Genomic DNA, 114,870 nt, shown 5'->3' with positions numbered 1-114,870 from the left:
TCAGCAATTGCCGCATAATCGAGATATTTGCGCCAGACATAGGGGCTAAGTTCGGCAAGCACTTGCTGGCCGGATTCGCGATCACCGGCAACAGGCCGCGCCTTGATCATCGCTGCACGTTCCCAGTTCTGGCCGCGCCCTTCGTAATAATGAAGCGCTGCCCCCACCGGAATTGCCAGCGGTGTCGATCCCGGATCAGGACGCAGTCTGAGATCGACGCGGAAGACATAGCCGTCAGCCGTGCGATCCTGTAGAATACGAACCAGACGCCGCGTCATCCGCGAGAAAGCATCCACGCACTCATAAGGGTCTATAATCGCCGGGCGTTCTGAATCAATAAAAACAATCAGATCAATATCGGAAGAATAATTAAGTTCGCGCGCACCGAACTTACCCATGCCAAGAATGATCCAGCCGCTTTCTTTTTCGGGGGTATCGCGATCCAGAAGCTTGATTTTACCGGCACTGTCCGCATCGCGCAGAAGAAAACGAACGGCTGCGCCCGTACAGGCTTCTGCGAGATCTGTGAGCCAGCCAGTCGTCATTTCGGTATTAAAAATCCGAGCCAGATCACAAAGCGCAATCAGCACATGCGCCTCTCGCTTTCGTTGCCGCAGGCTGCTCATCAACGCCGCCTCGGTCACACCGTCTTCGAGGCCGGATGCAACAATTTCGGAAAGAATATTGGCAAGCGCCTGCTCAGGCGTATCGACTGCAATGCGATCAAGAATGCGCGGGTGACGGATGAGCGCCTCGCGCATAAAGGGCGACAGGTCAAGGACGGCTGCCAGAAAGCTCGCGGCGCGTTTGTCTTGCAAAAGGGCTTTGACGCGGCCAAGTTCTTCTTCCTTTACCCGCTCTTCAAGATCAGTCAGGAAGGACTGTGCTCTCTCGTCATCAAGGGGTGTCAGCCCACAAAGGTTTCGATCAAAAAACAGTGCCTTTGTGTCTTCAGCCGTCATAAGCCCCTCGTGTATTAGAGCACATCTCGATCTGATTTTATCAAATCGGCGCTCTGTTTATTTGTTTTGACGCGCATCTTGTCTGAAAATTACTTCACACTTTTCGGGATGCGCTCTAAGCCATTATGGTTTTTCGTCTTTTACCAACGGAAACTCCAGAACAGCACGCAGACCGGGACCATTGTCTTCGAGACGAAGAGCGCCACCGTGCAACTTCATGACCGCCTTGGCAAGGCTTAAACCGAGCCCTGAACCCGGCTGCGTGCGGCTTTCCTCAAGTCTTACGAAACGCTCCGTCGCCTGTTCACGCTTGTCCTCGGGAATCCCCGGACCGTTATCGGCCACCACAATGCGCACCCATTGCTGATCGCGCTCCATGGAGAGACTGACGGCAGCATCCTTCTCGCTTCGCAAAGCATATTTGATGGCATTATCGACGAGGTTTGAAACCGTCTGGCCGACCAGTTCGCGGTTGATATGCAAAGGCACATCGTCCAACGCTCCAAGCGTCAAAGCAGCGCCAGCATCTTCGGCAACCGGCTCATACATTTCCGCAACGTCCCTGACAATCGGCGCCACCGACATGTTTTCAAGACTTTCAGTCGAATAGCCCGCTTCGAGACGCGAAATCATTAAGATGGCGTTGAATGTGCGGATCAGCTGATCGGATTCGCTGATCATAGCCTCAAGCGCTTCACGATATTCCGGGCCGGTTTTCTTGCGCGAGAGCGCTTCTTCAGCACGATTGCGCAGTCGTGTCAGCGGTGTCTTGAGATCATGCGCGATGTTATCAGAAACCTGTTTCAGCCCCTCATTCAGCTCAAGAATGCGCCCAAGCATGACGTTGAGATTGCCAGACAAGCGATCAAACTCGTCGCCCGAACCATTAACCGGTAACCGACCTGTCAGATCACCATCCATAATGCGCTGTGATGCACGCGACATATCATCAATGCGCTTGAGTGCCCGACGGCCAACAAAGAACCAGATCAGAAGTGCGCCAACGCCCATGATACCAAGTGCCAGCATCAGCGAGCTACGCACCAGATCGCGGAAACGCTCCGGTTCGCCCAGATCGCGGCCGACCAGCAGGCGCATACTATTGGGCAGCGCAATCACCACGGCAATCGCACGATGCTCGGTTTCAGCCCCCTGATCACCATAGCGCCGATATTTGAACGCGCGTTCAACCACGCCATCCGTATCAAGGACACCCGGCTCGACACCTTCGACATTGCCGGAGAGAATACGCCCCGATGGATCGGCGACAAGATAAAGATAAGCGCCCGGCTGACGGGAACGATAATCAATTGTCCGCACGAGTTGAGGTATGCCGCCACGCGCATAGGCCTTGCCAATGCTTGCAACTTCCTCGCCCAAAGCTTCCTGCGTCTGGCCATTGAGAATTGAAGCCGACAGATTTGTCATGTAAAAAACAAGCGCGACCGCGCCCACTGCAAAAAGCAACAGGTAGAGCGTGGACAATCGCACGGCAGTTGTCCGCATAAGTGCGGAAAAACGGCTCACTCTTGTCCTCCGGAAACGGCTGTCCCGGCATTCGCAGCTGGCTTGGAACGTCCGGCTTTCAACATATAACCTGCACCGCGCACCGTGTGTAGCAGCGGACCGTCAAAGCCCTTTTCAATCTTTGAACGCAGGCGCGAAATATGCACATCAATCACGTTGGTCTGGGGATCGAAGTGATAATCCCAGACATTTTCGAGCAACATCGTGCGCGTCACGACCTGTCCGGCATGACGCATCAAATATTCAAGCAAACGGAATTCGCGCGGCTGGAGTGTGATGTCGACGTTTTGTCTGCGTGCGGTGTGTGCGAGACGGTCGAGTTCCAGATCACCAACGCGATAAATCGTATCGGCCTCGCGCGGACTCGAGCGACGCTGCAAAACTTCCACACGCGCCAGAAGCTCGGAAAATGCATAGGGTTTGGTGAGATAATCATCACCACCCGCACGTAAACCCGTTACGCGATCATCCACTTCGCCGAGGGCAGAAAGAATGAGAACCGGCGTTTCCAAGCCCTTCGCCCGAAGACCTGCAACGACAGAAAGTCCATCGCGCTTGGGCAGCATCCGATCAACGACCAGCACATCATAGCTGCCATGTTCCGCCAGTGCATAACCAGTCTCGCCGTCACCGGCAATATCAGCAGAATGACCGGCCTCGGTAAAGGCCTTCTCAAGATAGCGGGCCGCTTCGCGGTCGTCTTCGATAACGAGAATCTTCATGGCGTTACTATACCGGGTCGTTGGAGAAAATGAAGCAATGCCAGGCGGATCGTCCGCCTGGCACCAGATTTAATCACAGCAAGACCAACAGTACAGCATTAACCCTGATCGATTGGTAGAGCGACGAAGCGGCTCTGATCATTGCTCTGGATCTGAAGCAACACAGCCTTGCGACCTGCCTTCGATGCTTCGGCAATAGCCTTGTCGATATCCTTCGCGCTCTTCACGATCTGATTATTGACAGTAACAATCGTATCGCCAGAACGAATGCCACGATCCGCAGCATCGCTGTCCGGGTCAACATTGGTTACAACAACACCGTCACCTTCTTCTGAAGGCGTGACCGTCAGACCATAGTTGTCAAGCGTTTCACCCTGATCACTGTTGCCATCATCGGACTGGGTTGTGGCCTTGCCTGCATCCTTGGGCATAGCGGCAATCGTAACGTCGATTTCCTGAGCCTTATTTTTACGCCAGACCGTCAATGCTGCCTTTTCGTCCGGTGCAATCTTGGCAATCTTGCGTGCAAGATCACGTGGATCCTGAACAGGGTCACCATTAACTGCGGTGATCACATCACCTGCCTTGATGCCTGCCTTTGCAGCAGGGCCATCAGCCTGTGGCGAGGCAACGATTGCGCCTTTTTCTTCCGCCAAACCGAGCGATGCTGCAATGTCCTTGGTGACAGGCTGAATCTGAACACCAATCCAACCACGTTCAACCGAACCTGTCTTGATCAGCTGATCCACAACCTGCTTGGCAGTGGAAGCCGGAATTGCGAAGGCAATACCAACGCTGCCGCCAGATGGGGAGAAGATCGCGGTGTTGATGCCGATCACTTCACCGGAGAGATCAAAAGCCGGACCACCGGAATTACCTTTGTTTACCGCAGCGTCAATCTGGATAAAGTCATCGTAAGGGCCGGCACCAATATCACGACCGCGCGCCGAAACGATACCGGATGTCACGGTGCCGCCAAGACCAAAGGGGTTACCGACAGCGACAACCCAGTCACCGACACGGACCTTGTTATCGTCACCAAAACTGACATAGGTAAATTTATGCTTAGGCTGATCAACCTTGAGCACAGCAAGATCGGTGCGCGGATCGGTGCCAATGAGCTTGGCATCATATTCGGTGCCATCATCCATCACAACGCTATAAGCGTCACCATCGGAAACGACATGATTGTTGGTAACCAGATAGCCGTCTTCTGAAATGAAGAAGCCAGAACCCTGCGCAAACGGACGTTCGTGACCTGGACGCGGCTTTGCACCGCGCTTACCCTGACGGCGATCATCCGGGCGCGCATCACCGCGTGGCTCCATACCGAAATCACGGAAGAAGCGCTTTAACGGATGACCGTCCGGGAGCTGATCAAAGCCTGGAGGCAGCGCGAACTGCTGACCCTGATTGTCAACTTCCTGCACTTCCTTCTTCACCCGCACGCTGACAACAGCGGGGCGAACCTTTTCAACAAGATCAGCAAAGCCTGCCTGCTGGGGACCGGTAACGCGGACAGCTTCAGCACGGGCATCCTGCAATGCGCCCAAAGGGCCGGTTGCGACAAAACCGCCAGCGAGCGCTGCCGACAGTGCCAAGGCTGCAACGCCCTTACGATACCTGGAATTAGTCGCTTTAAACATAAGTCTCTCCTTGCGAGCAATATTCTCGGACCAGCGCGCCGTTACATGGCTTACCAGCTCTGTGAACTCTTTATAGAGCTTAAGATAGTATGGGCTACCTTACCGCTCAATTTCCGCAAGATGAAACTTTTGTAAGAATAGAGCTTATAATTCCCGCTCAAACGCGATTATTTGTCGTCAAGAAGCCGGGAAAGCTGGGCTCTTTCGCTTTCAGAAAGCGGCTTTTGCACTTCAACGACAGCACTTCTTCTGCGAAATGCAAAAACAAGTGCGATGCCACCAATTAAAAGAAGAAGCACAGGGAAACCCCATAAAAGAGCTGTCTGTGCACTGAAGCGCGGCTTGAGCAGAACGAATTCACCGTAACGATCCACCACAAAATCGATAACCTGCTGATCGGTATCGCCCGATGTCAGGCGCTCCCTCACCAATATGCGCAAATCTCGTGCGAGTTCGGCATTGGAATCGTCTATCGATTCATTCTGACAGACCATGCATCTAAGTTCAGCCGAGATTTGACGCGCACGACTTTCAAGCTGAGGATCAGGCAGAATCTCGTCGGGGTTCACTGCCAAAGCAGCAGAACCATATAGTATCAATGAAAATCCTAAAAAAAACGCCGCGAGTTTTTGGGAGAGCCTCATGCGCTTGCCCCTGCCTGCCTGGACGAAGGCTTGCGCGCTTTCGACGGAGCGCCGATGCGCAATCGCCGATCGGCCAGCGAGAAGATGCCGCCAAGCATCATCACCAGAGCGCCGTACCAAATGAGTGTGACATATGGTTTCCACCAGACCCGCACAACGATGGATCCTTCACCCGGCTCATCACCAAGAGCGACATAGATCTGGCTGAACCACAGTGTGCGGATGCCCGATTCAGTTGTGGGCATCTGACGCGCAGGGAAAAAGCGCTTGGAGGAGTGGATCTGCCCAAGATCACGATTTGAGGAATCGAACAGCGTAAAATCGCCGCGATTTTCTGTGAAGTTAGAGCCCGTCAGCGGGCGCAGTCCGTCAAAGCGCAGCGAATAGTCGGCAATGCTGACCGTATCACCGGAACGCATAACAACGACATTTTCCGTGCCAAAGGTTGTGACGCTGACAATGCCAAGCAGCGTAAAGCCAAGGCCCATATGCGCGAGCGATGTGCCGAAGACCGAACGCGGCAGACCGATGAAGCGTGAGAATGCCTTGCCTGCCGAAACTTTACCGATCCCTGCTTTGAGCCACAGGTCGGTAAGGCTGCCAAATATAAGCCATGCCGCGAGACCGATGCCAAGTGCTGCCATCACCGAATGCGCATTGCTGCGCCACAGCACGATGCCAAAGACAATCAAAGCCAAGGCGAAGGCGGTCATCAGCCGTTGAGCGACGCCATAAAGATCACCGCGTTTCCAGGCCAGAAGCGGCCCGAAAGGCACGGCCAGCAGCAACGGAATCATCAACGGCCCGAACGTCATGTTGAAGAATGGTGCGCCAACTGAAATCTTCTCACCCGTCAGAACCTCCAGAAGCAACGGATAAAGCGTACCGATCAGCACCGTTGCTGCCGCCGTTGTGAGGAAAAGATTGTTAAAAACCAGCGCGCCTTCGCGCGAAATCGGCTGAAACAGCCCACCCGACGAAAGGCTTTGAACACGCAGCGCAAAAAGCGACAGGGAACCGCCAATGAAGATCGCAAGGATGGCTAAGATAAATAGCCCACGCCCCGGATCGGTTGCAAAACTATGCACCGATGTAAGCACACCGGAGCGCACCAGAAATGTGCCGAGCAAAGACAGCGAGAAGGTCAATATTGCGAGCAGGACGGTCCAGATTTTCAGCGCCGAGCGCTTTTCCATCACAATTGCCGAATGCAGCAATGCAGTGCCGACAAGCCATGGCATGAAGGATGCGTTTTCAACCGGATCCCAGAACCACCAACCTCCCCAGCCAAGTTCATAATAGGCCCAGTAGGAACCCATCGCGATGCCGCCCGTCAGGAACATCCATGCAAGCAGTGCCCATGGGCGCACCCAGCGAGCCCATGCTGCATCCAGACGTCCCTCGATAAGCGCCGCAACAGCGAAAGAGAAACAGACTGAGAAGCCGACATATCCCAGATAAAGCAGCGGTGGATGGATGGCGAGGCCGATGTCCTGAAGGATCGGATTGAGATCGCCCCCCTCCATCGGCGCTGGAAAGATGCGTATGAAAGGATTGGATGTGAAAATGATAAAAGCAAGAAAAGCCGTGGCAATCCAGCCTTGAACAGCCAGAACGTTGGCGCGCAGTGTCTCAGGCAGATTGGCCGAGAAGGCTGCAACAAGTGCGCTGAAAAAACTAAGAATCAGCACCCACAGCAGCATCGAGCCTTCGTGATTACCCCAGACGCCGGTGATTTTATAAAGCATCGGCTTCTGCGAATGGGAGTTCTCGACCACATTCAGCACCGAGAAATCGGATGTGACATAAGCAACAGTCAAAACGATGAAGGAAAAGGCAATCAGTGAGAAAACTGCAAGTGCAGTGGGGGCTGCAACGGACATGAGTTGCATATCTCTGCGTTGCGCGCCCACAAGCGGAACAATAGATTGCACCACAGACAAAGCCAGTGCAAGCACAAGGGCAAAATGACCGATTTCAACATTCATGTTCTATATCCCGATCTCATCATTGCCCTTCCCACACGCCCTTTTCCTTCAGGCTGTCGGCGAGATCTTTAGGAATGTAATTTTCATCATGTTTGGCCAGCACACTATCAGCGCGAAATACGCCGTCAGGGCCGAAGCGCCCCTCGGCGACAACACCCTGCCCTTCCCGAAAGAGATCAGGTGCAATGCCTTCAAACACGACTTTGACGGTTTTAATTGTATCGGTGACTGTGAAGTGTAATTCGCTGCCAACCCGCGTAACAGATCCCTCTTCCACAAGCCCCCCCAGACGAAAGCGGGCCCCGGACGTGATTTCCTGTTCAGTCAAATCCGCAGGTGTTCGAAAGAAACGAATATCCTGACTAAAAGCCATTAGCATGAGGCCGACCGCGACCGCAAGAACAGCCAGCGCTCCACCAATCATGATAAGGCGCTTGCGCTTCCTCTGGCTGACGGCGCGGGCAAGACTGCCTGTCGGTTTCGCTTTCCGATCATTATTTTCTGCAGTCGCACTCATTGGGTTGCGCTCCCTGCTTCAAGGCCCAGCCCCGCGGCAAAGCTTTTCAGCTCATCCCGCTTCTCAACATTGAGCGCTTCCGCACCACGTTGTAACGCATCAAGGGCCGCATCGCGGCGATTAAGAACAATGTAAGCCTGCACAAGCCGCTTCCAGCCGTCAAGATTGTCACCGTCGTTGCGAAGGCTATCATCAAGGCGTTGAACCATGCCTTCAACCATGGCCTGACGATCATCGGCATTCATGGCAGCAGCAGCAGCCACATCCTCTGTCGTTGGGCCATTGGCAGGCGGCGGGGCCGCAACAGCCCCCTTAATACGGGCAATTGCCTGCTCAATCTGAGCACGCCATGGTGCTTCAGCAGGCGCTTCATCAAGCAGACTTTGTAACCGCTTCACAGCACCTTCGGTATTGCCATCCTGAACTTCGCCCTGCGCAAGGTAGTATTGCGGGCGAATATCTTTCGGGTTCAAACTTGCTGCTTTGTTGAATAATTCTTCAGCTTCTGCCGTCACCGGCCCACCTGACACTGCGATCAAGGCTTCACCAAGCCCAAGAAGGCGAGAAAAGTTTTCGCCTTCAAGACGAATTGCTGAACGATAAGCGTTGACCGCATCGGCACCACGGCCAATGCGCAGATAAATTGGCGCCAAGACATCCCACCCGCGTGCATCATTCGGATTTTGAGAAAGATGTGTTTCAGCACGCGCAATAAGCTCGTCAACCGAACTGTTCTGCGGACTATTTTCCAGACGCGCGGCAAGCGGCATGGACTGCATATCGGGCGCACCAAACAAAGGATAAACACCCCACGCGATCAACGGCACAGCCAGAACAGCCAGAAATGCAAGCAGGCGTCCGGAGCGGGACTTCTTCATTTGCGCGGCAGCATCCGTGCTGGCTTTCTCGGCATTGAGAATACGGCGGGAAATTTCGATACGTGCCTGTTCAGCGCTTGGCGCATCAATCATGCCGCGTGCGGCATCGGCTTCGATCTCACGCAGCTGATCGCGATAAACTTCCAGATCGTTTTTTTCAGGGGGCAAAAATTCCTGCTTGTTCCGCGTCAGCGGCAACAAAACAGTCAATGTAGCTGCAAAAGTCAGCAGTGCGGCAGTCAACCAGAATTCCATGGCTGAGACTTAATCCCAGCCGAGGCAAAAACCAACACTAACCTGCTATAAGTCGCATAGTAGGGCAATTCGCCGCAAAGGCCAAATCAGGTTAATGGCGTCCAGCTTCCATCCGTATTGCGACAAGCCGTTCCACGTGCAGTTTGTGGTGCTCCCGCAATCGTAAAGCTATGGGTATATTGGCGGCAATTCTGGGATCCGACCTGATAAGGCTGTGCGGCGGTCACATCACCAGAAGCCGACCCACTGCCGCTCCAAGACACTGCTTTGCCAGCAGGCGAATATTCGAGCGCGCGATACTCAGCTTCAAGCGCGGTTTTGCGGTCAGCTGCAGTCAATTGCGCTGCTGAACTGCCAAGAAGCCCATTACCGAGTGAAGCAAGCAGATCAGGACGTGTGTCAGCCGGGCGCGTGTTAGCCGGAGCAGAAAGACCACCAAGTGAAGTCAGCCCCGAACCCTTTCCGCCGCCGGACGTACCGCAGGCAGAAAGCGCAATCGCCATTGAAGCAACCAGAATCGGAGCAGAAAACCTTGATACAACCATCATAATAAACCGGCCTTCATAATAAATGAGCATGCATACTATCGCAGAATACAGCTAATAACTTCAATCTTCTAAATCACCTTGAGCCAAACGCAACAGTCAATCTTCGGTCAGCGGCAACACAACGCGCACCTGAAGCCCCCCCATATCGCTTTTCCCCAGATGCAGAGTCCCCCCATACTCGCGCACCGTATCCTGAACGATTGCCAGACCAAGACCTGTTCCCGGCTTCGTTTCGTCAACACGATTGCCACGTTTCAGGGCCGCATCCATCTTATCCGGCGCAAGCCCCGCACCATCATCTTCGATCAGAATTTCAAACTGCCGTTGCGAATCCGTTGCAGACTGCAAAACAATCTTTATCCGTCTGCGCCCCCACTTACCCGCATTTTCCAGAAGGTTTCCGACAATCTCCTCCAGATCCTCCTTCTCACCAGCAAAGACTGCTTCCGGCAGGGTGTTTCTGAAAGTGATCTTCAAAGAAGGGTTGAGCTTTGCTGTCACCCGCTCCATGCGTTCAAGAACAGGCGTAACCAGGGTGCGAAACACAACACTGTCACGTTGTGCCGCAATCCGTGCTCGTTGCAGATAATGCTGGATCTGGACCTGCATTGCCTCGCTTTGTTCCAGTACAAGCCGCCCCTGCTGACCACCCATTGTACGCGCCTCATTGGCAAGGACCGATAGCGGCGTTTTTAGCGAATGCGCAAGATTCCCGACCTGTGTGCGCGAGCGCTCGACAATACGGCGGTTGTTTTCAATCAGCGCATTCATTTCAACCGCAAGGGGGGCAATCTCAATTGGCAGCGATGTATCAAGCTTCGCAGAACGCCCCTCTCGAATATCAGCCAAAGCCTGACGCACTTTATCGAGAGGACGCAGACCAAAAAGAATAATGCCTGCATTAATGAAAACACTGCCTAGGCCAAAAATCGCCAGATAGATTGCAAGTTTCCTTCTAAAGTCAGAAATTTCACTTAACACTTCACTGAGGTTTCCCATCACGCGAAAACGCGCAACACGGTTGTCATTATCGAGCACCACTTCCGTTTCAACGATGTAAAGCTCTTCACCGTTGAGACCTGGCAAGGTGTAGCTGCGCATGAACGAGCTATCAAAAGGCGCCTGCGAAACCGGCATTTCCGGCACGATACGCCCCACTGAAGACAGAGACTGTAATTTGCCATTGGTGTTGGGAGAAATGGGGTCAACAAACCAGTACCAACCGGAGAGCGGGCTGGAATATCGCAGATCACCCAATTCCGGGCGGCCCTGCAGAAGCCCATCGGGTGTTATGCTCACGGCGCCAACAAGACTGAAAAGGTGCGCCGTCAGAAGCCGCTCGAAATTATTGCGCGCCGCATCGCCATAAAGTGTGCTGATAAGTGTCGCGACAACGACCAGCCCCAGAATAACCCAGAGCGTCGATAGGGTGACGACGCGTATCGCAAGGGATCGTAAAGAAGGGAAAACGCTGAGAAGCTTCAGTTCCCGGTCCCTTTCGTATCTCCCTGCTCGTCCGAGCGAATGCGATATCCCATACCGCGCACGGTTTCGATCAGATCGACACCCATCTTCTTGCGCAGGCGTCCGACAAAAACTTCAATCGTGTTCGAGTCACGATCAAAATCCTGATCATAAAGATGCTCAACCAGTTCAGTTCGCGAAACGACCTCGTCCATATGATGCATCAGATAAGACAGCAGGCGATATTCATGGGATGTGAGCTTGAGCGCGACGCCATCGACGCTTGCCTTGGATGTCTTCGTATCAAGATGCAAGGAACCACAAACCAGCTCAGATGAAGCATGCCCGGCAGCGCGACGAATCAATGCACGCAATCGGGCCAGCACTTCCTCAATATGAAAAGGTTTGGCAACATAATCATCGGCACCGGCATCAATACCAGCAACCTTGTCGCTCCAGCGATCCCGCGCCGTCAGCATCAGAACAGGCATTGTGCGGCCACTGCGCCGCCAGCGCTCAACCACGCTAATGCCATCCATCTGCGGCAAGCCAATATCAAGGATCACCGCATCATAGGGCTCAGTGTCGCCCAGATAATGACCTTCCTCGCCATCAAAAGCGCTATCAATAACATAACCTGCTGCACCCAACGCATCCGAGAGCTGCCTGTTCAGGTCCTTGTCATCTTCAACAATCAGGATACGCAAGTCATATTCCCTTGCCTATGTTGCCTTGCCTATATTCTCTAGCAAAGTAAGTTATTGCGCAGGAACAGCCACTTCGACACGACGCGGACGTTCGCCATCGCGCCCCGGCACGAGCACCACGATCACGCACATAGCGCGACCGTTCTGTGTGGTGGGTGTTGCCTTGGCCAACTGGCCCCCCTGTGAGGCGGCCACTTGTTCGCCGACTGCCGCGCAATCACCTGCGGCGGCAATCAGCATGTTGGACTTCTGCGGGGTCGCAATTGGCAAGGCACCGGCGTTAACAGGCAACAGACCAATGCTAACGGCCAGAAGCGCGAAAATTTTGAGAGCAGGGTTCTGTTTCATCATGTCCCTTATATAGCGCCTTTCATCTGAACGATGCATGAACGATACACGCAGATGATCAACGCAAAGGAATTTTTCCCATAAAACAGCCTCAGACCGAAGCCATTCTAAACTATTGTTTTTACGCATAATATCTTCCGAAACATCCGTCAATATTCCGGTATCAGGCGATCTTCAGAACTTTGCTATCACGGTTTATGAAATTATGAAATGCGCGAAGTTGCCCCTAACCTTCCAAAAATGGTAATAAGACCGGCAATTGCGGTGGCAAGTTGCAGCATTACATCAGTCAAAGCACCATGATCCACCGCATCGCTGATGAAGCCAAAAGCGCCAGCCAGCGACAGAAAAAGCGCGACCAGCCCGGCCCAGATAGTGCGAGAAAGATACCAAGGCTTGTCTTCACTCATGACGTGTCCTTTCATTTTACAAAACATTCTGAATTTCGATTGAGGCAAAATCGCCCGCGCCTATTCTTGCGCTCAACATCGCAATCCGCAGCTCAAAACTGTTGGCTCGAACCTCAGCCATTCGTTCAGCATTCGGATAGATCCATGATGGCGTCTGCACCTCTAAACTTCGGACAAGCGTTTCCCCCTGCCAGATTTCAATCCGATAGGCTTCTGCGTCCTCCCCCAGCGGAATATCTGCGCCCATCCAGCTATCGGCATCTACACGCCCGCGCCTTATCCAATGCAGCGACAGATCACCATTACCAAGCCGTTCTGCCCTGAGATGAACAGGGCTTAAAGGTCTCAAAGCGTTCAGACCACCGATGACTTTCACAGTATCAAAATACTCATCCGAGAAGGTTTTGCCTGCCGCGCCTATCCGCCAATTGAGCTCAAGCCCGATTTCATTTGCCTGCAATCCAATGCTTTGTACGCCGCCATCAAAGAGCACAAATGGCGTTCCGATGGGTTTTTCGATGCGGCTTGCCGCTTCTGTGCCAAGCTGGCCGCGCAAAAGCCGCGATAATCGCCATTGATTCTGTCCAACTTCCTCGGCCTCAAGAAACTGAACCACCTCCCATTTTCCATCGGGAGATTTCATCATTGCCATATTGGCACCATTGAGAATTTGTGCAATCGGCTTTGATTGCAGTTCACCCGAATAAAGCACCACGTCTATGGTCTGCGCTTCGATCAGACGTCCACTCGGACCTGATCCAAGTGCCGCGGTGAGTTCTCCCATGACCGCGCGCTCCCCAATCATATTACGCTCGGCAAAACCATCATCGGAAGGCGAAGCATAAATTGCCACGCCACGCCATGGTCTGGCATGGCAAGCAATGCGAAACTGACCAGCGGGATCTTCCGCACCCGGCCAGAGCGGCACATCAATCAGATGGAAAATCGGCTTCATATCAGAAACTGACCCGCCCGGCGAAAGCTGTGGTGTTTCGCCTCTGTCAGCAAAGGCGACATTGGGCGCTAACGCCACCGCCTTGACCGCTCGCACCTCACCATCTTCGAGCGATGACACCACATAATCACGCTCACCGCCCAAAATATCGATCCGTACCCGGTCCCCGACATGAAGGGCTGCTGCCGACCACGGCAATGAAAAGCTTGCTGTGCGCCGCTCCGCATAGCGACGTGCCATCCAGCCTTCAGCCAGGGCCGTTGCCTGTCCTATTTCCATCGAACCTGAAAGGCTGAGACTCTCTGTCCCTTGTCCCGCATCGCGGCGCACGGATGCCCCCACGACCTGAAAATCACGCAGAGGATCGTTGCAATAAAGCTCCGCCACGCTGGGCAAATCGCCCTGATCTTCAAGAACAGAGGTCAGCGCATCACCATCATGCGGCTCGACCAACAGGTCCGTAACATCCAGCGTTTGTGCGGTACGTCCAATGCTGCGGAAGACGAATGTTCCCGCCTGCTCAAAACCATGAACGCTAAATACATTCACCAAAGGTTCAAGCACGCCACGCGCTGTGGAGGGTTCTGAAATGACGAAGCCGGTCAAATGTCCATCTGCACCGGAACAATCAGCTTGCGGCAAATCAAAGTCCTCAAGGATTGCGGCAATCAGTTCATCAAGGGCAACGCCACTCAGCCGGCCGTTCAACCAATGGCCCAGCCGCCAGTTTGGCGTATCACCCCACACATCCCCTTTCAGCGGAAATTCCGGGAAAGGCCTCGTATCCCAGGCCCAGAGATAAATGCGGTCCATATCCAGCATTGACCCGCCATAGACCGGCGAGACCGGATTATTTTGAGGCCAATAGTAATAATGCGCGCGCAGGAAGCGATCCATTGCGATATCGGAGCGCGAGCCATTCGAAAAATAGGGCGTGGCATTTTCCGACGATTTTGGATCGGGAAATACATTGGGCTGGTTCGGTCCCTTATCGACTGCCGGACATCCGAGTTCCGTAAACCAAATCGACTTTGACTGCGGCACCCAACCGGTCGGTGCTGCAACCTCCTCACCATCAATCCGGTTATGATGCGGATTGCTCCACCATGCACGAATGTCTTTGTAACGATAGACCCATGGCTTCCCCGCAAGCCCGTCAGTGATGCGTGTGCGCTTGCGCTCATCCCGGTCTTGACTGTTGGCATAATACCAGTCGAAACCTTCACGTGCCTCAACACTCTGTAGCAGTCCATCAAGATCATAGGGCCCCTCGAAACCATCGGGATTGCCGCCGCGAAGATCACTATCTCGCCAGTCGGAAAGCGGCATGTAATTGTCGATGCCAACGGCATCTATTGCCGGATGTGACCAGAGCGGGTCGAGGTTAAAATAAAGATCGCCGGTTCCGTCCTGCGCCTGATAACCAAAATATTCGGTCCAGTCTGCGCCATAACTGATGCGGCAACCCGCCCCAAGCTTCACACGCATTTCACCGGCGAGCGCACAAAGATGCGTGACAAATGGAAAGTTCTCTCGAGCATCGCGAATGCTTGTCAGGCCGCGCAATTCAGATCCCAGCAAAAACGCATCGACTCCACCGGCCCGTACCGCAAGATTTGCACAATGATTCAAAAAACGTCTGTAACCCCATGTTCCATTGACGAAAGCCTCAACCTGACTTCCCGCCTCAGGCGTTGTATCTGGCGAACCTGTTTCACCGATTGCCGGATGGCAGGTGATACGTCCGCGCCATGGATAGACCGATTGCCCAATTCCACCATAGGGAGACGGCAACTGATTATCAGCCGCAATATCCATCATTATAAAAGGATATAATGTGACTTTAAGGCCGCGCGCTTTCGCATCGCGGATGGCACTGATCACGCTCTGATCGGATGGCGTTCCGCCATAGGCCGCGCCCTTACCGCTCGTCGAAATCAAATGCGCCTGAGCGCGCGTGACATTCTCGACCTTCCATATCTGGCTTGATAACAGCGACGCCTGATGCGTGACACCGGGGCGAATTTTACATGATGCTGCACGCAGATCATCGCCAAACCACGGCAGAACGATAGCCACGTGTTGCAATTGAGGGCACAGCGCTTGCAGTTCATCCATGGCCACCGTCCAGTCGCTGCGACCGCGCTTTGCATTGCGGTTGAGTGTGCGGCGTTCACCGAAGAAGACCCGATCCGTAACCGGATCAGGCGAAAGACCAAATTCAGTTGACCCCGGAATAAGCGCGATGGCACGAAGATTCTGTGCCAGTTTTCCAACCGGTCGCAGAACCTCAACCTGAAACTGCGGAAATCGGTTTCCGTAAGTATCAAGCGGAATGCGTTCGAAAACCACATAGGCCGTACCGCGATAAGCGGGTGCATTGCCCGTGCCCTGCTTTGCCTCAATCAGCGGGTCCGGCTGCTGGGTATCGGTGCCGTGATAAATGCGCATTTCGATCTCGGTAAGATCAAGCTCCTGCCCATCGGCCCATACACGACGAATAGTGGCAATTTCACCTTCGGCAACTGCATAGGCGGCATTGCCGAAATAACTGTAGCTGGTGACTTTCGGACCGCCCTTGCCGCCCTGGCGCTCGGTGGTTTTCTTTTCCTCAAAACGGGTTGCCCAGATCAGCGTGCCCGAAAGCCGTGCTGTCCCATAGACAAATGGCAATGCAGCGCCCTCTTCTGCCGTGGCCACGCGGCCGCTATTGAGGCGTGCCCCTTCCATATGACGGGTAGAATTGATGATTGCCGTGTCGATGGCATACCCGCCCATGGCACCAAGACCTGCGCCGATAGCCGCACCCACAGGACCAAAAATGCCTCCGACAGCAGCGCCAACGGCCTGCAGAACAACAGTCGCCATTGCTTAACCTTTTGGTTCGGGAAAGGTGAAAATTCCGGCTATACGTTTCCGCCATTGCGGCACCAGCGCAGAGGCCATTACCCGATGCCCCTCATAGGCATGGATGAAACGGTTTTGATTGGTCATGATGCCGAGATGCTTGGCCGCAACATCGGCACTCCAGCGAAAGATCAACAGATCACCCGGCTCAGGATTATAGCTGGAACGAGGCTGCATATGCCGGTTGGCCGCCTCCAGCAACGGATCGCCAGATGCGGCCTCCGCCCAGTCCGGCGCATAGGCACCGGGATCTTCTGGCTCCTCACCATAAAGCGCATGCCAAACACCCCGCACCAGTCCGAGGCAATCGCAGCTTATGCCGCGCGTTGACGCGCCATGCCGATAGGGCGTGCCAATCCAGCTTTCAGCTTCGGTCAAAACTTTGTCTGCGATTGTCATGGCACCAGTGCGCTCCCGTCATACTCATTGCCGCCGCTGACATAGGCAAAAGCTGCATCGTTTCCGGGAAGATGCGGAAAACCTCGGAAGTTAATGCCGTTTTCGAATTTCGCCTTACAGGTGGCAAAACTCTTGTCGCAGCCAGCAATGATACGAAAACCATCGCCTGCTGTGACAGGCAGGACCGGCTGATCGGTTAGGTTTAGATTAGTGCCACTGTGCATAAGAACACGCACAGACCGACCGACATTTTCACCACTCGTCCATGTGAGCAGTCCTTGCGTGAACCAGCCACTGCCAAAGCCCTCAAGCCCGGCAACATCAAGCATCACACCATCGGCATGCAGCATTGAACCAACGGCAGAAAATCGCGGATCATTGCCATTCACGCCGCAACGGTTATCGCCTAGCACTGCATTACACTGGCGCATAATCCGGCGCCCACAAACGGCATCGAACGCTGCAGCGGCGCCTTTCAACTCCATTACGAAGCGTCCGTCGGAGCGGCTGATGGTGCCCGCTATCCAGCGCCGCAACAGCATGTACTGATCTGGAGCATTCCAGTTGACCAGATAGCTTTCAACGATGGCACCATCGTAGCGGCCAAGTTCAATATCGCGATCGCTGATGCGCTGCGATGAGAGTGCACCCTCGACCTCGCCTCCGACGATAGAGAGACCAAGCATTGTGGTTGCTTCGCTGCTGTTCAATCCCGTGAGCGGTTCACATAAAACACCGTCCAAAGGCAAAGCAGAATCATGATCGGTGAAACCGAGAACGACAGTGTCAGAACGCCTGATAAGCCATGCAAAGCAATGGCTTGTCACTTCACCCTTTAAATGTGATTCAAGTTCAGTCGGAATAGGGATCATGCCTTGACCTCAATGATGGGAATAGACGGGATTTCACCCGCCTGAAACGAGGCGATGCTGGCCGAAAGACGATCCGTATCGAAACGTACCGGCACATCGAACAGGAAACCAGCACTGACCCGCTGGCCTGAAGACGGCACATAACCGGATGTGAAGGCGACAATGCCAGTGGCGGGCTCAAGCGTGAAAGCCTCAGTTTCAGTCAGCCTTATGCCATCCACACCAACCACCACAGAGCCTGCAACGGGCCGCCGGATGGGGCGATCATATGTCTCGTAATGTTTGACGAGTTGAAAGCGTGTGGTGGCCCCATCGCCCGTTCCAATCACCTGATCGAGATGCGAGGGCGCAGCACTGCCGGTTGCGGAAGAAAAATCGAGCGGGTCGCGGAACCGAAACGTATGAAGCGACCCGCGCCGCGCCTCAAAAAAAGCCAATACGGTTTTCAGATCATCAAGCGAGCGCAGCCCCGTCCCCGCATCAAAGTGTCGGCGTGAATGCGCCCAGCGCGCATTCCGCTTTTCCATACCTGATGTGAGCGTGACAATTTCATTGCGCCATTCCGGCCCACCGGTTGCACCAAACGAAACGCTGAGCGGAAAACGCACATCGTGAAAGGCTTCCATCTCACATCCTCCGCGCGCCGCGGCTTACTGCACCTGCAAGCATGGTGGAAAGCTGTGCCTCGGACTTGCGGAAAGAAGATGCATCGGGCGACGTCATATTAAAGACCACCTGCACTGGCTTACTGCCTGTGCCACCCGTGGCAACGCCAAGTCTGCCATCAGCACCGCGCGCGAGTGGCAAAATCGCCTCTGCACCGGCCTCCCCCGTCAGCCCCAGCGCCCCATTGCCCATGCCGAAATAGGTCGGGCTTGAAACCACACCGCCTTTCGCAAACGGCATGATGCCACGAATACCGCCAAGTACGCCCGACATCAGCGATGAGCCAAGACTTTGCAATGGCTGAAGCCCGGCCGAAAGTGCCGAACCTGCCAGACTGCTGGCAAGGCCGCGCAGCACATCGTCAAGCCCCTTGCCGGAAACGATTGCACTTTTGAGTGCAGTCGTCAGGCTTGAGCCGAAGCTTGATGAGCGTTTTTCGAGGTCCGTCAATGCGCGATCAAATGCGCTTGTATCCGCCTCGACGGAAACAGTTACGGTTTCATCCGTCATGATAAATCACCTATCGGGAAAGGCATGCATCAGCGCGTCGAGAGTCGCGCGCGAAGGAGCATTTTTGCTCTGCGAGACAGGCCCGAGAACGACACTGAGTTCGCGTGGGGTCATGGCCCAGAAGTCTTTTGAAGAAAGCCGCAGCAAACCAAAGCCAGCGCGCATCACCTCTTTCCAGGGAAAAGGCTGACGTGAAGGACTTGATTCAACTGCGGCACTCAAGGGTTTGAAGGAGAATCGCTTTCTTCCGTTCCGAAGGTCGCCGTCAGCAGTGCTGAAACGATGCGGGCATAGCCGCTGGCACCGCCATCGGCGCGCATTTCGGCCACGTCTTCAAACGGTACATTATGCCCACCACCATGAAGGCCCGCACAGATGATGCGCTGCATATCGAAAGCAGACAGCTTACCGCCGGAAAAGCGCATGATCAGGTCAGAAAGATTGTCTGCCTCAAAAGCAGATTCGAGTTGCGCCAGCGCACCGAGCGTCAGGCAGAGTGTCCAGTCACGACCATCCAGTTTTGCCGCAACCTCGCCACGATGACGATTGACCATCATAGCGCTTCTCCGAAGGCGATCAGTCCGGCGGATTCCAACGCAATTTCAAAGGTCATTTCCGCATCGTGATTGCCGCCATATTCAAGAGCCACGATCTGAAACGGCCCTGTGATTGTTCCAAAGTCAGGAAGTAAAATCTGCCAGTTGCGAATTTCACCATCAAAGAATATGCTGCGTATCAGAGCATCAGACGTTGCATCTTTGAATATGCCAGACCCGCTTACAGAGGCCCGCTGCACGCCGCTTCCGGCCAGCAACTGTCGCCAGCGCCCGGCTGCGTCGGCGTCAGTCACATCGACCGTTTCCGCATTGAACGCAATGCGTTTGGTGCGCAGGCCGGCACAGGTTTCAAACTGCCCTGCGCCATGCGCAATTTTCAGCAAGATGTCCTTGCCGCGTTGAGCTGTCATATTGGGCTCCTGAATCAAATTACGGGTTCTGTTACGGCGCGATAGCGCATGGTGCCGAGATAACTCCCGAACCCATCGGTGTTACGGGCTAGCACTTCGGTCAACATAAGATTGACGATGCGATGGCCGTTGACTGCGAGCGGCTGTTCATCAAGACGCGTAGCGATGCGCCCGGCGATCTCCAAAACACGTTTGCGGCCTGACTCGCGCGCCCATATCTGAATGTTGAGAAAATGCTCCCCGCCCAGCTCGCTCGCCGTGCTCCAATCCTTCGTCAGTGTCTCGCCAAGCGTGATATAAGGGAACGCGGTTTTTGGTGGGACATGGTCATAAACATGTTCTCCACCAAGCGTTTCAATGAGTTCGCCGTCGTTCTTCAAGGCCTCATAAAGTGCTTTCTGCAATGCTGCCGCGCTGCTCTTCATTGTGTTCCCCAATCAGCTTTTCTTTGTCGCCTCGACTGCCAGATCCCCAGGTGGCAATTTCCTCGCGCAGCGCTATCTGTTTGAACCGAAGCGCACGCACGAGGCCATCAAACGTTAATTTCATGGTTACGTTCACCGCCCTTCCTCCACTGCCAGACAAATCAGATAGCGTCCGCTTTCATCCGGATCGCGTACGGAACGCAGCAAGAAAACACGCCCCCCTTTTCGGAAGCGCTTGTCGGATGAAATATCCTCACGATGGCGCACCAAGATACGATGGGTTATTTCCGGGCGTGGCCGGGTGCCGAAATCGCGTTGACTGGCGGTTATTGGTTCAATGCGCCCCCAAACGGTTGATACTTCCACCCATGTTTCGCGATAGCCGCCCATGCCGTCGGCAATCGGATGCATGGCTTCCAGAGCCAGCTCTACGGTGAGCTGGCCTGGATCAATAAACAGGACGTTGTTCATAGAGATATGCGCCGCCAACTATCGACCATCTGCCCAACCATCGGCGGAAGCTCTGATGTTGCGCCATCAAGACCAGCGCGGTTCTCGTAGAGATGCGCGCTCAACGTGAGTATGGCTTGCTTGAGGGCGTCAGGCACCTCGACACCCGTTTCGCCAAAGCCCGCAATGAAGTCGACTTCAAGACCGCAAAACGACTGCGCATCAGGATATTGTGCCATGTAAACACGCTGGGGGCGGCGTCCATGCTGGAGCATGAATTCTTCGGGCTCCATGCTGATTGCAGTTCCGTCGCAGCGATATGCGACGACAGCGGTCACAGCCTTTACCGGATACTTGAAAAGAGCCAACCGACCCGAACGCGGCCAGCGATCAACGCGCAACCGCCAAGTTTGGTCGATAAGAGCCAGCCCTGTATCAGCCTCGACCAGTTCACGCGCTGTCTTGATAATACGGCGAAGAATGTCATCTTCGCTGTCCGTTGAAATTCTTAAAAATGCACGCGCATCCGCGACCGTCACCGGTTCAAGTACCGGCGGCGTGACAAGAAACATTGTCATTTATTTCCCCTTAAAATAACTCTCAAATCAGATAGTTACGAATGGCATTCCAGAAAAAGATTCAACGTGTTTGCGAATTGAATCTAGCTGCCAAAACCGGCAGGGTCGTTAAGCAGAAATGCAGCAAAGCCGCTGCGAAATGCGCATCCCGAAAACATGATTCCGCTTTCGGATACGATGCTTGTTGATGCAAATATCAGGCTGCAAACTTCAGAAGCTTGATCGCATCAAAATCCTGAACACCACCGCCAACGCGCTTGGTGGTATAAAAAAGCACATATGGTTTGGCAGAGTATGGGTCGCGCAAAACGCGAACGCCAATACGGTCCACAACCAGATACCCCCGTTCAAAATCACCAAAAGCGATTGGCGTTTCGTCGGCTGCAATATCCGGCATATGCTCGGCCTCAACCAGACCAAAGCCCATCAGTGACGCTTTCTCGCCAACAGCCGAGGGCGGCTGCCAGAGGTAATTTCCGTCTGCATCTTTGAGCTTGCGCAGCACGCTCTGAGTCTTGCGATTCATAACGAAACTGGCATTCTGACGATATCCGGCTTTCAGCGCATAGATAAGTTCGATCAGCTTGTCAGACGGATCGGCTGCTGGCAGCGCACCTGCAACACCCGTTTCGATATGACCGATCTTGCCCCATTCCCAGCTTGTGTCTTCGACCGTATCATAGCTCAAAAAGCCCGTTGGCTTGTTGACGCCATTGCCGCTGATAAAGGCCTCGCCTTCCTGCTCGGCAAAGGCTGCTTCCACTTCCTCGGCGATCCACTGCTCGACATTAACGGCAGCATCATCGAGAAGCGAAGATGTTGCCGCCGGCATCGCGTAGATTTCCATAGTTGGAAACTGCAGTTCTGCCAGTTTGGCCGAAGCTGTCTGTGGGCGAGCATCAGTTTCACCGACCCAGCCTGTTGCCGGGCCGCTCACCGAAAACGGCTTTTTGAGCACAGCGCCAGAAACTTGGCGCACGCTTGAAATGCCACGGATCGGCGACAACACAGCCAGCCTGCGGCCAATTTCGGTTTCAAGCTCTGCTGGCACAAGATAACCGCCATCCGGCCCAGAGGCGTAAGAATGCGCTTTCTGCTCAATACCGCGCATCGCCTGTTCATCGCCACGGCGTACATAGCCATCGAAAGCCTGCTTGTGTTCGCGGTTTTCGACAACCGGACATTTGCCCAGTTGCGGACGTGCAGTTTTCAGAACAAATTGGTCAAGCGCCTGTTTCTGCTCGTCGAGCGCGTGGTTGATACGATCAACCTTTTCGCGCAGCAGCACATCGACACTCGCATTCTTTTCGACTTTTTTCAGCCGCTCATCATTGGCTTCACGAAAGGCCGAAAAAGCGGCCATGAATTCATCGAAGGCTTCCGACACATCGCCATCATTGCCCAGATTGGCGCCAAGCGCCTTTGTTTCCACGCTCTTGGTTTCGAGCTGGACTTTGTGAGTGTTGTTCATTTTGATCCTGATTTAGTTAAAAGACATCATCTTGCAGGCGGCACGCATACGCTGTGCAAGGCCTGTATCGCCCGAGTTGAGAGCGTCCCGCTCATTCCGGCTTTGTAAAGCTGCAAGTGCTGAATAGCCTTTGGCTATCACCAGACGTGCAGCGGAACGGCTTAACCCCGCATCCCGCGTGAGCCAGCGTTCAAATTCTCTGACTGTTGGCAAATCCGCTTTCAGATTGTTGATGCGCGCCTGTGGCAGCATCGGAAACGTCACCACCGAGATTTCCCAGAGATCCGCTTCAACAATATGGCGCAGGCCCGTGCGTGCATCCTTGCGCGCCTTCACGGTGCGAAAGCCGATGGACAGTCCATCAAGCCCGCCTGCCCGCATCAGCTCCAGTGCTTCGCGTGCGCGCGCCACACCCTTGGCAAGCCTGCCTTCCACATAAAGACCACGCGCATCCTCGCGAATATCTGTCCATACACCGATCGGCTCGGCCGCATCATGCTGCCAGAGCATCCGCACACCCGACGATCTCCGGGTCGACAGCGACTTTGCAAAAGCACCTTTTTCAATAATGTCATTGCCAAGATCAGGCAGGCCGAAAATACTGGCATAGCCGGAAAAACTCCCGTCAATTTCGACATCACTGAGCGCAAGCGATGCACGCTTGGTTTCCAGCTTGAGATCAGGCTTTATCATTCCCGCTCCTTTGAGACGTTATAAGCCCCTGAAGCGGCGCATGCTTCACCCGCTCGGCAAAGCGCTTCAGAATGCCAAGCACCGACCATGCAGCAAGGCTTGCAGCCGTCGACCCCATCAGCATCAGTTCAGCTCGGCCAAGAAGGGCTTCAAGCGAGAGTGTTTCCGCTATTTTAACGCCTGCGGCACCGCCAAAGATCATGCCGCAGATGATTCCCACCGCAAAGCGAATGCCAGCTTCGCGTTTTCCTTTGGGCAGCATATAGGCAAGTGACACGGCAGAACCGGCAACCGCTCCGGCAATCTTGGCAAACCAAACCAATGTTGCATCGGATGTCATTACGGTATCACTCAGATTACTCATGGCACTCTCCTTTCTGCGCGCAGCTGATAGCCAACCGCATCGCGTTTTTCGTCATCGCTAAGAAATGAGGCTTCTGACACACGCCGCCAGAGCGACTCCCGTTCGAGCGACAACCCTTCGATCTGGTCAATGTCATGCTCTAGCCGCAGATCGCCGCCAAACAGTGGGCCCAGCCAACAGCCAAAGGCCTTGGCAGTCCGGTTGATCAGCGGCAGAACAGTCAGGCGATAGAAGGCGCGATTGGCTTCGGCATAATTTGCATATGTGTTATCACCCGGAATACCGAGCAGCATCGGCGGCACGCCAAATGCCAGCGCAATATCGCGTGCGGCACCATTTTTGGCTTCGATAAAATCCATATCCTGCGGGCTATAGCCCATGGCTTTCCAGTCCAGTCCGCCTTCAAGAAGCAATGGTCGCCCCGCCCCGGAGGCCCCTGTGTAGCCTTCTTCAAGCTCGGTTTTCAGGCGATCAAACTGCTCTTCCGTCAGATTGCCACCATCTTTTGGTGCGTAGACCAACGCACCGGAAGGCCGTGCGGAATTATCAAGCAGAGCCTTGTTCCAGGCACCTGCTGCATTATGCAGATCAAGCGCCATTAAAGCCGCTTCAAGCGGCGGAAAACCATAATGATCATCCAGTGGATGAAACAGTTTCAGATGCAGGCCAGAGGATGCCTCGCCTGAAAGAGACACCACTCGGCTTGTATTGCCTGAACGATAGACCAGCGATTGCGGCCATCCATCATTCGATGTTTCTAGCGTCACCCTTTCAGGCCTGAGCAAATGCAACTCGCTGTTTCCGCTTGGAAGAGCAACACGCTCCACATAAGCATTTCCTGAAATCAGCAAATGGCCATAAAGCCGTTCAAAAAAACTGCTTCCATCCAGACCACTCTGGGGGCGCGCCACAAGATCAAGCAGCGGATGAACTTCATGCTCGGTCGTGCCCTCATAAAGCAGCCATGGCACATTGCTGGCCGCTTCCGCGATCAGCCGAACGCAACGATGCGCCACCGGATTACGCATAAACCCTTCGCGCGCCAATGATGTATAATCCCGCGCTATCCAGGATGGTCCGCGTTCCATATGAAGGGCCACAAAGCCATTCGTGTTTTTGCGCTCACGTCCCGCATCAGAATATGAGGCTGCCTTCCCGGCATTTCTGCGCCACGGCAATTTCCACGCCATATATCGGCTCTCCAATCAGTGTAAATGTTATCCGAAACGCCTGATACGCGGCTTTCGGTCGTGACCGAGCATGAGTTCGGTCAGCGCCCAGACAAGGGCATCAAGACGGTCCGGCGAGCGCCCGGTGGACAGACCTTCGGGTGCGAAATCACACATTTCATCTTCAAGTGCTGCAAAGCGTCCTGCATGACGAACACGATCCTGTTCATAAAGGGCCGCCACCGGCTCGGCGCGCAGCCATTTGCCGCGCGATGCATGCCGCATCAGCACCGGAACGGTGGCATCTTCGGCCGACAGAACGGCGGCAACCATTTCACCGCCCTGATTGACCTCGGCCAAAATCGCATCGGCCTCATAAGAATGATAAAGTGCGATTGCACGCCGCGCCCATTGATGCGGCTTGGCCATATTCATGCTTTCATCAGCCAACACATGCGCAAAGCCATTTTCATCAATCCCGGCCACAACGATTCCGCAGGCATCCGACGATTTGTTGGATGATGCAGGCGGATCAACAGCGATCAGAATACGCTCAAGCTCAGGGGCTTTGGGTTCAAAACACTGTTCGATCCGCTCACGCGACCACAAAGCGCCTGCGCGCTCCTCAATCAATTCGCCATCGAGTTCCTGTCGTCCAAGACGGGTTCCCGCATAGCGTTGATTGATAGTCTCCATAAAGCCAACAGCCAGATGCGCTGCATTCTCCGCGGTGCGCATATGCGTCATGGTTACAGAACTGTCTGTCATCAGCGCCTTCAACAATGGCACTGCCCTCGGTGTTGTCGTCACCACCTGACGTGGGAAGTCTCCCAGTCGAAGCCCGAATTGTAGCATGTCCCATGTGGCTTGCGGGTTTTTCCACTTTGCAAGCTCATCGCACCATGCGGCATCAAACTGCGGCCCACGCAAGCCATCTGGATCTTCTGATGTATAAAGAGACGCCACGGCCCCATTGTCCCACAGCAGTCGCCTGCGCGTTGTTTCATAACGGGGACGCGAAATGCGCGACACCGATAAAATGCCGGAAGGGCCATCGACCATCACCTCACGCGCATCGGCGAAGGTTTCGCCGACCAGCGCAATATGTCCGCACGCTTTCTGCGAGAAAGGTGCCAATCCCAATGCCATCCCCGATGCCCATTCCGCCCCTGCCCTCGTTTTTCCCGAGCCACGACCGCCCAGAATAAGCCAGGTCCGCCAGTCACCAAATGGTGGCAATTGCGCATCACGCGCCCTGATCAGCCATTCACAATCCGCTGCCAATATCTGATTTTGCGTCAAGTCCGCGCCCCAAGATGTCCCGCGCGCGCCTTTGAGCAAGATCTTCAATTCTCCTGTCTATGCGGATAAGCGCCTGTCGAACCTCGTGAAGGCTTGCAACGGATGTCACCGTGTCCCCTTCAGCAGTCTGTGTTTCAGCAACAAGCTCGCCAACGGTTTTCACAGCCTTGGCCAGTGCCATCAGGGCTTCAGCCTTGCTTTTGTCCGGCAAATCATCGCCATCAATTAATTTATTGAGTTCTGCCTGCAATCTTTGCAAAGCCGTTTCACTGGCAGACGGCTTGCTGACAATTTTATCATCCAGATTGAGACGCCCGAGACGAATCCGATAGTTTTTTTCCGTGATGCCCATCACCTGCGCAATATCCGCAGGGGTGATTTCATGTTTTATTTGCAGGCAAAAAGCCAGCCTGACCTGCGCCTCGCGGTCCGCGTCATTTTTTTGCGTCTTCAACGGCCATATCCGTCAGGTTTAACCTCTTTTCATGCAAAACCCCGAAAGCGCGTTGCTTCCGGGGTTTTGTAAATATCGATAAAAGCCAGGGGTATCGAAGCTCTCATCGGTATCAGTCACAATTTCTTGACCGTATCTAATTGGTAGCAAAGCACCGTTACGCCGTCAAGGACTATTTTCCTATTTATGATTTTTTTCATATCGACTTTTGTCGACTCTGTTTACGAATTAAAATGAGTTATAACTTATTAATCTGCTATTATCCGCGAGCAGGTTTCGCTCGTTTCATAAATTTTACGGCTTTAAAGTAGAGTTCATGCGTAAAACGGCCGATGAAAGTTCTAACAAAAAAAGCCGCCGGCCCTTCCGGGTTTCCCGGCTTATAGGACTTGATGCCTGGATCGATTCCGGCCTCTATAATCTGCGTTCTCATACACGTGAATGGTGGGAAAATATCACTATTTTCTCGCGCAGATTTCGTGTTCGCGGCTTTCGACGTCTGGTCGTGGAAGTGCTGGATGAAGGCTTTACGCTTGGCACGATTGGCGCCGTCTTTATGCTCGGACTTGCACTTCCAGCTTTTGAAGAAACCAAAAAAGACTGGCGTGCGCAGGATGACTATGCCGTCACCTTTCTCGATCGATATGGCAATGAAATAGGCCAACGCGGGATTTTGCATCGTCAGGCAGTGCCGATTGATGAACTGCCCGATCATGTCATCAAAGCAGTGCTTGGTACGGAAGATCGTCGCTTTTTCGATCATTATGGCATTGATTTCTGGGGGCTCAGCCGCGCGCTCAATCAGAATCTGCGTGCCAATGGCGTGGTGCAAGGCGGCTCGACCCTCACGCAGCAGCTTGCCAAGAACCTGTTTCTTTCGAATGAGCGGACGATTGAACGCAAGATCAAGGAAGCTTTCCTCGCCATTTGGCTTGAAAGCAATCTCACCAAGAAAGAGATTCTCCAACTGTATCTCGACCGCGCTTATATGGGGGGCGGTACATTCGGGATTGCTGCTGCCTCCGAGTTTTATTTCGGTAAAAACGTCAAAGATGTCACTCTTGCAGAAGCCGCCATGCTGGCCGGGCTTTTCAAAGCGCCTGCGAAATTCGCACCGCATGTCAATCTGCCTGCGGCACGCGCACGCGCCAATGTGGTGCTTTCCAACATGGTTGAAAGCGGCTTCATGAGCAATGGCCAGGTGGCTGTTGCGCGCCGCAACCCTGCCAGCATCATCGACCGTGCAAAAAATGAAAGCCCCGACTATTTCCTGGACTGGGCCTTCGAAGAAGTCAAAAAAGTTGCAGGAAAACTTCCCCAGCATACGCTCACCGTACGCACGACACTCGACCGCAACATTCAGAAAGCGGCTGAGGAATCGCTCGAATTCTATCTGCGCCAGAATGGCAAAGAGTATAATGTCTCGGAAGCAGCCACCGTCGTCATAGCCAATGACGGTTCGGTGCGTGCGCTTGTCGGTGGGCGCGACTATGGCGAGAGCCAGTTTAATCGCGCAACCAAAGCGCTGCGGCAGGCAGGATCGTCCTTCAAGCCTTATGTCTATGCGGCCGCGATGGAAAAAGGTCTGACGCCAAGCACGGTCGTTTCCGATGCACCGATTAGTTGGGGCAACTGGTCACCACGCAATTATGGCCGCAGCTTTGCCGGACGCGTTGATCTCACAACAGCACTTGTGCGCTCGCTCAATTCGGTGCCTGTGCGCCTTGCGCGCGATCATCTCACAACTGCCCCCATTGTTGCACTTGCAAAAGCCATGGGGGTGGAATCAACCATTTCTTCGCATAAAACCATGGTGCTCGGCACATCGGAAATGACGGTGATGGATCAGGCAACCGGCTTTAACGTCTTTCCCAATGGCGGAATGGCTGGCAATCGCCATGGCTTTACGCAGATCATATCGGCAGATGGAAAAGTGTTATGGGATTTTACCCGCGATGCACCAAAGCCGCATCGTGCGCTGTCCGAAAAAGCAGCGTTTGAGATGAACTCAATGCTTGTGCAGGTGCCAGAACGCGGTACGGCACGCCGCGCAGCCCTTTCCATGACGCGGGTTGGCGGCAAAACAGGCACGACGCAGAACTATCGCGATGCATGGTTTGTCGGCTTCACCGGAAATTTCACAGCCGCAGTCTGGTTCGGCAATGATAATTTCACGCCGATGAAAGAGCTTACCGGTGGCGTTCTGCCTGCGATGGCATGGCAGCGCATGATGAATTACGCGCATCAGAATATCGAGCTAAAGCCAATACCCGGTATCACGCCTGCCTTCCCCGCCCCTGCAAAGACGCCCCAGGCAACGCTTGCGGCAACGGCAAGCCCGCAGGAAATGATGGCCGCTCCACCGCGCGTTCTCTCACCCGCCGCGACAAAAACGCTTAAAGAGCTGCGCGACAAATTCCTCAGTTCGCCGCCCGTTCCCTCGCTTGCGGGACGAACAAAAATATCGGTTCTTTGAGTCCAGAATGCTGAAAACAATTCTCAAAGTTCTGGCCGTGCTCACGATTGCAATTGGCGGCGGTATATGGGTGACCGATTATACGCTGGACCATTTTGACGGGTTCGGTGAATTGCAGCTTGACGCGTGGAATGCCTACCCCGCCTCCGGTACCAGTCAGGCCGATCCTTATTCAAAGGCGCGCGCCGCGCGCAAAGCCTCGCTTGCACTCGGAACAGCTGAAGGGCTACCGTTTTATGCGCGTCGTGATAGCCATGGAGCGGAATTGCGGCGCGGGTGCAGTTATCGCCTTACCGGACTGACACCACCGGCACGTTTCTGGACGCTCTATCCGGCCGATCCGAACCTTGAGCCACTTACCCCCCGCGAAGGTCTGCAACCTGCGCTGCACTCACGTGAAGTGCTTTATGACAATGACGGCAGCATTCAAATCACAGTGGGGCCAGATGCCAGCCCGGATAACTGGCTGCCCGTTGAAGGCAGTGGCAGTTTCGTGCTTGTCATGACACTTTATGATACACCGGCTGCAAGTTCGTCCGGGCTGACTGATCTCGTCATGCCACGCATTCTGCCAATTACCGGACGGGAGGCTTGTCGTGGCTAAGGTGCTCCGCCTGTTGGTGCTTGGTCTGGTCGGCGCTGCAATCGTGCATATTGCGGTGTTGTTGCTGGTTCCGCTTTATTCGAGCAAGAATGCGTGGTCACATCTGGAAGCTTTGGGCGAGCCTTATCGCTTCTATATGCTTTCCGACACATCGGGGCTTGTCAGCGATCAGGACCCACTCATAGAACAGGCCGCATGCCGGTTTGACCTGACCGATGGCCCCGTACAGATCACCGCAAAAGGCAATCTACCTTTCTGGTCGCTATCGGTTTACGCACCCAATGGCGATAATCTTTACAGCCTCAATGATAATGTGTCGACTGACCGGCAGCTTGATCTGATCATTGCCGATCCGCTTGGTGTTGCAGCGCTTCGTGCCGAGGGTCTGCAGAATGATGGCCGTTCCATCATTATTGAACTGAATGCCGGCGAAGGTGCGGTTCTCCTGCGGGGGTTCGTTCCTGATGCGAGCTGGGGTCAGCAGGTCCAGGACTTTTTCACACAAGCAAACTGCACACCATATGAAGCGGGTTAACTCCCTGCGAAACAGACACTTTCTTACGCACGGTTAATGAGTTGCTAAGGCTTCATACCTATTATCGAGGTTGCCGACTTGTGGCAGATGGCGTTCGTAGTTTTAGGTCGTGTGGAGTAATTTTGCGTGACAAATGATCAGTTCCGCGTGCTGGAAGAGATTTCAGCGAACCGGAGCCAATCACATTCAAGAGCTGACAGCAGCAAAGCAGACGACCTTCTGGGCGCTGCAATAGCTGCGTTTGCCTCCATCACACGCCCCAGCCGTCACGATGCGCATCAGCTTGAAGATCTAGTATTTCCGCTCATTGAACGCGCAACCACACGCGGAAAACGGCAAGCCGCCCACGCACTTGCTCAGATTGAAGACGCGCCGCGCCGGCTCATTCTTTCGCTTGCAAGCGAGCCAGTCGAGATTTCCGCACCAATCCTTTTGCGTTCGCCGGTTTTGCGATCCGAAGATTTGCTCGACATCATCGCCAAGAATGGGCTGGACCATGCCCGCGCTGTTGCTCGCAGGCAGTCTGACGACCCGTTGCTGAAAAATGTTCTGCGCAGCTTCGATGATCCGGCAATCAATCGATTGCTGGCCCTGCAGGAAAATCTCGCGGGCCTTGAACCTGAAAAGCCCGTCACGTCAGAATACACAATTGAAAAGCCGGATGACGGCTCACCCTTTGCGTCATCGCTTTCCGGTACAAGCGCACTCTGGGCACCTGAATATCTTATCGATACGGCTTTGCTCATCGATGATCAGATTTTCCGGACGGCGCTGGCCGATTCGCTTGATGTATCTTTTGAGCGCGCCGATCACATTATCGGGCAATGGCCGCAAACACATTTGCCTATCGCACTGCGCGCACTTGGAATATCCGCTTCGGAATGTTTCATGATCATGTCAGCGCTTTTGGGGCCGATTGCAGCCAGTCGCGATCATTTGCGCGAATTCGTTCAGATGTATCGTTCGATTGACCGCGAAAAAGCTGTCATGCTCGTGCGGCGCTGGAAGGCTGATGACATGTCGAAACTGTTGCGCAGCAAGTTGCGCGAGATGGCGACTGCCGCGGATGTAAATACCGCTACAGCACGATCAAACTTATAGATCATCCGGTGAAATAGAAAATAGATTTGCCGGATCAGCCAGATCTTCCAGTTCAACCAACCAAAGATCTGGATCAAAGCGAATTTCGCGCTCCATGCGCTCCCCTGCTTTGAGATCATCCACCTCGTGGAGAATGCGCAAAAACATGCGTTCTCCATCATCGTCTTCATCATAAGACGTCTGCGGTGCGGGCGAATATAGATCACATGTTCCAAGGCGCGAACTGACTTTGATGAAGATCGCACCGGCCTCTTTGGAGCCACGACGCGCGAGATAGGCAAATCCGCCCTCGCCCTGCACTCTGCGGATTAAAGCCGACACCCAGAAATCAGATGTAACACGCATCAGCTTATCAACCCGATTTCGCGCATCTTGGAAATCAGTGCAGCATCGACTTCTCCCGTGACGCGCAGGTTGAACAATTTCTGGAATTCACGAATGGCATCCTGCGTCGACTTACCGGGAACCCCGTCAACGCTCACTTTTTCATTGCCGAAAGCTTTAAGGCCCGCCTGCACGCGGACAATATCCTGAGAGGAAATCCTTGCCTGCTGCTCAATGGCCGGTGCCGATGCCGCATGCTTCTTTTGCGGCGCTGGTTTACGCTCCAGCGATGCAAGATCGGGCGCGCGATTTGCTGTTTCACTGACTTTCAACACGGCAGGTTCGGGACGCGGTGTCGGTATGGCCAGATCGATGACCTTTGCAACATCATCTTGCGATGGCGTTTGTACCGGAGCATTTTGTGCAGGAACACCGAGCTTCTTCTGAAGTGCCTGCCACCGCTCAATTGCCTCACGCGTCTGGGGGCCGGTGAAGCCATCGACGGCGCCTTGATAAATACCAAGCGTCAACAATCTTTGTTGTAATCGCGCGATCTCCAGATCGGCATTTGGTGCAAGAGCGGGCAGCATTTCATCAATAGAGCCTGTCACTTGCAGGCGATCAGGCGACAATTCTGCGCTCTCCGCCACTGATTGCGACGGCACTGTCTGTGGTGTTTCTATGCTGGCAGTTTCATGCTTTTTATCAACAACCGTTCCAGGCAGCACCGCACGTGGCGTTGCCTGGAAAACAAAATTCGCACGGGTTTTGAAAAACACGGCATTATGCGCTTCTGGCTGATACCAAAGCGCATTGGCCGAAACAAACCCCATCACCACGATAAACGCTGTGGCTCCGCCTGTAAGCACAGGATTGCGCACGATGACATTACCAGCGAAAATCGCCAGCGCGGAAGCCGAACTGAAGAAGAACTTGAGCAGACGGCGACCGAGGCTATGCCGTTTTGCGGGCTTGCGCGTCGATCCGCTCTGGGCTTTGTTCCCGGTTTTCGTCTTTCTGCCAGTCATTATTCCGTTCTCCCTGGTGACGGTGCATGTCAATAACCGTGCCAAGTTGCTGTTGATCTTCTTCTCCCAAAGCGCCCAGTTCGAGCAGTTTTTGTGGGCCTGCAACCGGAAGGTGGACCGTTACGACCGTTCCTTCGCCCACACAGCTTTTAATTTGCATCGAGCCTTGATGCAGTTCCACCAGCCCCTTGACCACCGAAAGGCCAAGGCCGCTGCCCTCTTGCGCGCGCGTATAGTGATTGTCTGCGCGCACGAATGGCGCCCCGATGCGCTGCATATCTTCCGGTTCAATGCCAATGCCGGTATCAGAGACCACGATTTCGAGATGTGGACGCCCATTGATCATTACACGCGCAGCATCGATCGTGACGCATCCACCGGTTTGCGTAAATTTCACGGCATTGGCTGCAAGATTGATCAAGATTTGCTGTAGCGCACGGCGATCCGCCACCAGATCACCGGTGCTCGCATTCACACGATGACAAAAAGCGATGCCCTTTTTCTCGGCCTGCGGCAGCATAACAGCCGCACACAGTTCAGCCACTTCCCTGAAATTAATATTCTGTGGCTCAATGCCGTAAGTGCCAGTTTCAAGCTTTGAATTATCAAGCACAGAATTGACCAGCTCGAGCAGATAATGGCCCGACTTATGAATGAGACCAGCATATTCGCGCTGTTTTTCATTCTGCAACTGACAGCCCATTTCGTGCGAGAGCATATCCGAAAAGCCGATGATCGAATTGAGCGGCGTGCGCAGTTCATGGCTGACGGTTGCAAGCAAACGTCCCTTGCTGATCCGTTCCGCTTCAAGCTGCGCTTTCAGCGCATTGATTTCTTCAAGCAGCTTATGTTCGCCTTCGAGCGAACGGCCGACCAGGGTGATAATTCCGTTGCTGGCAGCACCTTCCATACGGAAGGCCAGAAAAACCGGAGTGCCGTTTTCCAGCATGCGCAGACGAATATCCGCTGGCTGTGATGCATGTCCTGAACGCAGGTCCGCCAGAAGCGACAAATATTGCACGCGATCTGCAACATGGATCCGATCAATCAACGCAACGCCTTCAAGATTGTGTGGCTGCACGCCCAGCACTGCTGCGGACTGCGCATCAACTTGAGTGAGAACGCCCTCGATATCCAGACAGAGTCGCACACCGCCTTCCGCGACAACAGGTTGATGCTGCACAAGCGGCTTTGATTGAAGTGCAGATTTAATCGCAAAACTGCGCGCTATAAGGCTCATCATATAAAGTATCAAAATGATCAGCGATGCGGGTGCAACGGATATGCCACCTTTAAGCGCAAAGAAACTTAAAACGCAGGCGCTCAAGCCAGTCGCTGCAAGCACAGGCGGAATTTTACGGCTGACAAACCATATTTCCAGCGGCAAGGCTGCTGCTATTATCCAAAGCGCGACATTGCTGGCATTTAGAAACATTGAAATTGCGGCAAGACCGGCGCCATAGGCCAAGAAATTCAACGCTCCAAGTGCTGCAACGCTCAAACCCATGAGGCTGAGCGCGCATAGAATCATCGCAAAGCCAGCAAAACTTGCGGCAAGAACAGCAATGGCTGCAAAATCTGTCGTTAAGCCCGATGCGAGCACGGCTGCAAACAGAAGGGTGGGCATGAGCATAAATGAGCCGACAGTGCGAAGCGCTACGGCATCCGATTGGTCAGTCCAACGCTGGCAAAAACGTTCGTGAAAACGCGCCAACGTCTGCACCTTCGTGCCGAGAATCTGTGCTGCGTTCAAAAGAATGGCGTTCAACTTGCCTTACTCACTCAATACTCGCTCGGTTTATCCATCGCGGAAGAACCTCTGAAAGCCAGAATGCAGGTGAGGCTTTAAAGAAACGATAAAACGAAGCCATCTTCAGCAACTTGATGCAGAATCTGACGGTTCGGCGCGGGTGTTTTTCCGCTATGGTAAACAGATGGTGGATATGGGCAGTCCCGATTGCCTTTCAAGGCGCGCCACAATCAGGCGTAAGACACCAGCGATTCTTACGGTTACGGAATCTTTTCAAATTACGTAGACAATGCCATTACCAATCCCGGCCAACAAACTCCGAGCGTAATGATCCGTTTTCTCATCAAATCCGTATTCTGGTTGTCGCTGGCATTTATTGTCATGCCGCACTTCTTTCCTGCGGACAAAGAAAACACGTCATCTAAAAATGCTGCTTCGGTTGAAGCAATGGCAAAGCCAGACTCCATCAATCAACTGCTTGCAAACGGCAAAACGGCATTGGAAGTTGGAAAGCTCTGCGCCAACAATCCTGCATTGTGCGAAAATGGCACGTCTTTGCTTTCAAGTGCAGCCAGCGGAATCCTACACCGCAGCGGCAGTATCCTCGAATATCTGAGTGATCGCATCGGCACAAAGCATGAGATACCTGCTGCCACTGTTACAAAGCAGGAGCCGCTGACAGAGCCTTCAAAGACGTCTCTCCAGACCATTCCGGTCCCCACGCCGCGTGCAAGCGCATTGCGAGCGCAAGCGAGATGAACGAAGCCCGTGAATGCAGACAGAGCCCAGAGCACATCCTGAAAAGTGCGAAACAGTTTTCCGTGACCTTAGCGGCTTTTGTCCCTATATAGATGGCTTATCCAAGATTTTATTCAGGCGAATGTCATGACCACCACGATAGACAGCATTATCTCCGACTTCGAATTTCTCGACGATTGGGAAGACCGCTACCGCTATGTGATTGATCTTGGAAAAGAATTGCCTGCCTACCCGGAAGATGCCCGCGATGCCGCACACAAGGTGCAGGGCTGTGTCAGTCAAGTCTGGCTCAAAACCATTCCACATGAGGGCGATGACCCGATTGTGGAGTTTCTGGGCGATTCAGATGCCCATATCGTGCGCGGGCTGGTGGCCATTGTGCTTGCCTTCTATTCAGGCCGCAAGGCATCGGAAATCGTCGCATCCGATCCCGAAGACCTGCTTAAGAAGCTCGGACTGGATGAGCATTTAACGCCACAGCGTTCTAATGGCCTTCGCTCCATGGTGGCGCGTATTCGCAGGGATGCAGAAATTCTCCGTGTTTCAGCTTAACAGTTTTTCGACTGCAAGCGCGGCTGAGAGCAGCTCTTTATCAGCGCCATTGCGTGCGCTCATCATCAGGCCTGCCGGCATCCCTGAAACAGGCATCGGCAGTGTAATGCTGCAAAGATCGAACTGATTGGCAATCTGCGTATTGCGCAATAACAGTTCTTCAACCCGATCATATTCGGCAGGGTTTCCACTGACCGATGCGATGGTTGGTGCAACAATCGGCGTTGTTGGCGCGATGAAAAAATCAATGTCGCGCAGCCGCTGATCCATTTCTTCAATCAGCTTCAACCGTGTATCCATCAGCTGGTTATAGGCTTCATTGGAGACGTTAAGACGCTTTACAAGCGTATGTTTTACCCTCTCATCGACGTTCGCGTCAGGGTCTTTCAGCCAAGTTTGCGCATGAACACGGCTCGCTTCAATACCGGCAATTGAGCCAATGCGGGTCGCTTCGTAAAAGGCAAGAATAAGATCATCCAGTTCAATTCTTACAACTCGTGCTCCGGCTTTTTCGAGCGTGCTCGCCGCCAGATCAAAAGCGGTCGCGACCTCCGGCTGCATGTCGTGCAGCAAAAGGCCAGCAGGCAGCCCTACTGTTCGCCCCTCCACAGACGCAAAAACAGGCAAAACCCGGCTATCGCCTGCCATTACCGCATCGACAAGAATGCAGTCGCTCACGTTTTTCGTTAAAGGGCCAATCGAATCAAGCGATGGAGCGAGCGGAAAGGCACCTTGGAGCGGAATGCGTTTTGCGGTCGGCTTGAAACCGACCAAACCATTGAGTGCCGCCGGAATGCGAACGGAACCGCCTGTATCAGAACCAATCGCAATTTCACTGGTGCCCTGCGCAGCAGAGACCGCAGCACCGGACGACGACCCTCCCGGCACACGTGTTGGATCGACGGCATTTGCCGGAACGCCATAATGCGGATTGAGCCCCACTGCGGTGAACGCAAATTCCGTCATGTGGGTCTTGCCGACGATGATGGCACCCGCAGCTCTCAGGCGTTGCACAATAATCGCGTCCGTATGCGCAGGCGCAGCCGTTTTGCGAATGACGGAGCCAGCCAGCGTTGGCTCTCCTTTCACATCGAACAGGTCTTTGATCGAAACGATCCGGCCATCAAGCGGACCAAGAACACGCCTCTCTTTCGCACGTTGCTCAGACGCGCTAGCCTCAAAACGCGCCGTCTCCTGATAGACAACACTGAAGACGCACCCATTTTTCGCGCTCGTCTCAAGCTCTTTCAGAATTGTCTCCAGATTTTGCCGACAGCTTTGCATTTTCGTTTCCATATTCAAATTGCGATCAGCCCTTTGCCGGGCTTGCAGTCGGGCGATAGTCATCAGAACCCCAATGCAGAATCACCGGAGATCGGCATTCTTTTGCGAGTTGTGGATTATAATGTCGGTGTAGCATAGAAAGTCCCATTTTCAGCAGCATTTTGCCAGAACGCACCGGCCACTGTCGTTCCCGCTCTACCGTTTCAAGTCCTTTGAGAAAGCAGCATACATCAATCAGTACGCCGCTTAATTCGGGGCCAACGGCATCCAGCGCCCGCTCCACGCGCATCCGGCTTGCCAGCGCAATATCGGTGAGTTCCACCATCCCACCCGGCCCCGAACGCGTGGAACCAGAAACACCGACATCCCAGCGCGCTGACATGGATGGCATCATAGCGCCACGGGTAAAATCGGCCCGTAATCTCTCGCCTGCGCGAAATTCATCTTCACAAATGAAACTTCCACCATCTGCGTTGCGAAGACGATAAAGTTTCGCAAGCGGAGATTCAGACAGGTTGATTTCAACCTTTTCACCGTGCTCAATCTCAACGGTTTCTGTCTTGCGCACAGGTTTTGGATTTTTCGCCGCAGTCTTGCGCGTATAGCCTGAAATCACCAAGCGCTCGCCTTCGCAAATCACAATGCCGCGCTTTTGCATTGCATCCAGTTCGACACGCGTTACGGCTATATTTCCCTGCTCGCCAACCAGCAAAACATGTGTTTCGCGGACCGAATCCTGCATCTCGCAGCCACCCTGCCTGAGAAAACGAATGATCCGGGCTTCGGACGTCGAATATGTTGTGCTCATGCTGCCATCCTCCACGCCGAGAACCCTTGATTAACAACCTTTTCCAGCGTCGCAACCACAGCGTCGTAATCCTCATCATCGCGCCTGTCCTCCACGAGGTGGCAGGCATACATAACCGTCGTACGATCGCGGGCAAAACCGACAGCCACCTCACGCATCACCATTCCGAATGAAGTATGTGCGAGATACATTCCCAATTGTCGAACCTGTGCCACTTCTCTCCTGCATCGCAAAGGCGACCGTAATTCTGCGCCACTGACAGCGAAATAAGCAGACAATAAATCGATAAGCGCATCACAGATTTCCACGTTTTTCTCCTGACGCCTGCGCCCCAAAGCAGGACCGGAATTATCCGGGTTAAGCGTTCGTCCGTGTCGCGCTGCAATGACTCGTAAAGCTTCTACAGCTTCTGCGCGGGTATGGATGATATCCGAAAATTTCAGAGACATTCATCTTTCCTCACTATTATAGGAATATGTTCTTATAATGAGGATTCTGCAAGTGGGGATAAGTTTATTGAAGCATTAAGACACTTCATTATCCAGAGATTTTATCAAAAAATAGGAATTTTATCCAACAGCCGCCAAAGACGGTGATCCTATCATCGGTACGCATCACGAACCCATGAAAGATCACCAAATGGAAATTGTTCTTCGTAAAGCCTGCCAGGCATTTCTGGCAGCACGCAGCCAGGAGCGTATGAACTCCATGCAGCGCATCGCACTACAGATTATCGCCGGTATCGATATGGATAATCTCTTGAGCGCCCCGCAAGACCAACAAAAACAAGCGCAAAGCAAGCTTATCCGGCTGATCGAGCGCGAGCGCCTGAAGGGCATCAGTGGCCACTGGAGCTACGATCTCAACAGACATATCGCTTTGAAGCAGGCCCTCGACAGGCTTGGCGGAGAAATAAATACAATGAAGAGAAAGACCGTATCAGGCATAGCGAGATAAGCGCTCGAATAAAATTCAAATAAAAATAGCCCGGCATATCAATGCCGGGCTACACTCAACCTGTTTTACAACACGTAACGAATTAGAGCTCCGATCTGATTAAAACAGATCAAAGCTCTAAATTTTTCTATTTGAAGCACAATCTTAACGACCTTCGCTTCGCTCCGGTCGGATTATGCTCTAAATTATGCGTCCTTAGGCTTACGGCCCAGACCCATCTTCTTTGCAAGACGCGAACGTGCTGCAGCATAGTTCGGAGCAACCATTGGATAGTTAGGATCAAGATCCCACTTTTCACGATACTGCTCAGGAGACAGGCTGTAATGGGTCATCAGGTGACGCTTCAGCGACTTGAACTTTTTGCCGTCTTCGAGGCAAATGATGTAATCATCATGAACCGATTTCTTCGGATTTACGGCCGGCTTTGGTTTTTCAACAACGACAGGCGCTTCTTCACGAGCAACGTGGCTCTTGAAAGCAGCATGTACTTCTGAAATCAGGAGAGGCAGTTCACTTGCGCGAATAGAATTATTTCCGACATAAGCTGCAACAACATCAGCAGTCAGGCTGAGAAGCAATTCTGCGCTCTCGTCGTAAACTTCAGAGTTTTCCATTTTATTTCCTTTTTGGTCGTCTTAGCATCAAACAGATTATGGCTCTCAAAAACCTGAATGCCGTCTGCGCGAATTTCTTATCCCCACCCCACCTTACAAACGATGCAATTAACAATGAATAGTGTCATTTGCAATAGAATTGTCAAACCACATTACATTAAAGTGGCCGGTTTCTTCTTATGTCATTAAATACAACATAATTATTCCCGGACTCAGGCCATCAAGTTGACTGAAAACACACAGACAGCGCTGCTTTCAGCGCCATAATTTATTCGTATTGATGGGCGGAAATGGAAAATTGTGTTGGCGCGCCCTTACGTTGCAGAGCACTCATAAGCAATCATTTTTTTGTGATAAGTCTTTTACCATAAGCTAAAACAAATATCATTCTTCACGTGAGACCCTGAACAAGGAGTCGGGCAACAAAAAGGCCAGAGTACAATATATTTTGATTAAATAAACTCGCATTCAACGGTGTCACCAACTATATATTCGCCATACGTACATCAGCAGATTGAGCCCGATTAGCGTAGACAAGATTTATCAGTGGGTTGAAGCACTTACCCCGGAGCGCGCTTTGATCAGATTGAATCACATCAGTGCTCTAAACTGACAAGAACCAACTGGCAGTCTTACACTGCAATACGCCAAAGAGAGGACAAAACCATGTCAAGCTCTACCAGTCAGAGAAGCAATCTTAAGGTTGTTAAGACTGATGCCGAATGGCGGGAACAGCTCACGCCCATTCAGTATCAGATCACACGCCAGCACGGCACAGAACGCGCTTTTTCAAGCCCGAATTTCGACAGTTCGCTGCATGGAACCTATCGATGCGTTTGTTGTGATCGTCCGCTCTACAAGTCGGAAGCGAAATATGAATCAGGCACTGGCTGGCCAAGTTTCTATCAGCCGATTGAACCTGATGCCGTTTCTGCATTTGAAGATCATTCCTATGGTATGACCCGCACTGAAATCCGCTGCTCAGACTGCGATGCGCATCTGGGCCACGTCTTTCCCGATGGTCCGCCACCAACCGGCCTGCGCTATTGCATGAACGGAAATGCACTGATTTTCGATCAGGATTAATTCTTGTGTTTAACAGTCCGGAACGGCACAACGGTTCGGACTGATTTCATTTGCTTTTTACTGGATTTTACATGCCACACGACACCAATTTTCTTCAGCCACCAAAAGCACCAAAGCATCCTGCGAGCGATACACGCCATGGCATCACCCGCACCGATGATTATGCGTGGCTGCGCGCCGATAACTGGCAGGAGGTCTTCAAGGATCCGTCTGTTCTGGCGCCTGAAATTCATGATCATCTGGAGGCAGAAAACGCCTATCAGACAGCGCTCATGAAAAATACAGAAGCGCTTCAGAAGCAGCTGTTTGCCGAGATGCGTGGTCGCATCAAGGAAGACGATTCATCGATTCCGTCAAAGGACGGTCCCTATGCTTATGGCATGTCGTTCCGGACCGGCGGCGAGCAGCCTTACTTCATTCGCACCCCACGCGATGGCGGTGATGAAACCATTCTGCTCGATGGCGACAAGGAAGCGGAAGATAAAGCTTATTTCCGCCTCGCGTCCGCCGATCATTCGCCCGATCACAATCGCTTGATCTGGGGCTATGACGATAAGGGATCAGAGTTCTACAAGCTCAGAGTTCGTGATCTCAGCACCATGTCGGATCTCGAAGATATTCTGTCGGATACCAACGGCGGCGGAAGCTGGGATGCAGACAGCAAAGGTTTTTTCTATACTTTGCTGGATGAAAACCATCGCCCCTCCAAGGTCTTTTACCATGAAATCGGCACTGAACAGTCGCAGGATAAGCTGATCTATGAAGAGAAGGACGCCGGTTTCTTCCTCGGTGTTGGCGGTTCTGCACTGGATGATTTTATCTTCATCGATATTCACGATCACGAGACTTCGGAATGCTGGCTGTTGCCAGCCAACGATCCATCTGCAAAACCGCAGTTGATCATGGCGCGCCAAACGGGTGTTGAATACGATATCGCGCCCGGCGGCGATGAGTTCTTCATTCTGACGAATGTTGACAGCGCCAAAGACTTCAAGATCATGCGCGCGCCCGCATCGGCACCGCAACCAGAAAACTGGGAAGAGCTGGTTCCAGAAGTACCGGGACGCCTGATCTTGTCGCATTCCGCCTATAAGCGGCATCTGGTCTGGATGGAACGTGACAATGGCCTGCCACGCATCATTATCCGTGATCGCGAAACCGGTGAGCAGCACGCGATTGCATTCGACGAAGAAGCCTATTCGCTTGGCCTGCATGGCAGCGCGGAATATGATACAGATGTTATTCGCTTCTCCTATTCTTCGATGACCACGCCTGAGCAGCTGTTTGATTATAATATGCGCACGCGTCAGCGCACGCTGCTTAAAACGCAGGAAGTCCCATCAGGCCATAATATTGCTGACTATGTGACACGCCGCGTCCTTGCTCCGGCAGCGGATGGCGAGTTGGTGCCTGTGTCGCTGATCTATCACAAGGATACAAAGCTCGACGGTTCGGCCCCTTGCCTGCTTTATGGCTATGGTTCTTACGGCATCACCATCCCAGCAAGTTTCAGCACCTCGCGCCTGTCGCTTGTTGATCGTGGCTTCGTCTATGCCATCGCCCATATTCGTGGCGGCAAGGACAAGGGTTTTGCCTGGTACGAAAACGGCAAACGTGAAAAGAAGACCAACACGTTTACGGATTTCATTGCGGCAGCAAAACACCTCGTCAGCGAAGGCTTTACGAGCCATGATCGCATCGTCGCCCATGGTGGTTCGGCAGGCGGCATGCTGATGGGTGCGATTGCCAATATGGCACCGGAAGCCTTTGGCGGCATCGTCGCGGAAGTGCCTTTTGTCGATGTTCTCAACACCATGCTCGATGATACACTGCCGCTGACGCCGCCAGAATGGCCGGAATGGGGCAATCCGATCACCTCGGAAACCGATTACCGCAACATCGCGTCCTATTCGCCTTACGATAATGTCCGCGCGCACGCCTATCCGCGCATTCTGGCAGTGGCTGGTCTGACCGACCCGCGCGTTACCTATTGGGAACCTGCCAAGTGGGTTGCGAAACTGCGCGAGCTTAAGACAGACGAGCACCCAGTTCTTTTCCGCATCAATATGGATGCCGGACATGCCGGAGCATCAGGCCGGTTCTCTCGACTGGAGGAAGTCGCTTACACCTATGCTTTTGCGCTGAAAGCAGTCGGAAAAGCTTAGCGGCCTTATTTATAATCACTCCCGGCAAATCAATTGCCGGGAGTTTTTATTGAGCTTATATTGTCTAGATCAATACACGCGGAGATCAGTTCATGCATCGCGCATTTTTGACCGCTCTTATTGCTTTTCCTTTGTTGGCTCCAGCAACACAGGCTGGAGCTCAGGTGCGCAAAAATGTCAGCGAATATGCGGGGCAGCGTTGCAACACGCCACCACGCGGCAGCGGTATCATTGTCGGTCAGTTCAGCGGTGTGGACGATTCGCCCTTTATCAGTGACGGTGACGGGCGCGTGCCGATTGATCGCTACCGCTGTTTCACGACAATGGCAGAGTGCAAAGGCTGGCTCTATACCATGCAAAGCAAGTACACGAGTGCCGGAGCGGCAACGGTTGTGCGCTGTACAAAGCGGTAATCAGCGACTGGATGGATAGCCGTTTGAATGCGCCGGAATGGTTTTGAGATAAGCAGCAATCGCATCGCGATCGGCATCTGTCAGGTGCGCCATATTGGTTACAACATCCGCCATTGATCCACCGAGTGAATCAAAATCAGGTGTGAAGCCGCTTTGCAGTGCATAGGCGATATCATTTTCACTCCAATTACCAATACCACCCTCTCCAGAAGTAATATTGGGAACCACACCCTTGCGACCGTCGCTGCCCGTTTCAGGCGACAGAGCACCGGCCATCCATTGCGTATCATCAAGCCCGCCAATGACAGTGCGCGGCGTATGGCACTCGCCACAATGACCAAGCGCTTCGGTCAGATATTGACCGCGCTTGACCTGATCAGACACATTTGTCAGTTCAACCACCGGCTTGTCGGACAGATAAAGCTGCTTCCAAAGCCCCAAGCCACGACGGATATTGAACGGAAATCCGAGCTTATGCGGTGCCGTCACATTATCAGACGCAGGCAAAGTCTTCATATAGGCAAACAGGTCTGCCACATCCTGCGGCTGCATTTTTGCGTAAGATGTGTAGGGAAAAGATGGATAGAGATGCTCCCCTGCCCGCCCTGTTCCTTTGAGCATTGCATTGGCAAAGTCGTGCAGGGTCCAATTGCCAATGCCCTCTTCTGACGGAGAAATATTGGGGGCAATGAAGGTACCAAAATCCGAAACCAATTCGTGGCCCCCGGCGAGTAGCTTTCGGTCCTCATCTTTTGCTTCGGGCGCCGCATGACAGGAAGCGCAGCCCCCTGCCCAGAACACCTGCTCGCCATTTGTAACATCACCCGGCTGCAAGGATGCGATCACCGACTGATCCACCGTCTGTGGCGTTGTCAGCATCCAAAAGGAGGCTGCACCAATGATGATTACAGCGCCTGCGGCATATGCGATTTTACGGGCCATTGTTGTGCTGATGTTAATTCTTCTTCACCCGATAGGCCTGATGGCAGGAACCGCAATTGGCTGCAACCTGCTGAAATGCTGGCTTCAAAGCATCAAGATCAGCAGGTTTGGCCGCGAGCGCTGCGGCTGCGTCAGAGCGAAATTTTTCAACGTGCTTGACGAAGTCTTGCTTGTTTTCCCAAATCTTTGGCGAAGCTTCCGTGTCACCCTGATCAGAACCGGCTGGGAACAAGGCATCAACGTCAAACTTCTTCGCATCAGCGTTGATCTTTTCAAGGGCTGCGAGAGCGGTTACGGCATCAAAAGGCTTATCACCCTTCACCATCGGTGCGAGCTGTCCAACAGAACGCCCCATATCCTTCATGATTGCCTGACGGTCTGCAATCGCATCGGCATGGGCTGCGCCGGCGGTCAAAAGAGCCACTGAGCTGATAGCCAGAAAAAATGAACGCATACGGTCCTCCGCAGTTGAAAATGGATGAAAATCACCCCTATGCAAATATCTGATACGTTCACCGCCTTTGCAACAAGCGCACCTAATAAATGGTGACAATAATAAACAACATGCTGATATTATATCGAATATTACAATATATTCACGTTAACGTGAAAATCATGATTAAAATACTATTGTTTAAGCACTCTCAGCGTTGCGGCCTAATCTATGAACGAGCACCCATAATCATGAATATAAAAATCATATTTTATGCAATTCTTGATCAGCAAATAAAAACCCCGCTTTCGCGGGGTTTAAAGCTCATTATGAAACGGCAGATTATGCCTTTTCGTAAAGCTCCAGGACATAATCCCAGTTGATCAGGCTGTCCACAAAAGCTTCGAGGTACTTCGGACGCGCGTTGCGGTAGTCGATATAGTAGGAATGTTCCCATACGTCGACGCCGAGGATTGGCGTTGCGCCGTGAACAAGCGGGCTTTCACCGTTTGCAGTCTTCGAGATTTCGAGCTTGCCATCTTTAACCGACAACCATGCCCAACCCGAACCGAACTGACCAGCGCCAGCTGCGATAAAGTCTTCGCGGAACTTGTCGTAACCGCCGAGATCGGATTCGACTGCCTTTTCAAGCTTGCCTGGCAGCTTCTTGCCGCCGCCGTCTTTCTTCATCCAGTTCCAGAAATGGAGATGGTTGTAGTGCTGGCCAGCATTGTTGAAGAGTGCCTGATTCTTGCCGAAGCTTTCCTTGACGATCTCTTCGAGGCTCTTGCCTTCGAGGCCGGAACCTTCAAGCAGCTTGTTACCATTGGTAACATAAGCCTGATGGTGTTTGTCGTGGTGGAATTCGAGCGTTTCGCGCGACATGAACGGAGCAAGTGCGTCATAATCGTATGGAAGGGCGGGCAGTTCAAAAGCCATTGGAACTCTCCTCTTTGTCTTTCAGCTTACAACAGGCAGCGACTGGGGGCAGTGTGAATACATGCCCGAAAACTTGCGTGCGCAATCTACATAGGCCGCAACGGTTCATGCGGCAATGGCGCATGTTCTAAATTTGCCATGCAACTCGATGAATTTTTATTGAAATTGCATAAGGATAGAGGCCATTCTATTTTTTTTGAGATAAATGCCCAAAGGGAGAAAACCGGTGTCCTATAGTTCCTATGTTTTCGACGCTTATGGCACATTGTTCGATGTGCATTCTGCCGTGCGTCGTTATGAGGAAAAGGCAGGACCGGATGGGGCGGCTTTTTCCCTGCTCTGGCGCACAAAGCAGCTCGAATATTCGTGGACACTGAGCTTGATGGGCGAATATCGCGATTTCTGGAAGCTCACGGAAGAAGCGCTTGATTTCGCCTTTGCACGGTATCCGTCCGTCGACCCGACGCTTCGCAGTGACCTGCTTGAGGCTTACTGGAAACTGGACTGTTACGAAGAAGTCCCTGCGGCCCTTAAAAGCCTGAAAAATCGCGGCGCGCGGTTGGCTATTCTGTCCAATGGTTCACCTGCCATGCTTGAAGCCGCCGTCAAATCATCCGCCCTTGATGAATTGCTCGATGATATCATCTCTGCAGATCGTGTGAGACGATATAAGACGTCGCCATCTGTCTATGAACTCGTCACAATGCAGTGGCGGCTTTATCCGTCTGCCATTTCATTTCAATCGTCCAATCGCTGGGATGTGGCAGGGGCTGCGCGATTCGGAATGCGTGCAGTCTGGATCAACCGATCCAATCAGCCAGACGAGTACAGGCACTATCCTCCCGCTCTCATCTTACCGAGCCTGCAACTGCTCGACTGAAACTCACCCAAACTTGATCAATCCAAATTGGGTGACAATGGCCTGTTGCGGCCAAAGTTGTGTCGCAACGGCAACACACGCCCCATAGCGGCCTATCAGCCACTTTTAAGCCTTATTATGAACCCCTGGCGGTCACATTTATCGGGCGTTTTGCGACCAATAAATGCGGAACGAAATGTCTGTAGCATCGTTATCGCCGCGTAATTTGTGACCACAGCAACGGGTTGGTCGCACTTAATTAACCCTGACCGTTGTAGTTATATCCACAGATCCTCCCGCCACCAAAATGGTTTTCATATGCAAACGACTCTTACCCGCCGTTCTTTTCTGACGGCCATGACAGCAACAGCGGCGGCCGGCCTCGCCGGTTGTGCTCAGTTGGGGCAGAATGTTCCCATCATTGATGTCGATGCCAATGGCAATCCTATCAACAAGACACCGCAAGCCAATGTCGACGCTTCTTACGGAAGCTGGGCATCCATGTATGCAGCGGTTGAAGACAACGGCTATCAGCTTCCGGCTATTCCGATCCAGAAAATGGACAAGCGCTATCTGCGTCAGGTTGTTCAGGATCCAACGGGCGAAATGCCGGGCACAATCGTCGTCGATACGGCCAATCGCTTCCTTTATCTGGTGCTCGGCAACGGTCAGGCAATGCGCTACGGTGTCGGCATTGGTCGTGACGGCTTTGCATGGTCAGGCCGCGCTGTTATTCAGTACAAGCGCGAATGGCCACGCTGGACGCCACCGGATGAAATGGTTGCGCGTCAGCCAGAACTCGAACCCTATAGCTCGCGCAATGGCGGCATGGCTCCGGGTCTCAAGAACCCGCTTGGCGCACGCGCGCTTTACATCTTCAAGGATGGCAAAGACACAATCTACCGCCTGCACGGCAATCCGGAGTGGTGGTCAATCGGCAAAGCCGTTTCTTCAGGCTGTGTACGTCTGATGAACCAGGACATTATCGATCTTTACAACCGCGTTCCGCCAAAATCACCAATCGTGGTGATCTGATACAAAAAAGCCCGGAGTTTCCTCCGGGCTTTTTTACTTCACCAGCGTTTAGCGTTTAAAACTGCCCAAAATGCCGCGCACCAATGCGCGGCCAAGCGATGTGCTCACGGAACGTACCACGGACTTCATAGCCGTTTCAGCGACCGTCTGACGACCCGACCGGCGACCACCGGTCCCAAATGCGGTTCCCATAATTTCGCCGAGAAGACCGCCACCTTCACCGGATTCCTCCTGCTTGGCCTTCTGCTGCGCGTCTGCTGCGGCCTGCGCTTTTCGCGCCAGCATTTCAAAGGCAGAATCGCGATCGACAGCCTGATCATATTGACCGGCAACCGGGCTTGCCGCGATGATCCGGGCGCGCGCTTCAGGCGTTAATGGGCCAATCTGCGAAGCTGGCGGGCGGATCAATGTGCGCTGTACCATTGAGGGCACACCCTTCGCCTGCAAGGTCGAAACAAGCGCTTCACCCGTTGCGAGATTGGTAATCGCCTCAAACGTCTTGAAATCTGGGTTTGGACGGAATGTATCCGCAGCCGTCTTCAAAGCATTGGTTTCGCGCGGTGTATAAGCACGAAGCGCGTGCTGCACACGATTACCAAGCTGCGCGAGCACCGTTTCCGGCACATCAAGCGGGTTCTGTGTTACGAAATAAACGCCGACGCCTTTCGAGCGAATGAGGCGCACCACCTGCTCCACGCGATCGACAAGTGCCTTCGGCGCTTCATCAAACAGCAAATGCGCTTCATCAAAGAAGAAGACGAGCCTTGGTTTATCGGGATCCCCCACTTCCGGGAGCTCCTCGAACAATTCCGACATGAGCCAAAGCAGAAACGTCGAATATAGACGCGGGCTCATCATCAGCTTATCCGCCGCAAGCACACTGACAACGCCACGACCATCTGTCGTGGTGCGCATCAAATCCGCGATTCGCAGCGCTGGTTCGCCAAAGAATTTTGAGCCGCCCTGCTGGTCAAGCACCAGCAACGAACGCTGGATCGCACCAACGGAGGCTTTGTTGACATTGCCATATTTGGCCGAAAGCTCCGCTGAACGCTCAGCCATTTCTGTAAGAATTGCCTGCAAATCTTTCAGATCGAGCAGCAGCAGACCTTCTTCATCGGCCAAACGGAAAGCGACGTTCAAAACGCCTTCCTGCGCGTCGGTCAGGTTCATCAGCCGTGAGAGCAGCAGCGGCCCCATTTCGGAAATCGTCGCACGGACCGGATGACCCTGCTCACCAAATATATCCCAGAAAATGACCGGCGATGCCCGCATTTCATATGGATCAAGCTTAACTTCTTCGGCGCGTTTGCTCAGATTATCATTGAGCACGCCCTTCGCGGCAATGCCGGACAAATCACCCTTGATATCCGCACAGAAAACTGGAACGCCTGCCGCCGAAAAACTTTCGGCCAAAACCTGCAACGTAACCGTTTTACCCGTACCCGTCGCCCCCGTAACAAGGCCGTGCCTGTTACCATATTTCAGCGCCAGATATTCGGGCTGCTGATAAGAATCATCTGGTTTGCGGCTTGCACCAAGGAAAATGGCATCGTCGACAGTCATCAGGCAGGTCGCTCCGTAAAAGATCTACTTACATCAGGTTATACAAGCACCATCGCGCTGCAACAATGATTAAGCGAATTTTCTGCTTTGCTGTTTAATTTCACGGCGCTAAGTTTTTAAAAACAGAATTATTTTAAGCCATGAAAGCTTGCAAAGTCCCGATGACAATGCATATTACGTAAACGTAAGATTTTGGGAGACTTTCTATGGATGAACTGATTGCACGCATCACCTCCAATGTTGGCATTGATGCGGCAACGGCGGAGAAAGCCGTTGGTATGATTTTGGCATTTCTGCAAAAGGAAGGTCCAGCCGACAAGGTTCAGCAGCTGATCGCAGCTTTCCCCGGCGCGGAAGAAGCCATTTCGCAGGTTAAGGGCGGCGGACTCCTGTCCGGCCTGATGGGTGGTGTTATGGGCCTCGGCTCGCAACTCATGGGTGCTGGCCTCGGCATGGGTGAAATCTCTGGCGTTGCCAAAGAAACCATTCGCTTTGCAAAAGAAAAGGCTGGCGATGAACCTGTAGACGCCGTGATCGGTACAATTCCGGGTCTCGGACAGTTCATATAAGCTCTTATTGTAAAACAAAGGTCCCGGTCTTCCGGGACTTTTTTTATTTTTTTTGTATGACTTTTACGCCGACATGTTTTGACCGGCCTGCGCCCCAGCCATTAATCGCAGCGCCAAGGCCAATCAAAGCAAAAAAGAGGCCGCAGGCCGCAAAACTACCCGTCGCACTGTGAATCAGTCCAACCACCAGCGGTCCGACGGAAGCCAGTGTATAACCAATGCATTGCGCCATACCGGAAAGATGCGCCGCCGTATGCGAATCCGGCGAACGCAAGACAATCACCATCATGGCCGCAGCGATAAGACCGCCCTGCCCGAAGCCCTGAATGATCGCAAGCAACCAGAAACTCCATTGCGGCAGATAAAGAAAGCCAATCAGCGGGAGTGCTGCGCTCATGCAAAGCACAACATTGAGCAGGCTTTGGCTTTTCTGCCTCACCGCAATCGACGGGATTGCCAGACAGGTGATGACCTGCACCATAATGGAGAATGAAACCAGCCCTCCGGCTGCGGTTGCGCTCAGTCCCTGTTCACGCAAAATCGGTGCGAGCCAGCCAAAAACCACATAGGCCATAGAAGACTGAAGCCCCATGAACAGCGTGACTTGCCATGCAAGCTTGTCTTTCCACAAGCCCATAACCTTAAAGCCAGAATGTGCGACATTGTGTTTTGCGCGCAAGGCTTGTGGCAACCAAAGTGCCAAAACAAGTGCTGCCGGCAAAGCCCAGAAGGCCAGGGCCAGGTTCCAAGAACCACCCAGCATATGCTCAATCGGAATGGTGAAACCGGCCGCTGCTGCCGCGCCGCCACAAAGCGCCATTGTATAAAGCCCGGTCATGATAGCTGCGGTTTTTGGGAAATCGCGTTTCACCACGCCCGGCAGCAACACATTGCCCGTAGCAATTGCGGCGCCTGCAAGTGTCGCGCCTATGTAAAGTGATGCTGAATTTCCGATGCCGCGTATCGCCGTACCAATCGTCAAAGCGACAAGCACAAACAACAGAACTTTTTCAGCACCGAAGCGCTGCGCAAGGCGCGGCGCAAAAGGCGCGAAAACCCCGAGACAAACCACCGGCAAGGTCGTCAAAACACCTGCCGCCACACCCGACATACCAGTTGCGTCGATGATTTCAGGCAACAGCACGGACACGCTGGAGAAAACAGGCCGCAGGTTTGCCGCGATCAGAACAAGGCTCAGGCCAAGAAGGATACGCAGCGCTTTGCTTTGCTTTTCCGGCTCAGGCGGTTGCGGCACGCTGTCTGTTTCAGCATCAACCAGTGAGGCCTCAGCCGCAGGGTTTGTGTGGCTCATATCGCCAGCACCTTTCATTTCAATCTCATCACAAGACAGCGGTGTACTACATCGTACACCTGGAGCAATAGCTTAAACATTGTGATAAATACCGCTATGAAGCTGCTTGCCGCATTCCGTTAACATTTTTAACGCAATGTGGCGGGTAAAATTTCAGACTTCGCAATCGGGTGCCGCATGATCAATCTTTACTGCCTTAATGGAGATCATCTTGAACGTGTCGAGGTAGAGCCCGGCACGCCTTTGCCTGATAATATTATCTGGATTGATCTGCTCGCACCGGGCGTCAATGAAGATCACGTCGTTGAAGCATGGACCGGCATCTCGATTCCTACCCGCGAAGACATGACGGAAATTGAAGAATCGAGCCGATTCTACATGGAAAATGGCGCGCAGTATCTGACGGTGCCGATCCTTCATGCGGTCGATCTGGATCACCGTGAGCTCGCACCCGTTACATTCGTCCTTTACGGGCAAAGACTGGTCACTGTGCGCTATGCCGATCCCAAATCAGTCAGCATTTATATCAACCGCGCGACCAAACCCGGAAATGGTCTGATCCCGAACGCCAAATGCTCCGGTCTTTCGATCATGCTTGGCATTATTGAGGCAACCACTAACCGTCTGGCGGATATACTGGAAAGTGTTGCTGGCAAAATTGATGCAGCCTCACATTCGATCTATCGCCGCCAACCAAAGGCGCGGCCAATGACGACAGAGGATTTCCGGAATATTCTCACGCAGATCGGCGGACAGGGTACGTTTCTATCGCGAATGCGGGAAAGTCTTGCTGGCGTCAGTCGCATGCTTGTCTATCTGTCTGCGATCAACAGCCCTGTTGCGACCAAAAAAGACACACGTTCCTGGATCAAATCGCTGGAGCGCGATACACAGTCGCTCGTCGCTTACGTGGATTTTCTATCCAATAAAGTTACGTTCCTGCTTGATACGATTGTCGGTCTAATCTCTGTCGAGCAAAACGCAATCATCAAGATTTTCTCAGTTGCAGCCGTGGGCTTCATGCCGCCGACACTTGTCGCATCCATCTACGGTATGAACTTCTCGTTCATGCCGGAGCTGCATTCGCAATGGGGCTATCCGATGGCGCTGGGCCTGATGGTGGCCTCAGCGCTTCTGCCGCTGTTCTATTTCCGCCGAAAAGGGTGGCTGTAAATCATATCTTGAAAGCCAGAATCTCCCAGTCCTTGCCATTGATCTTCAAAACATCGCCCACCGGCTTGCCAAAAAGCATGATGGCCACAGGCGAAACGTGGGAAATTTTGCCGCTGGCTGGGTCGGCCTCGTCTTCGCCAACAATGGTCCATACCCGCGTGCCACCATCATCGAGGTTTTCCAGCTCCACCGTCATGCCAAAGCGCACAACATCGCTATCCGGCTCGGGCACGGATAGTTCTGCTGTTTCGCGACGTGACGTCCAGTAGCGGAGATCACGCGAAAGACGGGCAATTGCCGAACGCTCTCCTGCAATATTCGCCTCTGCCAGTTCGCGATGAAGACGCGCAAGCTCGTCTTCAATCATCTTCAGGCCATTGGCCGTGACGAGATTGCGATGCGGACTAATGGGACGTTCGCCGAGATCCGTCGGCGCGTCATCCTGTTCTTTGGTGAAAGCTCTGCTCATCGTCTGAATGTATCCAGAGCCACTATTTCCCGCAAGCCCACAGATTTGGCCTCATACGCGGCGAAATTAATTCGCATTTTTCTGCATCAAGAGTTTTTATTGATTGATCAGTCAATCAAATATAAAATGCATTCAAACTCACCCTCAACCCGGATGACGATTATGCCCAAAATCGGGATGGAGCCTTTACGGCGGCGCGAACTGATCGACGCTGCCATTCGTACAATCGGCCAGCGTGGTTCGCTGGACGTGACGGTTGCGCAGATTGCGCATGAAGCCGGCGTTTCGCCTGCGCTCGCGCATCATTATTTTGGCGGCAAGGACAAGCTTATTCTCGCCACCATGCGCCATTTGCTGCGTGAGCTGGGTAGCGATCTGAATGCGGCTGTGAAACTTGCGGAAACCCCGCATCAGCGTTTAGCAGCAATCATTGCCGTCAATTTTTCGGCGTCACAGTTTGCGCAGGAGACCATTGCAGCCTGGCTGACTTTCTACGTCCATGCGCAGCAGTCCGAAGACACAAGACGGCTTTTGCGCATCTATGCGCGTCGTCTGCATTCCAATTTTGTCTTCGCGCTGGAGCAACTCACCAGCCGCGAGCGTGCAAACCGTATTGCGGAAGGTGCCGGTGCACTGATCGATGGGCTTTATATCCGCCACGCCCTCGGCGCCGATGCGCCCAATGCAGATTCAGCGATTGCGCTTGTCGAAGATTACATCGCTGTTCAGCTTGCGGCGGAGAAATAAAAATGGAAGCGGATTTCGTTATCATCGGCTCAGGTTCCGCTGGCTCGGCCCTTGCCTATCGCCTGTCGGAAGACGGCCAGCATTCGGTCATCGTCATCGAGTTCGGTGGCCCGGACATTGGTCCGCTGATCCAGATGCCTGCCGCCCTCTCCTTCCCCATGAATATGGAAACCTATGACTGGGGCTTTTCAACAGAAGCTGAGCCACATATCGGTGGGCGTCGTCTGGTGACACCACGTGGTAAGGTGGTTGGTGGCTCATCATCCATCAACGGTATGGTCTATGTGCGCGGCCATGCACGCGATTATGATCATTGGTCGGAAAGCGGCGCACGCGGCTGGTCCTTTGCGGACGTACTGCCTTACTTCAAACGGATGGAAAACTCCCACGGCGGGCAGGAAGGCTGGCGCGGCACCCATGGCCCGTTGCATATTCAGCGTGGACGTCGCGACAACCCGCTGTTTAAGGCCTTTGTTGATGCAGGAAAACAGGCGGGCTTTGAAGTCACAGACGATTATAATGGCGAGAAGCAAGAAGGCTTCGGTCCGATGGAGCAGACGATTCATAATGGACGTCGCTGGTCTGCTGCAAATGCCTATCTCAAACCTGCGCTCAAACGCCCTAATGTAAAGCTCGTCAAAGGACTGGCGCGCAAAATCGTGATGGAAGGCAAGCGCGCCGTGGGTGTTGAGATCGAAGCAGGCCGAAGCTTCTCGACCATCCGCGCGCGGCGCGAAGTCATCATCGCCGCATCGTCTATTAATTCGCCTAAGCTGCTGATGCTTTCGGGCATTGGCCCAGCTGCGCAGCTTAAAGAACACGGCATTGAAGTGCTGGCTGACCGGCCCGGTGTTGGCCAAAACCTGCAGGATCATCTGGAAGTCTATATCCAGCAGGAATGCACGCAGCCGATCACGCTCTACTCGAAACTCAACCTGTTTTCCAAAGCCATGATCGGGGCACAATGGCTGTTCTTCAAAACTGGTGACGGCGCGACAAACCACTTTGAATCTGCCGCCTTTGTGCGTTCGAAAGCGGGTGTCGAATATCCGGATATTCAATATCACTTCCTGCCGGTCGCTATCCGCTATGACGGCAAGGCAGCAGCAGAATCCCATGGCTTTCAGGCACATGTCGGACCAATGCGCTCAAAATCGCGTGGTAGTGTGACGCTTCGCTCTGCCAATCCACGCGAAAAGCCACGCATTCAGTTCAATTATATGTCGCACGAGGATGACTGGGCCGATTTCCGTCATTGCGTGCGGTTAACCCGAGAGATTTTTGGGCAGGATGCGTTTGCATCCTATCGTGGTGCAGAAATCCAACCCGGCGCGCATGTTCAATCGGATGATGAGATCGACAATTTCATTCGCGAGCATGTGGAAAGTGCATTTCACCCTTGCGGAACCTGCAAAATGGGATCAGTTGACGATCCAATGGCCGTGGTTGATCCTGAATGCCGGGTTATTGGCGTTGAGGGATTACGGGTCGCGGATTCGTCCATTTTCCCGCGTATAACCAACGGCAATCTCAACGGCCCGTCGATCATGACCGGCGAAAAAGCGGCAGATCACATTCTGGGTCGCACGCCTTTGGCAAGGTCCAACCAAGAGCCATGGATTAACCCGCGCTGGGAAATATCTGATCGCTAATGAACTTCGAGGAGAATAGTATGAAAGTTCAACCCAAAGCCTCGCATTTCATCGGCGGTGCATTCGTGGACGATAAAGCTGGCAAGCCGCTTTCAGTCATATATCCGGCAACGGGCGAAGAAATTGCAAAGCTTTATTCAGCAACACCGGACGTCATCGAGAGCGCCTATGCAGCAGCATTGAAAGCGCAGGGCGAATGGGCGGCACTAAAGCCCGTAGAGCGAGGCCGCATTTTGCGCCGCACGGCTGAAATTCTGCGCGAAAAAAACAAAAAACTCTCCAAGCTTGAGACACTTGATACCGGCAAAGCGCTACAGGAAACACTGGTAGCGGATGCTGCGTCAGCCGCCGATGCGCTGGAGTTTTTTGGCGGTGTCATTTCCGGGTTCAATGGTGAATTCGTAGAGCTTGGTGGCTCGTTTGCCTATACACGTCGCGAAGCGCTCGGTATCTGCGTTGGGATCGGCGCATGGAATTATCCAATCCAGATCGCCGCATGGAAATCCGCGCCAGCACTCGCCATGGGCAATGCCTTCATCTTCAAGCCATCGGAAAACACCCCTCTTTCTGCCCTCGCGCTGGCGGAAGCCTATAAGGAGGCTGGCCTCCCCGACGGCCTATTCAATGTGGTGCAAGGTTTTGGCGATGTCGGTGCCGCACTTGTCAATCACCGTCTGACAGCAAAGGTTTCGCTGACTGGTTCGGTTCCGACCGGCAAAAAAATCATGTCGCAGGCTGGCGAACAGCTCAAACATGTCACGATGGAACTTGGCGGGAAATCACCGATCATCGTTTTTGATGACGCCGATATTGAGAGTGCCATTGGCGGCGCGATGCTGGGTAATTTCTATTCCACAGGACAGGTTTGCTCCAACGGCACACGTGTTTTCGTACATAAAAACATTCAGGACGTCTTTATCGAACGTCTTGTTGGGCGCACCCGCAAAATCCGCATTGGCGACCCTCTGAATGAAGCAACCCAGATGGGTCCGCTCGTCAATGGCACACAACGCGACAAGGTTCTGTCCTACATTGAAAAGGGCAAAGCCGAAGGTGCCACGCTCGCCTGTGGCGGCGGCATTCCAAAAATTCAGGGCTTTGATAAAGGCTATTTTATTGAGCCAACGGTCTTCACGGGTGTTACCGACATGATGACCATTGCGCGTGAGGAAATTTTTGGTCCAGTCATGAGTATTCTGGAATTCTCTGACGAAGAAGAGGTGATCGCGCGTGCCAATAATAGCGAATTTGGCCTGGCGGCAGGTGTTTTCACCGCTGACATCGCCCGCGGTCATCGCGTGATTGGCCAGATCAAAGCAGGCACCTGCTGGATCAATGCCTATAATCTTACGCCGGTCGAAGTGCCTTTTGGCGGCTATAAACAATCGGGTTTTGGCCGTGAAAACGGCATTGCAGCATTGACCCATTATAGCCAGATCAAGACCGTCTATGTGGAAATGGGCAAGGTCGAAAGCCCTTATTAAATCTGACGTGACGAATTCTATATTTTCGTCGCTTTTCTTGATCGCATCAGAACAAAACCCAGCCAGAAATGCAGGCGCTTGATTTGATGCGATCATTTTTTATTTAAAACGATCAATAAACCTTAATTTTAAGCACGTAAATATAAGTTAATTAAAATATTATTATTTAGAATAAATGAATACTTCATATAAAATATTTTATTCACACTAGCGAATCTTTTACTTTTTTATATATACTCAAATCAGCATCCATATATTTGCTTCGAAATCTTAAATTTTTGCTTATCCACATGTTCTAATTAAGTTTAGATGGGATTGAGATGGATATTGAACTCTTTTTATCGATGAACATGGAGTATTCCCAAGGCCGAGATAAGTTTGGGGTTGATGCATTTAAAGCCAATTATGAGGCGCCTAAAAACACCGGCCCTCATTTGAAAGGCTTTCGCGGAGTTTTACGCGAAAAAACGATGGAATCGCTGCTGTTGGGCAGCACAAATTTTAACAAGCAAAGCGATCAATGCGCCGAAAGACTGATCACGAATAATGGACTTGACCATTATATTCTTCACATCATTCTGGCGGGAACGCTGCACGGAAGTTTTAACGGCATAGAGGTTTTCGCTCATCCGGGTGATATTATTCTTCTCAATTTATCGCAGGTGGTATCAAGCAGCACTGAAACAGATGGGCGGATCACAGTTCTCATCCCAAAACATGAGCTGGAAAAGCGCACCGGATGGAGAAAGTTGGATGGTTCCGTCCTTAAAGCGCAATCCCCAACAACGATTTTACTGTTTAACTATGTGAAGGATATGATCAATATCAGTTCACAGCTCAATGCAACCGAAGCAACGGCTGCCAGAGAGGCGATGCTAACACTTTTGGCTTCCTGCATTAACGGCACGCAACAAGAATTAACAAACAGCGTAGCCATGAAACTGACCATGCGACATCGGATTCTGGCATATATTGATGATAACCTGACCAATTCTGCCCTAAAGCCAAGGTCTATCCAGCAGCATTTTCACGTCTCGCGCTCACATCTTTATCGAGCTTTCGAGGCAGATGGCGGCGTGGCAAAAGTCATTCGAGACAAACGGCTTGATCTTGCTTATCAACTATTGATTGAAATACAGGGCAAGCAGCTTTCGTTTAAAGAAATCGCCTATCGTTGTGGTTTTCAGAATACAAGCCAGTTTACCAAAGCATTTAAGAGCCTTTACAGCATCTCACCCAAAGAGGCCCGAAAAACCAACTCGCTGATAAGTGAATACAGTGATATTTCCATATTTCAAAAGCATTTGATTGCACAGAATGACCAATACAATATCGAAGAGGAAAAAGGGGCGGTAAAACCACCGCGCCGCCCATGAAGCAGAAACTTATATGATCATATTGCCGGTACGAATACTGCGCCAGACTGTTCCATCTGAATAAGCCATTTGCGCACCGCCGCTCGCGTTGTTCACAAAAACAATGGCTCCGGCACCGTGTTGAGAAGCAGATGGCAATCCGAACACCGGATAGGACGCAGGGCGAACGGGCCCATCAACATGCAGGCGGGTTGTCGGCAACATTGCCCCCACTGCAACATTGCCGGTTTCCCGGTCAACCTTCACCGCGACGCGCCAGTTGCCGGCATCATTGCCAACCTTGATGCTGAAATTATCGTCACCACTCAGGCCCATCTCGGCATGTCCAGTCCAGCCTGACTGAAACAACAGGCTTGCGGTGTCAGCGGAGGTGTTTTTATTAACTTTTACCTGATGCCCTGCGCCGGCATTATTAAACAGACTTGCCTCTGAAGAGAGTGCAAAACGGTTGGTCGCGTCAGCCGTCGCTTGAATGCCCAGCATGGACAGAGAAAGACGTTCCGGGATGGAACTTGCGCCTTCCCACTGCGTGCCGTTAAACACCAGCAGGTTGCTTTCATCTTCAACATAAGCCAGCCAGCCTTTTGCCACAGCAATAAAAGACCAGCTGCCATCAACGAAGACGGCGATCATACCGGCCTTGCCTGCCCACAGCCCTGCGGCAGGTGCTGCAACGATATATCGTTCACCGGATAAAGGTGTTGCAGGCGCACCGGTTTGCGTGCGTGATTTCACGCTCAGATGTACAACTGCATCCAGCAATCGCAGCGCCTCATTATGGGTCACGTGTTTCTGTGCCTGACTGGGCGCAATATAGGGAAGTTTGAGATTGGGTGTCTGATCCATGAAAAACTCCTCGCGGTAACAATGCGAGGAGCTTAATCGCTTGCCTGATGATGGGGATAAGTCAGCTCCCACGATATGTGGAATAAGACCAGGGGCTCACCAGCAGAGGCACGTGATAATTGCCGTCTTCATCTGCGATTGCGAAGCGGATCGGGATCAGATCGAGAAAAGGAGGATTGGCAACATCGGCGCCACGCCCCTCGAAATATTCAGCGACGTGAAACTGCAATTCGTAAGTGCCTTCCTGCATCTCACTGCCACTGAGTAATGGCTCATCCGTACGACCATCCAGATTGGTGACCGTGCGCTTAATCAGCTCAGTGCTTCCCAAAGCACCAAGCCTGTAAAGCTCTAAACGCATTGCCGCCGCCGGGCTGCCATGGGCCGTATCTAGAACATGTGTGGATAGCTTGCCCATGGTTCACCTCAGATTTGCTTTTCAGGAGCCGGAATTGTCTCTATGCGGTAGGTAACATCCGACAGGAAATATTCCTCCAGATTATCTTCACTGCCCGCGCGGTCAACAATAAGAAAATCCGATGTCTCTTCGAGAGACACCAACGGATGATGCCAGACATTGCGCCAGTAATTGACACCCTGATCACCCCGCGCCAGAAATGCGCGTGGTCGGTCAGGCTTGCCATCATTATCTTCGGCGACAACCACGAGAAACGGCCTGCTATTGAGCGGAACAAAAGCCTGCGAACCAAATGGATGCCGCTCCAGCATGACAATATCGATGGGTAGCTTAAAAAACTGACCGCGAAATATATTGATCAGAACACGCGCATGGGTGCCCGCCGCCTCAACGCGGGCCAGATCGTGAAAGCGTTCCGTTGTGCCATTGTTGATAAGACGGCGCTCTGCCCCCTCCACTTCAATCACATCCCCAAAAGGCGCGAAAGCGGCCTTTGTCAGCCGCTCAACCTCCAGCACTTCAAACTTCACTCAACCCTCCCCCAGTCACTGAACGCATCTTGCATAGCAAAGCGTCGCATCCAAAGCATTGTCAATCGCGAAGCAGTTTCAACAGAAAGATGAAAAAGGCCGGGATTGTCACCCGGCCTTTCAAATTTGCAGCGGTCTGGATCTGTCAGCGCTTGAACAAGGCGCTCACAGCTGGAACGCCACAGGCCGCAAGCGCGAGCTTGATCAGATCACCGACAATGAAAACGCCGAAGCCAAAGGCAATGCCTTTTTCAAGACCAAAGAGATAAGCCATCCAACCGGCACCCATGACAAGCACAACGAGTTCGGCAAGCAGCATCACACCACCCAGCGCCAAAGGATTACGGGCCAATCCCTTGTCGGCAGCGCGACCGATCATCCATGCAGCAACAAGATAGGAAAGAAGATAGCCGCCAGTCGGGCCGACCATATAGGCAAGGCCAATACCCTTTTCAGGCGTTCCGGTGAAAACCGGCATACCGAGTGCGCCTTCAAGCAGATAAAGCGCTACCGTTGCGACAGCAAGACGCGATCCATAAACCGCCGAAAGCGCAAAAAGCGCAAAGGTCTGCATCGTCACGTTCACATAAAGAAGATCGACCTTGATATTTGCCGATATGGTCAGCACAGCGGTGCCGATCAGGGCAAGCGAGACAAAATAGAAAGCCCGTGCCAATTGCCCTGTGGGCAGATAGCTGGCGGCGAGTGATGCGGTGGCGGCTTTGGCCCGAGATCTGTTCTGCATTTTTATCTCACTCCTTAGACTGGGCGTTCCGGTTTGCAAAACCAGATAATCCATTTGAAACCTGACATTATAAATTCTAATCAATTCAGGCAATAAAACCAAAGAAGCATTGGACCATTCAATGGCGCTGGATTTCGACGGTCATTTCTCTCCTGAATATGGAACTCCGATTGCCTTGAGTAAAGATATTTTACGCCTGACCGCAAATAATCCGAGCGCTTTCACATTTCATGGCACCAACAGCTACCTCATCGGAACGGATACCCTTGCCATCATCGATCCGGGCCCGAAAGATGAGGCGCATTTTCAGGCCCTTCTGGCAGCAATTGGTAACCGTCCGGTGAGCCATATTTTTGTGAGCCACACACATCGCGACCACTCGCCGCTCGCCAAGCGCTTAAAAGAGCAGACCGGCGCGCTTATCGTTGCTGAAGGTCCGCATCGCTCGGCCCGACCTTATCACAACGGCGAAGTGAATCTGCTCGAAGCCAGTGCGGATACTGATTTTGCTCCTGATCTGGCCTTGGCGGATGGCGAAAAAGTCGATGGTGACGGCTGGGTTTTGCGTGGCATACACACGCCCGGCCATGCCGCCAATCACATGGCCTTTGCCCTTGAGGACTCGGATGTTCTGTTTTCTGCCGATCATGTCATGGCGTGGGCGACCTCGATTGTAGCACCGCCGGATGGCTCCATGAGCGACTATATGGCGTCACTTGAAAAGCTGCTGGAGCGTGATGATCGTATCTATCTGCCCGGTCATGGTGGCGCTGTTACCAAACCCGCAGCTTTTGTGCGTGGTCTTCGCACACATCGCAAAATGCGGGAGCGCGCAATACTGGAGCGGATCGTGCAAGGCGATCGCACCATTCCCGATATGGTCAAGGCCATTTATCGCGACACCGATCCGCGTCTGCATGGTGCGGCCGCCTTGTCGGTGCTCGCGCACCTTGAAGACCTTGTGGGGCGCAATGAAATCACCACCGACGGCAATCCCTCGCTTAACGGTATTTATCAGCCAAAGTAATTATTCAGCATCAGCAGGCGCTTTGTTGACCTCTCCCTCAAGTGCGCTCAAAAACTGCGTAATGAAAGCTGCGTTCAGCCCCATGTCGCGATCGCCATAATGTGATAAAGACCGCATATCAACATAGGTGGTTTCGCCTTCGTCAAGCAGCCGGATCACCACATCGCTTTTCAGGCCAAGAATTGGACTATGCGCAATCACAGCAAAACGGATCGCGTTTTGTTGTGACAAGGGAATATCACGGCCAATTTGCCCCCAGCTAAAAGCTTTGAGCGTATTGACAACAGCTTGCGCCACACGATCAGGCGCAGCTTCATAGCGGCGTCCGATCACATCGGGATAAGCCGCCATCTGTCCCAGCATGTCCCCCTGAACGGCCTCTGAGAGCGGGTTCATCCCGGCCAAACGCTGCGGCATCGTTGATGGAAATTGTGGCGGCATCTCAAAATCGGTTGTCACATCAAAAATGCGTGCCGAGCCATACCAAAGATTACCCACAAAGCAGACCGGCAAAAAAACTGAAAACGCCAGAAACCCCGCCCAAAAGGAGCGCGCGCCGCCTTTATCTCCATTGACCCAGAGATTGCGCAGTCCTTTGGCTGCGCATAGCAAAGCCAATATTGCAATCACTGCACCAAGAGTAGCAATGAGAACGAAGTGTGGTGTTTCAAGCTTGCCAAACCTGTGCAGTAAGAGGCCAAGTACGGAGAGCACAAAGGCAAATATACCGAACCGCAATGCCCATATTGCGGAACGTGACTGCCTGCGTTGATAACGAAGTTTCCTCATGCAACGCCCCAGAATGATTTGAAAACCGCAGTCTCATGCATAACAGAGACTGCCTTGGCGCAAAAGAAAAAGGCGGGCGTCACACTGGCAATTCGTCCAGTTATAAAAAATGCGCTTAAAAAATATAGCTAAATCAATATAAAAATCATTGTAGCAACTCCTAATGGAGGGCATGATCGCGTATATGGGGCGTTTATCGGATTCGTCGGAAAGGACGACATGGATCGAAACCTTCATAATGGCCATTCATCAGCCACATCCAGCATTGCTGCCTCCGAGCAGGAAGTCATGACCCTGGAGGCCGTCGAGCTGGAATTTGCGCTCGGAGCCATCGACGTTTTGATTGAAGGATTTGACACAGCTCTTGCCAAAGCCGCAGAGCGGGTGGGTGGCGAAGTGCTTTTCAACATGCCTGCGCTCGATACGAGTACGGCTCAGCGCATCGGTGCCATCGCGATTGCCGGCCAGCCACAGGATCAGGTTGTTTTTGTGACTTTGGGAAATGATGGGACAACGCTTTCCGTTGCGCCGCCCACCGGCGAAAATGCTCTTTTCGTCAGTCTTGGCCGCAATTATGCAGAGGTCATGAAAAGCCTGACGCCTCAAGGTCCGATCAACGGCGAATGAACCTTGTCTATCAATTGTCCGGTTGCGGAACTGCGTCCACATGAAGATGATGTGCGGGCACCGGATTGAGTGTCATGGTTGTCTCGACATCTCTTAGCTTTACAAACTTCATGCCTTTGGCTTGAAGTGCAAGAATGCCTTTGGCAACGCCTTCGCCTGCCGAACGCGTGGGCTGATTGATATGTGCAATAATCACATCGCCATCGCGTGCGGCTGAAATGCGCCGGGCAACGACGGGCGCAAGCAGCGATGCGCCCTGATCGCCATTGAGCGAGTAACCACCGATTTTATAGCCCCTGCTTTGTGCAAATTTAATCGCATCTGTCGAATAACGGGCCGTTGCATCGCGATACCAGAGCGGTTTCGATGCACCTGATTGCACGATCGCATCGGCACCACCGTCAATTTCAGAGCGAACGGCATCCAGTGAGCCTGCCGTTTTAATATTGTACATGGTCGGCACATTGGTGATGGCTGGCACATGCATGTTGCCGTGGTTCTCAATATCGAAAAGATCAGGATGGGCTTTCATCACCGCAAAAGCTTCCGCATTTTGTTTCAACCAGCGCGCGGTTACAAAAATTGTTGCCGGAATGCGGTTCCGCACCAGCACATCAAGAATACGGTGATCCGTCTTCCCCATGCAAGCATCAAGGGTCAGTGCAACCTGCGGCGCAGCCGAACCGCCTTTTGCGATATGCAATTGCGGCTCAACGATGCTGATTTTCTCATGTTTATCCGTCTTTGGCGATGCATCAGAAGCGCTGGCCACAGAGCAAGAAAAAACGAGCGCGGCCCCCGCCGCTGACAAAAAACGAAACATAGCCACCCCGGCACATAGAATTCTGGCAATAAGCTGCCCGCTTAAATGCCAGAATCATAGCCGAAATGTGGTAACTATTTATTGCGAATTGCGGCTTGGGCGGCTGCAAGCCGTGCAATCGGCACGCGGAATGGCGAACAGGACACGTAATCAAGGCCTGTTTGCTCGCAGAAACTGATTGATGCCGGATCGCCGCCATGTTCGCCACAAATCCCCAGCTTGAGTTTGTCGCGTGTTTTGCGACCACGCTCGGCTGCAATCTGGATCAGCTCGCCCACACCATCGAAATCCAATGAAACAAACGGGTCCTGTTCGATCACGCCTCGGCTCTGATAGGTCGAAAGGAACGGCGCTGCATCATCACGTGAAATGCCAAAAGTGGTCTGCGTGAGATCGTTGGTGCCAAAAGAGAAGAACTCTGCGGTTTCGGCAATTTCAGCTGCCCGAAGGGCTGCGCGCGGCAATTCGATCATCGTGCCGACCATATAGTCGATCTGCACGCCGGACTCGCCAATAACTTCTTTTGCCACCGCATCGATGCGGGCCTTGATGAAATCGAGCTCTGCCTTGAGACCGACCAGCGGCACCATGATCTCCGGCACCACCGGCTCGCCGGTTTTCTTGCCCGCTTCAACGGCGGCTTCAAAGATTGCACGCGCCTGCATTTCAGCGATTTCCGGATAGGAGATAGCCAGACGGCAACCGCGATGGCCAAGCATCGGATTGAACTCGTGAAGACTATCGGCACGTTCACGCAGTTTACCCGCGTCTACACCCATGGCGCTTGCCACTTCTGCAACTTCCTCATCGGTGCGCGGAAGAAACTCATGCAATGGCGGATCGAGCAAGCGGATTGTGACAGGCAACCCCTTCATGATCTCAAACAGTTCAACAAAATCCGAGCGCTGCATTGGCAGAAGTTTGGCCAAAGCAGTGCGGCGGCCATCCTCTTTGTCAGCAAGAATCATTTCGCGCATCGCGATAATGCGTTCGCCCTCAAAGAACATGTGTTCGGTGCGGCAAAGCCCGATGCCTTCGGCGCCAAACGAGCGTGCTGTGCGGGCATCGGCAGGCGTTTCCGCATTGGCGCGCACCTTCATGCGGCGAGTCTTGTCGGCCCATTCCATGAGCTTGCCAAAATCACCAGACAGTTCGGGCTGCAACATGGCAACAGCGCCTTTCAGCACCTGACCACTCCCACCATCGACAGTGATGATGTCACCTTTTTTAAAGATTTGCCCGGCAGCAAGCATCGTGCCGTTGCGATAATCAACTCGCAACGAACCCGCGCCCGAGACACATGGCTTGCCCATGCCGCGCGCGACCACAGCCGCGTGGCTGGTCATACCACCGCGTGTGGTGAGAATACCTTCAGCAGCGTGCATTCCGTGAATGTCTTCCGGGCTTGTCTCAACACGCACCAGAATGACATTGCGGCCTTCAGCTTTTGCCTGCTCCGCATCTTCGGACGAGAACACAATTTCGCCCGTGGCAGCCCCGGGAGAAGCGGGCAAGCCCTGGCCTATGACGATGCGCTCGGCACGCGGGTCAATGGTCGGATGCAAAAGCTGATCAAGTGCCGCCGGATCAATACGCAACACAGCTTCTTCTTCGGTAATCAGCTCTTCTGCGACCATTTCAACAGCCATTTTGAGTGCTGCTTTTGCCGTGCGCTTGCCGGAGCGGGTTTGCAACATCCAGAGCTTGCCGCGCTCGATGGTGAATTCCAAATCCTGCATATCGCGATAATGCTGTTCAAGCCGATCTGCGACTTTCAAAAATTCGCCAAAGGCTTCCGGCATAACTTTTTCAAGCGAAGGCTTGTCGGAACCGGCAGCAATGCGCGCTTCTTCAGTGATGTTCTGCGGCGTGCGAATGCCTGCAACAACATCTTCGCCCTGCGCATTGACCAGAAACTCGCCATAGAGCTTCTTTTCGCCGGTCGAAGGGTTACGTGTGAAGGCAACACCCGTTGCAGAGGTTTCACCCATATTGCCAAACACCATGGCCTGAACATTCACCGCCGTACCCCATTGGGCCGGGATGCTATGCAGGCGACGATAGGTGATGGCGCGTGCATTCATCCAGCTTGAGAAAACGGCACTGATCGCGCCCCAAAGCTGTTCACGCGGGTCTTGCGGAAAAGGCGCGCCGAGTTCTTCCTCAACTTTCGCCTTATAAAGTGCAATCACGTCTTTCCAGTCGGCAGCGCTCAAAGCTGTATCGACTTCAACACCGAGATCTGCCTTTTTGTCTTCAAGAATTTCTTCGAAGAAACCGTGATCAACACCAAGCACGACATCCGAATACATCTGGATAAAACGGCGATAGCTGTCATAGGCGAAACGCTCATCATCCGCTTCGCGTGCAATCGCCTGCACCGTCTCATCATTGAGACCGAGGTTGAGAACCGTATCCATCATGCCCGGCATGGATGCTCGCGCACCCGAACGCACCGATACAAGCAAAGGTTTTTCTGAGCCACCGAACACGCGCCCGGTCAAGGCAGCCACCTGATCAAGCGCGTTTTGCACCTGCTGATCAAGTTCCTCAGGATAGGAGCGCTCATTGTCATAATAGGAGGTGCAGACTTCGGTTGTAATCGTAAAGCCGGGCGGCACAGGCAAACCAAGGCTGCTCATTTCAGCCAAGTTCGCCCCCTTGCCGCCGAGAAGGTTGCGATCACTCGCAGCACCCTCTGCCTTGCCATCACCGAATGCGTACACCCACTTTGCCATGCTGGCCTCCCTTGCGCAGGTAACGGTCCGCAATGTCTGTGCTTTTCCACAGAACTGCAGAAATTACCTTCGTGCTTATGCGATCAAGTCGTTGTCTGCCAATCAAAAAAGACAAAGCATCGTAATAGAATCGATTAGACAACGATAAAGCCAGCTCATCAGCTTGACTCTGATGGCGGATTAGATCAGAAATAAGAACAAAAATAGAACATTTGGAGTTGACTATGCGTATCACCGGCAAACTTGATTATCTTGAAATGCCTGCGGCCAAGGGATCACTGGATAGTGCAAAGAGTTTTTATGCGCGTGCTTTTGGTTGGTCCTTTGTTGATTATGGCCCGACCTATTCTGCTTTTGCGGAGGGATTGGATGGTGGTTTTGATGCCGACCCGGAAGCAACCCCCAAACCCCTACCTGTCCTTTATTCAGCACAACTCGAAGAAACTTTGAAGGCTGTGACAGAAGCTGGTGGCACAGTTGTGAAGCCGATTTTTGCATTTCCGGGCGGTCGTCGTTTTCATTTCACCGACCCTGCGGGTAATGAACTTGCTGTTTGGAGCGAGACATAACAACATCATGGTCGCTGGTTGACAGCGGCGCCCATATGGAAATGATGCAGCGCATCTTATTTCGTTCAAATTAGAATTCGGTGATATGCGCTTCATTCTCCCTGCCGTTCTGCTCTCCCTTGCATCCACATCAGCATTTGCGCAAAAAGCGGCGCCTTCACCCGAGAATGCACCGCTTAACCGGTGTGAAGAATTCCTCAATGGTATGAGCCTTCTCACACCTGGCAAGGATTATGCCGTCAGAGATATCCCCGATGGCTGCATTGTATCGAACAGCGTTTATCACACGATGCGCATTATGGGCTGGACGATCGACAGGGCAATCCTCGAAGCTGATCGCTTGCAGGATTATCTGTCAGAAGCACCTGACTTGAGCAAAGCCGCACCACAATGGGGACGCATCGCAGTGGACGGTGTGCGCATGACGCTGCAAAGCGGCAACAAGGTTTCCGATTATATCACCTCAATTCAGCAGTGGCCGATGGACTTTACGGCGTCTTACCGCTTCAACCCACAGAGTGGTTATCTGCACATTCAGAATGCGGAAATCAGCAGTTTAAAGATTGGCAAGGCTTCAGTTTCTGCGCAAATCAATCTGCCGGTTGATTCGTCAGTTGCTTCGCTCACCGTTAATCCAACCGCAACGCTCTCTCATCTGCGCTTGCGCCTTGATAATCAAGGACTATGGGAGAGCATCGCTCTGCCTGTTCTTGCAAATTACGCTGCATTGCCCTCCGAAACGGGTGAAAGCGACCCGGAAGCCGATATTGCGCGTCTGCGCGATGTGGCAAGCAAAGGCATTGAAATGTTGCCCGACAGTCAAATCAATGCGGATTCCCGAAAAGCGCTGCTGCGCTTTGTTGGGGACATGCCCCATCCAACCGGCTTCTTCACGATGGATGTGGATTTCGACAAGCCTTTGCCGATCAGTCTCAACGATCTGGAACCGGATACACTTGCGCAACACGCGCTGACAGGTGCAAAAATCAGCGTAACCTACAAGGCTCGCTGATCTTAAAATGACGTAATATCAGCTTGCTTCGCGCAATTGCTCTGCGGTTTGCAGATCAACCGAAACAAGCTGGCTCACGCCCTGCTCGCCCATTGTCACGCCGAAGAGGCGATTCATACGCGCCATGGTGATCGGATTATGCGTAATGATGACAAACCGTGTTTCGGTCGATGACGCCATTTCGTCCATCAAGTTGCAGTAGCGCTCGACATTATGGTCGTCGAGCGGCGCGTCCACTTCGTCCAGCACGCAGATCGGAGCCGGATTGGTCAGGAAGACAGCAAAGATCAATGCCATGGCCGTCAATGCCTGTTCACCACCTGAAAGCAGCGTCATCGTTTGTGGCTTCTTTCCGGGAGGACGTGCAAGAATTTCCAGCCCCGCATCCAGCGGATCATCACTTTCAATGAGCTGTAATTCCGCAGTGCCGCCGCCAAAAAGATGGGTGAACAGGCGCTGGAACTGCGCATTCACAACATCAAAAGCCGCCAGAAGCCGCTCACGCCCTTCTCGGTTGAGGCTCTGAATCGCCTGGCGCAGTTTTTTGATCGCTTCGATCACATCTTCACGTTCTGAAACAATCGCATCAAGACGCCCGGAGAGTTCTTGGCTCTCCTCTTCCGCGCGCAAGTTCACCGCACCAAGGCGTTCGCGTTCGATACGCAGTCGCTCAAGCTGGCGTTCGATCTGATCGGGGTCGGGCATGCGATCTTCTGGCTTGAGGCCGGTCTGTTTGATGGCCTCATGGGGCGCACAGTTGAGCGCCTCCGCAATACGCGCTTCTGCATCCCTGCGGCGTTCCTCGGCTGCCGTCAGTCGCTCTTCCGCACGCGCACGCTGTTCGCGACTGGTTGCAAGCTGCTGGATGGCAAGGGTCGCAACCTTATCAAGTTCTGCCTGGGTGGCCTCAGCTTCAATGAGAATATCCGCAGCCCGCTTGCGGCGCTCATCAGCTTCCGAAAGCTCATTAAGCAAGGCACGACGGCGGCTTTCGATCTCTTCCGGCGCTTCAGCCAAGACTTCCGCTTCGTCCGCAGTTTCCGCACGGCGATCATTTAAGGCCGAAATTTGGCTCTGCGCACTCTGCGCGCGCGCGGCCCAGTTGCGGCGCTCAAGCCCGATCATGGAGAGACGCCGCAAACGATTATCCGCCTCACGGCGCTGACCTTCATAAGCAGCGCGGGCTTCCGCAAGCCTCGCACGATCCGACTGCACCTGTGCTGCAAAAACAGAATGCCGTTCGCTGATGACGCCAATATCCGGCATTTCATTCAGCCGATCTTCGGCCTCAACCACCAGAACCTGTGCTTCCTCAAGGCTTTCCTCAAGACGGGCTTTGGTATCTTCCAAACCGGCACGCTTGGTTGCCAGTTGCCCCGCAGCCCGCTCAACCGCAGAAAGCGCTTCGCGTGCATCATCAAGCTTGCGCTGGTTTGCGCGCCATGCATCGCGCGCAACACGTTCATGCTCCACGGCTTCACGAACGGCCGTTTCAAAACGCTGCAACACTTGCTCCGCATCAGACAAGCGACTGGCGGCGCGAATTGCTTCCTGCTCAAGTTCAGCGAGACGGTTCTTTTGTGCAAGCCGTTGCGCGGCAGGTGTCGGCGCATCGGCGCTCGCCGTATAGCCATCCCAGCGCCAAAGAGCACCAGCCTTGCTGACAAGCCGCTGACCGGGGCGCAACGATGCCTGCAAACGCGGTCCATCATTCTCGGAAACGACCCCAACCTGTGCCAGTCTTCGGCGCAATTGCTGCGGCCCTTTTACGATCTGATCAAGCGGCGTTGAACCGGAAGGTAAAGACGGATCAGCTTCCTGTGCCGGATTATAGGCCCAATAGACGGGTGCAGCATTATCGCTTGCTGCATCAAGGTCTTCACCCAATGCCGCACCAAGGGCTATTTCATAGCCTTTCTCAACCTGCAATTCTTCAACAACGGGCGGAAACTGGCCAGTCTCACCGGCATTGAGAATACGCGCCAGTGTCTGCGCTTCGGTCTCTATCCGGCTCAACTCGGTGCGCGCCTCATGCAAAGGCTGACGGCTCGTCATCTCCTGTTCGCGCGCACTGCCAACACGTTCTTCAGCGGCAATCACCGCCTCCTCTGAAGCCGCCAGTGCTTCAACGGCGGTCTCAACGGCAAGACGTTTTTCAGCAGGATCAAACAATCCACCGATCTGCTCGACGACCGCTGCAATATCACGCTCAATATTATCAATCTGGCTGATCAGGCGGTCACGGCGGCTTTGTGTTTCCTGCAACGCGCGCTCAATTTGGCTACGTTCGGCAGCAGCTTCCGCACGTTCCGAGGTTACCCGCGCCAAGGCGTTTTCGCTGTCCTGCAGGCGGATTTCTGCTTCTTCAAAGATCGCGCGCAATTCTTCATCACGCTCACCAGATGCCTCGTTGGAGGCGATCAGCTCCTGCTCTTCCTCGTCAAGACGCGCCAGTATATCAGCATTCTCGCGCACCAATTGTTCTTCGCGCGCAATATCGGCGGTCAACTGTTCAAGCCGCTTCATAAGCTCGGCACGGCGGGCGCGAATACGAGCATCTTCTTCGTCGAGCTGTGTACGGGCAATGGAAAGTCGCTGCACAGCAGCCGCGGCTTTGGCTTCCGCCTCACGCAGTTCGGGCAATTTATGCGCGCCAACGGCCTGATCACGCGCAGCGTTCATCTGTGCCTGCGCCATATCGCCAACAATCGAAGTTGCCTGTGCAAGCGCGCTTTGTGCTTCACCTTCCTGCGTTTTGGCGTGCGACCAACGCAAATGAAGCAACGATGCCTCTGCGCGGCGAATATCAGCAGACAAAGCTTTGAAGCGATTGGCCTGACGCGCCTGACGTTTCAGGCTTTCAATCTGGCTGCCAAGTTCACCAACCACATCTTCGAGACGCTCAAGATTGGTTTCGGCTGCACGAAGGCGCAACTCAGCCTCGTGACGGCGGGTATGGAGGCCGGAAATGCCCGCCGCCTCTTCCAGCAATGCGCGACGCGCCTGTGGCTTGGCTTGGATAAGTTCACCGATACGGCCCTGACCGACCATAGAGGGCGAACGTGCGCCGGTCGATTGATCAGCGAAGAGCAGCTGCACATCCTTGGCGCGGGCTTCTTTACCATTAATACGATAAACAGAACCAGCCTCCCGCTCGATACGGCGTGAAACCTGCAATTCATCCTGATCATTATAGGCTGCGGGCGCTGTGCGGTCGGAATTATCGAGGAAAAGGGTGACTTCCGCCGTGTTACGCGCAGGTCGCGTGCCAGAGCCTGAAAAAATTACGTCGTCCATGCCCGAAGCGCGCATATTCTTGTACGAGTTTTCACCCATCACCCAGCGCAGCGCTTCAACAAGATTGGATTTGCCGCAGCCATTGGGCCCGACAACGCCCGTCAGTCCGCCTTCAATGACGAATTCCATCGGCTCGACAAAGGATTTAAATCCGACAAGACGCAGCTTGGAGAAGCGCATCAGCATCCTCCCCGCTTAAAAACGCAAAAAGCGGACGCAATGAAGCGTCCGCTTTTCATGCCGAAAGGCGGCTTAGAGCAGCTTGTCAATGATTGCCGACATCTCGTCAACCGAAAGGGCTCCAGCGTATTTTTGTCCGTTGATGAAGAAAGTTGGGGTGGCATTCACACCAAATTCCTGCGATCCGCGTTCCATGGTTGCTCTCACATCATCGAGAAGTTGCTGGTTCGTCAAGCAAGCCTTGAACGACTCCTGTGTAAAACCTGCAAGTTTCGCGATCTGAAGCAATGCAGCTTCGCCATCAGCCGCACCAGCCCATTGTTGCTGCTGTTTGAAGAAGACTTCGATCATCGGGAAATAACGATCTTCAGGCGCGCAGCGAGCAAGCATAAAAGCAGCTGTTGCGCGCGGATCGAACGGGAATTCGCGGAAAATCAAACGCACTTTGCCCGTATCAATGTATTTTTCTCTGATCTTGGGAAAGGTGTTGATAGCAAAATCTGCACAATGTGAGCAGGTCAGCGAGGCATATTCAACAATCGTAACAGGCGCATCGGCCTTGCCATAGACCATGTCCTTCAACTTGCCGGCTTCAGCGACCTTGGCAGCATCAACACTTGCATCAGCGCTGCGTGACTGCGCGCTCGCATTGCCAGCAAAAGCAATACCCGCGGCAGCGGCCCCCGCAAGGGAAATAACATGTCTGCGATTAAGCGTTGCAGGCATACGAATCATCCATTCCTGTTTCAATGTTAATATTCGAGACCAATTTAAGGTGGCCAACGATTAATCACCAGCCCCGTTGCAATCAAATGAAATTCAGCGCCAGCCATGCATCAATTTTATGGCAGGGCGCTCATTTCTTTGTAGCGCGCTTTTCGGCGAGGATATTCTTGCCTAGACGCGCCAATGCTGCGCGCAGGGCATCGTCTTCAATCCCGTCTGTTGCCTTGTCGATACGGCGCTCTTCCGAAGGTGCCAGAGGCACCAGCCGCCTTGGCTTGCGCCTGAAATCAAGCGCAGGCGGCTTCTGCTCGATCTTGATGCGGCCAATGGCTGAGAAGCCAAGGAAACCATTTACGCGGCTGATGATTTCGCCTGTCTCATGCTGGATCTGCAACGCAGAAAAGCCTTCGCAAGCAATAACCAGCGTTGCAGGACTAAACGGATCGTCATCATGCAGACGGCGCGGCCAGAGAATTCGCAAAGGCCGGGAGGAAGCACCGATTGCAGGCCCAACAATATCTTCCCAGGATTGCAGCAGTGAAAGATTAATCCCCGCACGCTTCTGCAACATCGGGTCCATCAGACCAGACGTCATATCAGCCAATGGGCGAAAGCCCCGTTTTGATTTCGGTTCTCTCATCGCAATCCATTATAGCCGCGAAACCAATCGACAAACAGAGGAATGCCTTCCTCGAGCGTGGTTTGCGGGTTGAAACCAAGATCCCGCGCCGCAAGCGTAATATCTGCATAGGTGCGCGGAACGTCGGCTGCAGGCATTGGTTCAAGCTTGCGGATCGCTTCTCTGCCGCATGCTTTTTCAATCGCCGCAATGAAATTGCTAAGCATAACAGGCCGGTTATTGCCAAGATTATAGACCGGTGCGGTTTGTTCAGGTTGCTTGATGATCCGCTTTACAGCGCCCAACACACCACTGACGATATCATCGACGAAAGTGAAGTCGCGCTGCATTTCGCCGTTGTTAAAAACACGGATCGGTTCGCCTTTAAGGATCGCCGATGTAAACAGCCATGGCGCCATGTCGGGGCGTCCGAATGGACCATAAACCGTAAAAAAGCGTAAGCCCGTCGAGGCAAGTCCATGCACATGCTTATAGGAAAAGGCCAGAAGCTCACCCGAACGCTTGGTTGCTGCATAGACCGAAACCGGGTGATCGACAGCATCACTTTCTGAAAATGGGATTTTTTCATTCGCGCCATAGACCGAGGACGAACTGGCATAAACAATCGGCGGACGCTTATCGAGCTTGAGGGCGGCTTCAAATACCGTCACCTGTCCCATGACATTGGCGGAAACATAAGCAGCAGGGTTTTCAATGGAATAACGCACACCAGCCTGTGCTGCGAGATGCACGATCGCATCGACATCACGATCAGCTCCGATAGCAGCATTGAAAGCTTCTGCATCGGAAATATCAGCTTGCGCAAAGCGGAAGCCACTAAGCGCACGCAGCTTGGTAAGACGGGTTTCCTTGAGATCGACCTGATAATAATCATTGAGATTATCGATACCAATAACTTGCCAGCCTTCATTAAGAAGCCGCGCTGCGGTGTGATAGCCGATGAAGCCAGCCGCCCCCGTCACAATCGCTTTCATGGTTTTCATTTCCCGCAAATATAATCTGTGAGGCCTGCCCGGCGGAGTGCCATGACACGGCGAGACGCAGCCGCATTTAGAGCTGCAATGAAGAACATGACCGATGAGATCGTGACCTCATGCAACAATGGATTATGCAACATCCCATAACTCGCGCACACGAAACTGAAATAAATGAGCGCGCGCCGCATCGCCCAGCTGTCCGCGGTTTTCCAGAGAAAGACAAAAATCGCGATAAAGGCTGAAAACATAAAAAACAGGCCAACAATGCCGTCATTCAGCAGCTCATCAAGCACGGTGTTATGCACATGACGGAAGCCGGCAAGCAGGGGGGCTTGTTCGCCAGCCTGCTGCCTGACAATATCCATTTTGGAATAAGAGCCGACGCCTGCTATCGGATGTTGCCCGATTATTGTGGCTGCACTTTTCCACATGACTTCACGAATATCGGCGGAGAGTTTGTCTTCCCATTTTGAGCTGTCACCGCTGTCGTAATATTCGACCATTCCGGCAAAACGCTTGGAAAGCGTGTCTCCAACCGGCCCGACAACAATAAGTGCTGCGAGTGCCGCAGCCAGTGCAACATAGACCGCACCTTGCTGCCTGAGACTGTATTTTCTTAAGAAAAGCACGATTTCGACCAATGCGCATATCGGCAGAACAACAATGACAGCGCGCGTTTCCGATGTGAGGACCGCTGCAAGCCCAAGTACCAGCCAATGCGGTCCATTTGGCAGATAGCGTGGCGCCCGCGAAATCGGAATGGCGGCAGAAATCGCCGCAACACCTGCAACAAAAGCAAATACGGCTTCATTGCCTCCGACGCCAATCCGTCCGCCTTTGGTCAGAACAAGGTAAATAACCGCCAACACCGCCAGAATAATACCGGCGCGTGAACCAAGCACGTAGGATCGCAAAGGGTTTCTGACCAGCACCATGCCCGCGCCTGCAAAGGCAAAAACGGTTATAAGCAGCGTGTATCCAATCTGCCGATTGCCAGAAAAAGGCTCACCCCTATAAAGAATAAGTCCGAGCGACCAAGCCGCATATAGAAGAATGAAAATATAGAATTTTTTCGCAAATAACCGCGTCGTATTATGGCGGGCGGCAGCCAGATAAATGCCCAGACATGAAAAAACAAAAAGGAGAATTGGTCCAAGACCCAGACGGACCGGCATCGCCGCAGACGCGAGCGCTAAGACCCAGCCATCTACTCTTCGCCTCACCAGAAATGACTTTTTAAAAAACTTCAACTATCCACTACTCCCAATCGCTTAATGCGCAAAGCGTAGGCGATTCGCCTGATATAGTCAGTTGTTCTAAAGAGGAGTGTGCTCAGCCTTTTATAGGCCGGCAAGCGCGCTTTGGCGTAAGTATTCCGGCCGTCCGCAATCGTTGACAGCCCCACTTGACGAAGCGCAACCAAAGGCTGCTCCGTTAAAAAGAACTCATAATCTCCTGCCCAGCCGCGCTCCAGGGCAACATCATATGGCAGCGACATTGGTTTAATCGCTTCCAGCAATTTGATTGCTCCCTTTCGCGTTACAAGATAAGCGGCAGAACTGCCCAACGGGCCGTGCAAGCAACGCCCAATCGAATTACCACCTTCAACCTGATTGAAACGGCGATAGGCAGCTGTGCGATGATTGACGAGTTTAATCACATCCCAGCCTTGCAATTTTGATACGCTGGAGATGAACGGTAAAAAATCCGGCGTGAAAAGAACATCGTCTTCGGCAATGACGGCGTAGGCTTCCGGGGCTGCGGCAATTGTTTCCAAAGCCTTGATATGGCTAAAATAACAACCGATTTCTGCAGGCAGAGCAATTTTTCCGTGGCGGCGGCGGAAACCAGCTTCATCAAAATTACCGAGTTCATCAGCTTTCAACTGCTTGCCTTCTACGGCCTCTACCCGGCGCAGTTCAATTCCAAACTGATCGGCACTTTGCTTCACGTCATCCCAGCGCTGTGAAGAGCGCGCGAGATTAATGACGTAGACCGGGACTGAACTGCTCACGCGTTATCTTTCTTTGACATTCATCTGCCCTGTACCACTATGGGCGTGTTGATTATAAAGCACCGCATCCTATGCACTTCAATTTTATATCAATTCCCCAAATTCAACGTTAATCATAAATCACAGAGCTAACTTTAAGACACGATCAAACAGGATTTATGCTAAAAACACTCAAATCTGACCGTACCAAGGCAATTCTCAACTGGTATGATCGCCATCACCGTATTCTGCCATGGCGCGTAACACCAGTGCAGAACGCACGGGGCATGACAGCAGATCCTTACCGTGTCTGGCTGTCCGAAATCATGCTGCAACAAACAACCGTTGAAGCAGTGAAATCTTATTTCACAAAATTTGTGGAGCGTTGGCCGGATATTATGGCAATGGCCAATGCCAGCGAAGACGATATTCTTCGCGCGTGGGCGGGCCTGGGTTACTATTCGCGCGCACGCAATCTCAAAAAATGCGCAGATATTATCGCAACAAAATATAATGGGAAATTTCCGTCGACCGCAGCCGGATTGAAAGAACTTCCAGGTATAGGCGAATACACATCAGCAGCAATTGCGGCTATCGCCTTTGGAGAGCCGGCAGCCGTGGTTGATGGCAATGTTGAGCGCGTTGTCTCTCGACTCTTTACCATCGACACGCCGTTGCCCGCGGCAAAAACCCAAATTCGTGCGCTGATGGGAGAACTGACACCAGACGACAGGCCCGGGGATTTCGCGCAGGCCGTGATGGATTTGGGCGCAACAATCTGCACCCCACGTCGCCCAGCTTGCGCAATTTGCCCGGTTAATGATGGTTGCAAGGCCTTGGCGGCCCACGACCCTGAAACATTTCCGGTCAAAGCACCAAAAGCTCAAAAACCAATCCGTGTGGGAGCTGCATTCATTGCCATTGCGGGAGATGGCTCCATTTTGCTGCGCAAACGCAAGGGCCAAGGCCTGCTTGCCGGGATGACCGAAGTCCCCGGCAGTGATTGGACCGCACGCATTGATGGCGATGTCACGATCAATGCCGCACCGTTTGAAGCTGATTGGATGTCCTCGGGCAGCATTACCCATGTTTTCACACATTTTGAGCTGCGCCTTTCCGTCTATGCGGTCAGCGATATACTCAAACGCAATGATACGGACGGCTGGTGGTCTGCTCCTTCAGACCTTGAAGACGAAGCACTGCCAACCGTCATGAAAAAAGCGATCAGTGCTGCAATTCCGACGGCATTTAAACGGGGGAGGAAAAACCGTTGACCACTCAGGTTAAACACGTTGTTTTCGATATTGGCAAAGTGCTGCTGCATTATGATCCGGAACTCGCTTATCTCGAAGCGATTCCTGATCCAACGGAGCGTCGCTGGTTTCTGGACAATATCTGCACCGGTGAATGGAATATTGAACAGGATCGTGGTCGAAGCTGGCAGGACGCCGAAGCACTTCTCATTGAAGAGCATCCTGAGCATACCGACAATATACGGATGTTTCGTCGGAACTGGAACCTTATGGTTCCACACTCTTATGACGACAGTGTTGCGCGAAGCACAGGGGCGCTTTCCGTTTCTCAACGAAAGCCGTGGCATCACAGTTTCAGGCGACATCCGCACATTGAAACCAAACCGCGAAATTTACGAACACCACGTTACAAGCTTCAATCTTGATCCGGTGGCAACGCTTTTCATCGATGATAGTCCGGCCAATGTTGAAGGCGCCAAAGCCGCCGGATGGCAGGCCGTACATTTTACCAGCGCACCCAAGCTTGCCGATGATCTCAGCGGCTATGGTCTCTCCTTCTGATAACAAAAAGACACCCGAAGCAAATTGCTTCGGGTGTCTTTTTATCAGACTTTGTTGGAGGTCGTCCGATAGTAAACTCTGATTTCAGTTATGCGCCTGCTGCCGCCATCTGATCGCGGATAATTTTGCGCAGATCATCAATAGGTTTCAGCACGCCTGCTTCTTCATAATGCCAGAAAGTCCAGCCATTACAGGCATCAAAACCCTGCACTTTGGCACCGATGCGGTGAATGGAGCCAGCTTCGCCATTGGCGGTGAGTGTTCCGTCCGCACGGATGATCGCAGCGTGACGGCGGCGTGCATCGGAAAGCACGGTGCCCGGACGCAAAAGACCTGCTTCCATGATCGACGTAAAAGCGACGCGTGGTTCAGCACGCTTGCCAGTCATCACTTTCAGCTCAGCCTTGCTCAGTGGCTCAACCGCATTAATCCGTGCCGTTGCAGCATCGATATAGTCTTGCTCGCGCTCAATACCGACGAAATGGCGACCAAGGCGCTTGGCAACAGCACCGGTAGTGCCCGAACCAAAGAACGGGTCAAGGATCACATCGCCCGGCTTGCTCGAAGACATCAGAATGCGTGCAAGCAGTGCTTCCGGTTTTTGCGTCGGATGCACCTTATCGCCGTTTTCGTCTTTCAGACGCTCCGAGCCTGTGCAAATCGGGAACAGCCAGTCAGAGCGCATCTGAACATCGTCATTCGCCGCTTTCATGGCGTCATAATTGAAGGTGTAGCCCTTCCCTTTCGAATCTCGCGATGCCCAGATCAGCGTTTCATGCGCGTTCTGAAAGCGGCGGCCACGGAAGTTCGGCATCGGATTGGTCTTGCGCCAGATGACATCATTGAGCAGCCAGAAACCAATATCCTGAAGCTGCGTGCCAACGCGGAAAATATTGTGATAGGAGCCGATAACCCAGATTGTGCCATTTGGCTTTAGCACGCGGCGGCAAGCCATCAACCATGCACGCGTGAAAGCATCATAAGCCTGAAAGCTTTCAAACTGGTCCCAATGATCGTCAACGGCACTGACCATCGACTGATCCGGGCGATGAAGATCACCGCCAAGCTGAAGATTGTAGGGAGGATCGGCGAAAATGACGTCCACCGAGTGATCCGGAAGGCGCTCCAGAGCGGAAACGCAATCACCCTTAATGATAGAGTCGAGCCAAGCGGTACGTGGGGCCTCTACAGGCAACTCATGTGCAAGACGTACTAGGGACATGGGATACTCAATTACTTGTGAACGCGAAAAACTTGTCCCTATGGTTACTGAACAGGGTAAATATGGGGTTAACGCCAAGTGATTGAAATTGTAAATCTTTTCTTAACTTCTCTGCAAAGGCCCGCATTTGCTGGGCTTCGCACAACCATCTGTCTTTGACAGTTTTGTTCCAGCCATATTAAAGCCTTCAACCAATTGCAGTGCAGTCAGGAAAAATGGCTCATTCAATAAGGCTTGATTATTCGTTTCCCCCTATAATTGCGCCTGGGATTAAAACTGATTTGCGTAACTGTTCCATGTGTCTTCATGAATATTAATGAACTGCGTCACAACCGATATTTACGTATTCTTTTCGTACCCTTCCGCATGCGCGCAGTTGTGCGCGGCAGCGAAATAGGGCTTGTGATCGCAGGCGCGCTGGTTGGTATCATCTCCGCGCTGGCAGTTGCAGCCATTGCGGGCATTTCCCAGAGGATGCATCAGGCGCTCTTCGGGCTTGCTGACGGCGAACGACTAAGCTCCGCCTCGCAGCTTGAGTGGACAGCCTATTTCGCCCCGCTTGCAGGCGGTATTTTGATGGGCGTCCTGATCTGGGTGCTGGCACGCTGGCGAAAAAAGCCGATTGTCGACCCTATCGAAGCCAATGCGTTGCATGGCGGGCGTTTGTCGCTGACAGACAGTTTTATTCTTGTCGGGCAAAACCTTGTTTCCAACGGCTTTGGCGCTTCAGTTGGGCTTGAAGCAGCCTATACGCAGCTTTCAAGCGGATTTGCATCGCGCATTGGCCGCGCGCTCAAGCTGCGCCGGGCCGACCTGCGCACCCTTGTGGGTTGCGGAGCCGCAGCAGCCATTGCAAGTGCTTTCAACGCGCCACTTACAGGCGCATTTTACGCTTTCGAGCTGATTATCGGTGTTTATTCCATCGCGACACTGGCGCCTGTGGTGGTCGCAGCAATTGTCGGCATGCTGGTCACGCAAGCCATCGGCGGAGCACCCCTGGTTATTCACGTCGGTCAGCTTGATGGCATTGCTGCACGAGATTATGTGCCAGCCCTTGTGCTGGGTTTAATTGCGGCAGGTATTGCCATTTTGATCATGCGCGGCGTGACGACAGTCGAACGGGTTGCCCGCAAAAGCGTTGTTCCCACGGTGCTGGCTCCGGCATTTGGTGGCGCGATTATCGGCATGATCGCTTTCGTCGCCCCTCAGGTTCTGGCTTCAGGTCACGGTGCATTGCATCTCGATCTCAATGCAAATCTGACAATTCCGGTGCTGCTGCTTCTGATTTTCGCCAAATCTCTGGCATCCGCCGTCTCCATTGGCTCAGGCTTTCGCGGCGGTCTGTTTTTCGCCTCGCTCTTTCTCGGCGCATTGACCGGTAAACTTTTTGCTGCGCTCACGGGCTACGTCCTGCCACTCACCCTTGAACCGGAAGTTTATGCGGTCATCGGCATGAGCTCAATGGCGGTCGCAATCATCGGCGGTCCATTGACGATGACATTTCTGGCGTTGGAACTTACCGGGGATTTTCCAATAGCGATGCTTGTCCTGGGGGCTGTCGTTTCTTCATCGCTCATGGTCAGAAAGACCTTCGGTTACTCGTTTGCAACGTGGCGTTTCCACCTGCGCGGCGAAGCAATCCGCTCTGCGCATGATATTGGCTGGGTGCGCAACCTCACAGTCCTTCGCATGATGCGCCATGATGTTCGTACCGTTTCCATCGACACAGATATTGAAACCTTCCGCAACGACTTCCCGCTTGGCTCAACGCAGCGCGTCATTGCAGTGGATGGCGAAGGCCGTTATGTCGGAATGATACCTGTGCCTGAGGCTTATTCGGAAAGTTTTGACAGCACAGACACCCAGAAGGGCATCATTGATCTGCTTCGCTATCAGGATGAATTCCTGCTGCCGCAGATGAACGCGAAAGAAGCTGTGGTGCGCTTTGACAGGGCGGAGGCCGAAGCGCTCGCAGTTATTAACAATGCGCAGGAGCGTAAAGTTCTCGGGCTTTTGAGCGAAGCACATACGCTGCGCCGCTATAGCGAAGAACTCGACCGGCGCAGACGGGAAATTTCAGGCGAGGTTTAAGTTACTGAGAAGTATCGGTGACGGGCTCCACTCCGCGATTTTCCGGTGTAGCGCTGTAATAATATGGCGTTGCAAGAACGAACGCCAACACAACTGCAATTGCGAGAATGAACAGCACAACGGATTTTCGCATCAATTTCTCCTTCACTGAGGAAAGAAACGGCTTCACACCGACATCGTTCCCTAAATTTCCAGTAGCCGATACGCGGAAGTTTGACCTAGTGAGCATAAAGATGTAGCTCATCGACAATGTTTTGTGGGTGATCTTACCCCATCATCTCCCAAGTAAAGGCTTTTGACATGGCAGCTCCGGCCCTGATTATTTTTGATTGTGACGGTGTATTGGTGGATTCCGAAATCATCGCAGCGGAAGTCGACGCAGCACTTCTGACAGAAGCAGGCTACCCGATTGAGGCTACAGAAGTTGGCGAACGCTTCGCTGGCCTCACCTGGCAGGACATTCTTCTGACGGTTGAGCGCGAGGCAGGCATTCCCATTTCCGCTTCCCTTCTCGACAAGGCAGAAAAGCTGCTGGATGAGCGTCTGAAAAACGAAGTCCAGGCGATTGATGACATTGTCGAGGTTGTTTCTGCGCTTGATCTGCCAAAATGCATCTGCTCAAATTCGACCAGTAAACGCCTTGAGCTTATGCTCAAGCGGGTCGAGCTTTACGATCTTTTTGCGCCAAATATTTTCTCGGCGCGGGAAATTGGCTCGAAAAAGCCAAAGCCTGCACCCGATGTCTTCCTTCATGCCGCCAAGCATTTTGGTGCCGATCCGGCTGATATAATTGTAATTGAAGATTCAGCGCACGGCATTCATGCAGCACGCGCGGCGGGAATGCGCGTCATCGGCTTCACCGGCGGTGCGCATACCTATCCGGGGCACGCTGACAAATTGACAGATGCAGGTGCCGAAACCGTCATCCATCGCCACAAGGATTTAGCAAGCGTGATCGATGCTTTGTCGATCTGGACTGACGCCTGATCTTATTCAGACACATCCCGGAAAATTTCGTTGCGCGCCATGTTGGGCGCGCAAAATTGATTAAGCAGCGCTACGCTTGCTTTTGTTTTTCGCTGCGGCATTGAGCGCGGCAAGCAATTCCTTCGACTCGCTTTCACTTAGACCAATCATCAGCCTGTCACCAATAGAGGCAGGCTCGTCGGTCGCAGCGTCGAAAATTGCCCAAGTATCTGTCGGCTCAAGAACACGTTCATATTTCGGTTTCATGGGTCTAAGCTCAGAACGTTCATTGCCGCCCTGCCCCTAATGTTTCGTTACAGTTTTTCATAAGAAGCGGCCGCTGCCCATTCTAAGGCAGAGCTGTCTCATTCGTTACTGTTTTACACCAAACATCTTGCGATTCATTTCACAGAAGCAGTCGAATTTAACAAAAGCCCAGAATATTACTTCTATAGTTAATTTTTGTTTCGTAATGGCACATTGACAAAAGCGCTGATCTGATTGTGTCAAATCAAAAAAGCGCGCTCTAAGGCAACGGTCTCCTGTAGGATCCGCCAAAATTACGAACCGGATGCAGACTTGGGTCGGCCACGTTTCTTCACAGAGGAAACATTCCCGACAAGCACCTGCACCGCAGCTGCGTCGACAGGTTTTCCAAAGAACCAGCCTTGTCCAAAAAGTTCAGAGCAAATGCCGCGGAAATATTCGGCCTGAGACTCCGTTTCGACACCTTCGACCACGATGCCCAAACCATGCTGATGCGCCATCGAAATGATCTGCGGAACGATAGAAACCGTATCAACCTCATTGCCGACCGTGCGCGTAAAAGCCTTGTCGATCTTGATGGCGTCGACCTTCAACTCATCCAGATATGCAAGGCTGGAATAGCCCGTTCCAAAATCGTCAATATAGACCTTATGGCCTCTTTCGCGCAGCAATTTGATGCCCTCGCTGGCCTTTGCAAAATCGACCGGTGTGCGCTCTGTTAGCTCCAGCCCGATCTGTTCCGGCCTGATGTCGGCTGTGGTCAAGCGCTCATCAATGGCCTTCATAAATTCAACGCTCTGCAGATCGCTGGCCGTAATATTGATATTAATATGCAGCGCGCGTTGCTTTTTAAGCAATCCTCCCATTTCAAGGATAACGCGGTCAAGAACGTAAAGTGTGACTTTATCCGCAATACCATGAGCTTCTGCTTTAGCGATGAACAGGTCAGGCGGAACAAAATCATCCTTGGTTATTTCCCAGCGGATCAGCGCTTCAAAACCAACGATTTTGCGGCTGCTAATATTCACGACCGGCTGATAAACAAGGGTTAACTGTTTTGCTGCAAGCGCTTTTCTCAAAAGTGACATCAACGAACGATCACGGTTGCGGTAATTGCTCCAGCCAATTGCCAGCCCGCCTCCCACAAGCATTCCAAGGCTGATAAAGACCAGCTTCAACAGCCCACCAGAATTGCCGCTCCAGCCTGGAGACGTTGCAATAAAAATACAGATGCCCGTCGTTTCGTCGCAGGATTTCTGCTGCAGGATACCATCCGTTATCTCGAAAACCCGTCCCCCACTGACGGGAAAGAGACCGCTTACGACATCTCCCGGAAAATCAATTGGATTGCTAAATAACCGGGCGAATTGTGTCCGGTCCTCGTTCACCATGAAAACAGCAAAATAATATTGAGGAATATGGAGCGCATCAAAGGCAACAGCGCTTAGCACCACATTTGCTTTATCTCGGCCTATAATGGGTCCGTGGCTACCCGGTGTAATCAGCTGCTCGTCACGATAAATGTATGTGTGATCCTTGAGAAGAACATCCTCCTTGCTTCTCGGACGTGAATCCTTGAGTTCATTGAGGAGTGACGAACATTGCAGTTTTTCATTTTCAAGCCGACCAATATCCTTGATATGATAACCGGAGAAAAGAAGCTCGCGCATATACTGCTTATCATCAGCGCCACATATCGGGTTGGTTGAACGGTTCATTTTATCCAGCACATCACGGGCAGAACCGACAATGCGGTTCGCCTGCGTCATAAGCACCGTCATATAGGTGTTCATGTCGCCTTCTTCATCAAGCAGGCTGAACCTCTCACCTGCCCACTTGCCCGCAAAAGCACCAAGCAGCAACATGATGCAGATAACGAATGGGACCGGCGAAAGAAATGAACTGCGCGGAAACCTCATTAAAACCGCCTTACCAAACTTAAAAAATGAACAAGCCGTAAAATATTACCATCGTTCTGTAATGCACTTTCATAGTTCCAGCGCATATTACCTGACGCCAGAAGCAATACAGAATGATTGTATTACCGTTCATCAAAATTAATAAATCGACTAAACGCCGAAACTACAAAAAGAAAAGTGAAACATGCTTAAGAATAGAACAACGTCTAAAAGCTGCTTCTATAATACAAACGGCTTATGGTAAAATCATAAGCCGTTTGTCAAAATTCAATCTATTAAATTCCAATCCGGCTTACTTCGTATTGTAAGGCCCTTCATCGAAGCCGACAAAAATCTGCACGCTTTGTGCGCTTGCCGTTGGAATCGAAATCGCCTTGTCGTTGAAGACGAATTGCGTCGCACCGCCACTGGAAACATTCACAGTCTGCTTGTGCAGCTTGGAATAGATAACCTTGCCACCCTCAACCACGGCAACACGAATCGGCATAGTGATATTGCCGCTCTTGTATTTCGGGCCGGGGACGACCTTGCCGGCAGCGGCAACATCAAGATTGATGGTTCCGTCAGCATATTGGCAGGCGCGCGTGGTGTCAGTCAAAGCTGCCTGATAGATGACGCGGCTTGCATCCTTGTCGCCACCCTTTTCATAGGTATTGAAATAGGCCGTGCCTTCACGCAGCGAAACGGTGGGGCAAAAAGCGCGCAGCTCCGATTCCTTGATGCGCGGCTGACCAGCTTCGGTAAGCGATCCGTCGGCTGTTTTCTGCGTGCCGCTCGTTGTGCAGCCTGCAAGTGCTGCGAGCAAAATCGTTGCAAAGACTGGTAACAACGATGAACGATTCTGTATTGGTTTCTGCATAAACCGGGCTTCCCTGCACTGATCGACCTGTTCTATACCACTATGCAATGCACAGTGTGAGGGTGTTTTCCCGTTTTTTATCGTCAAGAGCAACCCCACCCTTCAAAGGATACTTTAATTCTTGCGGCTTTTTTAGGGAGGCTCTATTGCATTCAACGGTTAAAATCCGCCTCGATCCGAAATGAAGGCCCTTAAGATGAAATATATCAGCACACGCGGCGAAGCACCTGTTCTGGGGTTCAGCGATGCTTTGCTCGCCGGACTTGCCCGTGATGGTGGTCTCTATCTTCCGCAGAACTATCCGCAATTCACGCCCGATCAAATTCGTGATCTGCGTGGAAAATCCTATGTGGATATCGCGCTGGCCGTGCTCACTCCCTTCATCAATGGTGAAATTCCGCAGGCCGATTTTGAACACATGGTGCGCGAGGCCTATGGTTCTTTCCGTCATGACGCAGTCTGCCCGCTGGTTCAGACAGGGGCGAACGAATTCATTCTTGAACTGTTTCACGGTCCGACGCTGGCTTTCAAAGACGTCGCCATGCAGCTGCTGGCTCGTATGATGGATTATGTTCTGGCACAGCGCGGCGAACGTGCGACAATCGTGGGAGCGACTTCCGGCGATACCGGCGGTGCCGCCATTGAAGCATTTGGCGGCCGTGACAACACCGATATATTCATTCTCTTCCCCAATGGCCGCGTATCCCCGGTGCAGCAGCGCCAGATGACGAGTTCCGGGTTTTCCAATGTTCATGCCCTTTCCATCGAAGGCAACTTCGATGACTGCCAAAATTTGGTCAAGGGCATGTTCAATGATTTGCAATTTCGCGATGCCATTTCGCTTTCCGGGGTGAATTCAATCAACTGGGCACGCATCATGCCCCAGATTGTCTATTACTTCACCGCAGCACTGAGTCTTGGCGCGCCGGATCGTGCTGTTTCGTTTACCGTGCCAACCGGCAATTTCGGCGATATTTTCGCAGGCTTTGTTGCAAAGAAAATGGGTTTGCCCATTGATCAGCTCATCATTGCCACCAATGATAATGACATTCTTGCGCGTACGCTGGAAAACGGCGCATATGAAATGCGTGGCGTCGAACAGACGACATCGCCATCAATGGACATCCAAATTTCGTCTAATTTTGAGCGTTTGCTGTTCGAAGCACATGATCGTGATGCAAGTGCTGTTCGCGGTCTGATGGAAAGTCTGAAGCAATCAGGTGGCTTCACGATCTCTGAAAAGCCACTTGCCGCAATTCGCAGCGCATTTTCTGCAGGGCGTTCAACCGTCGAGGAAACCGCAAAAATCATCAAGTCCGTTCTCAACGACGATGGCTATCTGCTTGATCCGCATTCGGCGATTGCCGTTAAGGTCGCTCGCGAAAAAGTGTCCGGCACTGCACCAATGGTGGTATTGGCCACCGCGCATCCGGCCAAATTCCCCGATGCTGTAAAGGCTGCAAGCGGTATTACGCCAGCACTGCCTGCGTGGCTTTCAGACCTTATGGATCGAAAAGAAAGCTTCACAGTTCTTCACAACGACCTGAAAATCGTGGAAGAATATGTTCGCCGTCATTCTCGAGCATAAATGTGAAGGCTCTTTGTAGAGAATAAGAACGGGAATTAGGGAGCATTTTGCTAATGGGTGTTGAAGTAACGCGTCTTTCCAATGGCCTGACCATTGTAACGGATAACATGCCGCATATCGAAAGTGTTGCACTGGGTATCTGGGTTAAGGCGGGCGCAAGAAACGAAGCTCCGGATCGGCATGGCATCGCCCATTTGCTTGAGCATATGGCCTTCAAAGGCACAGAAAAGCGTTCTGCCTGGCAGATCGCCTCAGACATTGAAAATGTCGGCGGCGAAATCAATGCCGCGACAAGCGTGGAGACCACATCCTATTACGCGCGTGTTCTTCGCAAAGACATGCCTTTGGCCATCGATATTCTCGCTGACATTTTGACCGCTTCCAAATTTGATGAGGCGGAACTTGAGCGCGAGAAGCAGGTGATCCTGCAGGAGATCGGCGCGGCACATGATACACCTGATGACATCGTCTTCGACCGCTTTTCTGAAACCGCTTATCGCCACCAGCCGATCGGGCGCGCTATTTTGGGCGAACCGGAAACGGTCATGTCATTCACATCCGACAACTTGCGCCAATATATCGATGAGCAATACAGCGCAGACCGCATGGTGGTAACGGCTGCAGGCGGCGTCGACCATGATGCGTTTGTAAAAGAAGTTGAAAAGCGCCTTGGTGGTTTTCGTGCGCATAACACTGCGCCAACGCTTGACCTCGCGACTTATGTTGGCGGCGATTTCCGCGAAAATCGCGAATTGATGGATGCGCAGGTTTTGATCGGCTTTGAAGGCCGCGCCTATCATGTGCGCGATTTTTATGCCTCCCAGCTCCTTTCCATGATCCTTGGCGGTGGAATGTCCTCACGTCTGTTTCAGGAAGTGCGCGAAAAGCGTGGCCTGTGCTATTCTGTTTATGCTTTTCATTGGGGCTTCTCCGACACAGGCCTGTTCGGCATTCATGCCGCGACGGGCCGTGATGAACTGGTTGAACTGCTTCCGGTTATCATTGATGAGCTGCACAAAGCAGCCGATTCCATAAGCATTGAAGAAGTGAACCGCGCACGCGCGCAATACAGCGCAAGCCTTTTGATGTCGCAGGAAAGTGCGGCGAGCCGTGCCGGTCAGATCGCTCGTCAGTTTTTGCTCTATGGCCGTCCGGTGCCAAACAGCGAGCTGATGGATCGTTTGTCGCTCATCACGCCTGAGCGGCTGAGCGATCTTGCAGGACGCCTGTTCCTTGATAACAAGCCGACGATTGCAGGCGTTGGTCCGGTTGGGCGTCTGATGAGCTTTGAAGGACTCACCGATGCGCTTTCGACCAGCGCACATACGCGAAAGATTGCAGTTTAAGCGATAAGGCAGCAGGGTTTTGTGAACTCATTCTACGGAAAGCCCTTTTGCCCTGTTCACCAGCTGCTTTATAAACACAGGAACCCGCATGATCGGCCTGCCATTCCGGCGCAGCAATCCGTCAATTCTTCGTGGGCCGCGGATTTATCTGCGCGAGCCGTTGATGAGCGATTTTGCCAGTTGGGCCAGTGTGCGTGAGCAGAGCCGTGCTTTTCTCACGCCATGGGAGCCGACCTGGGCTGATGATGATCTCACGAAAGGTGCATTTCGCTATCGGTTGCGGCGAGTCCAGGAAGAAATGTCAGATGGCACCGGCTTTCCATTTTTTATTTTTCATAACAAAGACAACCAGCTGCTTGGCGGTATAACCCTTGGCAATATCCGGCGCGGCGTTGGGCAAAGCGGCATGATCGGGTATTGGAGCGGCGTTTCATCAGCGGGTAAAGGCTATATGGCCGAAGCGCTATCTTTGGTTATCCCCTTCGCATTCGGGGAACTAAGGTTGCACCGGATTGAAGCTGCCTGTATTCCCCATAATGTTCGTTCGATACGGCTTCTCGAAAAAGCCGGATTTCAGAGAGAAGGACTGTTGCGCTCCTATCTCAAGATAAACGGCTTCTGGCAGGATCACCTGTTATTTGCTCTGATAGAAAGCGATTTACGCATGATCAATGGCAAGGTTGAATGCTCGTGAATGGTTTTACAGACAGGTTTTTTTCAGCTCTCACACGTTTTGCAGCGCTGATCGTGATTGTAACCTGTTCTGCGGTTCATGCTTTTGCGATTGAACCGATCAAGATTTCCAAGGAAGATACCGCCCTTGACCTTTCGCGCGCTGTGGAACTGCTGCGCAATCAGGGTGAGAGCGTGCAGGTTTCAACCGCACCGGGTGCTGATGGCATTGTTCGCCGCATCGAGGTGCAGGCCGACCCCAATTCCAATGCGTCAGGCGACTGGGCGGCATTTTCGATTGCCAATCCAACCGATGAACAGATCGACCGGCTGATTGTTGCGCCGCATTTCCGACTGGTTGGTTCGGGTGTCATCTGGCCGGATCTTGGTTCGCCACGTATTGCGTCGATTACGCCCAGCGAAGGCTTTGCGCTTGACCGGCAACCCAGTGCCGATGCTGATGTTTTCCGCATCACACTCAATCCCGGCACTGTTGTAACCTTTGTTGCCGAATTGTCGTCCCATAATCTGCCCCAGCTCTATCTGTGGGAGCCGGAAGCTTACAAGGATGCGGTTAATTCCTACACGCTTTACCGCGGCATTCTGCTTGGAATTTCCGGTCTTCTGGCTCTGTTTCTCACAATCCTGTTTGTTGTCAAAGGAACATCGCTGTTTCCTGCAACAGCTGCCCTTGCATGGGCTGTACTTGCCTATATCTGCGTGGATTTCGGCTTCTGGAACAAGCTGATGGAGATCTCGCCCGGAAACGAGCAGGTCTGGCGAGCGGGTACGGAAGTCGCCCTTGCCGCCTCTTTGGTGATCTTCCTGTTTACCTATCTCAATCTTAACCGATGGCACGACCATTTCAGCTATGGCGCTGTGACATGGGTGCTCGGCCTGATCGCGCTGGCAGGGGTTGCGGTCTTCGATCCGCCGGTGGCTTCTGGCATTGCACGCATATCTTTGGCGCTCACTGTGGCCTCGGGCATCTGTATCATCGGTTATCTTGCGGTCAAAGGCTATGATCGAGCGGTGATGCTCATTCCGGCATGGCTGCTCATACTGATATGGCTGCTTGGCGCGTGGATGACGGTATCCGGCCAGCTCGACAATGATATTATTCAGCCCGCGCTTGGTGGCGGTCTGGTGCTGATTGTGCTGCTTATTGGCTTTACCGTCATGCAACACGCCTTTTCCGGTGGTGCGCTTCATCAGGGGCTGCTCTCTGATATGGAGCGTCAGGCACTGGCCGTCATCGGTGCGGGCGACATCGTCTGGGACTGGGACGTGCCGCGCGACCGCGTTGTCACCACGCCCGATATTGCCAACTATCTCGGAAACACGGCCAGCTCTCTGCAAGGCCCAGTGCGCAACTGGTTGCCAGCCATGCACGCTGATGATCGTGATCGGTTCCGTTCCACGCTTGATGCCATTCTTGAAAACCGGCGCGGCCGCATCGGCCAGATTTTCCGACTGCGCGCCAATGACGGCCACTATCACTGGTATGCGCTGCGCGCACGCCCCGTCATCGGTTCAGACGGCGAAATCGTTCGCTGTGTCGGTACGCTCATCAATGTAACTGAACAGAAAAAGGCCGAAGAACGCCTTTTGCATGATGCCGTGCATGACAATCTGACGGGACTGCCCAATCGCGAACTCTTCCTTGATCGTCTCAGCAATGTGATGAACATGGCACGCGGCGAGAGCAACCTGCACCCGACCGTCTTCATCATCGACATAGACCGTTTCAAGCAGGTCAATGACAGCCTCGGCATGTCGGCCGGCGACACGATTCTGCTTACGATCTCGCGCCGCCTGTCGCGCATTATGAAGCCACAGGACACACTTTCACGTCTTTCTTCCGATCAGTTTGGTCTGCTTTTGGCCTCTGAAAGCGATCCGGGCCATATTGCTGCCTTTGCAGAAGCATTGCGTCAGGCCGTGCGCTCACCCATTGCCTATGCAAAACGCGAAATCGTGCTCACAGCCTCAGTCGGCCTGATCACGTGGACCAAAACGGCTGCTTCCGCAGAAGATTTTGTGAAAGACGCCGAACTGGCGATGCATCAGGCCAAGCGTTTTGGCGGCGACCGTATTGAGCCATTCCGCCCGGCATTCCGTGCAATCGGCAGCGACAAGCTGCAACTGGAATCCGATTTGCGCCGTGCGCTTGAACGCGATGAAATCAATATCGTCTACCAGCCAATCGTGCGTCTGGACGAAGGTACAATTGCAGGTTTTGAAGCGCTGATGCGCTGGGAACACCCGCGCCGCGGTTCCATCTCTCCATCGGAATTCATTCCGATTGCCGAAAATTCAGGCCTTATCGTGCAGCTTGGCCTGTTTGCAATTGAACGCGCTGCGGAAGATCTGTTTGCCTGGCAGGAACAGTTTCCAAAACTCGATCTGTTCGTCTCCGTGAACCTGTCGAGCACCCAGCTTATCCGGCAAGACCTGATCAATGATATGCGTTCGGTCCTCTCGCGCATTCACCTCACACCGGGCAGTCTCAAGCTGGAACTGACCGAATCCGTGCTGATGGAAAACCCGGAACAGTCCGCTCATGTGCTTGCACGCCTCAAGACGATGGGCGTCGGTCTTTCGCTTGATGATTTTGGCACCGGCTATTCATCGCTTGCCTATCTCACCCGCTTCCCGTTCGACATCATCAAGATCGACCGTTCATTCGTCAAAGGTGACCAGCCGCAAAAGACCACGCTGCTGCGCTCTATCGTCAGCATGGCGCATGATCTCGGACTTGCAGTCGTAACCGAAGGCGTCGACAGCGAGAGTGACGCGTTGCAACTGCGCCAGATGGGGTGTGAATATGTGCAAAGCTTCATGTTCGGAGAACCATCCAGCCGCGAAGATGCAACGCGCATGATCAAAGATCAGCAGGAAGCAACAGCGGCGTAATCTGTACGGAGAATGTTCAGGCGTGACCGGCTTCGGAAACGAGCCGTGTCATGTCGATGCCCATATGGGTCATCAGCCGGTCGTATTTGCCGGTAATATCGCTGTCAAAAAGCATGTCCATTGGCGCAGGGCATGCCAGCCAGCCATTCCCCGCAAATTCTGCATCAAGTTGCCCCGGTGCCCAACCCGAATAGCCAAGCGTCATCAAAGCCTGTGCGGGACCTTTGCCGCCATAAATGGCACGCAAAATGTCAACGGTTGCTGTAAGACACACATCTTCGGCGACCGGCATTGTCGAATCCACCATAAAATCACCGGTGTGCAAAACGAAGCCACGTGTTTGATCCACAGGGCCACCATTGCGGACGATCATATTTTGCGCGCGCTCAGGCAGCACGATCAGATCATCATCGTCAATCACACCAATCTGTCGAAGAAGATCAGGAAAACCAACGGGCTGAAGCTGATTGATAATCAATCCCATAGCCCCCTCTTCCGAATGCGCACAGATATAAACAACCGAGCGCGCAAAGCGCTCGTCGCTCATTCCGGGCATGGCGAGCAGGAATTGCCCATTCAAGAAACCCTGCTCCTGATTTGGCTTCCTGAGAATGTTCATAGCTGAGAAGGTAGCAAGACTATACGAAATGACAACGAATTTCGTACAAAGTTTATCAAAAGCCCTCTTGGGTCGATTTCAACCGGATTTGCCCAATCTGGAAATTAAGAAGAATTCTGGCATGTTGGCATACATCATAATAAGCTTGGTAATAGTCTTCGTTCTTTATGCCATTTATGCACAAATAAAACTCTCTCCACTGATCGACTTCATCAGACAAAGTCCAGCGATGACGCAGATTATTGGCGACGTATCTGACCTCTATTATATCGTCACAATGACACGCGGCAATTATGGCTTTGCGCTCTATCTTTGGCGTAATCCGGTGCCGGATGCTGAGATCAATGCAAAATTTGCTGATTACAATAAACTTCGATCCATCTCCAATATTGCCCTCCTGTTGCATATGGCCCTGGGCGTTCTCATCATATTGTCTGTTTTCAAAAACCTGATATTCAAAATCTGAATTTCGGACATCAATTCTTGCGAACAACATCTTAAGCCTTGATAACGACACGATTTTCTATCAATCTCACCATATGAAATTATGTCGTTTTCTGATCATCGCCGTGGTTCTGGCCGCAGGCGCACCAGCGCACAGTGCTACGTCCGCATGGACGGAAACGCCGGGCGGCAGGGTTCGGGTTATCCTCGACGAAACCAACACAGCAGATGGGCTGCGCGGGGCTTTGCAGATCGATCTTAATCCGGGCTGGAAAACCTATTGGCGCAATCCGGGCGATGCCGGTGTGCCGCCGCAGCTCAATGTTGACGGCGACGCGCGCGCGCGCATCGAATTCCCTGCACCTGTGAGCTTTGGCGCTGGTGATGAAGGCGGTATCGGCTATAAGAATCCTGTATCTTTACCGCTGACATTCACCGTAAAACCCGGTGAAAAGCAGCTCAAGGGAAATGTCTTTCTTGGCGTCTGCCATAACATCTGCATTCCTGTGCAGGCAGAGTTTGACTTCCCGCTTTCCACAAAAGCGGCAGAACAATCACCGCAAGCCATCGCTGCGAGCACGATTGTTGAAACGGCCTTTGACCGATTGCCATCCCCTGCCACGCCAGAATTTGGTGTCGCCGCCGCAAGGCGCGAAGAGAACAAAGCCATTTTCGATATTTCAGTGCCGGATAGCCAAGCACCCGCAGAGCTTTTTGTCGGCAGCGAGCAGTTCAACTTGTCTGAAACAACACCCGATGAGGCCTCTGACCAAAAGCGTTTCATTGCAACATTGCAGGGAAAAGCCAGCGAAGGTGCCATGATCGATTATACACTGGTGCAGAACGGCAAAGCAGTCTCAGGAAAGGTCCGGCTCGACTAACTTCAACCATCAGCAATTTGAAATTGTCCAACGCGCCTTTATCGGCTTAAGTGGCGTTCCGATGCTTTGCATACGGAAAATTGAAAAACAGCCATTCACACAGGTGAGCACCGACGGCAAACGCTCACTTTCAGGAGAAAACAATGACGATCAAAGTTGGTGACAAGCTGCCAGCAGCTACCTTCAAGGTAAAGACTGCGGATGGTGTGAAGGAAGTGACGACGGACGAAGTCTTTGCAGGCAAAAAGGTCGTTCTTTTTGCAGTGCCCGGTGCATTCACACCCACTTGCAGCCTCAACCACCTGCCGGGCTATCTTGAAAACCGTGACGTGATCCTTGCCAAGGGCGTAGATCAGATCGTTGTTGTTTCCGTCAATGATCCATTCGTAATGGGCGCTTGGGCACAGAGCACCGGCGGCGAAGGCAAGATCCTGTATCTTGCTGACGGCTCAGCCCTGTTTACAAAGGCCATTGGCCTCGAACTGGATGCCACTGCGGGCGGTCTTGGTATTCGCTCGAAGCGTTATTCAGCTATCGTTGAAGACGGCGTCGTCAAGACGCTAAACATCGAAGAACAGGCTGGACAGGCTGTAACTTCAAGTGCGGCGACGCTGATCGAACAGCTTTAAGATAAGCCAATCACGCGCCCTGCTTTTCAGGCAGGGCGCGCATTTCGCGGGTCAGCCATTTTTCAAGCGCCAGCGTATCCGGCTGCCCTGCCCTGTGTGGCGCGATCCATAGCAGCATGCGGCGCGGCCCCGGACAAAATCCAAATGGCGCAACAAGACGGCCCGATACAATGTGTTCCGCCACCAGCATGCGCGGCACCACCGCCACACCCAATCCACACAAGACGGCCTGTATCAGCAGGTAGAAATGATGGAATGTCGATTTAAACTCCGGCATCTGGAAATCTACGTTTGCTGCCTTCTGCCAGTCCTCGAATGCCTCAAGACGTGTCTGTGTTGCAAGCACTGTCGCATTCACCAGATCAGTTGGGCCGCTTAACGGGCAATGCTGCAGATAAGACGGCGCGCAAACCAAACCGATCTCCTCGCGTCCCATATCGCGAATTACAGCATCCGCCGGCGGCTCTATGATGCTTGAACGGATCGCAATACCAATCTTGTCACGCATGAAATCGATGCGATCATAATTCATGTTAAATTGCAGTTCGATATGCGGATAGCGCTCATGAAAGCGGCCTATGCGCGGAATGATCCACTCCATCATAATCGACGACGAACAGGAAAGCGTCAGAGGCCCCGGTTTTACCCGCTCAATGCTCGCTTCAATGATTGAAAATGCGCTGGCGAGCGCTTCCGCTAACCGTACACCCTCAGGTGTCGGATCGCTTACGCGCGCCGTGCGCGTGACAAGAAGAACACCAAGCGTATCTTCGAGTGCACGGATCTGACGGCTGACTGCACCATGCGTCACGCAGAGCTCTTCGGCAGCACGCGTCATCGAACGATGGCGTGCAACAGCTTCAAAGGCTTTAAGCGCATTCAAAGATGGCAATGGACGCATGTAAGACTCCATTCGAGTATGAGTATACCTGTGATGTAATATCACAGTTTGGCGCGAATAAATCGCTTGCGGCGGCATGTCGCATTCATTAGCTATCCGCCTATTTAAAAGCGCAAGTGCCGCATGAATAGGCAATTCATTTGATTTGCCTTCATACTGTTTCTTCCGCTTACGTTAAATATGCAAGCAGGGAGGAACTGCCATGCAGCAAAAATCTCACGAAATGACGCCCGCTGAAAAGTCGGCCATATCGAAAATTTCGATCCGGCTGGTCCCGTTCATCGCGCTGATGTTCTTCATCAACTTCCTGGATCGGACCGCAATTTCGTTTGCTGGTCCAAACGGGATGACAACCGATCTTGCGCTGACAGCAGCACAGTTCGGCTTCGCCGCCGGTATCTTCTTTGTTGGCTATATCATCCTTGAAGTTCCAAGCAATCTTGCGTTGCACAAGTTTGGCGCGCGCAAATGGCTCGCCCGCATCATGGTGACATGGGGCATTGTGGCGCTTCTGTTCACATGGGTTTCAAGCTCTACAGAGCTTTACATCCTGCGCTTCCTGCTGGGTGTTGCGGAAGCTGGCTTCTTCCCGGGCGCCATTCTGTTCCTGTCGATGTGGGTACCTTCGCGTCACCGCAACAAGATTCTTGCGCTGTTCTACATCGCGCAGCCACTGACAATTGTTATCGGTGCGCCAATCGCTGCAATGCTGATCGATATGCATGGCGCTTTCGGCCTTGAAGGCTGGCGCATCATGTTCTTCGGTGTTGCTGTTCCGGCAATCATCATTGGTATTGTCACCTTTTTCTACCTGCCGGATACGCCAAATGACGCCAAGTGGCTGAACAAGGAAGAACGCGACTGGCTGAATGGGGCACTGGCTCAGGAAGAAAAAGTCAAGGAAAGCGCCCATGGCCGTATGAGTGGTCTGGCACTGTTCGACAAGCGCGTATGGCTTCTGTCGATTGTGTATTTCGGCCTTGTATATGGTCTTTATGCACTGGCTTTCTTCCTGCCATCGATCATCAACGGGTTCGAGCAGGAGTTCAACACGAAGTTTGACGTGTTCGATAAGGGCTTGATCACTGCAATTCCTTATCTGCCAGCCGCCATCGCTCTCTATTTCTGGAGCCGCGATGCAGCAAAGCGCGGTGTGCGTCCATGGCATATCGGCATTCCGGCACTGGTTGGCGCTTTTGCTATTCCAGCCGCCCTTTTCATGCCCTCGCCTGCAACCACGATCCTGATGATCACCATCACAGCCTGTGCGATCTTCTCCGCATTGCCGAACTTCTGGGCCATTCCATCGCGCTTCCTGAGCGGTCCGGCAGCAGCAGCAGGTATCGCATTGATCAACACCATCGGCAATATTGCAGGCTTTGCAGCACCTTACATCACGGGACTCGTCAAGGATTGGACCGGTCTTTACGAAATGCCGATGTTTATCGTCGGTGCGGTGATGCTCGCGTCTTCGCTGCTCGCCTTCTCGCTGACAGGTCGTCTCAAAGACCCATCCGAAATGCAGCAGGGTAAGTAATCTGCACAAAACCAAAAAGCCGCGCTGAAATTCAGCGCGGCTTTTTCACGTCCGGAACCATGACGGACTTATTTGACCTTAAGAGACTTATGGCCGTTATATTTGAACGGCTCCATGCCTGCACGGGCAAGCTCATCGGCACGTTCATTCTCCGGGTGTCCGGCATGGCCTTTGACCCAATGCCACGTCACTTTGTGCGGTTTGCGCGCTTCATCCAGCGCCTGCCAAAGCTCAGCATTCTTGACCGGCTTCTTGGCGGCTGTCTTCCAGCCATTGCGCTTCCAGCCCTCAATCCAGCCGGAAATACCATCACGAACATAAACGCTATCGGTATAAAGATCGACTTCACAGGGTTCTTTCAGTGCGGATAGCGCTGAAATTGCGGCCATAAGCTCCATGCGATTGTTAGTGGTATCAGCCTCGCCGCCCTTTAACTCTTTCACATGGTCATTCCAACGTACAATCGCACCCCAGCCCCCGGGACCGGGATTGCCGGAACACGCGCCATCGGTGAAAGCTTCAATATGCTTCACGCGGCAGCTCCCGACAGTTCAAGACCATATTCCGTTGCTGATGTAACCTGGCGATGGAAGCGCATCCGGCGCACGTATTCCATCGGATCTTTTTTCATCACAAAGCTGCCATCGGGCACATTCAACCAGTCATAAAGACGGGTCAGCATGAAACGCACGGCAGCACCGCGTGCCAACACCGGCAGCGCATCGATTTCAGCCGTCGAAAGTGGACGAACTGCGTTATAGCCGCGCAGCAAAGCAGCGCCCTTGGTGAGATTGAAGGAGAAATCCTTCTCAAAGCACCAGGCATTCAGACAAACGGCCACATCGTAAGCGAGAATATCGGTACAGGCGAAATAGAAATCGATGAAGCCCGAAAGCCTGTCGCCAAGAAAGAACACATTATCCGGGAACAGATCTGCATGGATAACGCCTTGCGGAAGCCCTTGCGGCCAGTTCTTTTCCAGATAATCGAGATCACCTTCAGCTTCGGCCACCAGCCCCTCTTCCACGCTGTCAGCACGGGCTTTTGACAGATCCCACAACGGACGCCAGTCCTGCAGCGTCAGGCCGTTGCGTCGGCGCATGGGAAAATCTTCCCCCGCCAGATGCATTTCAGCCAGTCCGCGACCAACCTCTTCGCAATGTGCAGCCGTGGGCTTACGCATCCACATGCCTTCAAGGAAGGTGACGATGGCTGCCGGACGCCCTGCAAGCTCACCAATCGTCACACCATCACGACGGAGAACAGGCTGCGGGCATTCCAGACCGCGCCTTGAAAGATGCTCCATCAAATTCAGGAAAAACGGAAGCTCATCACGGTTCACGCGCTTTTCGTAAAGTGTGAGAATGAAAGAGCCTGTCGTGGTATGCAGAAGATAATTGGTGTTCTCCACCCCTTCCGCAATGCCCTTATAAGATGTCAGCGCACCGATATCATATTGTTCTAGAAAAGCGCCAAGCTCGATTTCGTTTATATCTGTATAGACGGCCATGCCGCTTATTTCCCTTGCATGAACTTTGGTATTCCGACGACGCGGTTTTCGCCGTTGACGAAGGCCATATCCCGCACAGTCAATTCCACGTCGCGTATTTCACGATTGACGAGGAAATTTTCGGTTTCAATCGTGGTCTCGGCGAGTTCAATCTTGACGGTGAAGCGGTCCTTGAAAGCATCCATAATTTCATCGACGATAATTTCAGGTGCGGATGCACCGGCAGAAAGTCCCACCACCGAAATATCACCAATCTGATCCCATTGAATATCCGATGCGCGCTGCACCAGCATCGACATGCCTGCACCGGCCTTTTCCGCCACCTCAACAAGGCGCTTGGAATTGGACGAGTTGGGGGCGCCCACGATCAGAAACAGATCGCAGCCAGGTGCTGCCGCACGCACCGCATCCTGACGGTTGGTGGTGGCATAGCAGATCGATTCCGCGGCTGGCGCTGTCAGATTTGGAAACCGCCGCTGCAACTCAACGATAATGCCCGCCGTGTCGTCCACCGAAAGCGTTGTCTGGGTTACAAAACCCAGATTATCAGGATCGGCAAACTCGATTGTGCGTGCGTCTTCCACTGTCTCAATCAGCGTGACAGTGCCTTCCGGCAATTGCCCCATCGTACCGATGACTTCAGGATGCCCGGAATGACCGATCAAGATCACATGACGGCCAAGACGCTGATGACGCATCGCCTGTTTATGAACCTTGGAAACCAAGGGACAGGTCGCATCAAGATAAAACAAGTTCTTGGCTTCAGCATCCGCAGGCACAGATTTCGGCACACCATGAGCGGAAAAAACCACCGGTTGATCGCGATGCTCTGCCGGTATCTCGTCTAGTTCCTCGACAAAGATCGCGCCGCGCGATTGCAAGCCTTCAACAACATAGCGGTTATGTACGATCTCATGGCGCACATAAACTGGCGCGCCATATTTCTTCAAGGCCAGCACGACGATCTGGATTGCCCGGTCAACACCTGCGCAAAAGCCGCGCGGGCCGCAGAGGCGAATTTCCAGAGGGGGACGTTTATCGGTCATGAAGCATGCTCGCTTGATAATCACATAGGCCGGAGTTGGGCTGTAACACGGTCTTTGTCAAGACCTGACACCCTTCCGATATCGCCAGAACCACGTTCCGACAACCCCCAGCAGTGCCAATGCAAGCCCGTACCAGGTCAACGCATATTGCAGGTGATTGTTGGGAAAGTCGATGATGGTAATGCCGCCGATTGGTAAACCACCAAAATTCGGCGTCTTATCCGCATCAATAAAGAACGGCACGGCATCATCAAGCGAAGGAATATCCGCGCTTTCGGCCATCGCCGCCCAGTCCTTCCAATAAAAGATGTTCTTTGCAATGTCATTGTCTGGAACGAAATAACCCGGCTTCGACGTGAGCGGATCACGGGCAAGGCCGGTGATCGTCACAGGTCCATCCAATTGACCGTCGAGCCGCGTTTCAGGATCTTTCCTGTCGTATGGCACAAAACCACGATTGACCAGCACAAAACGGCCATCCTCAAGCATCAGCGGCGTATAGACATTAAAGCCAGACTGGCCGTCATAGGTCGCCAGAAAATGACGCTCACCCTGATGCATGAAAGTGCCGGAAACCGTAACCGGACGATATTCGACCGATCCCTCATCGCGATAGATTTTTTCCATTTCATCCAGAGGGATTGGAGCCTCATGAACACGCTGCTCTGTGGACGCGAGCAATGCTTCCTTCCAGTGCAGCCGCTCAGCCTGCCACGTTCCCAATGCAATCAGAATCAAAAATGCGATTAAAGACGCAATCAGCGTAGCCCACGGAAACCTGCGCGACTTTTGTATCTGGTTCATTGACCATCATCCAGACGCCCCTGAGACGCCTTGTTGCGATATTGCATATTGATCAGAATACCCTTGATAGCGCGCATGGCAACAAGGCTGAGAATAATTGCCAGCGGCACCCACAAAATGAAATGCACCCAGAGCGGTGGCGCGTAATTCACGTCCAGCCACAGAGCCAGACCCACCACAATAACGCCGATGATAAGGATCACAAAGGCGGCCGGACCGTCGCCTGAATCCGCAAAAGAATAATCAAGGCCACATGCCTGACAGCGCGGCGCAACCGCCAAAAACCCGTTAAACAGCTTGCCCTCATCACAGCGCGGACAGTGACCAAGAATGCCGCTCTTTATGGGATCGACGGGTGGGTAAGGATTATGGTCCGACATGTTAACCCCACAAAAAGTGGAAAAAAGGAAAAGGCGGCCATGTTTCCAAGGCCGCCTGCAATTCAATCAGCACACGGATTATCCACCGTGCATGGGTGCACCCCAGCCACCCCATACATAGATGGTGAAGAACAGGAACAGCCAGACGACATCCACGAAGTGCCAATACCATGCAGCCGCTTCAAAACCGAAATGCCGCTCCGGCGTGAAATCACCGCTCATCGCGCGGAACAGAATAACCAGCAGGAAGATCGTTCCGATGATGACGTGGAAGCCGTGGAAGCCAGTCGCCATGAAGAAGGTCGCGCCATAAATCGAGTCTTTGAACTCGAAAGGTGCATGAACATATTCGTAATACTGGACAAACGAAAACAGCACACCGAGCGCCACTGTCAGCGTCAAACCGATAATCATGCCCGAGCGATCCTTGTGCAGCAGCGCATGATGCGCCCAGGTCAGTGTCGTGCCTGAAAGCAGAAGGATAACCGTGTTGTAGAGCGGAAGATGCAGCGGATCGAGAACCTCAATTCCCTTTGGTGGCCACTGGCCGCCAGTGAATTCGGCGCGCGCGACCTGATGCACTTCATTCGGAAACAGGCTTGCATCGAAAAATGCCCAGAACCATGCAGCAAAGAACATGACTTCCGAGGCGATGAACATGATCATACCGTAGCGCAGATGCAGGGCCACAACGCGGGTATGATGCCCCTCATGGCCTTCCCTGATCGCATCAGCCCACCATGCATACATGCAGTAAAGAACAATCGCGAGGCCAATGAAAAATATCCATGGCGTTGCCAGATTGATGCCAAAAAATGGCAGATCACCCGCATTGATATAGCGCATCCATGCGATACCGCCGATTGCCAGCACAAATGCGCCAACTGAGCTCAGAAATGGCCATGGGCTTGGCGCTATAATGTGGTAATCGTGATTTTTTTCGTGAGCGTTCGCCATGTCTCTCCCCATGCAACCCCTCAGGGCCCTCTCTCATGCATTTCAGCCCTTGCGCCTAAGGCAGCATCAGGCAGTTCCCTTCCCGGCACACCATAAAGCTGTGCGGCTTGTTTGTCTTTGCGGCATTATGTGCCGCACGTATTCAATCAGCTTCCACCGCTGTTTCCGATGACGCCCTTCGCATTTGCCACGGGCGCAGGCTTCTCGATCGGAAAAAACGTATAGGAAAGCGTAATTGTTTTCACATCTTTCAGATCAGGATCATTGATGATCTCCGGATCGATGAAGAACACCACCGGCATTTCCATGCTCTCATCGGGCTGCAAGGTCGTGTCGGTAAAGCAGAAGCATTCAACCTTATTGAAATAAGCGCCTGCCCGGGCTGGTGCGACATTGAAGCTCGCACGACCGTAAGTCGTCTGATCAAAAAGATTCTGCGCCTCATACTTGATCATCAAGGTTTCCCCAATGCGCAAGCTGACTTCACGCTCGACCGGCTTGAAATCCCAAGGCAGACCGTTTGACGTATTGGCATCAAAGCGGACCTTCATGGTTTTATCGAGTATGGTGTCGGAATATTGTTCGACGCGCTGGGTGGTACCACCGTAGCCTGTCACCTGACAGAACAGACGATACAATGGAACGGAAGCGTAAGCTGCACCGACCATGCAGGCGAAAAAGGCAACACAAGCGATTGCAACCGTGCGGTTGGAACGGTTGAGCTTTTTTTGCTTCTCGTCGATGTTCTGCTGATCTTCCATCTTCTCCTCCCGAAAACGTCTGGTCAGTTCGTTGTTAAATCATCCCATCCCATGAATGGCCGTCATTACATTGGCCGCATAAACATGTTTGCACCGAGTTTTGCGACCGTACCGATATAGACAAGCACCACAAAAAGCAGAAGTGCGATTGCAAGCCCGATAGAACGATTACGCTGTGCCTTTTTCTGCGGCTCAGTCGGCACAATCAGTTCCAGCTCTTCCTTCACCGGCTCTTGCGCTGGCTTATCAATCACAACACTCTCCAATTCAGCCCGCTCCTCACAGGAACCCAAATCCATTCAGAAGCTTGACCGCCAAAGCTTCAAACAACAGCACCGCAAAAATCACGGACAGATAAATCAGCGAAAAGCGGAAAAGCTTACGCGCTGCAAGCAACATCTGCGTTTCGGTTTCAGCCGCCCACATGCGCCATGCATAATAGACGAATGCCAGTCCGAGCAGAACAGAAATAACGCCATAGAAAATGCCCGCAAAGCCCATGATCCATGGCAGCACACCAACCGGCGCCATCAGAACAGCATAGAACAGAGCCTGCCTGCGGGTCGACAATTCGCCCTTCACATTGGGCATCATCGGAACACGGGCCGCTTCGTAATCATTTGATGTGAAGAGCGACAGTGCCCAGAAATGCGGCGGGGTCCACAAAAAGATGATCAAGAACAGAACGGTACTGTCCCAAGTGATTTCACCCGTTGCAGCAGCCCAACCAATCATTGGCGGGAAGGCCCCAGCGGCACCGCCGATCACAATATTCTGTGGCGTCGAGCGCTTGAGCCACATGGTATAAACAACGGCATAAAAGAAAATCGTGAAAGCGAGGAGTGCTCCCGCCAGCCAATTGACCATCAGGCCAAGAGTAACCACTGAGAAGGCTGATAGTGTGAGGCCAAAGGCCAGCACCTGATTGGGCTGGATGATGCCAGCTGGAACCGGACGGTTGCGCGTGCGTTTCATCACGGCATCAATATCGGCATCATACCACATATTGAGCGCGCCCGACGCACCTGCGCCAACCGCAATGCAAAGAATGCTGATAGCAGCCAGAACAGGATTCATATGGCCGGGTGCGAGCACCAGACCGACAAGGCCGGTAAATACCACCAGCGACATTACACGCGGCTTCAGCAGGATAAGATAATCCCGCGCCGTCGCCTCAGAGAGTGCGAATGCTTCGTCGGAAACCGTGTTTTTTTCCACCAGAGACATTGACTTTACAACCTCGAATTCAACCAACCGATGCCGCGTCCTGCCCTGAACGCCCACCGATATTCCAACAAACCCTACCTCCCGGAAATGCATTCACCCCTATCGGATTTTCCGAACCGCAACGCCAGCCAAGGGCTGACATAGCTGAATGCCGCTCGCACATATCATAGTTTTACAAAAGGGCGAACCCATTTCACAGATTCGCCCCCGTCATAAACGTTACTTGATACGCGGCAACTGTTCCCACTGATGGTATGGTGGCGGCGATGAAAGCTGCCATTCGAGCGTTGTCGCACCCGGACCCCATGGGTTTGCACCTGCTTCTCGCTTCTTCGCAAATGCTTCAAACACATTGTAGAGGAAGATCAGCACGGCAAAGCCGGAAATGTAAGAGCCGTAAGACGACACCATGTTCCAGCCCGCATAGGCATCCGGATAGTCGATATAGCGACGCGGCATACCAGCAAGACCGAGGAAATGCTGCGGGAAAAACACCAGATTAACGCCGACAAACGTCACCCAGAAGTGCAGCTTCGCAGTGAACTCATCGTACATGTAGCCGCTCATCTTCGGGAACCAGTAATACCAGCCTGCAAAGATTGCGAACACAGCACCCAGCGACAGCACGTAATGGAAATGTGCAACCACATAATATGTGTCATGCAAAGCCCGGTCGAGACCGGCATTGGCAAGCTGCACACCCGTCACACCACCAATGGTAAACAGGAAGATGAAGCCAACAGCCCAGAGCATCGGCGCGCGGAAGGTGATGGAGCCACCCCACATCGTCGCGATCCATGAGAAAATCTTGATGCCCGTTGGCACCGCAATCACCATCGTTGCGAACATGAAGTAACGCTGCGTATCGAGTGACAACCCGACCGTATACATGTGATGCGCCCAGACCACGAAGCCGACCACACCAATCGCAACCATCGCATAGGCCATGCCGAGATAACCGAAAATCGGCTTGCGCGAGAAGGTCGAAATGATGTGGCTGACGATGCCAAATCCCGGCAGGATCAGAATGTAAACTTCCGGGTGACCGAAGAACCAGAACAGATGCTGGTAGAGAATTGGATCACCGCCACCTTCCGGTGAGAAGAAGGTCGTACCAAAATTGCGGTCTGTCAGCAGCATCGTAATACCGCCTGCAAGAACCGGCAGCGACAACAGAAGCAGGAACGCAGTCACGAGGACAGACCATGCAAAGAGCGGCATCTTGTGCAGCGTCATGCCCGGAGCACGCATATTAAGAATGGTGGTAATGAAGTTGATCGCACCAAGGATCGAAGACACACCCGCGATATGGAGCGCCAGAATGGCGAAATCGATCGCCGGTCCCGGCTGGCCACTGGTTGAAAGCGGCGGATAAAGCGTCCAGCCACCGCCAACACCCCATGTACCGGGTGAAGCAGGCATAAACAGCGAGATCAACAGCAGCAGCAATGCAGGTGGCAGCAGCCAGAAGGAAATGTTGTTCATGCGTGGGAACGCCATATCCGGCGCGCCGATCATCAGCGGAATCATCCAGTTGGCATAACCACCGATCAATGCAGGCATGACCATGAAGAAGATCATGATCAGCGCATGCATCGAGGTGAACACATTGAACATGTGCTTGCCGGCATCCAGAGCAGCATCGCCCTCAACGCCATAAACCATCGCCGCAAGGCCATGGAAAATCTGAATACCCGGCTCCTGCAACTCGGCACGCATGGCGATCGACAATGCGCCGCCAATGATGCCCGCCGTGATTGCAAAAATCAGGTAAAGAGTACCGATGTCTTTATGATTGGTCGAGTAAACCCAGCGTACCCAGCCCTTTGGCTTATGGTCGTCGTGGGCTCCATGCTCGTGAGCTGCTGTGCCAGCCATGGAATTCGCTCCCGTTTTTCAACAGTCTTGCGTATCGAAGTCTTAAAGACCCGCCGCAGCTACTTTATCATTTGTATCGCCTTCAAGCTCAGCCTGAAGCGCCTTGTTCGCACCCTGAAGGTCCGACGCTGCGGCCGTGAGCCATGTGTTATATTGCTCGTCCGAGACAACACGCACGGCAATCGGCATGTAAGCGTGATCCTTGCCACATAGTTCCGAACACTGGCCGTAATAAAGGCCTTCTTTGTCAGCCTTGAACCAAGCCTCATTGATGCGACCCGGAATAGCATCCATCTTCACGCCAAAAGCCGGAATTGTCCATGAATGGATAACATCGGCGGCGGTGACCAGAAGGCGGACTGTCGTTCCAACCGGCACGACAACTTCATTGTCAACAGTCAGAAGACGCGGATAGATAGCGCGGTTTTCTTTGCCAGCCGCAGCCCGCTCTCCATCCTTTAGGATAAGAGAATCAAAACTGACCGGCGTCTCGGTCTGATACTCATAGCCCCAGTACCACTGATACCCCGTCGCCTTGACGGTCAGCGAAGGATCTTCGGGCGAATATTGCGCCGTCAGGAGCTGGAATGATGGCACCGCCAGAAAAAGCAGTACAATCACCGGACCCACCGTCCAGATGACCTCAATTGCCGTATTGTGGCTGGTCTTGGATGGTTCAGGATTTGCGTTCGCGCGAAACTTGAAAGCGCACCAGAACAGCAAAACCAGCACAAGCAGTGTGATGGGTACGATAAACCAGAGCGTATAACGCTCGAACCAATGAATCTGCTCGGCAATACCCGTAGCAGCAGCTTGAAATGTCATTTCCCACGGACGCGGCTGATCCGCCAGAGCGGCACCGCTTGTCCACAGCAATGCGATAGCACCAACGACGGCGCCCCTCGTTGTGGCAACAAATTTATCCACCAGAACTCTCTCCCTTTTCGCCCTTGCAGGCTTGGACGCCGGACGTTAAGACGGCCGTATCCCCCGTCAGCGTTCAAACCACACCTTACCGCACACCGCAAGCGAGGCGAATATGTTCCTGTGCGGCATTTTTGCGCGCAGCCCTGCGTCAGAGCCCCGCATCCTGCGCGCTTGCTTGAGGTTCTTTGCATGACGAAAACTTGGGAAAACCCACAGAAACCCATAATGAAGCCATGATTTAGCAAGAGGTTTCCGTTACCGTGCCGATCGAAAATGGATATAACTGCCCAAACGCATCTTGGGACGCATCTGGGTGCAAAACCGGCATTGCCTTTGCGATTATGGCCCGGAGGCGACAATAGCTTTTCACGGCCTGCTTCGCACGGTAACGTCACGGTGATTCGATCTGGAGATTTCATGTTTTTCCGTCCATCCGCCCGCTGCTCGATTTTCCCCCGTCTTGCCACCCTTGCAGCGAGTGCTGCTCTTGCTGTGGCAGTCGCAACAACGCCATCCCTAGCGCAGGAAAAGCCCGCGCAGCTTCCAGCGCCAACGCAGGCACCGGCAGCACAGCCGCAATCGCCAGCAACACCGCAGCAGAGCGGCACGCTCAAGTCTCAGCATGGTGCGTGGGCAATTCTCTGCGATACGCCAGCGGGTGCCAAGACCGAACAATGCGCGCTTATACAAAACGTGGTTGCGGCTAAACGCCCAGAACTTGGTCTATCGGTTGTGGTTCTGAAGACAGCCGACAACAAAGCGCGCATCCTGCGCGTTCTCGCCCCACTCGGCGTGCTGCTGCCAAACGGCCTTGGCCTCAATGTCGATGGCAAGGATATCGGTCGCGCTTATTTTGTGCGCTGCTTTGAAGATGGCTGCTATGCAGAGGTCATCCTTGAAGATGAGCTGCTCAAGACGTTCCGCAACGGCAAGTCTGCAACCTTCATCGTCTTCCAAACGCCTGAAGAAGGTGTGGGCATTCCTGTAGATTTAAAGGGATTTGGTGAAGGCTTCGACGCTTTGCCATAAGCTCAAGGTTGTTCTCGACCGATTTAACGCTTACATCCTGTGGCAAACACATGCCGCAGGATTTATTTTATGAAGAGCCTGATCGATAGTTTCGATGCCAACCGCGACGATATAGAACGCCTTGTTTCGCAAAGCCTGAAGGGCAGTGACGATGGCGAGCTGTTCATGGAATATCGGGAGGCGGAAGCACTTGTTTTCGACAATGGACGCCTCAAAACTGGCTCTTTCAATCAGGATCAGGGGTTTGGTCTGCGCGCAGTTGCCGGCGAAGCCATTGGCTATGCCCATGCCGGAGACTTGTCACTTGCAGCGCTCAAGCGCGCTTCCGAGGCCGTTTCAGCCACTTTAACGGGCCACAGCGGCGCCTATGCCGCCGCCCCCGCAGGCACCAACCGCCATCTTTATACCGACGAAAACCCGATCGGCTCGCCAACCTTTGATGCAAAGGTTCAGCTTTTGCAAAAGATAGACGCTTATTTACGCGCCAAAGACCCCAAAGTGCGGCAGGTTTCTGTTTCCATCGCCGGATCATGGCAGCAGGTGGAAATTCTCCGTGCCGATGGCCATTTCGTGCGCGATATTCGCCCGATGGTGCGCCTGAGTGTTTCGGTTGTGGCCGGCAATGGTGACCGTCAGGAATCCGGCTCGCACACACTCGGCGGACGCAAAGGCTTTGGCGATTTCATCACCACCGAAAGCTGGCAAGGCGTTGCCGATGAAGCACTGCGTCAGGCGCTCGTCAATCTGGAAGCCATCCCCGCGCCCGCTGGCACTTACGACATTGTGCTTGGCAACGGCTGGCCGGGCGTCATGCTGCATGAAGCGGTCGGTCACGGACTTGAAGGCGACTTCAACCGCAAGAAAACATCTGCCTTTGCAGGTCTGCTCGGTCAGCAGGTTGCATCGAAGGGCGTCACGGTCGTTGATGATGGCACGATTTCCGAGCGTCGCGGCTCGCTGACCATTGATGACGAAGGAACACCGACCAATCGCACGGTGCTGATCGAAGATGGCAAGCTCGTCAATTATATGCAGGACCGTCAAAACGCGCGCCTGATGGGGATGAGTGCTACCGGCAACGGGCGGCGTGAATCCTATGCACACGCCCCTATGCCGCGCATGACCAACACCTATATGCTGTCGGGTGACAAATCACCGGAAGAGATCATCGCTTCCATGAAGAAAGGGATTTATGCCGTCTCTTTTGGTGGCGGACAAGTCGACATCACCTCCGGCAAGTTCGTGTTCGGCTGCACGGAAGCCTATATGATCGAAGACGGCAAGATAGGCGCGCCGATCAAGGGCGCAATGCTGATCGGCAATGGCCCGGATGCGATGCAGCGTATTTCGATGATTGGCAATGACATGAAACTTGATACCGGCTCCGGCAATTGCGGTAAGGGCGGACAATGGGTTCCGGTCGGCGTTGGTCAGCCGCACCTTCGCATGGATCAGGTGACGGTCGGCGGCACGGCGGTTTAAATCCTGCTCATGCAACTGATCAACAAATATCTGCCAGATTATGGTTTCAGCGAAGTGCATGGTTGTGATGTCAGCGCTTCACCGGAAGTCGTCTTGCGGGCAGCCATGAGCTACAAGCCCGAAACAGACGCGTTTTTCCGCAGCATGATTGCATTGCGTGAAATGCCTATGCGCGCGCTTGCACAATTGCGTGGGCGCGAAAAGGCTGTTGCGCCACCTTTTGGCCTGCATGAATTTACACTGCTCGAACATCGGCCCGGCGAAGCACTGGTTTACGGACTCGTGGGGCAATTCTGGAAAACGGATTTCGGCCTCTATAAGATGCAAAGCGCTGACGATTATCTGGCTTTCAAGTTACCCGGCGTTGCAAAGCTTGCACTGGCCTTCACCGTTACCGAACAAGACGGCAAAACGCGCCTTGTCACCGAGACGCGTATTTTTTGCCCGGATCGCGCCAGCCACCGGCGTTTCACACCTTACTGGTATCTGATCCGGCCTGTCAGCGGCATGATACGGAGCCGTATTCTCAACGCAATCAGGCATGCCAGCGAAACAGCAATTTGATAAAGGCCATCATATTGCAATCCAAAGCGTATAAAGTGCAAACTCATTCAGGATTGTGTGACGGAGGAGACGATGCCTGAAACGCCATATGACTGGAGCGGGAAACAGCCTGAGAAGCGCTCACGCCAGAAGCGCATGATGGTGATTGCGGCGGCGAGCATGATCGCCCTGCTTTTCACGCTGGCCGTGGTGGATGCGATCCTCATTCTGCTTGATTGAAATTATCATTCCGTGCAATTTTTATTGCGATCAAGCAGTCAGCCCATCGGTAACCGTGATCACCGTTCTGCTCACCAATCCTGATTGTCGGATGCGAGCCACAGAGCGGTTTTTGCAATGTCGTTCCGCCCGTCCCATAGGTGTTATGGCGGCAATCCTATAGGTCGATCAGGATTGCCGCCCTGTGCGCGATTGAGCGTATTGGTCGTGCGAGCCCGAATAGCATTCACCCGTATGCCTTCCGGTGTCCGCTCTTTGCCTGCTTTCAGATTTCCGGGTTTTCCTCCAAAAGCCCTTCGACAAAATCAAAAAGGCCCGGACGGCGATCGCGGCGCAGACGCTCGGCAACGATAATCCCTTTGATGCCGGAATAGGAGCGCTCAAGGTCCTCATTGATGACGATATAGTCGTATTTCACCCATTTCTGGATTTCAAAACGCGCATTCTGCAAACGGGTTTCGATCACATCAGCGGCATCTTCCGCCCGGCGGTTAAGACGGTTCTGCAATTCGCGCATCGTGGGCGGCAGAATGAAGATCGACACTACATCGGCAGGCATTTTGGCCTGCAATTGCTCGGCCCCCTGCCAGTCGATGTCAAACAGCATGTCCTGGCCGTCCGCAAGCGCTTCCTCAGCGGTCTGGCGCAATGTTCCGTAGAAATTGCCGTGCACTTCCGCCCATTCGATCAACTCGTCATTATCACGCAGCCGTTCAAATTCACGCTTGGTGATGAAATGATAATGGACGCCGTTGATTTCGCTCTGGCGACGCTCACGTGTGGTGACGGAGATCGACAGCGACAGTTTCATATCCGGATCACTGAGCAGCTGCCGCGCGATTGTGGATTTTCCCGCGCCCGATGGCGACGAAATCACCACCATCAAGCCTCTGCGTGCAATGCCATATTCGACCGAAGAGATGGCCATTTTCCGTTACTCCAGATTCTGTACCTGTTCGCGAAACTGATCGACAACCGCTTTCAGCTCAAGGCCGATTGCCGTGATCGACGCTGCATTCGATTTTGAGCAAAGCGTATTGGCTTCGCGATTAAATTCCTGTGAAAGAAAGTCAAGCTTGCGCCCGATTGGGCCACCGTCAGCAAGTAGCTTGCGCGCAGACGCCACATGGGTTTCAAGCCGATCCAGCTCTTCCTGAATATCTGCCTTTGTCGCCAGAAAAGCCGCTTCCTGATAAAGCCGCGCGTCATCAAAATCGCGTCCAGTTTCCATCAGCAAAGCCACTTGATTGTTCAGCTTTGTACGAATGGCTTCTATGCTGCGGGAAGGATCATTGCGTGCTTCCTGCGTCAGTCGTTCAATCGTATCGACATGCCCGGATAAAATAGTGAAAAGCGACTGTCCCTCATGCGTGCGCGCTTCGGCAATCGCTTTCAGCGCCCCCTCAAAAGCCGCGACGACCGCGGCCTCAAGGCCTGCACGGGCATTTTCGTCATCGCTGACCTGTGCCTGATCGATAATACCGCGCAGTGACAGAATGCCATCAACGCTTGCAGGCTGAAGTCCATGGCGGGCCTGTAGTTCCGCACCAAGTTTCAGCACCTCATCAAGCATCGCTTTATTGATGGTGAAGCCTGCCTGCGCTTCTGCGCGTTCAACCGCGAGACTGGCCTGAAAGTTGCCGCGTGAAAAATAGCGCGCCAGAAGCGAGCGCACGGCGTGTTCAGCGCTTTCCAGCCCCTGTGGCAGACGCAGCCGCAGATCCAGTCCCTTGCCATTGACCGAGCGAACTTCCCAAACGATGCGCGCTTCATTATCCGCTGCGCCATATTGCATCGCGTGGCGCGCAAACCCCGTCATACTCTGAAGCGCCATATGCTCTTTCCCTCAATGCGAAATAAAACCGCCCATTACTGGGCGGTGTTTTGCTGCTGTAGCTGGTTCTTTTCCTGTTCAACCGCACGCCATTTGCGCACATTGGCGTTATGTTCGGCCAAGGTCTTGGAAAAGACATGACCGCCTGTCCCATCCGCCACGAAATAGAGGTCTTCCGTATCCAGCGGATTGGCTACAGCTTCAAGCGCTGCACGACCCGGATTGGCAATGGGTGTCGGCGGAAGTCCATTGATAATATAAGTATTATATGGCGTTGGCTTTTCGAGGTCCGACTTGAAGATCGGGCGATCGGATGGCTTACCTGCACCGCCAAACAATCCATAGATGATCGTCGGATCGGACTGGATGCGCATGCCCTTGTTCAAACGATTGACAAAGACCGAAGCCACATGCGGGCGCTCCGAAGCAATGCCCGTTTCTTTTTCAACAATCGAAGCAAGCGTCACGAACTCATTCTTGTCCTTGATCGGCAGATCAGGGCGACGCTTCTCCCACGTTTCATCAATCAGCTTCTGCTGCGATGCAATCATGCGGTTGATGATTTCTTCGCGCGTTGTACCGCGTGTGAAATTAAGCGTATCGGTAAAAAGCCCGCCTTCCGGCGGCATTTCTTTTGGCATGTCGCCAACCAATATTGGATCTGCCGAAATACGATCGAAGACCTGCTTGACCGTCAGACCTTCCGGGATTGTCAGCGGATACATGATCGACTTGCCACTGATGAGAATATTCATCACATCGCGCATCGTCGCACCGGCTGGGATGGCATATTCGCCAGCTTTCAGATCATTTTCATGACCGTAAGCGCGCATACCATAACGGAAAATACGGGCATCACTGACGATTTCGCGGTTTTCGAGGCTGTTGGAAACTTCCGACACACCGGCACCACGCTTCACGAGGAAGGTGGTTTCCGCGGTCAGAGGACCAGCAGCGTCAAACTGAAGCTTGCCAAAATAGAACAGCGCCGAGGCGCCAAGCAGAAGCAGCACCAGCAGCGACAACATGAAATTCATGAAGACGACGATCTGGCTACGCGCATGACGCGACCGCTTGCGCGGCGGCGGCGTACCCGGTTCCGGGCGAAGAGCCTCTGAAGCCGACTTTGGCACGAAAGGCTTGGATGCCGCTGCCTGTTCAGGTGTTGCGGTAGCCTGTGGCTGCTGCTCAGCAGGACCGGCTCCGGGCTTTTCTTCTGAACTCACTCCATCACCTCGTCCTGAACCTCATATGAAACGGCATACAAATCAAACAAATTCTGTCAGATCACACTAACGCAATTAGCAGGTTTAAACATCGCATCGGGTTATATTTTGGCAAAAACGCGGAGAAATCCCCGCGTTTTTGAATAAATCGTCATTTCTTAGTAATCTACTCAAGAGTAACGGCGCAGAACCAACGAAGCGTTTGTGCCACCAAAGCCGAACGAATTCGACAAAGCCACATCGATTTTGCGTTCGCGCGCTTTGTGCGGAACCAGATCAATTTTGGTTTCGACCGCCGGATTGTCCAGATTAAGCGTTGGTGGCGCAATGTTGTCGCGAATTGCCAGCGTTGAGAAGATCGCTTCTGCAGCGCCAGCAGCACCAAGCAGATGGCCGATTGCGGATTTTGTCGAAGACATGGAAATCTTCGAAGCCGCATCACCGACGACGCGTTCAACGGCACCCAGTTCGATTGTATCGGCCATGGTCGACGTGCCATGTGCATTGATGTAATCAACCTGATCAGGAGCAATGTCTGCGCGCTTCAGTGCCGCAACCATGCAGCGCTCTGCACCTTCGCCGCTCTCGGTAGGAGCCGTGATGTGATAAGCGTCACCCGAAAGGCCATAGCCAACCACTTCGGCGTAAATCTTTGCACCGCGTGCAAGAGCATGGTCCAGCTCTTCGAGAACCACAACGCCTGCACCCTCACCCATGACGAAACCATCGCGGTCACTGTCATAAGGACGCGAAGCTGCGGTCGGATCGTCATTGCGCTTGGTGGACAGCGCCTTGCATGCGGCAAAACCTGCCAGCGAAATGCGGCTAACCGGCGATTCCGTACCACCGGCAACCATCACATCTGCATCGCCAAAAGCGATCAGACGCGCTGCATCGCCAATGGCATGAGTTCCGGTTGCGCACGCCGTTACCACGGAATGGTTGGGGCCGCGCAGTCCGTGTTTGATGGAAACATGGCCGGAAGCCAGATTGATCAGACGACCGGGAATGAAGAAAGGCGAAATACGGCGGGGGCCTTTGTCGCGCAGCGTATAGCCAGCTTCAACAATGCCCTCAATACCACCAATACCGGAACCAATCAGAACGCCGGTGCGAATCTGATCTTCGTCGCTTTCCGGATGCCAGTTTGCATCGTCCAATGCCTGATCGGCAGCGCCGACCGCATAAACGATGAACGGATCAACCTTGCGCTGTTCCTTTTGTTCCATATGGAGGTCGGGATTGAAGGTGCCATTGATGCCATCGCCAACCGGAATACGGCAGGCGATCTGGCAGGCCAGATCATCAACTTCAAACTCTGTGATGCGGCGAGCACCGCTTTCACCGGCAACAAGACGTTTCCAGGTCTCTTCGACACCGCTTGCCAGCGGCGACACCAAACCAAGACCGGTGATGACGACACGCCTCATATCCACCCCTTAAATTTGATAAATTTCATTGGAGCCATCCCGCAGGCGAAAATGCCTCATACGGACGATGCTCACTTAAATATCGAACTGCATATGAAACGACCGCATCGGGCCATTTCCAGCAATCGTCCTTCGCTTTTTCCGGGCACAGGGCTTAAACGCCTGACCAGAAGACAAGCAGGGCCGGGATTCGGAAGAATCCCAGCCCTTAAGCTCAGATTAGGCAGAAGCCTTATCGATGAACTTTACAGCGTCGCCGACCGTGAGGATCGTTTCTGCTGCGTCATCAGGAATTTCAACGCCGAATTCTTCTTCGAAAGCCATGACCAGCTCGACGGTGTCGAGGCTGTCTGCACCAAGATCATCGATGAAGCTTGCACCTTCGGTGACCTTGTCGGCATCTACACCCAGATGCTCAACAACGATTTTCTTGACGCGCTCTGCGGTATCGCTCATGTCGGAACCTCGACCTGTTTGTTTACTTGCTCTGCCTTGGTTAGCGGCATGCATGATTGTAATCAAGTTATAAGATGCCTGCCAAGTTTAGAGTACACTTCCTTTGACAGACATCCTGTGGATATTCCTTGCGGAACAGGATTACGGCATCTCTCTATCGAAACACCGGAACTCTCGTCGGGCGCATTACCATGCTTCTTGAGCGAGGCAAAGCGCATTTTGGTTTTCACCATCCGACTTTAAGACTTTTTATACCGTAAAATATTGATTGAACAGCCTGTAAAAGACCATCAAATCATAGCCATGCCGCCATTGATATGCAGCGTCTGACCAGTCACGTATGCAGCTTCGTCGCTTGCAAGATAAACAACCGCAGCAGCAATATCACCACCAACGCCCATACGCTTCATGGGGATACTGCCCATGATTGCTTCCTTCTGCTTCTCGTTCAGCTTGTCGGTCATCGCCGATTCGATGAAGCCCGGAGCAATGCAGTTCACCGTGACATTACGGCTTGCGATTTCCTGCGCCAGCGACTTCGAAAAGCCGATCAGACCAGCCTTGGACGCGCAATAATTTGCCTGACCCGGATTGCCAGTCACACCGACAATCGACGTAATATTGATGATACGGCCATTGCGGCGGCGCATCATCGGATGGGTCAATTCGCGCGTCAGATTGAACACAGACGTCAGATTGACATTGAGCACCGCATCCCAGTC

At 53.0% G+C, this 114,870-nt stretch carries 118 protein-coding genes and 1 pseudogene (2 of these 119 only partly in view); 38 read left to right on the top strand and 81 right to left on the bottom strand.

Going from position 1 to position 114,870, the window contains the following annotated elements:
- From ABE530_RS03275 to ABE530_RS03125, 31 genes are all read right to left on the bottom strand, one after another.
- Nucleotides 1-962: the 5' portion of a bifunctional [glutamine synthetase] adenylyltransferase/[glutamine synthetase]-adenylyl-L-tyrosine phosphorylase gene (locus ABE530_RS03275; protein WP_499693556.1), read on the bottom strand. Its footprint begins 1,978 nt before the window's first position; only the first 962 of its 2,940 coding nucleotides appear in the window; the start codon lies at nt 960-962; its stop codon lies off the left edge, out of view.
- Between the two features lie 123 nt (nt 963-1,085).
- On the bottom strand, nt 1,086-2,468 hold the full coding sequence (locus ABE530_RS03270) for a sensor histidine kinase (RefSeq protein ID WP_499693664.1): 1,383 nt from the start codon (nt 2,466-2,468) through the stop codon (nt 1,086-1,088).
- Between the two features lie 17 nt (nt 2,469-2,485).
- Entirely contained in the window at nt 2,486-3,211 is a 726-nt protein-coding gene (locus ABE530_RS03265; protein WP_499693555.1) for a response regulator transcription factor, read from the bottom strand.
- A 98-nt stretch (nt 3,212-3,309) separates the two neighbouring features.
- Nucleotides 3,310-4,857, bottom strand: coding sequence for a Do family serine endopeptidase (locus tag ABE530_RS03260; RefSeq protein WP_396996406.1), 1,548 nt, complete (start codon nt 4,855-4,857; stop codon nt 3,310-3,312).
- Between the two features lie 167 nt (nt 4,858-5,024).
- Complete coding sequence (locus ABE530_RS03255; protein WP_499693554.1) at nt 5,025-5,501, bottom strand: cytochrome c-type biogenesis protein; 477 nt, start codon at nt 5,499-5,501, stop codon at nt 5,025-5,027.
- Nucleotides 5,498-7,489, bottom strand: coding sequence for a heme lyase CcmF/NrfE family subunit (locus ABE530_RS03250; RefSeq protein ID WP_499693553.1), 1,992 nt, complete (start codon nt 7,487-7,489; stop codon nt 5,498-5,500). The genes ABE530_RS03255 and ABE530_RS03250 overlap by 4 nt, the downstream gene beginning before the upstream one ends.
- Before the next feature lie 19 nt (nt 7,490-7,508).
- Nucleotides 7,509-8,006 (bottom strand): cytochrome c maturation protein CcmE, encoded by a 498-nt coding sequence (ccmE, locus tag ABE530_RS03245; RefSeq protein WP_265983214.1) that lies wholly within the window; start codon nt 8,004-8,006, stop codon nt 7,509-7,511.
- Nucleotides 8,003-9,139 (bottom strand): c-type cytochrome biogenesis protein CcmI, encoded by a 1,137-nt coding sequence (ccmI, locus tag ABE530_RS03240; protein ID WP_499693552.1) that lies wholly within the window; start codon nt 9,137-9,139, stop codon nt 8,003-8,005. The genes ccmE and ccmI overlap by 4 nt, the downstream gene beginning before the upstream one ends.
- Nucleotides 9,140-9,225: 86 nt before the next feature.
- Nucleotides 9,226-9,687 carry an RT0821/Lpp0805 family surface protein gene (locus ABE530_RS03235; RefSeq protein WP_265983211.1) on the bottom strand — a complete coding sequence of 154 codons (462 nt, stop codon included), beginning with the start codon at nt 9,685-9,687 and terminating at the stop codon, nt 9,226-9,228.
- A gap of 96 nt (nt 9,688-9,783) precedes the next feature.
- Complete coding sequence (locus ABE530_RS03230; protein ID WP_499693663.1) at nt 9,784-11,094, bottom strand: ATP-binding protein; 1,311 nt, start codon at nt 11,092-11,094, stop codon at nt 9,784-9,786.
- 74 nt (nt 11,095-11,168) lie between these two features.
- Nucleotides 11,169-11,858: a response regulator transcription factor gene (locus tag ABE530_RS03225; RefSeq protein ID WP_265983210.1), complete on the bottom strand. Its 690-nt coding sequence runs from the start codon at nt 11,856-11,858 to the stop codon at nt 11,169-11,171.
- Between the two features lie 51 nt (nt 11,859-11,909).
- Nucleotides 11,910-12,206, bottom strand: a complete 297-nt coding sequence (locus ABE530_RS03220) for a hypothetical protein (RefSeq protein ID WP_265983858.1) — start codon at nt 12,204-12,206, stop codon at nt 11,910-11,912.
- 203 nt (nt 12,207-12,409) lie between these two features.
- On the bottom strand, nt 12,410-12,616 hold the full coding sequence (locus ABE530_RS03215) for a hypothetical protein (RefSeq protein ID WP_265983209.1): 207 nt from the start codon (nt 12,614-12,616) through the stop codon (nt 12,410-12,412).
- Nucleotides 12,617-12,632: 16 nt separating this feature from the next.
- Nucleotides 12,633-16,439 (bottom strand): baseplate multidomain protein megatron, encoded by a 3,807-nt coding sequence (locus ABE530_RS03210; protein WP_499693551.1) that lies wholly within the window; start codon nt 16,437-16,439, stop codon nt 12,633-12,635.
- A gap of 3 nt (nt 16,440-16,442) precedes the next feature.
- Nucleotides 16,443-16,877, bottom strand: a complete 435-nt coding sequence (locus tag ABE530_RS03205) for a C40 family peptidase (RefSeq protein WP_499693550.1) — start codon at nt 16,875-16,877, stop codon at nt 16,443-16,445.
- On the bottom strand, nt 16,874-17,749 hold the full coding sequence (locus ABE530_RS03200; protein WP_499693549.1) for a phage/gene transfer agent baseplate hub protein: 876 nt from the start codon (nt 17,747-17,749) through the stop codon (nt 16,874-16,876). Before ABE530_RS03200 ends, ABE530_RS03205 begins: the two co-directional genes overlap by 4 nt.
- A complete protein-coding gene (locus ABE530_RS03195; RefSeq protein WP_499693548.1) occupies nt 17,746-18,375 on the bottom strand; it encodes a phage distal tail protein, Rcc01695 family in 630 nt (209 codons plus the stop codon). Before ABE530_RS03195 ends, ABE530_RS03200 begins: the two co-directional genes overlap by 4 nt.
- Nucleotide 18,376: 1 nt before the next feature.
- Nucleotides 18,377-18,925, bottom strand: coding sequence for a phage tail tape measure protein (locus tag ABE530_RS03190; RefSeq protein ID WP_499693547.1), 549 nt, complete (start codon nt 18,923-18,925; stop codon nt 18,377-18,379).
- A gap of 6 nt (nt 18,926-18,931) precedes the next feature.
- Nucleotides 18,932-19,147: a rcc01693 family protein gene (locus tag ABE530_RS03185; RefSeq protein WP_265983202.1), complete on the bottom strand. Its 216-nt coding sequence runs from the start codon at nt 19,145-19,147 to the stop codon at nt 18,932-18,934.
- A complete protein-coding gene (locus ABE530_RS03180; RefSeq protein WP_265983201.1) occupies nt 19,144-19,482 on the bottom strand; it encodes a gene transfer agent family protein in 339 nt (112 codons plus the stop codon). Before ABE530_RS03180 ends, ABE530_RS03185 begins: the two co-directional genes overlap by 4 nt.
- Complete coding sequence (locus tag ABE530_RS03175) at nt 19,479-19,892, bottom strand: phage major tail protein, TP901-1 family (RefSeq protein WP_499693546.1); 414 nt, start codon at nt 19,890-19,892, stop codon at nt 19,479-19,481. Before ABE530_RS03175 ends, ABE530_RS03180 begins: the two co-directional genes overlap by 4 nt.
- Before the next feature lie 14 nt (nt 19,893-19,906).
- A complete protein-coding gene (locus ABE530_RS03170) occupies nt 19,907-20,317 on the bottom strand; it encodes a DUF3168 domain-containing protein (RefSeq protein WP_265983199.1) in 411 nt (136 codons plus the stop codon).
- Nucleotides 20,277-20,453 carry a hypothetical protein gene (locus ABE530_RS03165; RefSeq protein WP_499693545.1) on the bottom strand — a complete coding sequence of 59 codons (177 nt, stop codon included), beginning with the start codon at nt 20,451-20,453 and terminating at the stop codon, nt 20,277-20,279. The genes ABE530_RS03170 and ABE530_RS03165 overlap by 41 nt, the downstream gene beginning before the upstream one ends.
- Nucleotides 20,450-20,788, bottom strand: a complete 339-nt coding sequence (locus tag ABE530_RS03160) for a phage head closure protein (protein WP_265983197.1) — start codon at nt 20,786-20,788, stop codon at nt 20,450-20,452. Before ABE530_RS03160 ends, ABE530_RS03165 begins: the two co-directional genes overlap by 4 nt.
- Nucleotides 20,785-21,345, bottom strand: coding sequence for a head-tail connector protein (locus ABE530_RS03155; protein ID WP_396996418.1), 561 nt, complete (start codon nt 21,343-21,345; stop codon nt 20,785-20,787). The genes ABE530_RS03160 and ABE530_RS03155 overlap by 4 nt, the downstream gene beginning before the upstream one ends.
- A gap of 196 nt (nt 21,346-21,541) precedes the next feature.
- A complete protein-coding gene (locus ABE530_RS03150) occupies nt 21,542-22,816 on the bottom strand; it encodes a phage major capsid protein (protein ID WP_499693544.1) in 1,275 nt (424 codons plus the stop codon).
- A gap of 12 nt (nt 22,817-22,828) precedes the next feature.
- Nucleotides 22,829-23,509 (bottom strand): HK97 family phage prohead protease, encoded by a 681-nt coding sequence (locus tag ABE530_RS03145; RefSeq protein ID WP_499693543.1) that lies wholly within the window; start codon nt 23,507-23,509, stop codon nt 22,829-22,831.
- Nucleotides 23,496-23,873: a DUF6107 family protein gene (locus tag ABE530_RS03140; RefSeq protein WP_265983193.1), complete on the bottom strand. Its 378-nt coding sequence runs from the start codon at nt 23,871-23,873 to the stop codon at nt 23,496-23,498. The genes ABE530_RS03145 and ABE530_RS03140 overlap by 14 nt, the downstream gene beginning before the upstream one ends.
- Nucleotides 23,870-25,063 (bottom strand): phage portal protein, encoded by a 1,194-nt coding sequence (locus ABE530_RS03135; RefSeq protein WP_499693542.1) that lies wholly within the window; start codon nt 25,061-25,063, stop codon nt 23,870-23,872. Before ABE530_RS03135 ends, ABE530_RS03140 begins: the two co-directional genes overlap by 4 nt.
- 27 nt (nt 25,064-25,090) lie before the next feature.
- Nucleotides 25,091-26,383, bottom strand: coding sequence for a DNA-packaging protein (locus tag ABE530_RS03130; RefSeq protein ID WP_456094071.1), 1,293 nt, complete (start codon nt 26,381-26,383; stop codon nt 25,091-25,093).
- On the bottom strand, nt 26,310-26,798 hold the full coding sequence (locus ABE530_RS03125; RefSeq protein ID WP_265983191.1) for a hypothetical protein: 489 nt from the start codon (nt 26,796-26,798) through the stop codon (nt 26,310-26,312). Before ABE530_RS03125 ends, ABE530_RS03130 begins: the two co-directional genes overlap by 74 nt.
- Nucleotides 26,799-27,114: 316 nt before the next feature.
- Here ABE530_RS03125 and ABE530_RS03120 point away from each other — a divergent pair, with 316 nt between their 5' ends.
- The 4 genes from ABE530_RS03120 to ABE530_RS03105 all read left to right on the top strand — a co-directional run bounded on the left by ABE530_RS03120 (nt 27,115) and on the right by ABE530_RS03105 (nt 31,514).
- Nucleotides 27,115-29,274, top strand: coding sequence for a transglycosylase domain-containing protein (locus tag ABE530_RS03120; RefSeq protein WP_499693541.1), 2,160 nt, complete (start codon nt 27,115-27,117; stop codon nt 29,272-29,274).
- 7 nt (nt 29,275-29,281) lie between these two features.
- Entirely contained in the window at nt 29,282-29,878 is a 597-nt protein-coding gene (locus ABE530_RS03115; RefSeq protein WP_499693540.1) for a DUF1214 domain-containing protein, read from the top strand.
- Nucleotides 29,871-30,413 carry a DUF1254 domain-containing protein gene (locus tag ABE530_RS03110; protein WP_265983187.1) on the top strand — a complete coding sequence of 181 codons (543 nt, stop codon included), beginning with the start codon at nt 29,871-29,873 and terminating at the stop codon, nt 30,411-30,413. The genes ABE530_RS03115 and ABE530_RS03110 overlap by 8 nt, the downstream gene beginning before the upstream one ends.
- A gap of 126 nt (nt 30,414-30,539) precedes the next feature.
- Nucleotides 30,540-31,514, top strand: coding sequence for a DUF2336 domain-containing protein (locus ABE530_RS03105; RefSeq protein WP_499693539.1), 975 nt, complete (start codon nt 30,540-30,542; stop codon nt 31,512-31,514).
- Here ABE530_RS03105 and ABE530_RS03100 read toward each other — a convergent pair.
- The 3 genes from ABE530_RS03100 to ABE530_RS03090 are packed head-to-tail and all read right to left on the bottom strand — an operon-like array spanning nt 31,509 to nt 34,634.
- On the bottom strand, nt 31,509-31,859 hold the full coding sequence (locus ABE530_RS03100) for a DUF1491 family protein (protein WP_499693538.1): 351 nt from the start codon (nt 31,857-31,859) through the stop codon (nt 31,509-31,511). The two genes, ABE530_RS03105 and ABE530_RS03100, sit on opposite strands and share 6 nt — an antisense overlap.
- A complete protein-coding gene (locus ABE530_RS03095; RefSeq protein ID WP_499693537.1) occupies nt 31,859-32,866 on the bottom strand; it encodes a peptidoglycan-binding domain-containing protein in 1,008 nt (335 codons plus the stop codon). The genes ABE530_RS03100 and ABE530_RS03095 overlap by 1 nt, the downstream gene beginning before the upstream one ends.
- On the bottom strand, nt 32,793-34,634 hold the full coding sequence (locus ABE530_RS03090; protein ID WP_499693536.1) for a sensor histidine kinase: 1,842 nt from the start codon (nt 34,632-34,634) through the stop codon (nt 32,793-32,795). The genes ABE530_RS03095 and ABE530_RS03090 overlap by 74 nt, the downstream gene beginning before the upstream one ends.
- A 309-nt stretch (nt 34,635-34,943) precedes the next feature.
- Between ABE530_RS03090 and ABE530_RS03085 the strand changes: the two genes are divergently transcribed.
- Nucleotides 34,944-35,375 carry a hypothetical protein gene (locus tag ABE530_RS03085; protein WP_265983180.1) on the top strand — a complete coding sequence of 144 codons (432 nt, stop codon included), beginning with the start codon at nt 34,944-34,946 and terminating at the stop codon, nt 35,373-35,375.
- A 126-nt stretch (nt 35,376-35,501) separates the two neighbouring features.
- Entirely contained in the window at nt 35,502-35,927 is a 426-nt protein-coding gene (locus ABE530_RS03080) for a SufE family protein (protein ID WP_265983179.1), read from the top strand.
- Here the strand turns inward: ABE530_RS03080 and ABE530_RS03075 are convergent.
- The 3 genes from ABE530_RS03075 to ABE530_RS03065 are packed head-to-tail and all read right to left on the bottom strand — an operon-like array spanning nt 35,919 to nt 38,462.
- Nucleotides 35,919-37,211, bottom strand: coding sequence for an amidase (locus tag ABE530_RS03075; protein WP_499693535.1), 1,293 nt, complete (start codon nt 37,209-37,211; stop codon nt 35,919-35,921). The two genes, ABE530_RS03080 and ABE530_RS03075, sit on opposite strands and share 9 nt — an antisense overlap.
- 25 nt (nt 37,212-37,236) lie before the next feature.
- Entirely contained in the window at nt 37,237-38,019 is a 783-nt protein-coding gene (locus tag ABE530_RS03070; protein WP_499693534.1) for a DUF6456 domain-containing protein, read from the bottom strand.
- Complete coding sequence (locus tag ABE530_RS03065; protein ID WP_265983854.1) at nt 38,016-38,462, bottom strand: helix-turn-helix domain-containing protein; 447 nt, start codon at nt 38,460-38,462, stop codon at nt 38,016-38,018. The genes ABE530_RS03070 and ABE530_RS03065 overlap by 4 nt, the downstream gene beginning before the upstream one ends.
- 196 nt (nt 38,463-38,658) lie before the next feature.
- On the opposite strand from ABE530_RS03065, the gene ABE530_RS03060 reads away from it, so the two are divergent.
- Entirely contained in the window at nt 38,659-38,976 is a 318-nt protein-coding gene (locus ABE530_RS03060) for a cytoplasmic protein (RefSeq protein ID WP_499693533.1), read from the top strand.
- A gap of 185 nt (nt 38,977-39,161) precedes the next feature.
- Here the strand turns inward: ABE530_RS03060 and ABE530_RS03055 are convergent, their stop codons facing one another.
- Nucleotides 39,162-39,590, bottom strand: a complete 429-nt coding sequence (locus ABE530_RS03055) for a Ros/MucR family transcriptional regulator (protein WP_265983175.1) — start codon at nt 39,588-39,590, stop codon at nt 39,162-39,164.
- 666 nt (nt 39,591-40,256) lie between these two features.
- On the opposite strand from ABE530_RS03055, the gene msrB reads away from it, so the two are divergent.
- The 3 genes from msrB (at nt 40,257) to ABE530_RS03040 (ending at nt 43,254) form a co-directional block, all read left to right on the top strand.
- Nucleotides 40,257-40,676, top strand: a complete 420-nt coding sequence (msrB, locus tag ABE530_RS03050) for a peptide-methionine (R)-S-oxide reductase MsrB (RefSeq protein ID WP_265983173.1) — start codon at nt 40,257-40,259, stop codon at nt 40,674-40,676.
- Nucleotides 40,677-40,747: 71 nt separating this feature from the next.
- A complete protein-coding gene (locus tag ABE530_RS03045; RefSeq protein ID WP_499693532.1) occupies nt 40,748-42,841 on the top strand; it encodes a S9 family peptidase in 2,094 nt (697 codons plus the stop codon).
- Nucleotides 42,842-42,933: 92 nt separating this feature from the next.
- Nucleotides 42,934-43,254: a hypothetical protein gene (locus tag ABE530_RS03040; RefSeq protein WP_265983170.1), complete on the top strand. Its 321-nt coding sequence runs from the start codon at nt 42,934-42,936 to the stop codon at nt 43,252-43,254.
- Here the strand turns inward: ABE530_RS03040 and ABE530_RS03035 are convergent, their stop codons facing one another.
- From ABE530_RS03035 to ABE530_RS03025, 3 genes are all read right to left on the bottom strand, one after another.
- A complete protein-coding gene (locus tag ABE530_RS03035) occupies nt 43,255-44,196 on the bottom strand; it encodes a c-type cytochrome (protein WP_499693531.1) in 942 nt (313 codons plus the stop codon).
- Between the two features lie 13 nt (nt 44,197-44,209).
- Entirely contained in the window at nt 44,210-44,650 is a 441-nt protein-coding gene (locus ABE530_RS03030; RefSeq protein WP_499693530.1) for a c-type cytochrome, read from the bottom strand.
- A 321-nt stretch (nt 44,651-44,971) separates the two neighbouring features.
- Complete coding sequence (locus tag ABE530_RS03025) at nt 44,972-45,568, bottom strand: superoxide dismutase (protein ID WP_265983165.1); 597 nt, start codon at nt 45,566-45,568, stop codon at nt 44,972-44,974.
- 226 nt (nt 45,569-45,794) lie between these two features.
- On the opposite strand from ABE530_RS03025, the gene ABE530_RS03020 reads away from it, so the two are divergent.
- Nucleotides 45,795-46,448 carry a haloacid dehalogenase type II gene (locus ABE530_RS03020; protein WP_265983163.1) on the top strand — a complete coding sequence of 218 codons (654 nt, stop codon included), beginning with the start codon at nt 45,795-45,797 and terminating at the stop codon, nt 46,446-46,448.
- 297 nt (nt 46,449-46,745) lie between these two features.
- Entirely contained in the window at nt 46,746-47,462 is a 717-nt protein-coding gene (locus ABE530_RS03015; protein WP_265983161.1) for a L,D-transpeptidase, read from the top strand.
- Between the two features lie 48 nt (nt 47,463-47,510).
- Here ABE530_RS03015 and ABE530_RS03010 read toward each other — a convergent pair whose 3' ends face one another.
- The gene (locus ABE530_RS03010) at nt 47,511-49,028 is read right to left on the bottom strand and encodes a helicase HerA-like C-terminal domain-containing protein (protein ID WP_499693529.1); all 1,518 of its coding nucleotides are present in this window, start codon (nt 49,026-49,028) and stop codon (nt 47,511-47,513) included.
- A gap of 206 nt (nt 49,029-49,234) precedes the next feature.
- Here ABE530_RS03010 and ABE530_RS03005 point away from each other — a divergent pair, with 206 nt between their 5' ends.
- Nucleotides 49,235-49,597 (top strand): DUF2267 domain-containing protein, encoded by a 363-nt coding sequence (locus ABE530_RS03005; RefSeq protein WP_499693528.1) that lies wholly within the window; start codon nt 49,235-49,237, stop codon nt 49,595-49,597.
- Nucleotides 49,598-49,640: 43 nt separating this feature from the next.
- On the opposite strand, the gene ABE530_RS03000 is transcribed toward ABE530_RS03005, so the two are convergent.
- Nucleotides 49,641-50,909, bottom strand: a complete 1,269-nt coding sequence (locus ABE530_RS03000) for a CynX/NimT family MFS transporter (protein ID WP_265983853.1) — start codon at nt 50,907-50,909, stop codon at nt 49,641-49,643.
- A gap of 177 nt (nt 50,910-51,086) precedes the next feature.
- On the opposite strand from ABE530_RS03000, the gene ABE530_RS02995 reads away from it, so the two are divergent.
- Nucleotides 51,087-52,082 carry a magnesium transporter CorA family protein gene (locus ABE530_RS02995; protein ID WP_396996436.1) on the top strand — a complete coding sequence of 332 codons (996 nt, stop codon included), beginning with the start codon at nt 51,087-51,089 and terminating at the stop codon, nt 52,080-52,082.
- 1 nt (nt 52,083) lies between these two features.
- Here the strand turns inward: ABE530_RS02995 and ABE530_RS02990 are convergent, their stop codons facing one another.
- Entirely contained in the window at nt 52,084-52,551 is a 468-nt protein-coding gene (locus tag ABE530_RS02990; protein WP_265983156.1) for a GreA/GreB family elongation factor, read from the bottom strand.
- A 162-nt stretch (nt 52,552-52,713) separates the two neighbouring features.
- On the opposite strand from ABE530_RS02990, the gene betI reads away from it, so the two are divergent.
- The 4 genes from betI to ABE530_RS02970 all read left to right on the top strand — a co-directional run bounded on the left by betI (nt 52,714) and on the right by ABE530_RS02970 (nt 57,810).
- Entirely contained in the window at nt 52,714-53,298 is a 585-nt protein-coding gene (gene betI / locus ABE530_RS02985; protein ID WP_265983155.1) for a transcriptional regulator BetI, read from the top strand.
- A gap of 2 nt (nt 53,299-53,300) precedes the next feature.
- Nucleotides 53,301-54,950, top strand: a complete 1,650-nt coding sequence (betA, locus tag ABE530_RS02980) for a choline dehydrogenase (RefSeq protein WP_265983154.1) — start codon at nt 53,301-53,303, stop codon at nt 54,948-54,950.
- 20 nt (nt 54,951-54,970) lie between these two features.
- Nucleotides 54,971-56,434 (top strand): betaine-aldehyde dehydrogenase, encoded by a 1,464-nt coding sequence (gene betB / locus ABE530_RS02975; protein WP_499693527.1) that lies wholly within the window; start codon nt 54,971-54,973, stop codon nt 56,432-56,434.
- A gap of 320 nt (nt 56,435-56,754) precedes the next feature.
- Nucleotides 56,755-57,810, top strand: coding sequence for a helix-turn-helix domain-containing protein (locus tag ABE530_RS02970; protein ID WP_499693526.1), 1,056 nt, complete (start codon nt 56,755-56,757; stop codon nt 57,808-57,810).
- Between the two features lie 9 nt (nt 57,811-57,819).
- Here ABE530_RS02970 and ABE530_RS02965 read toward each other — a convergent pair whose 3' ends face one another.
- From ABE530_RS02965 to ABE530_RS02950, 4 genes are all read right to left on the bottom strand, one after another.
- The gene (locus tag ABE530_RS02965) at nt 57,820-58,656 is read right to left on the bottom strand and encodes a DUF2793 domain-containing protein (RefSeq protein WP_499693525.1); all 837 of its coding nucleotides are present in this window, start codon (nt 58,654-58,656) and stop codon (nt 57,820-57,822) included.
- 61 nt (nt 58,657-58,717) lie between these two features.
- Nucleotides 58,718-59,074 (bottom strand): hydroxyisourate hydrolase, encoded by a 357-nt coding sequence (gene uraH, locus ABE530_RS02960; RefSeq protein ID WP_265983150.1) that lies wholly within the window; start codon nt 59,072-59,074, stop codon nt 58,718-58,720.
- An 8-nt stretch (nt 59,075-59,082) separates the two neighbouring features.
- Entirely contained in the window at nt 59,083-59,604 is a 522-nt protein-coding gene (locus ABE530_RS02955; protein ID WP_499693524.1) for an ureidoglycolate lyase, read from the bottom strand.
- A 145-nt stretch (nt 59,605-59,749) separates the two neighbouring features.
- Nucleotides 59,750-60,349: a biotin transporter BioY gene (locus ABE530_RS02950; protein ID WP_265983148.1), complete on the bottom strand. Its 600-nt coding sequence runs from the start codon at nt 60,347-60,349 to the stop codon at nt 59,750-59,752.
- 121 nt (nt 60,350-60,470) lie between these two features.
- Between ABE530_RS02950 and ABE530_RS02945 the strand changes: the two genes are divergently transcribed.
- Nucleotides 60,471-61,376 carry an MBL fold metallo-hydrolase gene (locus tag ABE530_RS02945; protein ID WP_499693523.1) on the top strand — a complete coding sequence of 302 codons (906 nt, stop codon included), beginning with the start codon at nt 60,471-60,473 and terminating at the stop codon, nt 61,374-61,376.
- On the opposite strand, the gene ABE530_RS02940 is transcribed toward ABE530_RS02945, so the two are convergent.
- On the bottom strand, nt 61,377-62,165 hold the full coding sequence (locus tag ABE530_RS02940; protein ID WP_499693522.1) for a DUF1499 domain-containing protein: 789 nt from the start codon (nt 62,163-62,165) through the stop codon (nt 61,377-61,379).
- A 219-nt stretch (nt 62,166-62,384) separates the two neighbouring features.
- Here ABE530_RS02940 and ABE530_RS02935 point away from each other — a divergent pair, with 219 nt between their 5' ends.
- Entirely contained in the window at nt 62,385-62,792 is a 408-nt protein-coding gene (locus ABE530_RS02935) for a hypothetical protein (protein WP_265983145.1), read from the top strand.
- 10 nt (nt 62,793-62,802) lie between these two features.
- Here ABE530_RS02935 and ABE530_RS02930 read toward each other — a convergent pair whose 3' ends face one another.
- Both ABE530_RS02930 and ppdK read right to left on the bottom strand, forming a co-directional pair.
- A complete protein-coding gene (locus ABE530_RS02930) occupies nt 62,803-63,615 on the bottom strand; it encodes a polysaccharide deacetylase family protein (RefSeq protein ID WP_499693521.1) in 813 nt (270 codons plus the stop codon).
- Nucleotides 63,616-63,689: 74 nt separating this feature from the next.
- Complete coding sequence (ppdK, locus tag ABE530_RS02925) at nt 63,690-66,353, bottom strand: pyruvate, phosphate dikinase (RefSeq protein WP_499693520.1); 2,664 nt, start codon at nt 66,351-66,353, stop codon at nt 63,690-63,692.
- Nucleotides 66,354-66,577: 224 nt separating this feature from the next.
- Here ppdK and ABE530_RS02920 point away from each other — a divergent pair, with 224 nt between their 5' ends.
- Together ABE530_RS02920 and ABE530_RS02915 are read left to right on the top strand one after the other, a co-directional pair.
- The gene (locus tag ABE530_RS02920) at nt 66,578-66,922 is read left to right on the top strand and encodes a VOC family protein (RefSeq protein ID WP_265983142.1); all 345 of its coding nucleotides are present in this window, start codon (nt 66,578-66,580) and stop codon (nt 66,920-66,922) included.
- An 85-nt stretch (nt 66,923-67,007) separates the two neighbouring features.
- Nucleotides 67,008-67,934: a hypothetical protein gene (locus ABE530_RS02915; protein WP_499693519.1), complete on the top strand. Its 927-nt coding sequence runs from the start codon at nt 67,008-67,010 to the stop codon at nt 67,932-67,934.
- 18 nt (nt 67,935-67,952) lie between these two features.
- On the opposite strand, the gene smc is transcribed toward ABE530_RS02915, so the two are convergent.
- The 6 genes from smc to ABE530_RS02885 form a co-directional block, all read right to left on the bottom strand.
- Complete coding sequence (smc, locus tag ABE530_RS02910) at nt 67,953-71,411, bottom strand: chromosome segregation protein SMC (protein ID WP_499693518.1); 3,459 nt, start codon at nt 71,409-71,411, stop codon at nt 67,953-67,955.
- 72 nt (nt 71,412-71,483) lie between these two features.
- Nucleotides 71,484-72,137 (bottom strand): DsbA family protein, encoded by a 654-nt coding sequence (locus ABE530_RS02905; protein ID WP_499693517.1) that lies wholly within the window; start codon nt 72,135-72,137, stop codon nt 71,484-71,486.
- A 130-nt stretch (nt 72,138-72,267) separates the two neighbouring features.
- The gene (locus ABE530_RS02900) at nt 72,268-72,777 is read right to left on the bottom strand and encodes a DUF721 domain-containing protein (RefSeq protein WP_499693516.1); all 510 of its coding nucleotides are present in this window, start codon (nt 72,775-72,777) and stop codon (nt 72,268-72,270) included.
- Nucleotides 72,774-73,751, bottom strand: a complete 978-nt coding sequence (locus ABE530_RS02895; protein ID WP_499693515.1) for an SDR family NAD(P)-dependent oxidoreductase — start codon at nt 73,749-73,751, stop codon at nt 72,774-72,776. Before ABE530_RS02895 ends, ABE530_RS02900 begins: the two co-directional genes overlap by 4 nt.
- A 5-nt stretch (nt 73,752-73,756) precedes the next feature.
- Nucleotides 73,757-75,004 (bottom strand): O-antigen ligase family protein, encoded by a 1,248-nt coding sequence (locus tag ABE530_RS02890; protein WP_265983136.1) that lies wholly within the window; start codon nt 75,002-75,004, stop codon nt 73,757-73,759.
- Complete coding sequence (locus ABE530_RS02885; protein ID WP_499693514.1) at nt 75,001-75,768, bottom strand: glycosyltransferase family 25 protein; 768 nt, start codon at nt 75,766-75,768, stop codon at nt 75,001-75,003. The genes ABE530_RS02890 and ABE530_RS02885 overlap by 4 nt, the downstream gene beginning before the upstream one ends.
- Nucleotides 75,769-75,926: 158 nt before the next feature.
- On the opposite strand from ABE530_RS02885, the gene mutY reads away from it, so the two are divergent.
- Nucleotides 75,927-77,021: an A/G-specific adenine glycosylase gene (gene mutY / locus ABE530_RS02880; RefSeq protein ID WP_499693513.1), complete on the top strand. Its 1,095-nt coding sequence runs from the start codon at nt 75,927-75,929 to the stop codon at nt 77,019-77,021.
- A pseudogene (locus tag ABE530_RS02875) lies at nt 77,018-77,561 on the top strand (HAD-IA family hydrolase). The gene mutY and the pseudogene ABE530_RS02875 overlap by 4 nt, the downstream one beginning before the upstream one ends.
- Before the next feature lie 88 nt (nt 77,562-77,649).
- Here the strand turns inward: ABE530_RS02875 and ABE530_RS02870 are convergent.
- On the bottom strand, nt 77,650-78,783 hold the full coding sequence (locus ABE530_RS02870) for a site-specific DNA-methyltransferase (RefSeq protein WP_499693512.1): 1,134 nt from the start codon (nt 78,781-78,783) through the stop codon (nt 77,650-77,652).
- Between the two features lie 306 nt (nt 78,784-79,089).
- Between ABE530_RS02870 and ABE530_RS02865 the strand changes: the two genes are divergently transcribed.
- On the top strand, nt 79,090-80,874 hold the full coding sequence (locus tag ABE530_RS02865) for a chloride channel protein (protein WP_265983131.1): 1,785 nt from the start codon (nt 79,090-79,092) through the stop codon (nt 80,872-80,874).
- 1 nt (nt 80,875) lies between these two features.
- Here the strand turns inward: ABE530_RS02865 and ABE530_RS02860 are convergent, their stop codons facing one another.
- Complete coding sequence (locus tag ABE530_RS02860; RefSeq protein WP_265983130.1) at nt 80,876-81,007, bottom strand: hypothetical protein; 132 nt, start codon at nt 81,005-81,007, stop codon at nt 80,876-80,878.
- Between the two features lie 167 nt (nt 81,008-81,174).
- Here ABE530_RS02860 and ABE530_RS02855 point away from each other — a divergent pair, with 167 nt between their 5' ends.
- A complete protein-coding gene (locus ABE530_RS02855; RefSeq protein WP_265983129.1) occupies nt 81,175-81,861 on the top strand; it encodes an HAD family hydrolase in 687 nt (228 codons plus the stop codon).
- 60 nt (nt 81,862-81,921) lie between these two features.
- Here ABE530_RS02855 and ABE530_RS02850 read toward each other — a convergent pair whose 3' ends face one another.
- The 3 genes from ABE530_RS02850 to ABE530_RS02840 all read right to left on the bottom strand — a co-directional run bounded on the left by ABE530_RS02850 (nt 81,922) and on the right by ABE530_RS02840 (nt 84,885).
- Nucleotides 81,922-82,107 carry a hypothetical protein gene (locus ABE530_RS02850; protein ID WP_265983128.1) on the bottom strand — a complete coding sequence of 62 codons (186 nt, stop codon included), beginning with the start codon at nt 82,105-82,107 and terminating at the stop codon, nt 81,922-81,924.
- A 293-nt stretch (nt 82,108-82,400) separates the two neighbouring features.
- Entirely contained in the window at nt 82,401-84,026 is a 1,626-nt protein-coding gene (locus ABE530_RS02845) for an EAL domain-containing protein (RefSeq protein ID WP_499693511.1), read from the bottom strand.
- A gap of 292 nt (nt 84,027-84,318) precedes the next feature.
- Complete coding sequence (locus tag ABE530_RS02840) at nt 84,319-84,885, bottom strand: hypothetical protein (protein ID WP_265983126.1); 567 nt, start codon at nt 84,883-84,885, stop codon at nt 84,319-84,321.
- A 196-nt stretch (nt 84,886-85,081) separates the two neighbouring features.
- On the opposite strand from ABE530_RS02840, the gene thrC reads away from it, so the two are divergent.
- The 4 genes from thrC (at nt 85,082) to ABE530_RS02820 (ending at nt 91,407) form a co-directional block, all read left to right on the top strand.
- Complete coding sequence (gene thrC, locus ABE530_RS02835) at nt 85,082-86,473, top strand: threonine synthase (protein WP_499693510.1); 1,392 nt, start codon at nt 85,082-85,084, stop codon at nt 86,471-86,473.
- 53 nt (nt 86,474-86,526) lie between these two features.
- The gene (locus tag ABE530_RS02830; protein ID WP_265983124.1) at nt 86,527-87,819 is read left to right on the top strand and encodes a M16 family metallopeptidase; all 1,293 of its coding nucleotides are present in this window, start codon (nt 86,527-86,529) and stop codon (nt 87,817-87,819) included.
- A gap of 88 nt (nt 87,820-87,907) precedes the next feature.
- Nucleotides 87,908-88,513, top strand: coding sequence for a GNAT family N-acetyltransferase (locus ABE530_RS02825; protein ID WP_499693509.1), 606 nt, complete (start codon nt 87,908-87,910; stop codon nt 88,511-88,513).
- Nucleotides 88,504-91,407 (top strand): EAL domain-containing protein, encoded by a 2,904-nt coding sequence (locus tag ABE530_RS02820; protein ID WP_499693508.1) that lies wholly within the window; start codon nt 88,504-88,506, stop codon nt 91,405-91,407. Before ABE530_RS02825 ends, ABE530_RS02820 begins: the two co-directional genes overlap by 10 nt.
- Before the next feature lie 16 nt (nt 91,408-91,423).
- Here ABE530_RS02820 and ABE530_RS02815 read toward each other — a convergent pair whose 3' ends face one another.
- A complete protein-coding gene (locus ABE530_RS02815; RefSeq protein WP_499693507.1) occupies nt 91,424-92,026 on the bottom strand; it encodes a YqgE/AlgH family protein in 603 nt (200 codons plus the stop codon).
- Nucleotides 92,027-92,054: 28 nt separating this feature from the next.
- On the opposite strand from ABE530_RS02815, the gene ABE530_RS02810 reads away from it, so the two are divergent.
- The 3 genes from ABE530_RS02810 to ABE530_RS02800 all read left to right on the top strand — a co-directional run bounded on the left by ABE530_RS02810 (nt 92,055) and on the right by ABE530_RS02800 (nt 93,980).
- Nucleotides 92,055-92,492 (top strand): hypothetical protein, encoded by a 438-nt coding sequence (locus tag ABE530_RS02810; protein ID WP_499693506.1) that lies wholly within the window; start codon nt 92,055-92,057, stop codon nt 92,490-92,492.
- A gap of 73 nt (nt 92,493-92,565) precedes the next feature.
- Entirely contained in the window at nt 92,566-93,351 is a 786-nt protein-coding gene (locus ABE530_RS02805) for a protein-disulfide reductase DsbD domain-containing protein (RefSeq protein ID WP_499693505.1), read from the top strand.
- Nucleotides 93,352-93,494: 143 nt separating this feature from the next.
- Nucleotides 93,495-93,980 (top strand): peroxiredoxin, encoded by a 486-nt coding sequence (locus ABE530_RS02800; protein WP_265983118.1) that lies wholly within the window; start codon nt 93,495-93,497, stop codon nt 93,978-93,980.
- A 10-nt stretch (nt 93,981-93,990) separates the two neighbouring features.
- Here ABE530_RS02800 and ABE530_RS02795 read toward each other — a convergent pair whose 3' ends face one another.
- A complete protein-coding gene (locus ABE530_RS02795; RefSeq protein ID WP_499693504.1) occupies nt 93,991-94,881 on the bottom strand; it encodes a LysR substrate-binding domain-containing protein in 891 nt (296 codons plus the stop codon).
- A gap of 202 nt (nt 94,882-95,083) precedes the next feature.
- Here ABE530_RS02795 and ABE530_RS02790 point away from each other — a divergent pair, with 202 nt between their 5' ends.
- The gene (locus ABE530_RS02790) at nt 95,084-96,418 is read left to right on the top strand and encodes an MFS transporter (RefSeq protein WP_265983116.1); all 1,335 of its coding nucleotides are present in this window, start codon (nt 95,084-95,086) and stop codon (nt 96,416-96,418) included.
- Nucleotides 96,419-96,486: 68 nt separating this feature from the next.
- Here ABE530_RS02790 and rnhA read toward each other — a convergent pair whose 3' ends face one another.
- The 11 genes from rnhA to coxB all read right to left on the bottom strand — a co-directional run bounded on the left by rnhA (nt 96,487) and on the right by coxB (nt 105,908).
- Nucleotides 96,487-96,951: a ribonuclease HI gene (gene rnhA / locus ABE530_RS02785; protein ID WP_499693503.1), complete on the bottom strand. Its 465-nt coding sequence runs from the start codon at nt 96,949-96,951 to the stop codon at nt 96,487-96,489.
- Nucleotides 96,948-97,928, bottom strand: coding sequence for a homoserine kinase (locus ABE530_RS02780; RefSeq protein ID WP_499693502.1), 981 nt, complete (start codon nt 97,926-97,928; stop codon nt 96,948-96,950). Before ABE530_RS02780 ends, rnhA begins: the two co-directional genes overlap by 4 nt.
- A gap of 5 nt (nt 97,929-97,933) precedes the next feature.
- On the bottom strand, nt 97,934-98,974 hold the full coding sequence (gene ispH, locus ABE530_RS02775) for a 4-hydroxy-3-methylbut-2-enyl diphosphate reductase (RefSeq protein ID WP_396996468.1): 1,041 nt from the start codon (nt 98,972-98,974) through the stop codon (nt 97,934-97,936).
- A gap of 57 nt (nt 98,975-99,031) precedes the next feature.
- On the bottom strand, nt 99,032-99,778 hold the full coding sequence (locus tag ABE530_RS02770; RefSeq protein ID WP_499693501.1) for an SURF1 family protein: 747 nt from the start codon (nt 99,776-99,778) through the stop codon (nt 99,032-99,034).
- Entirely contained in the window at nt 99,775-100,158 is a 384-nt protein-coding gene (locus ABE530_RS02765) for a DUF983 domain-containing protein (RefSeq protein WP_265983111.1), read from the bottom strand. Before ABE530_RS02765 ends, ABE530_RS02770 begins: the two co-directional genes overlap by 4 nt.
- A gap of 78 nt (nt 100,159-100,236) precedes the next feature.
- A complete protein-coding gene (locus ABE530_RS02760; protein WP_265983110.1) occupies nt 100,237-101,115 on the bottom strand; it encodes a cytochrome c oxidase subunit 3 in 879 nt (292 codons plus the stop codon).
- 146 nt (nt 101,116-101,261) lie between these two features.
- Entirely contained in the window at nt 101,262-101,876 is a 615-nt protein-coding gene (locus ABE530_RS02755; RefSeq protein ID WP_265983109.1) for a cytochrome c oxidase assembly protein, read from the bottom strand.
- Between the two features lie 65 nt (nt 101,877-101,941).
- Complete coding sequence (locus tag ABE530_RS02750) at nt 101,942-102,127, bottom strand: cytochrome c oxidase system small membrane protein (protein WP_265983851.1); 186 nt, start codon at nt 102,125-102,127, stop codon at nt 101,942-101,944.
- A 28-nt stretch (nt 102,128-102,155) separates the two neighbouring features.
- Nucleotides 102,156-103,103, bottom strand: a complete 948-nt coding sequence (locus tag ABE530_RS02745; protein WP_499693500.1) for a heme o synthase — start codon at nt 103,101-103,103, stop codon at nt 102,156-102,158.
- Between the two features lie 219 nt (nt 103,104-103,322).
- Nucleotides 103,323-104,981 carry a cytochrome c oxidase subunit I gene (gene ctaD / locus ABE530_RS02740; RefSeq protein WP_265983107.1) on the bottom strand — a complete coding sequence of 553 codons (1,659 nt, stop codon included), beginning with the start codon at nt 104,979-104,981 and terminating at the stop codon, nt 103,323-103,325.
- A 42-nt stretch (nt 104,982-105,023) separates the two neighbouring features.
- Nucleotides 105,024-105,908, bottom strand: a complete 885-nt coding sequence (gene coxB, locus ABE530_RS02735; RefSeq protein WP_265983106.1) for a cytochrome c oxidase subunit II — start codon at nt 105,906-105,908, stop codon at nt 105,024-105,026.
- 417 nt (nt 105,909-106,325) lie between these two features.
- Here coxB and ABE530_RS02730 point away from each other — a divergent pair, with 417 nt between their 5' ends.
- From ABE530_RS02730 to ABE530_RS02715, 4 genes are all read left to right on the top strand, one after another.
- Nucleotides 106,326-106,937 (top strand): invasion associated locus B family protein, encoded by a 612-nt coding sequence (locus tag ABE530_RS02730; protein WP_499693499.1) that lies wholly within the window; start codon nt 106,326-106,328, stop codon nt 106,935-106,937.
- A 69-nt stretch (nt 106,938-107,006) separates the two neighbouring features.
- A complete protein-coding gene (tldD, locus tag ABE530_RS02725; protein ID WP_499693498.1) occupies nt 107,007-108,419 on the top strand; it encodes a metalloprotease TldD in 1,413 nt (470 codons plus the stop codon).
- A 9-nt stretch (nt 108,420-108,428) separates the two neighbouring features.
- A complete protein-coding gene (locus ABE530_RS02720; protein WP_499693497.1) occupies nt 108,429-108,983 on the top strand; it encodes a hypothetical protein in 555 nt (184 codons plus the stop codon).
- 72 nt (nt 108,984-109,055) lie between these two features.
- Nucleotides 109,056-109,202 (top strand): hypothetical protein, encoded by a 147-nt coding sequence (locus ABE530_RS02715; RefSeq protein WP_499693496.1) that lies wholly within the window; start codon nt 109,056-109,058, stop codon nt 109,200-109,202.
- 265 nt (nt 109,203-109,467) lie between these two features.
- Here the strand turns inward: ABE530_RS02715 and gmk are convergent, their stop codons facing one another.
- The 6 genes from gmk to fabG form a co-directional block, all read right to left on the bottom strand.
- Nucleotides 109,468-110,130 carry a guanylate kinase gene (gene gmk / locus ABE530_RS02710; protein WP_265983101.1) on the bottom strand — a complete coding sequence of 221 codons (663 nt, stop codon included), beginning with the start codon at nt 110,128-110,130 and terminating at the stop codon, nt 109,468-109,470.
- A 6-nt stretch (nt 110,131-110,136) separates the two neighbouring features.
- Entirely contained in the window at nt 110,137-111,036 is a 900-nt protein-coding gene (locus tag ABE530_RS02705) for a YicC/YloC family endoribonuclease (RefSeq protein ID WP_499693495.1), read from the bottom strand.
- Nucleotides 111,037-111,071: 35 nt separating this feature from the next.
- Entirely contained in the window at nt 111,072-112,262 is a 1,191-nt protein-coding gene (mltG, locus tag ABE530_RS02700; RefSeq protein WP_265983099.1) for an endolytic transglycosylase MltG, read from the bottom strand.
- Between the two features lie 170 nt (nt 112,263-112,432).
- Entirely contained in the window at nt 112,433-113,692 is a 1,260-nt protein-coding gene (fabF, locus tag ABE530_RS02695; RefSeq protein ID WP_499693494.1) for a beta-ketoacyl-ACP synthase II, read from the bottom strand.
- Between the two features lie 219 nt (nt 113,693-113,911).
- Nucleotides 113,912-114,148, bottom strand: a complete 237-nt coding sequence (locus ABE530_RS02690) for an acyl carrier protein (protein ID WP_002963616.1) — start codon at nt 114,146-114,148, stop codon at nt 113,912-113,914.
- Nucleotides 114,149-114,438: 290 nt separating this feature from the next.
- A protein-coding gene (gene fabG, locus ABE530_RS02685; protein ID WP_265983097.1) for a 3-oxoacyl-[acyl-carrier-protein] reductase crosses the window boundary here: on the bottom strand, nt 114,439-114,870 show its 3' portion. It continues 306 nt past the right edge of the window; the window shows 432 of its 738 coding nt (coding positions 307-738); its start codon lies off the right edge, out of view — the gene reads right to left on this strand; its stop codon occupies nt 114,439-114,441.

Origin of the sequence: Brucella sp. TWI559, assembly GCF_039674265.1 — a bacterium.
Classification (GTDB): domain Bacteria; phylum Pseudomonadota; class Alphaproteobacteria; order Rhizobiales; family Rhizobiaceae; genus Brucella; species Brucella chromiisoli.
The sequence above is the reverse complement of the archived record's forward strand: the minus strand, read 5'-3'. Positions and strand labels throughout refer to the sequence as shown.

Coding starts and splice junctions, on each gene's coding strand:
- ABE530_RS02825 (WP_499693509.1), top strand. CDS start 87,908: ATGATCGGCCTGCCATTCCGGCGCAGCAATCCGTCAATTCTTCGTGGG.
- ABE530_RS03205 (WP_499693550.1), bottom strand. CDS start 16,877: ATGACAATCGCAGACAAAGTTTTGACCGAAGCTGAAAGCTGGATTGGC.
- ABE530_RS02865 (WP_265983131.1), top strand. CDS start 79,090: ATGAATATTAATGAACTGCGTCACAACCGATATTTACGTATTCTTTTC.
- ABE530_RS02755 (WP_265983109.1), bottom strand. CDS start 101,876: ATGGAAGATCAGCAGAACATCGACGAGAAGCAAAAAAAGCTCAACCGT.
- ABE530_RS02815 (WP_499693507.1), bottom strand. CDS start 92,026: ATGAACATTCTCAGGAAGCCAAATCAGGAGCAGGGTTTCTTGAATGGG.
- ABE530_RS03190 (WP_499693547.1), bottom strand. CDS start 18,925: ATGACGGATGAAACCGTAACTGTTTCCGTCGAGGCGGATACAAGCGCA.
- ABE530_RS02765 (WP_265983111.1), bottom strand. CDS start 100,158: ATGTCGGACCATAATCCTTACCCACCCGTCGATCCCATAAAGAGCGGC.
- ABE530_RS02935 (WP_265983145.1), top strand. CDS start 62,385: ATGGATCGAAACCTTCATAATGGCCATTCATCAGCCACATCCAGCATT.
- ABE530_RS02850 (WP_265983128.1), bottom strand. CDS start 82,107: ATGAAACCGAAATATGAACGTGTTCTTGAGCCGACAGATACTTGGGCA.
- ABE530_RS03045 (WP_499693532.1), top strand. CDS start 40,748: ATGCCACACGACACCAATTTTCTTCAGCCACCAAAAGCACCAAAGCAT.
- ABE530_RS03060 (WP_499693533.1), top strand. CDS start 38,659: ATGGAAATTGTTCTTCGTAAAGCCTGCCAGGCATTTCTGGCAGCACGC.
- ABE530_RS02840 (WP_265983126.1), bottom strand. CDS start 84,885: ATGCAGAAACCAATACAGAATCGTTCATCGTTGTTACCAGTCTTTGCA.
- gmk (WP_265983101.1), bottom strand. CDS start 110,130: ATGGCCATCTCTTCGGTCGAATATGGCATTGCACGCAGAGGCTTGATG.
- ABE530_RS02845 (WP_499693511.1), bottom strand. CDS start 84,026: ATGAGGTTTCCGCGCAGTTCATTTCTTTCGCCGGTCCCATTCGTTATC.
- ABE530_RS03135 (WP_499693542.1), bottom strand. CDS start 25,063: ATGGCGTGGAAATTGCCGTGGCGCAGAAATGCCGGGAAGGCAGCCTCA.
- ABE530_RS03235 (WP_265983211.1), bottom strand. CDS start 9,687: ATGATGGTTGTATCAAGGTTTTCTGCTCCGATTCTGGTTGCTTCAATG.
- ABE530_RS02800 (WP_265983118.1), top strand. CDS start 93,495: ATGACGATCAAAGTTGGTGACAAGCTGCCAGCAGCTACCTTCAAGGTA.
- ABE530_RS02690 (WP_002963616.1), bottom strand. CDS start 114,148: ATGAGCGATACCGCAGAGCGCGTCAAGAAAATCGTTGTTGAGCATCTG.
- ABE530_RS02920 (WP_265983142.1), top strand. CDS start 66,578: ATGCGTATCACCGGCAAACTTGATTATCTTGAAATGCCTGCGGCCAAG.
- ABE530_RS03035 (WP_499693531.1), bottom strand. CDS start 44,196: ATGGCCCGTAAAATCGCATATGCCGCAGGCGCTGTAATCATCATTGGT.
- ccmE (WP_265983214.1), bottom strand. CDS start 8,006: ATGAGTGCGACTGCAGAAAATAATGATCGGAAAGCGAAACCGACAGGC.
- ABE530_RS02915 (WP_499693519.1), top strand. CDS start 67,008: ATGCGCTTCATTCTCCCTGCCGTTCTGCTCTCCCTTGCATCCACATCA.
- ABE530_RS02745 (WP_499693500.1), bottom strand. CDS start 103,103: ATGTCTCTGGTGGAAAAAAACACGGTTTCCGACGAAGCATTCGCACTC.
- mutY (WP_499693513.1), top strand. CDS start 75,927: ATGCTAAAAACACTCAAATCTGACCGTACCAAGGCAATTCTCAACTGG.
- fabF (WP_499693494.1), bottom strand. CDS start 113,692: ATGAGGCGTGTCGTCATCACCGGTCTTGGTTTGGTGTCGCCGCTGGCA.
- ABE530_RS02830 (WP_265983124.1), top strand. CDS start 86,527: ATGGGTGTTGAAGTAACGCGTCTTTCCAATGGCCTGACCATTGTAACG.
- ccmI (WP_499693552.1), bottom strand. CDS start 9,139: ATGGAATTCTGGTTGACTGCCGCACTGCTGACTTTTGCAGCTACATTG.
- ABE530_RS03250 (WP_499693553.1), bottom strand. CDS start 7,489: ATGAATGTTGAAATCGGTCATTTTGCCCTTGTGCTTGCACTGGCTTTG.
- ABE530_RS02970 (WP_499693526.1), top strand. CDS start 56,755: ATGGATATTGAACTCTTTTTATCGATGAACATGGAGTATTCCCAAGGC.
- ABE530_RS03215 (WP_265983209.1), bottom strand. CDS start 12,616: ATGAGTGAAGACAAGCCTTGGTATCTTTCTCGCACTATCTGGGCCGGG.
- ABE530_RS02720 (WP_499693497.1), top strand. CDS start 108,429: ATGCAACTGATCAACAAATATCTGCCAGATTATGGTTTCAGCGAAGTG.
- betI (WP_265983155.1), top strand. CDS start 52,714: ATGCCCAAAATCGGGATGGAGCCTTTACGGCGGCGCGAACTGATCGAC.
- ispH (WP_396996468.1), bottom strand. CDS start 98,974: ATGACCGATAAACGTCCCCCTCTGGAAATTCGCCTCTGCGGCCCGCGC.
- ABE530_RS03145 (WP_499693543.1), bottom strand. CDS start 23,509: ATGATAAAGCCTGATCTCAAGCTGGAAACCAAGCGTGCATCGCTTGCG.
- ABE530_RS03220 (WP_265983858.1), bottom strand. CDS start 12,206: ATGAAACAGAACCCTGCTCTCAAAATTTTCGCGCTTCTGGCCGTTAGC.
- thrC (WP_499693510.1), top strand. CDS start 85,082: ATGAAATATATCAGCACACGCGGCGAAGCACCTGTTCTGGGGTTCAGC.
- ABE530_RS03030 (WP_499693530.1), bottom strand. CDS start 44,650: ATGCGTTCATTTTTTCTGGCTATCAGCTCAGTGGCTCTTTTGACCGCC.
- ABE530_RS03210 (WP_499693551.1), bottom strand. CDS start 16,439: ATGGCGACTGTTGTTCTGCAGGCCGTTGGCGCTGCTGTCGGAGGCATT.
- ABE530_RS03175 (WP_499693546.1), bottom strand. CDS start 19,892: ATGACAGCTCAACGCGGCAAGGACATCTTGCTGAAAATTGCGCATGGC.
- ABE530_RS03200 (WP_499693549.1), bottom strand. CDS start 17,749: ATGATCCCTATTCCGACTGAACTTGAATCACATTTAAAGGGTGAAGTG.
- ABE530_RS03055 (WP_265983175.1), bottom strand. CDS start 39,590: ATGGAAAACTCTGAAGTTTACGACGAGAGCGCAGAATTGCTTCTCAGC.
- ABE530_RS03025 (WP_265983165.1), bottom strand. CDS start 45,568: ATGGCTTTTGAACTGCCCGCCCTTCCATACGATTATGACGCACTTGCT.
- betA (WP_265983154.1), top strand. CDS start 53,301: ATGGAAGCGGATTTCGTTATCATCGGCTCAGGTTCCGCTGGCTCGGCC.
- ABE530_RS02770 (WP_499693501.1), bottom strand. CDS start 99,778: ATGAACCAGATACAAAAGTCGCGCAGGTTTCCGTGGGCTACGCTGATT.
- msrB (WP_265983173.1), top strand. CDS start 40,257: ATGTCAAGCTCTACCAGTCAGAGAAGCAATCTTAAGGTTGTTAAGACT.
- ABE530_RS03155 (WP_396996418.1), bottom strand. CDS start 21,345: ATGACAATGTTTCTTGTCACGCCGCCGGTACTTGAACCGGTGACGGTC.
- ABE530_RS02790 (WP_265983116.1), top strand. CDS start 95,084: ATGCAGCAAAAATCTCACGAAATGACGCCCGCTGAAAAGTCGGCCATA.
- ctaD (WP_265983107.1), bottom strand. CDS start 104,981: ATGGCTGGCACAGCAGCTCACGAGCATGGAGCCCACGACGACCATAAG.
- ABE530_RS02855 (WP_265983129.1), top strand. CDS start 81,175: ATGGCAGCTCCGGCCCTGATTATTTTTGATTGTGACGGTGTATTGGTG.
- smc (WP_499693518.1), bottom strand. CDS start 71,411: ATGCGCTTCTCCAAGCTGCGTCTTGTCGGATTTAAATCCTTTGTCGAG.
- ABE530_RS03040 (WP_265983170.1), top strand. CDS start 42,934: ATGCATCGCGCATTTTTGACCGCTCTTATTGCTTTTCCTTTGTTGGCT.
- uraH (WP_265983150.1), bottom strand. CDS start 59,074: ATGGGCAAGCTATCCACACATGTTCTAGATACGGCCCATGGCAGCCCG.
- ABE530_RS03010 (WP_499693529.1), bottom strand. CDS start 49,028: ATGACTGTCGACGATGCCATTTTCCTTGGTGCAAGCCGCAAACCAGAT.
- ABE530_RS02805 (WP_499693505.1), top strand. CDS start 92,566: ATGAAATTATGTCGTTTTCTGATCATCGCCGTGGTTCTGGCCGCAGGC.
- ABE530_RS02965 (WP_499693525.1), bottom strand. CDS start 58,656: ATGGATCAGACACCCAATCTCAAACTTCCCTATATTGCGCCCAGTCAG.
- ABE530_RS03095 (WP_499693537.1), bottom strand. CDS start 32,866: ATGACTGGCAGAAAGACGAAAACCGGGAACAAAGCCCAGAGCGGATCG.
- ABE530_RS02990 (WP_265983156.1), bottom strand. CDS start 52,551: ATGAGCAGAGCTTTCACCAAAGAACAGGATGACGCGCCGACGGATCTC.
- ABE530_RS02730 (WP_499693499.1), top strand. CDS start 106,326: ATGTTTTTCCGTCCATCCGCCCGCTGCTCGATTTTCCCCCGTCTTGCC.
- ABE530_RS02945 (WP_499693523.1), top strand. CDS start 60,471: ATGGCGCTGGATTTCGACGGTCATTTCTCTCCTGAATATGGAACTCCG.
- ABE530_RS02950 (WP_265983148.1), bottom strand. CDS start 60,349: ATGCAGAACAGATCTCGGGCCAAAGCCGCCACCGCATCACTCGCCGCC.
- ABE530_RS03005 (WP_499693528.1), top strand. CDS start 49,235: ATGGATGAACTGATTGCACGCATCACCTCCAATGTTGGCATTGATGCG.
- ABE530_RS03255 (WP_499693554.1), bottom strand. CDS start 5,501: ATGAGGCTCTCCCAAAAACTCGCGGCGTTTTTTTTAGGATTTTCATTG.
- ABE530_RS03160 (WP_265983197.1), bottom strand. CDS start 20,788: ATGAACAACGTCCTGTTTATTGATCCAGGCCAGCTCACCGTAGAGCTG.
- ABE530_RS03270 (WP_499693664.1), bottom strand. CDS start 2,468: ATGCGGACAACTGCCGTGCGATTGTCCACGCTCTACCTGTTGCTTTTT.
- ABE530_RS02810 (WP_499693506.1), top strand. CDS start 92,055: ATGACAACGAATTTCGTACAAAGTTTATCAAAAGCCCTCTTGGGTCGA.
- ABE530_RS02820 (WP_499693508.1), top strand. CDS start 88,504: ATGCTCGTGAATGGTTTTACAGACAGGTTTTTTTCAGCTCTCACACGT.
- ABE530_RS03085 (WP_265983180.1), top strand. CDS start 34,944: ATGATCCGTTTTCTCATCAAATCCGTATTCTGGTTGTCGCTGGCATTT.
- ABE530_RS02900 (WP_499693516.1), bottom strand. CDS start 72,777: ATGAGAGAACCGAAATCAAAACGGGGCTTTCGCCCATTGGCTGATATG.
- ABE530_RS03080 (WP_265983179.1), top strand. CDS start 35,502: ATGACCACCACGATAGACAGCATTATCTCCGACTTCGAATTTCTCGAC.
- ABE530_RS03120 (WP_499693541.1), top strand. CDS start 27,115: ATGCGTAAAACGGCCGATGAAAGTTCTAACAAAAAAAGCCGCCGGCCC.
- ABE530_RS02795 (WP_499693504.1), bottom strand. CDS start 94,881: ATGCGTCCATTGCCATCTTTGAATGCGCTTAAAGCCTTTGAAGCTGTT.
- ABE530_RS03075 (WP_499693535.1), bottom strand. CDS start 37,211: ATGCAAAGCTGTCGGCAAAATCTGGAGACAATTCTGAAAGAGCTTGAG.
- ABE530_RS03100 (WP_499693538.1), bottom strand. CDS start 31,859: ATGCGTGTTACATCTGATTTCTGGGTGTCGGCTTTAATCCGCAGAGTG.
- ABE530_RS02905 (WP_499693517.1), bottom strand. CDS start 72,137: ATGCCTGCAACGCTTAATCGCAGACATGTTATTTCCCTTGCGGGGGCC.
- ABE530_RS03070 (WP_499693534.1), bottom strand. CDS start 38,019: ATGAGCACAACATATTCGACGTCCGAAGCCCGGATCATTCGTTTTCTC.
- ABE530_RS02715 (WP_499693496.1), top strand. CDS start 109,056: ATGCCTGAAACGCCATATGACTGGAGCGGGAAACAGCCTGAGAAGCGC.
- ABE530_RS02860 (WP_265983130.1), bottom strand. CDS start 81,007: ATGCGAAAATCCGTTGTGCTGTTCATTCTCGCAATTGCAGTTGTGTTG.
- ABE530_RS03015 (WP_265983161.1), top strand. CDS start 46,746: ATGCAAACGACTCTTACCCGCCGTTCTTTTCTGACGGCCATGACAGCA.
- ABE530_RS02895 (WP_499693515.1), bottom strand. CDS start 73,751: ATGAAAGCGATTGTGACGGGGGCGGCTGGCTTCATCGGCTATCACACC.
- ABE530_RS03115 (WP_499693540.1), top strand. CDS start 29,282: ATGCTGAAAACAATTCTCAAAGTTCTGGCCGTGCTCACGATTGCAATT.
- ppdK (WP_499693520.1), bottom strand. CDS start 66,353: ATGGCAAAGTGGGTGTACGCATTCGGTGATGGCAAGGCAGAGGGTGCT.
- betB (WP_499693527.1), top strand. CDS start 54,971: ATGAAAGTTCAACCCAAAGCCTCGCATTTCATCGGCGGTGCATTCGTG.
- ABE530_RS02870 (WP_499693512.1), bottom strand. CDS start 78,783: ATGTCCCTAGTACGTCTTGCACATGAGTTGCCTGTAGAGGCCCCACGT.
- ABE530_RS03150 (WP_499693544.1), bottom strand. CDS start 22,816: ATGAACAACACTCACAAAGTCCAGCTCGAAACCAAGAGCGTGGAAACA.
- ABE530_RS02930 (WP_499693521.1), bottom strand. CDS start 63,615: ATGTTTCGTTTTTTGTCAGCGGCGGGGGCCGCGCTCGTTTTTTCTTGC.
- ABE530_RS03170 (WP_265983199.1), bottom strand. CDS start 20,317: ATGAAGAGCAGCGCGGCAGCATTGCAGAAAGCACTTTATGAGGCCTTG.
- ABE530_RS03180 (WP_265983201.1), bottom strand. CDS start 19,482: ATGATGGTCAATCGTCATCGTGGCGAGGTTGCGGCAAAACTGGATGGT.
- ABE530_RS03265 (WP_499693555.1), bottom strand. CDS start 3,211: ATGAAGATTCTCGTTATCGAAGACGACCGCGAAGCGGCCCGCTATCTT.
- ABE530_RS03140 (WP_265983193.1), bottom strand. CDS start 23,873: ATGAGTAATCTGAGTGATACCGTAATGACATCCGATGCAACATTGGTT.
- ABE530_RS03195 (WP_499693548.1), bottom strand. CDS start 18,375: ATGGAAGCCTTTCACGATGTGCGTTTTCCGCTCAGCGTTTCGTTTGGT.
- ABE530_RS02780 (WP_499693502.1), bottom strand. CDS start 97,928: ATGGCCGTCTATACAGATATAAACGAAATCGAGCTTGGCGCTTTTCTA.
- ABE530_RS02995 (WP_396996436.1), top strand. CDS start 51,087: ATGATCAATCTTTACTGCCTTAATGGAGATCATCTTGAACGTGTCGAG.
- ABE530_RS03000 (WP_265983853.1), bottom strand. CDS start 50,909: ATGAGCCACACAAACCCTGCGGCTGAGGCCTCACTGGTTGATGCTGAA.
- ABE530_RS02940 (WP_499693522.1), bottom strand. CDS start 62,165: ATGAGGAAACTTCGTTATCAACGCAGGCAGTCACGTTCCGCAATATGG.
- ABE530_RS02760 (WP_265983110.1), bottom strand. CDS start 101,115: ATGGCGAACGCTCACGAAAAAAATCACGATTACCACATTATAGCGCCA.
- ABE530_RS02705 (WP_499693495.1), bottom strand. CDS start 111,036: ATGGCGCTTCAGAGTATGACGGGGTTTGCGCGCCACGCGATGCAATAT.
- tldD (WP_499693498.1), top strand. CDS start 107,007: ATGAAGAGCCTGATCGATAGTTTCGATGCCAACCGCGACGATATAGAA.
- ABE530_RS03260 (WP_396996406.1), bottom strand. CDS start 4,857: ATGTTTAAAGCGACTAATTCCAGGTATCGTAAGGGCGTTGCAGCCTTG.